The organism is Pantoea sp. ANP04 (genome assembly GCF_041982285.1).
GTDB lineage: Bacteria > Pseudomonadota > Gammaproteobacteria > Enterobacterales > Enterobacteriaceae > Pantoea > Pantoea eucalypti.
Genome location: NZ_JAUTYS010000009.1, coordinates 56164 through 169249 on the forward strand (window position 1 = coordinate 56164; position 113086 = coordinate 169249).

Here is a 113086-nt window from a genome sequence, read left to right on the forward strand (position 1 = left end):
CCTCGCCCGATTTTATTCAGTCCTTCAGCAGAATCGCCCGGCAGGTTTTGCCTTTGATTTTGCCCTGCTTGAGTTTCACCAGTGCCGCTTTAGCGTGGTTCGCTTCAATCGCCACGTAGGCATGGGTTGGGGTCAGAACGATTTTACCGATCTGATCGGCGCGATAACCCGCTTCACCGGTCAGCGCACCCAGAATGTCTCCCGGACGCATCTTGGCTTTACGACCACCATCAATACACAATGTCATCATGGCGGCAGGCAGAGGCTTGCTGCTGCCTTTTTTCAGCGTGCTGGCAGAAACCCACGGCAGTTTTTGCTGCAGGAAATCCTCCAGTGCATGTGCGCGCGCCATTTCATCGGCAGCAACCAGGCTGACGGCAACGCCATGTTCGCCTGCACGTGCTGTACGACCGATGCGGTGCAGGTGGATTTCAGGATCCCAGGCAAGCTGGTAGTTGACCACCATCGCCAGTGATTTAATGTCGAGTCCGCGTGCCGCGACATCAGTGGCAACCAGTACGCGTCCACTGCCGTTAGCAAAACGGATCAGCACGCGTTCGCGATCGCGCTGTTCCAGGTCACCATGCAATGGCAGGGCGCTGATATCACGCGCGTTAAGCGCCGCAGCGACATCGTCACATTCACGTTTGGTGTTGCAGAAGACCACACAGGATGAGGGCTGACGGTCGCTAAGCAGTGCGATGAGCAGACCCAGTTTTTCATTGTGGCTGGCTTCAAAGAACTGCTGGTCAATTGAAGGCAGTTCGCTGACTTCTTCAGTTACCACGCTCAGCGCATCACGCTGGAAGCGGGTACTGATGGCGGTGATGCCGTCGGGCCACGTAGCGGAAAAGAGCAGCGTCTGCCGCGAGGCGGGCGTCGCCTCAATGATAGTTTCCATATCATTGAGGAAACCCATCTCCAGCATCCGATCTGCCTCATCCAGTACCAGCGTGTTGAGCTGGTCCAGTTTGAGGTTTTCGCGGTTGATGTGGTCGAGGATACGACCCGGCGTGCCGACCACGATATGCGGTGGATGCACCAGCGAGTCACGCTGTGCACTCATCGGTTGTCCGCCACACAAGGTGAGGACTTTGATATTTCGGGTGAAGCGGGCCAGCTGGCGCAGCACGTTGCCCACCTGATCGGCCAGTTCCCGGGTTGGACACAGGATGAGTGCCTGAGTCTGAAAGCGGGTGCTGTCAATATGGTGCAGTAAACCAATACCAAAGGCAGCCGTTTTACCGCTGCCGGTTTTCGCCTGCGCACGCACGTCGCGTCCCTGCAGAATGGCGGGCAGCGTAGCAGCCTGCACGGGCGTCATGCTGGTGTAGCCCATCTCGCGCAGGTTATCGAGCTGGCTGTCGGGAAGCGAATTGAGGGTAGAAAAAGCGGTCACGGGCGCGGCCTCTGAGGCTGAAAGTGTAGGGCATTATTGCGGGGCAAGTCTGGCAGAAAGCACGCCTGACAGCAACGGGAACCTCGATGGTTAACGGTATGAAACTATCTCTGCCGGCACGCTTAGGAATAGACTGAAGTTTGCCTGGAAAAGACGGTTTTTTTTAATCGATTCGCTGAATGTAAAGCTTTTCATTTCAAAGTGATAATTTACCAGGACCATGCATTGTTTTATAACCCTCCGTTTTTAAATATTTATTTCATTGTTAATCAGATGATTCCTTAATAATCACTCCAGTAATAGAATTAATCATTAAAAAATATCACTCTCCGTGCCGATAAAAATCCTGAGCTAATTGCTTTATATTTAGCGCGCCATATTCCTGGTACAACGACCGGTAGAGGGTATTTGCATTGAGTAAACGCATCCAGGGACCACATGAAAATGTGCTTAAAATAGTAGGCCGCGCCGTACTGACACTGCATATTCATGGAGAGGGCTTATCGGCTGATAAGATCGCTTCGATGATTGCGTGTTATGCGGAAGATGAGCCCTGTGATCAGGAAGATCGTCGCTTATACGCGCTGGCAATGGAACTAATGTCGAATAATCAATGGGCCAAAAGCGCGTAACCCGCACTTCGCTCAGGTAAATGCAGAGCCTCCCTTGTGGAGGCTCTGTTGTTTTTGGGGAGAGGGCTGGCTCGCGGCCGATTGAGTCTGGCTCAGTGAAACGGGTGGTGGCCCGCGATGCTTTGCTTCAGGCGCAGGCTCCCATCACTTCACGTCAGGTGGTCGTCTGTGAACCCAATGCGGTTTTGCTGTGTCAGGCTGAGGCCAGTGCAAAGACCGGTTTACCGCGCGAGAAGGTCGCGACCACCGGCGAGATCCGGGCTACGGCTTCGGCGGAACAGCTCGCCGCCACCAGCATCATACTCGCGTCATCGCCCGTCACGGGCCACTGGCGTTGACCCTGAGCAGAGAGTGGCAGCCGGTCGCCTGTGGCAATCGCCAGCGCCCGCGACAGCGAGAATTCATCCGAGCCGCGATAGAGTTGTGCGTAAAGATTCGCTTTTTCCAGCATGCTACCCGTGCCAAAGGGTGACCAGTGATCGATGACGCTGTCTGTGCCGGTCATCACTTTCACACCCGCTTTCTGTAGCTGCGGAACTGGCATGGTGAGCTTGCCGATCGGCAGCGTGGAGGCGACGCTGAACTGCTGCTCCGCCAGCCCTTCGATCATCCTGTCCAGCGCGCTGCCGGTCAGGGTCGCCAGCGCGAAACCGTGGCTCAGCGTCACTTTGCCTTTTAGCACCGGATTCTTCGCCACGGTGTCAATCATGTACTGAATCGCCGCCACGCCAGCAGGGGAGGTTTCATGCAGATGAATATCCACGCCGCGCTGGTAATCGAGCGCAATCTGGAACATCGCATCCAGCGACCTCTCCATCGCACCATCGACATTGGTGGGATCCAGCCCGCCGACATACTCAACGCCGTGCTGCATTGCTTCGCGCATCAGCCCGTCAACCTGCGAGTGCAGCAGGCCGTGCTGCGGGAAGGCAACGATCTCGCAGGGAAAATCGGGGTGCCGGGCTAATGCCGCCTGCAGATGTTCCAGGCTCCTAAGGCCGCTGACCGGATCAATGTTGCAATGGCTGCGGGCGCGAGTGGTGCCTTTGGCGTGCAACAGAGCGATCAAGGCTTCAGCGCGAGCCTCGGCGTGCGGCAGCAGTTGCGGAATCAGGACTTGTTCGCGCGCAATCATATCCATGATGGTTTTGCCCTGACGGGGACGCGGAGCCTGCCACGGGCCGCCGTAGAAGGTTTTATCCAGGTGAATGTGCATATCCTGCGTGGCGGGCAGCAGCAGGGCATCCTGTGCGTCCCAGGACGGCAGCGTGCTGTCGCCCTGGCCTGCGGGCACCAGCTGGTCAATTTTACCGTCGCGTACGCTGATGTCGTAACGCCCGGTCCGGGTCGCGACGATTTCGTCATCCTCGCGAATAAACCCTTCTTCCAGCCTCACATTGCGCAGCAGGTAGTGATCCTGCTGTGGCAGGGCGGTGGACTGGTCGGGATTGATAGCGGGTGAAGGTGAGGACGTGGCGGCACTGGCCTGCCCGAGACCGGCGGCCAGTAAGCCGCCTGCGGCGGTCCAGCGAACACCTTGTCCAAGGAAATCGCGGCGGCTCGGTGAAGAGGAAATAGGCATCAGAGGCTCCTGCAAAGTGAACAAGACATTAATCTGACAAACGACGCTTCACCCTGCTGCGTTATTTTCCACTGACGACTATTCGATATCTCACTGCCAGCGCAGCTGACCAAAGGCCGCCAGTGACTCTGCCAGTTCGCGCTGCAACGGATCCTGCGGCTGGCGGCAGAACAGTGCCAGTTCAAAGGTATCAATCAACGGCAGTCCCTGCTCAGGACCCAGCACCCGATGTTGCGGCAGGCGGCAGCTGGCGGGCAGTAACGTGAGTCCCAGTCCCTGAGCACTGGCGGCGGCCAGCGCGACCAGGCTGGCGCTGCTGTAGCTAATGCGCCAGCTTCGACCCAGCGCATCCAGCGTCTGGCACACCTCATCACGATAGAGCCCCTGCTGGGGAAACAGCACCAGCGGCACCGGCGTCTGTTCAAAGCAGGGCCACTCCGCGCTGTCGAGCCACAGCAGGGGTTCGGGACGCGACGCCATCGGACGCTCGCCGTAAGGCTGCTTGATCAGCATGATGTCGAGCTCTTCACGCTGCCAGGCGCGACGCAACTCCACCTGCATGCCACTCATCACATCCAGCCGCAACTGCGGATGGTCGCGGCTGAAGTGCGCCAGCAGGCCGGCAGTGGGTGCAGCGAAATCCTCCGGCACGCCAAGGCGCAACACGCCGTCGCGCCACTGGTCACTCAGCACATCGTGCGCTTCGCCATTCAGAGCAATAATCCGGCGGGCGTAGCCTAAAAGTTTTTCGCCCTCTTCGGTGATCTGCACCTGATGCGAGGTGCGAACCAGCAGTTCCTTTCCTAACATCTCTTCAAGACGTCGCACCTGCTGGCTGACAGTGGATTGCGACAGGTGCACTCTGTCGGCGGCGCGGGTAAAGCTGAAGGTTTCACACACCGCCACAAAGCTAAGCAACTGCTGCGGGGTAAACATGGGCTGACGATTCATTTTTCCACTACCTGGCAGAGTAATATTTCATTTCCAGATAGTAGCGACTGCTGCCAGGCTGGCAACCTTTAACTGCGTGGATCTCAGATGAAGAGAGAGAACAATCTGCTGCTGGCGGCGCTGGTGCTGGCAGGACTCAATATGCGACCACTGATGACCTCGGTCAGTCCGTTACTCGGCCAGTTGCGGCAGAGCATTGGTCTGTCGTCACTGGCGGCATCGCTGCTACCTGCGATACCAATGATGATGATGGGCGCGATTGCGTTAATCAGCGCCCCGCTGATGCAGCGTTTTGCGGTGCGCAGACTGCTGCTCGGCGGTCTGGTACTGCTGTTGCTGGCGCTGGTGAGTCGGCTGTTGGTTACTGATGGCCGCTGGCTGGTGCTGACTGCCGTGCCGGGTGGGGCAGGCATTGGCATTGTACAGATGGCAATGCCGGGATTGATCCGTCAGCGTTTTGGCAGCCGGAGCGCCGGCGTGACCGGACTCTGGGCCGCCGCGCTGATGGGGGGCGGCGGAATTGGCGCGGCGATCTCGCCGTGGCTGAGCGCACATTTTGGCTGGCAGGGCGCGCTGAGTAGCTGGGCGCTGCCGGTGGTGCTGGCTATTCTGGTCTGGCTGTTTATCACCACCGCGCCACCCACAGCCCGGACAGAGGCAGCAGAGATGCCTTCGCTGTGGCGAAAAACCCGTGCCTGGACGCTGGCGCTGAGCTTTGGACTGGTGAACGGAGGATATGCCATCTGTGTTGCCTGGCTGCCTGACTTTTATCATCAGCTCGGCTGGAGCACACAGGCGGGCGGTTCACTGCTTGGTATGATGATCGCCTGTCAGGTCTCGGGTGCGCTGCTGTTGCCGTTGCTGGCTCGGGGCCGCGATCGTCGTCCGCTGTTGCTGTTCACGCTGGCGATGCAGCTCAGCGGCATGCTCGGCTTTCTGCTTGCGCCACAAGGGGCGCCGTGGCTCTGGGCGGGGATTGCGGGCGTCGGACTGGGCGGGGCGTTTCCGCTGGCACTGGTGCTGGCGCTGGATCATCTTGATAAACCCCAGACTGGCGCACGGCTGGTGGCCTTTATGCAGGGCGTCGGCTTTATTATTGCGGGCAGCATGCCGTTTATCGCCGGTCAGCTGCATGCGTTCACCGGCCAGTTCGCCAGCATCTGGATTCTGCAGGCGGCGGTTACGCTGCTGCTGGTCGTCCTGACTCTGCGTTTCCATCCACGCAGCTATCAGCGGGCCTTTTCCGGCGTGAGTAGCTGATTTTGGTCGGACCAATCAAAGCAATAATTTTCTCTGGTTCACACTCCAGAAATATTCGCGCAACTTCTATTGCCACGGATTAACAATACATTAACTATCTCTTGCCACAAGCCCCGATAAAGCATTCTGGTCTGACCAATTCGGGGCGCAGGGCATGCAGCGCTGCGGCTACATGCTTCGTCACCTCTTCCTCTGGAGATACTGGCATGCAGATCTGGCAACAAAACTACGATCCGCTGGGTAATATCTGGCTCTCAAGCCTTGTTGCTCTGATCCCGATTCTCTTTTTCTTCTTTGCGCTGATTAAGCTGAAGATGAAAGGCTATCTGGCGGCTACCACTACAGTGGTGCTGGCGCTGTTGGTGGCGTTGTTTCTCTATCAGATGCCGGTTGCACAGGCGCTGGCCGCCGTGGGTTATGGCTTTCTCTATGGATTGTGGCCGATTGCCTGGATTATTGTCGCGGCGGTATTCGTCTACAAGATCTCGGTCAAAACCGGCCAGTTCGATATTATCCGCGCCTCTATCCTCTCGATTACGCCCGATCAGCGTCTGCAGATGCTGATTGTCGGCTTCTCATTCGGGGCCTTCCTGGAGGGCGCTGCAGGCTTTGGTGCGCCAGTGGCGATTACTGCCGCGCTGCTGGTGGGACTCGGCTTTAATCCACTCTACGCCGCCGGCCTCTGCCTGATTGTAAACACCGCGCCGGTCGCCTTTGGTGCGATGGGCATTCCGATTATCGTGGCGGGCCAGGTGACCGGGCTGGACAGTTTTGCCATCGGTCAGATGGCCGGACGCCAGCTGCCGCTGCTGACCCTGATTGTGCTGTTCTGGATCATGGCGATCATGGATGGCTGGCGCGGCGTGAAAGAGACCTGGCCAGCGGTGGTTGTCGCGGGCGGATCCTTTGCCATTGCCCAGTTCCTCAGCTCCAACTTCCTGGGGCCTGAACTGCCCGATATTATCTCGTCACTCGCCTCGCTGGTTTCACTGACGCTATTCCTGCGGGTCTGGAAACCGGTGCGTATCTTTCGGTTTGCCGATGCAGAGGCGAAGCAGGGCGATCCGCTGCTGCCTCCGCAGAAGTATCGGCTGGGCCAGGTGATCCGTGCCTGGATGCCGTTCCTGTTTCTTACTGCCACCGTCACGCTCTGGAGCATTCCGCCGTTTAAAGCGCTGTTTGCCAAAGGCGGTGCGCTCTATGACTGGGTGCTGGCTGTGCCGGTTCCGATGCTGAATGAGCTGGTGGCGCGGATGCCACCGGTCGTCAGCAGTGCGACGCCTTATCCGGCAATCTATAAACTGGATCTGGTTTCCGCCACGGGTACCGCCATTTTAATCGCAGCCATCATCGCTATGCTGTTCCTGCGCATGAAACCAAAGGCGGCGTTGCAGACCTTTGGTGAAACGCTGAAAGAGCTGGCGCTGCCAATCTACTCCATCGGAATGGTGCTGGCGTTTGCGTTTATCTCCAACTATTCCGGCCTCTCTGCGACGCTGGCACTGGCGCTGGCACATACCGGCCATGCCTTTACCTTCTTCTCGCCGTTCCTCGGCTGGCTGGGTGTCTTCCTGACCGGATCAGATACCTCATCGAATGCACTGTTTGCCGCGTTACAGGCCACCACTGCCCAGCAGATTGGCGTCTCCGATATTTTGCTGGTGGCGGCGAATACCACCGGCGGCGTGACCGGTAAGATGATCTCACCGCAGTCGATCGCCATCGCCTGTGCAGCGGTCGGGCTGGTGGGGAAAGAGTCCGACCTGTTCCGGTTTACCGTTAAACACAGTCTGATTTTCACCTGTATGGTCGGTGTGATTACCACACTTCAGGCCTATGTTTTCCCGTGGATGATCCCATGAACAGCCATGTCGATCCGCTGGTGATGCGCCTCCGGGCGTATATCACCGAACATCAGCTTGAACCGGGTATGCGACTGCCCGCCGAACGTCAGCTCTCTGCGGAGCTTGGCGTCTCCCGCTCCTCGCTGCGGGAAGCGATACAGCAGCTGATCAGCAGCGGAATGCTGATCAGCCGACGTGGGGGCGGCACCTGGCTCCGTCAGCAGCTGGCACCCTGGTCGGAGCAACGCATCGTCGAGCCGATTCGTCAGTTACTGCGCGACGATCCCGACTACCGTTACGACATTCTGGAGGCGCGCCATGCCATCGAGGCCAGCACCGCCTGGCATGCCGCACTGCGCGCCACCGACAGCGACAAAGAGAAGCTGCAGTTCGCTTTCGACGCCACCCTGAAACTCAAGGAGAGTGACGATCCCGATCTCGCCGCGCAGGCGGATGTGCGCTTCCACCTGGCGATTGCCGAGGCGTCGCACAATGTGGTGCTGCTGCAGACCATGCGCGGTTTTTTTGAGCTGCTGCAGTCATCGGTGATGCAGACCCGTCAGCGCATGTACACCCAGCCTGCGATTTTCGGCCGCCTGACGGAACAGCATCAGGCGCTGCTTGATGCAATCCTTGCGGGCGACGCCGAAACGGCCCGTCAGGCGGCGATGCACCATCTGGGTTTTGTGCACACCACCATGAAAAGCCTGCATGAAGATGAAGCGCGTCAGGCGCGCATCACCCGTTTACCGGATAACGACATACGCAACCCTAAGGAATCTGACTGATGATTATCTCAGCTGCCAGTGATTATCGCGCCGCCGCGCAACGTATCCTGCCGCCGTTCCTGTTTCACTATCTTGATGGCGGTGCCTACGCCGAGCACACCCTGCGACGTAACGTGGAGGACCTGTCTGACGTGGCGTTGCGTCAGCGCATCCTGAAGAACATGTCGGAACTGAGCCTTGAGACAACATTATTTAATGAAACATTGTCGATGCCGGTTGCGCTCGCACCGGTCGGTCTGTGCGGCATGTATGCCCGTCGGGGCGAAGTACAGGCCGCGCGCGCCGCCGCTCTGAAAGGCATTCCGTTTACGCTGTCGACAGTCTCGGTTTGCCCGATTGAAGAGGTGGCCCCGCAGATCAACCGCCCAATGTGGTTCCAGCTCTATGTGCTGCGTGATCGCGGGTTTATGCGCAATGCGCTGGAACGCGCCAAAGCCGCCGGTTGCTCAACGCTGGTGTTTACCGTGGATATGCCGACGCCGGGTGCACGCTATCGCGATGCGCACTCCGGGATGAGCGGTAATCATGCGGCGCTGCGTCGATACTGGCAGGCGGTTACTCATCCACAATGGGCACTGGATGTGGGCCTGCAGGGGCGTCCACACGATCTGGGGAATATCTCCGCCTATCTGGGTAAGCCGACCGGGCTGGAAGATTATATCGGCTGGCTGGCGAACAACTTTGATCCCTCGATCAGCTGGAAAGATCTGGAGTGGATCCGCGAGTTCTGGGACGGACCGATGGTGATCAAAGGTATTCTCGATCCGGAAGATGCGCGGGATGCGGTGCGCTTTGGCGCAGACGGCATCGTGGTCTCGAATCATGGCGGACGTCAGCTGGATGGTGTGCTCTCTTCGGCGCGGGCGCTGCCCGCGATTGCCGATGCCGTCAAAGGTGACATCACGATTCTGGCGGACAGTGGCATTCGTAACGGGCTGGATGTGGTGAGAATGATCGCGCTGGGCGCAGACAGCGTGCTGCTGGGAAGGGCCTTTATTTATGCGCTGGCGACCCACGGTCAGCGCGGTGTTGAAAACCTGCTGAACCTGATTGAGAAGGAGATGCGCGTTGCCATGACGCTGACCGGCGCAAAATCCATTAGTGAAATTACCCGCGACTCACTGGTCCAGGCGGAGGTGTTGCTGGCACCAGCAAGCACATCGCCACGTCCGCGTGCGGTGAATTAGCCTGCGAAAATGAATGTATTGTCTATACTTAGCTTCTTTACCAACAGGAGGAATGACATGACCATTCACAAGAAAGGTTCGGCGCACTGGGAAGGCGATATCAAAGGTAAAGGCACCGTCAGCACCGAGAGCGGCGTGCTGAGCCAGCAACCTTATGGCTTTAATACCCGTTTTGAAGGCGGTAAAGGCACCAACCCGGAAGAACTGATTGGTGCAGCGCATGCAGCCTGTTTCTCTATGGCGCTGTCGCTGATGCTGGGTAACGCGGGTCATCCGCCGGAAAGCATTGATACCACGGCCGACGTGTCGCTGGACAAAAAAGGCGACGGCTTTGCCATCACCAAAGTGGCGCTGACCAGCACCATCTCTCTGCCAGGTATTGATGCGTCAACTTTCGACGAGATTATCAATAAAGCCAAAGCAGGCTGCCCGGTTTCTCAGGTTCTGAATGCGGAAATTACGCTGGATTACACCCTGAACAACTGATGCCGGCGACGGGTCGCCTTTTGGTGGCCCGGACGTTATGCTATCCCCTCGGTCCTGTTACTGACCGAAACTGATGCGCCTTCTGGCGCATCTTCGCTTTCTGATGAGAGGAAACCGAGGTGACAAGATACCGGGCGGCCAAAAAGTACTGGAAGATGGTGCTGGTTCTTTTATGCATTTGCGGTGGTCTGCTGTTGATTCGCTGGGCCGCCATGATCTGGGCATGAGTCGATGAAGGGGACAGGGCGTCACACGCCGTGCAACGTTTTGATGGTGATGATTGCGCTGGAAGGGGAGCTCTGCCGGCTCACAGCCTCATGTCTGCCGGGATAATCGTGTTATTCAGACAAAGGCATCTTCACGCCGTTGTTTAGCCCGCACGTCACTGCGCGCAATGCGATACGCTTTGCGGGGATCGCCCACCACAAATTCAAAGGTTGGCGTGTAGTAAAATGGCAACCAGCCGCCATAGCTGCTCTCCCACTCCCATCGGACGGGGCAGGGCCACAGAATGCCATCATACAAAAGATAGTATACCCAGCGTCCACCAGGACGACGGGGGCGTGATGTTTTCATGGGATTCACTACGGTAATGGTTAACAACAGCTTATATTTTGTACGCTAAAGCGCCAGCTTGCAATGTTACAGCGCCGCTTTATTGAACCTGGTCCTGAATTAGCGATGGACCTCTCCGCAAAGCAGGACCACATTCGGCCTGACTTTATGAATGCGGTTCGCCATCGTTTCGCAGTCGACCTTTGTCGGATAGATGCGCTCCGAGACCGGCAGCGCTTCGCAGGCATCGTAGCCGCACGCGCTCACTAACAACACAAATCCTATCAACATAGTTCCTCTCCTTTGCACGGTCTGGTGGTACGGACTGCGGTGCTTTTTATCCCTTTTTAACATCCAGTATAGACAAACGTGACGGTGCGGCATTGTCAGTGTGAGCTATGGTCCGCCCGCAGGGTCATGCCGGCGTCTGTCAGCGTGTAAGAAGAGGAGTGATGCCTGCATTAACCCGCGAAATACCAGGCGGGCAGCAGCGCAATCAGGTTATTCAGGGTGTGGAGGAAGATGGGCAGCGCCAGACTGTTGCTCCGCAGCCGGGCATAGCAGAGCAGCAGTGAAAACAGCGTCAGGGCGATAAGCGTCTGCCAGTGCACATACTGCGTATGCATTACCGCAAACAGCAGCGAGGTGAGCAGCATACAGGCAAAGCGGCTGCGCGGCGCCCACAGCAGAAACCCCTGTAACAGAAAACCGCGGAACAGCACTTCTTCAAAAACCGGCGCCAGCAACACGGCGGTCAACAGCAGGATAAGCAGCGAATTACGTCCCTGCTGCGCCTGCATCACCAGCCAGCCTTCCGGCTGCATAAATTGCATCTGTGCTGCCATCAGGACAAACAACGCGCCGGTAAAGAGCAGGGTTTGCAGGGTATAAAGTTCACCCAGCGGTAAATCGGTACGGCGCTGGCAGTAGAAGCGATAAAGCGGGTAGATCACAGCAAATTCAAACAGACAGAGCACGGGCACCAGCAGGCCGTCATTACGCAGCACGCCGTAATTAGGGAACAGGGTGATCAGCATGGTAACCAGGTAATAGACCACAAAGCTGCCGACGTAGAACAGCGTCAGGGTCACTCTGTCGGAATTGATGTTCATAGGCGACTCAGCCAGCGAAGGTAAGCGCATAGTAGCAATGCCCCCGATCGCTGTCGAGTCAGCCTGTAACACAATATTTAAGCGCAAAATGTTTACCGCAGACTAAACACCCGAGCGCCCGAGCCGATAACTGAGGAAACTAATCGGGTCAGCACCCTGTGTGGTATTGCCGGCCTTTCATCTCAACCCCTGGTTGTGTAGTGGGCACTCTTAATGACTTTTAATCCTCCGGCGCCACCCGCGTTGCCATTCAGACATGTTGCTGAAGATCGCACTGTCCGCTTTACGCGGCGCAGCCTGCGTGTCCTTTCGCTGCTGCTGTTTGGCGTGCTGGCGCTCTCGATGCTGATGGTGCTGACGATTGCGCAGCGGCAAAACAGCGTATCGGTTGAGCATGACCGGATGCTGATGCAGCAGGCGTGGAAAAGTCGTCAGGAGGCGATGGTAACGGATATCCGGGATTATGCGTTCTGGGGCGAAGCCTGGCAAAATCTCCATGTCAGTGTGGACAAAGTCTGGGCGTTTGACGAAGAGAACTTTGGTCCAGGCCTGTATGAGGAGTATCACTACGAGGGTGTTTTCGTGGTCGATGGTAAAGGCCACACCCGTTATTCAGTCATTAACGGCAAACTGGTGGATACGCCGCTGGAGGCCTGGCTGGGCAAAGAGACCTCTGCATTTATTGCGGCGGCACGTCAGCTTAACAACAAAGCGATGCATCGTGATGTGCTGATCAATCATCTGCCCGCCATCGTGGTTGCTGCCCCTATCACCAGTGGCAAAGTGAGGGCGGTGACGCCAGTGGCGGGGCCTCCGTCCATCATGATATTTGTGAGTCTGTTTACGCCTGAAAAATTAAAGGCGCTGGGAACATCGCTGGATGTACGCGAACTGCGCGCGCCAGCCAGTGAGGAGGATGCCCTGCGTGAACCCCGGATGATGTTAACGTTGCCGATGGGCGACCCGATTGTGCTGCGCTGGACCTCAAAGATGCCTGGCATGGGCCTGATTTGGTTTTTGCTGCCACTGCTGATGTTGATGGCGATCATCATCGCCATAATTACCCGTCGCGTCAGTCGCCATGCGCTCTCAAATGCAATTATCTCTGATCGGCGTTTCGCTATGCTGGCGATCAGTCAGCAGGAGCTTGCCAACAGCGAAGCGCGGTTTCGCGATCTCGCTGAGGCGGCGTCAGACTGGATCTGGGAGACGGATGCAGAGGGCCGGCTAATCTATCTGTCAGCGCGCTTTCATACCGTTACCGGCCATGACATTACGCACTGGCTGGGGCGTCACATCGATCATCTGCTGACGCATCCCAGCCATTCGCTGGTTGCCTGGCTGCGACGTCAGGAGGAGGACGGACAGCAGATGCCGCTGCGCTGTCAGTTCATGTCTGCGCACGGCAATCGTCGCATCGGCCAGCTGGTGGCAAAAACCATCTGGCACGACGCGAAACGCATCGGGTTTCGCGGTACGGTATCGGATATCACTCAGGGTATGGAAGCTGAGGCGCGCATTCAGTTCCTGTCGCGTCACGACGTCTTAACCGGCCTGTCGAACCGCATGCAGCTGCTGGAGTTTCTGACGCTACACCTTGCAATAACGGATGGCTCCGCGCCGCTGACGCTGGTCACACTCGATCTTGATCAGTTCCGGCCGATTAACGAAACCTGGGGTCATGCAGCAGGCGACGAGGTGCTGAGCCAGATAGCACAGCGACTGAAGCGCTGTATTGGTCCGCAGGAGCTGGTGGCGCGGCTGAGTGGCGATGAGTTTGTGCTGGTATTACGTGAAGCGAACCGTGAGCGGGTCGATCAGCGTTGTGCTCAGCTGGTGCATGAGGTTCAGCAACCGATCAGCACCGGCCAGCATGTCCACTATCTTACCATCAGCATGGGGATTGCCTGCGCTCCTCAGGATGCCAGCCACCCGGAAGCGCTGCTGGAAATGGCAGATATTGCGCTGAATGAAGCGCGTGACGCGGGACGCAATCAGTGGGTCTGGTATGCCAATGAGATGACCAGTCAGCGGGAAGATAAACGTGAAATGGCGCGGCGGATTGAGAAAGCGCTGAAGAACAATGAGTTTCGCCTGCACTATCAGCCACGCTATCAACTGCTGACGGGGCAGCTGGCGGGCGCTGAGGCCCTGATTCGCTGGCAGATTGCCCCGGATCAATGGATAACGCCCGACCACTTCATTCCACTGGCGGAAGAGAGCGGTCTGATCGCCACCATCAGCGACTGGGTGCTGATGCGCGCCTGTGAGGATGCACTGGGGTGGGGCGGCGAACGCTATGTTTCAGTCAATATATCGCCAATGGAGTTTCGCACCAGCGACCTGGTGCAACGGGTCGCGAATGCGCTCGAGAAAAGTGGCCTGCCGGCAACCCGGCTGGAGCTCGAAATTACTGAGAACGTTACCTTTGAACACCCACAGCATGCGCTGGAAATCATGCAGGGGTTACGTTCGCTGGGTGTCCGGTTGACTGTTGATGATTTCGGCACCGGCTATGCCGCGCTGGGCTACCTGAAAACCTTCCCGTTTAATGGCCTGAAGATCGATCGCTCCTGGATGAAAGATTTCCCCGAGTCGCAGCAGGCACAGTCGGTGGTCGCGGGGATCATTGCGCTGGCTCGCGCCTTTGCCCTGACGATCACAGCAGAAGGCATTGAGACAGAAGCGCAGTTAAACCAGCTAAAACAGCTCTCATGCGAAGAAGGGCAAGGTTACTTCCTTGGCCGGCCAATGCCACTGGCTGCATTCAGAACGCTGCTGGAAAGAACGGCGCAAAATCAGCCTGAGATGGCTTAACGCACTTTGACCGCCAGGGCGGTCATTAGCATTGCGCAGACAATAAAAATAATCAGTTCCATTATGACCTCCACGGGGCTGGGTAAGAAAATTCTTAAGAAAGTGTAGAGATTCACGGGGGCTTTTTTTGGCTGAAAATGCGATTAATCTCAAAAGGACGCCTGCCCAGCAGTTGGCTTAATCCTGCTGTAACAACTTTACCTTTTAAGGGTTCAGGTCTGCCGGCGCGTTTTGCTACTCTTGGGCAAGGTGTTACACGTCCAACAGGAGAATAAACGTGAGATTTTATGGAAAAGGGCTGCTGGTAGTCGGTCTGTTCGCATTAACCGCCTGTCAATCTGCCTCTCAACCCGACACTGCCCGTGTGGCGCAGGATCCCGACGCTGACCGCTGCGGCGCCTCACAGTTTCAACACTATATCGGCAAACCGTTGACCGCACTGCAGGGTCAGCACTTCGAACAGCAGGTGCGTCCGATCCCCTATAATTCAGCCGTCACCATGGACTTTAATCTCAACCGGCTTAATTTCCTGGCCGATAAAAATGGCAATATCAGCTCAGTTTATTGTGGCTAATGGCCAGAATGTCATAGGCTTGTCATAACGGCAGGCGAGGATAGCTGCGCGTTTGAGAAACTTCCTCGTCACACAATAGATAGTGCTCGTCTTGTTTATTCCCGCCCCGGCGGGAATTTTTTTAGCGTCCGCGGACCGGAACAGGAGCGAAGAAGAAGATGAAACGCATAGTGGCATTTCTGCCCACGTTGTTACTCAGCAGCACACTGGCGCATGCGTCCAGTGAAGACGCCTGGAAAAAGAGCCGCGAGGTGATGGTTCAGGCGTGCGTCAACGCCAGCCACCTGAGCAAAGTCAGGGTGCTGGGCGAACCGATCGAATATGACGACAACACAGGTTACAGTGCACTGTTGCTGGAGGGACGCTACCCGCAGCAGCACATGAAAAATAAGCGGGGACGGGAGCTCTGCCTGTTTCAGCGCAGCAGCGGACGTGCCAGCGTCAGCGAAGCGGATAAGTTACGCTGGGTGAAGTAGACGCCGGGTTGATTTACGGCTCCGGCTGCGTGTCGATCAACTGAGCCAGCAAGGTGCGATAACGCTGCAACTGCATCTCGTCGCCCTCTACTTCCAGTTTATCGATCACCCGCGCAATCAGCACTTTACTGGTGGCGGGCTCGCCCGCTTCCATTATTTCACGCAGGATCACCGCCAGCAGATCGGACTCTGGCGGTGTCCGCCAGGCCGGGCTTTTAAAATAGTCGCTGATTGCACGGCTGGCGCTATTTGGTTGTACTCTCATTTCCCCACCTCCGCTGAAACACGCCACTGCCCCTTACTGCTGAGTAAGGGCGTATCTGTATGAAATAAGCTGGTTTGCCTCAGCGTAGCCGGATGGTCTGCACCGTTTTTTGCGGAGGACGTCGCACCGATCAGAATGATCGCCACACCGCCACGGCTGGCGGTTTTTTAAACATAGAAGCGGGGAGCGGGGTTGTCAGTAACAGAATGACATATTTTTCCATATTGATGAGGGGGCGTTTAAGAAGCGCGTTTCAGTGCCGTCTGTCATCCGCGCGCTTCGCACTCTGAATTCCTGCGTCGGTGAAATTTGTGCCGGTAATTGAGCCGAATCAAAGCAGAATCCGTTCTTTCACTCTATGTGCCATGTTTTGTCGGTCACGCTGAGAATGCGCGCGTTAGACTGAGCCTTCCCTCTCTTTATATCGTCTGCTCATGCCACGCACTATTGAACCCTGGAAGATAAACCTGATCTCGGTCTGGTTTGGCTGCTTTTTTACCGGACTGGCGATTAGTCAGATTATCCCGTTTCTGCCGCTCTACCTTGAACAGCTAGGCGTAACCGGTGGCGAATCACTGAGCCTCTGGTCGGGTCTTACCTTCAGTATCACCTTTGTGGTCTCGGCGGCGGTGGCGCCGCTATGGGGCAGCCTGGCCGATCGCAAAGGTCGTAAACTGATGCTGCTGCGTGCGGCTTTTGGCATGGGCGTGGTGATCCTGCTGCAGGCTTTTGTCACGGAGGCCTGGCAGTTGCTGCTGCTGCGTGCCCTGATGGGGCTAACCTCCGGATATATCCCCAACGCCATGGCGCTGGTGGCGGCTCAGGTTCCGCGTGAACGAAGCGGCTGGGCGCTGAGCTGTGTCTCAACCGGTCAGATTGGCGGGGTGATTCTGGGGCCCATGCTGGGCGGGCTGCTGGCCGACTGGGTCGGTTTGCGTACGGTGTTTATTGTCACTGCGGTGCTGTTGATGGTCAGCTTTCTGGTGACGCTGTTCCTGATTAAAGAGACCGGTTATATCCCGGTCAGTAAAAAAGATAAGCTCAGCGGACGCGAGGTTTTCCGCTCGCTGGATAACCCAAAGCTGATGCTCTGCCTCTTTTTTACCACCATGGTGATTCAGATGTGCAACGGGTCGGTGAACCCGATTCTGACGTTGTTTGTGCGTGAACTGGCACCGACTGCGGAGAATATCGCTTTTCTGAGTGGCGTGATTGCCGCGCTGCCAGGCGTCTCAGCGCTGCTGGCGGCACCCCGGCTGGGGCGACTCGGCGATCGCATCGGCACGCAGCGTATCCTGCTGGCGACAATGGTTATCTCGCTGCTGCTGTTTGTTGCGATGTCGTTTGTGACCAGCACGACACAGCTGGGGATATTGCGGTTTCTGCTGGGCTTCGCCGATGGCGCAATGATGCCTGCGGTGCAGACGCTTCTGGTACGCCATTCACGCGACAACATCACCGGGCGAATCTTCGGCTATAACCAGTCGTTTATGTATCTCGGCAATGTCGCAGGCCCGCTACTGGGGGCTGCGGTGTCGGCGGTGGCAGGTTTCCGCTGGGTCTTTTTTGCCACCGCCGTGGTGGTGCTGATTAATGTGCTGTTTCTGAAGCGTTTTTACCGGCGTCCGAAGACCGAGCTGCCTCTGGCTGAGAAATCGTCAGCTCAGCCTGCCAGCGCTGCTGAGTCAGTAAAAACTCAGGACTGACGCTGGGGCTCCAGGAGTCATCGCCGCCAACGCCCATGTGAAACGCATCCAGATGCAGCCAGCAGCCCGTTTCAGGACGCAGCAGGTGGCGGTGTGAAGTCTCCCGCAGCTGCTCCAGACTGAAGCGGCTCAGCGAGAAAGCGAAGTCGCCGCTGACCTGCCAGCTGCCGCTGTCGAGCTGACGCGTACCGCCACGCTGACCATTCTCGCTGGGGAAAACGTAGGGCGTTGATAGCTGATCCAGCGGCAGCTGCCAGCGGGAAAACTGCGCGGCCAGCTGGCGGTCGGGATAGTTTTCATGCGGACCCAGGCCCAGCCAGCTAACCTGCTGCGGGATGTGTGCCAGCTCACAGCGCAAGCCGATGCGTGCGGGCGGTGGCAATCCGCGCGACTGCTCAACCGACAGCTGCAGCTGTAACTCACCCTGCGCGTTGATCACATAACGTTTACGGCTGATGAACGCGAGCTCACCGTTGGCGAGCCAGCCATGCAGCGTCTCAATCTGCACTGCCTGCGACAACGTATTCGCCGTGATCGATACCAGACTGCTGCTCATCTGGTCATAACCCGCCGTTTTCCAGCGTTCAACCCAGGCATCAGGATCAACCCGTTCCGCTTCGCTGGTGCCGATGTCATTGTCCAGCGGCGCGCGGATAAAGCAGTCCTGAAGAGGGGAGAGCAGCGTCGGCTCCTCATTGACAAACCACTGCGTCAGTTCGCCGCTGTGGCGTGAAAAATGCCAGCGTTGCTGCTGATGAGTGACAACAATGTCACTGGCATCATTGTGCAGCACAGGTGCTTCGGCAGCCTCTGGCTGTAATGGCATCGCCAGCGCCGAGGGCAGCGCCCACTGGTGCCAGGCGACGCGCCAGCCAGCAACGCTCCAGGGTGTGGCGTTGATCTGATGAATCGCGACGTTCAGCCAGCATTCGCCGTATAACGCGGGCGGTGTAGGCAGCGTGATCCGCTGCTGACTCTGCGCGGTGATATCCAGCACTATTTCGCCTTCTGTCACCACCTCTCCTTCCTGCTCAATGGACCAGCGCAGCACTTCATTATCACTGTGGCGGAACAGATAGTCGCTGCTGATCGTAACGCTCAGCGGATCGCGGGGATCAACGGTAAACTGATAAAACTGCTGGGCGCGCTGCGCTTCATAAAGCGCTGGATGTGGCGTGCGATCGGCAAACACCAGCCCGTTCATACAGAACTGACGATCGTTAGGCTTATCGCCAAAATCACCGCCGTAAGCCTGCCAGGAGTTGCCCTGTTCATCATGGCGGGTCAGGCTCTGATCCACCCAGTCCCAGACGAAGCCGCCCTGCAGTCGCGGGAACTGACGGAAGGCCTCCCAGTACTTCGCAAAACCGCCGAAACTGTTGCCCATGGCATGCGCGTATTCACACAGGATCAACGGACGCGTTTCGCCCGGCAGACCGATCCACTTCTTCAGCGACCATTTCGGCACTGCCGGGAACGGCTGATCTTCATCAACCCTGGCATACATCGGGCAGATAATATCGGTTGCGGCGGTATCTGCACCGCCGCCTTCATACTGCACCGGACGGGTTGGATCGCTGCTTTTCACCCAGCGGTAGAGCGCGTCATGGGTGGCGCCATGTCCTGACTCGTTGCCCAGCGACCAGATGATAATGCTGCAGTGATTACGATCGCGCTGCACCATGCGCGTGACACGTTCGCTGTAGGCCGCGAACCAGCGGGGATCATCGGAGAGCCGGTTCATCGGCTGCATGCCGTGGGTTTCGATATTGGCCTCATCCACGACATAAAGCCCGTACTGGTCACACAACCGGTACCAGAGCGGATGATTAGGGTAGTGCGAACAGCGGACCGCATTGAAATTGTGCTGCTTCATCAGCTCGATGTCGCGGCGCATCGTCGCCTCATCCACTACCTGACCGTGCTCCGGATGGTGCTCGTGACGGTTGGTGCCCCGGATCAGCAGCGGTTTGCCGTTCAGGCAGAGCAGGCCGTTGTCGATGGTGACCTGACGGAAGCCAACATCGTAAGCTTCCACTTCGACCAGCTGCTGATCGCCATCCAGCAGCGCCAGCGTAGCACGATAGAGGTGGGGCGTTTCGGCGCTCCACAGCGCGGGCTGTTCAACCGGCAGGCTGATCAGGGCGCGTTCAGGATAGTGACCCCGTTCGTCAATGATCGCGCTGCCCAGCGGCTGCTGACACTGCGCAACCTGCTGTTTACCCTGCCACAGCGTCAGGCGCAGCTGATAGCGCGAGGTGGCGTCCGGCGGTAAGGCGACGCGGACCTGGGCGCGTAGCTCGGCACGGGTAAACTCCGGGCTGAGCCGGGTTTCCAGCTGAACGTCGGCCAGATGCACCTGCGGTTTATGCAGTAATGTGACATCGCGGAAAATGCCGCTCATCCGCCACATATCCTGATCTTCCAGATAGCTGCCGTCGCTCCAGCGCAGCACCATCACCGCCAGCCGGTTTTTACCCGGTCGCAGATGAGGACTCAGGTCAAATTCGGCGGGCAGGCGGCTGTCCTGAGAGTAGCCAATCCAGCGCCCATTGCACCACAGGTGAAAAGCCGAATTTACGCCGTCAAAAATGATGCGTGTCTGTCCCGAATCGAGCCAGGCTGTGTCAGTCGTGAATGTGAGCGAGTAACATCCGGTGGGATTCCCGGCGGGAACCAGCGGAGGATTAACGGGAATCGGATATTGTACGTTGGTGTAAATGGGCGCATCGAAGCCGTGCATCTGCCAGTTAGCCGGGACCGGAATCGTGCTGGCATCCGGCAGATCCTGCAATAACCAGCTGGCAGGCACCGCTTCAGGCTGAGCAAAGTAACTAAATCCCCACTCTCCGTTGAGACATTGCCGTGACGCCGAAGGATGATCATCGCGCGCCGCCGCTTCATCGCGCCAGCTGGCGAATGGCGGATGGGCATCCAGACGATGCAGCGAGGTCACGACCGGGTTCTCCCAGTCGCGCCGGGAGAGGATGTCACTGAAAGTAGCCAGAGAGAGAGTCATGATTTTATCCTGTAAATGTAATGCGCTCACAATGCGCAAAATTCGTCAGTCTGTAAAGTGTTCACCCTCCCGATTTACACAAATAGTCCTGTTAACAAACTCACCGGGATGTTGAGAATACGACGACATACTGGCGGTAAAACGTTAAGTATGGTCAGCAAAGATGAATAGCCGCCTGAAGCAGAGGAATCTCACTTGTCGCCATGCCAGCGGCTTCATACACTCCGCCCGATTTTTTCAATCTGAGGTAGATAGGGTACGAATCATTAAGCTGGTGGCTGTTGTGGGATTAGTGACTGCATTAAGTGGATGTATTTTCCCGCCTCCCGGCGGCGGTTGGGGCGGACACGGTGGCGGGCCGGGTCACGGATTCGTAAATCCTCGTTAAGCTTCTCTGTTTCATTTCAGGCAAGCGACATTTAACCGCGGCAGTGCAACCCCGCAAAACGTTTCGCCAGCAAAATAACCGTAAATGGCTGAACAGATGGGATAAATGTGGGCTAAGCCACTGAAAAAATGGCTGTCGCCCTCTGTTTTTTTAGCCAGCGTGGTGATAATTTCAGCTTTTTTCCACCGCTGAGACAACAGCATGAAAAACCTGATTGCTGAGTTACTGGTAAAGCTGGCTGAAAAAGAGGCGACAGCGAAAGAGCAAATGGCGCAGATTGAAGCACTGGAGATCGTTGTCACTGCGCTGGTTCGCAAGCTGGAGCCGCAACAACATCTGGCAATCACCACCAGCATTGAAAGCGCTATGGACAACGTGGCTGATGCTGATGATAACGATGCACGCCTGCTGCGCAATTACATTGAAAAGCTGCTCCATCATCCCCGCCAGTATTGATCCCGGAACAGGTCGGGAATGGGATCTTCCCATCACTTTGACCTCAAACATTTTCTGCTTTGCTTATTCGCTGCCAGAATAATAGAGGACAATCCACTGTGGAGTTATCAAGATGAAAGTCGGTTTAATGGCGATGATGATGGCAGGCCTGCTGGTCAGCGGGCTGGCAGGTGCTGCGGAGAAAACTCCGCAGCAGGAGAAAATGACGATGTGCAACCAGCATGCGAAATCACAGGATCTCAAAGGGGATGCGCGCAAAACCTTTATGAGTGAATGCCTGAAAAAGGACAGCAAGATGTCGCAGATGTCACCGCAGCAGATGAAAATGAAAAGCTGTAACGGTGAAGCCGGTGATAAAAAACTGGCAGGCGATGCCCGTAAAACCTTTATGAGTCAGTGCCTGAAAAAGAGCTGATGATGCCCACGGCCACGCAGGTGGCCGCTTCTATCTGCCGCCCGATGCGGATTCACTTCCCCCTCAACGCCGATTAAATTACCTGCCACAACAGCAGGTTATCTTTCTGAAACAGATTCCTCATCAGGCTTCCCGGTTCCTTTGCCACACTTTCTGTTTGTAGGGGATTGCGCAGCGGGCTTTTTTGCCGTGCAGCATAAGACCAGAAACAGTGAAAGGAGCCATGCCGTGAACTATCAATTTACCGTCGACCTGAACGATCTGCCGCAGCGACAGCCGGTTAAAAAGACGCTCGGCGATGTTGATCTATTATTGATTCGCGACGGTGACAACGTCCGTGCTTTTCAGGCGAAATGTCCACACGCTGGCGCACCGCTTGAACAGGGCGCGATTTGCGGCGATCGGCTGGTCTGCCCGTGGCATAAAGCCGCGTTTGATATCGCCGATGGCAAAATGTGTGAACCGCTGGCGTTAGCCGATCTCAAACAGTACCCGCTTCGCATTGAAGAGGGCCGGGTACTGATAAACCCCAAAGCGATGTCACCCGCAGCACCCATTGGCAGCGGGGCAGATGCACCGGTCTATGTGGTATTGGGTGGCGGCGCGGCGGGTAGCGCAGCGCTATGGCGTCTGCGTCATGAAGGTTTTAAAGGCCGCCTGATACTGGTCGAGCGTGAAGCAGATGCACCCTATGACCGCACCGCGCTGACCAAATTTGTGCCGTCGGGAAAAATGGATATTAACGAAGTGCCGCAGCTGCTGAAAGCGGATGTGATGGACCACGTTGAACGACTCCAGGCTACAGTGAGCCGGCTGGATGCACAGCAGCAGCGGTTAATCTTCGAGGATGGCGGTACGCTTGCGTTCGACAAACTGTTGATCGCCAGCGGCGCGACGCCTGTTCTTCCCGATTTGCCGGGCAGCGATCTTGACGGGGTTCATCTGCTGCGCAGCAAAGCGCAGACCGATGAGCTGCTTCAGGCGGTGGATGCCAGCCATAAAATCGTGATTATCGGCAACAGTTTTATCGGTACCGAACTGGCGTCGGCACTGCGTAACCGCGATATTGACGTCACAGTCATTGCCCGCCAGGCACTGCCTTTTGCTAAACGGTTTGGCGAGCAGATTGGTCGCTATTTCTACCAGCTTCATGAGCAAAACGGCGTGAAGTGGGTGCAGGGCGAGATCGAAGCGCTGCAGGGTGACCAGAAGGTAAATGGCGTGCAGCTGAAGGGCGGACGCAAGCTGGATGCTACCGTTGTGCTGTTCGCGACCGGGGTTAAACCGGCCACCGACTTTATTCACGATCTGCCGCTGGCAGAGGATGGCAGCCTGCAGGCGGATGATCAGTTGCGGGTCGCTGATAATATCTGGGTGGCGGGGGATATCGCCACCTATCCGGCGGCACAGGGGCCGCTGCGTATTGAGCACTATCGCGTTGCACATCAGCAGGGACAGACTGCCGCATGGAATATGCTGGATCAAAACGTCGCTTTTGATCGGGTGCCGTTCTTCTGGACGACCCAGTATGGCACTCGTTATGAGTATGTTGGCCACGCGGCAGAATGGGATGAATTCCAGCTAATCGGTTCGCTGGAGGATAAAAAGTTTATGGCGTTTTATGGTCAGCAGGGGCAACTGGCGGCGATCTGCTCATGCGGTATGTATACGCTGACCGCTGAGCTGGTGGAGCAGATGCAGCACCCCATGACGCTTTCTGACGCGGTGGCGCGCTGTCAGGCGAAAATCAGTTAAGCTGCACGCAGGGCGGACCAGGCTGACGGGCCGCCCTGCGTACTTTCTCACCGGTTAGCTGCGACTCAGTTTCTCTGACTTCGCCATGCACTGCTGCATCGCTTCCATCACTGCCGAGCGCATGCCTTTTTCTTCCAGCACTTTCACCGCTTCAATGGTGGTGCCGCCTGGAGAGCAGACCATATCTTTGAGTTCAGCCGGATGTTTACCGGTGGTCAGCACCATCTGCGCCGCGCCTTTCACCGCCTGCGCAGCAAACTGATAGGCCTGAGCACGCGGCATGCCACCCAGTACGGCTGCATCCGCCATCGCCTCGATAAACATAAACACGTAGGCCGGTGCAGAACCGCTCACGCCGACCACAGAGTGAATCAGATATTCATCCACTACGGCCGCTTTGCCGAAGCTCTCAAAAATCGCCACGACTTCGTCGATCTCCGCCTGCTCAACCAGCACGTTAGGCGTTACCGAGGTCATGCCTTCGCTCACCAGTGAGGGCGTATTCGGCATTGCGCGGACAATTTTGCGATCGTAACCCAGCACGGATGAGAGCGAGTCCAGCGTCACGCCAGCGGCAATCGACACCACCAGCGCCTCTTTTTTCAGGCTGCCTGCCAGCTCTTTTAATACTTTCAGAATGACATTCGGTTTTACTGCGCCGAACAGGATGTCCACTTCACGCGCCAGCGCATCCGCGCTCTCTGCTGCGTTGATGCCATACTGCTCTGCCATCGCCTGGTTGGTCTCAGCTTTGCGATCGTAAACGAAGATATCAGACGGGGCGATTTTGCCGCTGTTGACCAGTCCGCCGATAATGGCTTTCGCCATGTTTCCCCCGCCGATAAATCCGATTTTCTTTGCCAGCATCGCCATCTCCTTAGGACATTATTCGTTTTTCTCAGTGAGCTAGCTTACTTCAGCCAGCCCGAATAACAAGTCAGCTGCAAGCGCGCTGGAAAGCGTGGCGCAAATTAAATTTGCCATTTAAGAGGAACCCGGCAAGATCTCAGGCTTCTCTGACTGTAAGGAATCATGATGTTTATCTGGGTCGATGCCGATGCCTGTCCGAATGTGATCAAAGAGGTGCTCTACCGTGCGGCGGATCGTACCGCGACCACGGTCACTTTTGTGGCGAACCAGTTTTTGCGCGTGCCGCCATCGCCGTATCTGCGCACGCTGCAGGTGCCTGCTGGCTTTGATGTGGCGGACAATGAGATTGTCAGACGTTGTCAGCCCGGCGATCTGGTGATCACCGCCGATATTCCGCTGGCGGCTGAGGTGATTGAGAAAGGGGCAGCAGCGCTGAATCCGCGCGGCGAGCGTTACTCACCGGCGACGATACGCGAACGCCTGACGATGCGTGATTTTATGGATACGCTGCGGTCAAGCGGCGTGCAGACCGGCGGCCCCGCGACGATGAGTCCGCGTGACCGCCAGCAGTTTGCGAATGAACTGGATAGCTGGCTCACCCAGCAGAAACGCTCAACTTAAACGAAGCTGTCGTCGTCGTCGAAATCGTTGCCGCCAAAATCGTTGAGATCGCTGTTGTCGGCATAATTGCTGTCCCAGCCCGTGTTCTGGTCGAGGAAGGCGCTGTCGTTACCGCCGTTAAAGTTATCGGCATTGTCATCGCCACCGTTGAAGGTGTTGAGATTATCATTCACCTGCGGCAGCGGCGGCTCATTGATGATATTCACAATCTCTTCCGGCTGTGAATGGTGGAACATGCTGGTCAGCATGTCGGCCATCACGACACCACCCGCGACGCCCACGGCAGTTTGCAGAGCGCCACCAAGGAAACCGGTGCCGCGTGGCGCGGGTGCCTGGGCAGGGACATACTGCTGCTGTGCCGGTTGCTGCGGCGCACTGTTCCACGGCGACTGTTGCTGCGGCTGCTGAACGGGAGGCTGCTGACGCGAACCGCTGCCAAACAGTCCCGACAGGAAGCCGCCGCTGCTCTGTGCAGGCTGCTGCTGCTGTTGCTGTTGCTGCAACTGTGCCACCTGGCTTTCCAGCGCTGACACTTTCTCATTGAGTTTTTTCAGCGCCGCTTCCTGAATCAGGATTGCCTGCGTCATGTAGTAAGGCGCGCCTGGCTGCGCCTGAAGATGCTGGTTAATCAATTGTTCGGCAGCGGCATCGCGTGCCACGGCCTGGCTTTCGGCCTGTTTCAGACGGCTGAACAGCCCATCAATCAGTTGTTGTTCTTCGCGTTGCATGATGACTCTCCTGTGGCGATTGTTATCAGTATATGGGGTCGTCAACACGAAAAGTAAAATCCGGGCGGTAAGCAAATATTGCCAGCCCATTTCAGCCGCCGTTTTATGCGTTTTTTAGCGCCCGGTTACTCACCTGATGCACAAAACGTGCATGCATTTCCCCTTGAAAATAGAGAGATTATCGCTGTTCATGTGAGGAAAAAGCGTAAATCATGCCTGACAGGTGGAGGCCATAATAATTTCCAGTTATGATGCGTCGCATTAATCAGCTAACCATGCAGCCGCATCGCGCGGTCAGGCGGAGGAACGGCCCTGATGTCACTACCCATCTTTTTGATTGGCGCTCGCGGTTGCGGCAAAACCACGGTCGGCGAGGCGTTATCGCAGGCGCTGGGCTACGCCTTTACGGATACCGATCACCATCTGCAACTCAGCACGCAACGCAGCGTGACGGAGATTGTCGAGGCGGAAGGCTGGGAAGGTTTCCGCGCCCGTGAAACGGAGTCGCTGAAAGCAGTCACGGCCCCCAGGACGGTCATTGCCACGGGCGGTGGCATGATCCTGGCTGAAGAGAACTGCCGTTTTATGCAGGAGCAGGGGCAGGTGATCTGGCTCAGCGCGTCCCCCGAAGTGCTGGCAGAGCGACTGGAAAGCGAACCTGAAGCGGCCCAGCGTCCGACCTTAACCGGACGTCCGATTGCTGACGAGATGAGTGATGTACTGCGTGAACGCGCGCACCTTTACCAGGCGGCGGCCCATCATCAGGTGAATGCCATGCAGGCACCGGAGTGTGTGGTGGAAGAGATTCTGCTGTCACTTTCTCTGGCGCGCGCCAGCTAACCCTCAGATTTTTCCCGCTTTGATCCCGCTTCAGATGGCATTGTCTATACTTATCCTATGACAGGCAGCAGCCTGTCCTGTGGAATGTTGTTCAGACAAGAGGGACACAGTATGCCTACCAGACCGCCGTACCCGCGTGAAGCGAAAATTGTGACTGTTGAAAAGGGGCCTGAAGGTAATAAGGTAACCTTTTATGAATTGCGTGCTGATCATCCCAAACCGAATTCATTAATCAGTGAGCATGAGACGGAAGAAGAAGCGCACGATGCTAAAGCGCGCTACGAAGACGTCGAAAAAGAGTAAAGCATTGCGGCTGGCAGGGAGGCCAGCCTGATATTCAGCGTCATTTCGCCGTTTGTCAGTACGTTGCCTGAGTTATGCCCATCGCCTCTTTATTCCCGACATCCCCTTGCCGACGCACAACAAAGCTGCCTGGAATACTGGCTTAACGCTTTTTCGCTCTGCGCGTCTGATCTCTCCCGCCGGAACAGATCACAAACGACTATCATTTCGCGTGACAGATCAGCGGGTTCCCTTCTACACTGCCAGACACACAACATGTGCTCTGGAGAACTATTATGCTCAACGTTAGTGAGTATTTTGACGGAAAAGTTAAATCTATTGGTTTTGACAGTGCGAGCACCGGTCGTGCCAGCGTCGGCGTGATGTCTGAAGGTGAATACACATTTGGTACCGGCCAGCCGGAAGAGATGACCGTCGTTAGCGGCTCGCTTAAGGTGTTGCTGCCAGGTGAGACCGAGTGGAAATGGTTTGAAGCGGGTTCGGTGTTTAATGTGCCGGGTCACAGCGAGTTTCATCTGCAGGTTGGCGAGCCAAGTTCCTATCTCTGCCGTTACCTGAAAGATAAAGATTAAAAAAAGGGCCGCTAAGCGGCCCTTTTTTCTAGCGAATAATCTTCACATCACTCAGGGTGATAGCGCCCATCGGTTTATCACCTGTTTTTGCCCTTAGTGGCGCTAAAATCCGCAGGTCTTCAAGCCAGGCACTCTCTATGACGGTGACAGGCTGTTTGTCTGTCGCAATGGTACAGGTTACCTTCAGATAGCGTCCGCTAAATGCCAGGTTAATCTCTCGCGCGTCGCCACCGCTGGAGACGGCACAGGTTTCCCGCTGATGACTGTCCTCATCCTTGCCCACGCTACTCTCACTCACCGCGTCGTTCTGATAGTGCTGTCCGGCGGTTAGCGGATAACGCAGCGTCGAACTAAGTTGTTTTAACCGCGAAGGGGAATAGGAAATCGACATGGTATAGGCGAGCTGGATATCATTGGCAATCGTCAGACGCTGCACTTTCCAGATACCGTAATCCTCCAGCTTGCGAATAAATCCAGCGTCATCCGCCACCATATGCACGCTGACGCGACCTTCCCGACTATTTTCGACCCAGCTGAGCTGCTGAAAACGCGGTGTGGCCCAGGGATGGACCAGGGTTTTCAGTTGTTGCTGCAGGGCAGGGGCAAGCGGGACGGCGGCCAGCACCGAGGCCGGATTGCCATTCAGGTCGGGTAGCATCTGTTGTGCCATCGAACCGGGCGACTTATGCGAAGCGGGTCTGAAGTGGCCCAGTGCATGAAATCTCTTAACATCTGGCAGCGTACAGAGCTGGGCAAAAGTTTTTTGCAGCAGAGGCGTCAGATCAAAAGCGGTTTTACGGCGCGCCAGCTGGCCTCCATCCAGTGAATCGGTTACGTAACCGTTGTCATCAATATCAAATGCGGATAACGGTGTACTGACACCGGTTTCGCAGTTAAAACGGTAATTTTCGACCTTTAGACTGTAGGGCGCATCATAGGGTGGATCGAAATCGCTGGCCGCATAATCAGTGCCGACCCGGACCCGCAATATCTCTGCCTCACGCTTCAGGCTGGCAACGTCAATCAGTGTCGTGGCACCATACTTATCAGCAGATTCAATTTTTTCCCATAGCACTGACCTTTCGGGTAATCCGCAGATTTTTTTCAGAACAGCCGGATCCTGATTTGAGCCAGGCTGAGGTGCGCTGTAGCGGCCATATTCATTGCCGTAAAACCGGCCTTGTGGGCTGCCTTCTGCATCGACCATGTGGCGGTAAAGCGCTTCGGCATAAGGTTTTTGGCAATCATAAGCCTGCCAGACCTGCATTGCGCCCCCGTTTTTACCGGGAATAGCCACCATCACATTCAGGCGATCATTGATGCGCACCGCATCGAAACGGCTGACGCTGGGCGGATCATCCGAGGCGGGCTGACTGCGTGCAGAGAGTGAAAGAAGCGACAGTGTGCAAAATAAAAACAGGTGCCGAAATAAGCGGGACATAAGTGGAATTCCTTTGCCAAAGACCCGGTTATCGACAAAGTATGCCAAAACTTCAGGGCGGAACGGCGCCGCCCTGATAATGCTTAACGCTGGGCTTCGCCGCCTAACGCTTCCACCAGATTACTGGTCAGTGCTGCCAGTTCGCTGGTCATCAGAATAAAGTCCGCATCAAAGCGCTGCGCGAAATCTTCACGGTCGATATCGTCGTTCTGGTCGCGCAACGTGTCGCTGAACTTCAGACGCTTCACTGAACCATCATCGGCCAGCACGAACTGAATACGCTCCTGCCAGTCGAGTGCCAGTTTTGTCACGACCTTGCCGGCTTCGATATGGTTGGCGATCTCATCGCACACCAAATCCTGTTTCTTGCAGCGGATGACGCCGCCATCTTCCAGCAGGGCTTTCAGCTCCGCTTCATCCATCAGCGCAAACCCGGCTGGCAGGTCGCCTGAACGCACCCATTGGGTCAGCGTCAGTTCAATCGGATTTTCCAGGGTAAGTGGCACCACCGGCAGTGAACCCAGGCTTTTGCGCAGCAGCGCCAGGGTATCTTCCGCTTTTTTCGCGCTGGCACAGTCCACCATAATCAGGTTATTGACCGTGTCGATCCACAAATAGGTCTGGCTGAAACGGCTGAAAGCACGCGGCAGCAGGCTATGCAGCACTTCATCTTTCAGCGAATCTTTTTCGGTCTTTTTGAGCTTGCGGCTCTGCTCAGATTCCAGCTTGTCGATTTTTGCTTCCAGCGCCTGTTTCACGACCGGCGAAGGCAGGATTTTCTCTTCTTTGCGGGCGCAAATCACAATCTGGCCTTTATTCTCGTGGGTCAGCGCGTCGCTGCGGTTACCCATCGGCGAGACCCAGCCGGTCTTGCTCATATCCTGACTGCCACACGGTGAAAAAGTGAAGGCGTCGAGCTGTTTTTCCATCTCATCTGCGGACAGCGGAATGTCACGATTCAGACGATAAACCATCATATTTTTAAACCACAACATCGGGATTCCTTACCGTGGCGCGATCGGGCGCACAAGTCTGCGAGAGTCAGCGCGCATGATAGCGAAACATCGGAGTGGTTTCATTGCCTTTAAGGCAGCCGCCTTTTACTGTATCTCTCACCTGAACGAATAACGAGGAAGTAACCTTGCGCATAGGCATAGATCTGGGTGGCACCAAGACAGAAGTGATTGCATTGTCAGATAAGGGAGAGGAGCTGTTCCGTCACCGCGTGAATACCCCGCGTGACGACTATCAGGCAACGGTGCAGGCAATTGTTGATCTGGTCACGCTGGCGGAGCAGAAAACTGGCGAGACCGGCACGGTCGGCCTGGGCATTCCCGGCTCGCTTTCGCCTTTCAGTAAGCGGGTGAAGAATGCGAACTCCACCTGGCTTAACGGCCAGCCGCTGGATAAAGATCTGGCTCAGGCGCTGAACCGGGAAGTGCGCATCGCCAACGACGCGAATTGCCTGGCCGTATCGGAAGCGGTCGACGGTGCCGGTGCCGGACAGTCGCTGGTGTTTGCCGTGATTATCGGTACCGGATCGGGTGCAGGTATCGCGATTAACGGTGAATCGCGCATCGGTGGCAACGGTAATGCCGGTGAGTGGGGCCACAATCCGCTGCCATGGATGGATGAAGATGAGCTGCGTTATCGTCAGGAAGTGCCCTGTTATTGTGGGCAGCAGGGTTGCATTGAGACCTTTGTTTCAGGCACCGGTTTTGGTATCGACTATCAGCGGCTTAGCGGCGTACATCGCAAAGGTGCGGAGATCGTCTCGCTGCTGGCGCAGCAGGATCCGATCGCCGAACTGGCAATGAGCCGCTATGAACTGCGTCTGGCAAAATCGCTGGCGCAGGTGGTGAACCTGATCGATCCTGACGTGATCGTGCTGGGCGGCGGGATGAGCAATGTGGATCGGCTCTATCAGACTGTGCCGGTGCTGATGAAGCAGTGGGTGTTTGGCGGGGAGTGTGAAACGCCGGTGCTGAAGGCGCAGCATGGCGACTCCAGCGGCGTACGCGGTGCGGCGTGGCTCTGGCCGCTTAACGGCTGAGTGTCCCGCACATCCGCTGACGTTCAGCGCCTGGATTTCAGGCGCTGAACGTAACCCCCGGCGCGGCATCCTGCCGCGCCGCGTTTATTCGCCCACCAGCATCGTGTCCTGTGGCGCCCGGTCGCGCTGCGCTTTGGTTGCGAGGAAGTAAATATAGCCGACCAGCATGATGGCAAAGAACAGCGCGCCAATCACCGGGTTAAACCATAGCATCGCCAGCAGACAGACCACCGACAGCAGCAGGGCGATGCCCGGAACAATCGGATAGCCCGGCGCGCGGAAACTGCGGGGCATTTCCGGCGCGCTGCGGCGGAGTTTAAACAGGCTCAGCATGCTCATGATGTACATCACAATCGCGCCAAACACCGCCATGGTGATCATCGCCGCCGTCAGCGTCATTCCCTGCAGATTAATCACGCCATCGCTGTAAATCGCCGCGATGCCCAGTACGCCACCGAGAATAATCGCCCGATGCGGGGTCTGGAAACGTGACAGTTTTGCCAGAGAAGGCGGCAGATAGCCCGCGCGTGCCAGAGCAAAAAACTGCCGTGAATAGCCGAGAATAATGCCGTGGAAGCTGGCAATCAGACCAAACAGGCCAATCCACACCAGCATATGCATCCAGTTAGAGTGTTCGCCGACAATCATTTTCATCGCCTGCGGCAGCGGATCGTTTATGTCCGAGAGTTTGCGCCAGTCGCCCGCGCCGCCTGCCATCAGCATCACGCCAATCGCCAGCACCACCAGCGTCAGAATCCCGCTGATGTAGGCGCGGGGAATGGTTCGGGTGGGATCTTTTGCCTCTTCGGCGGCCATCGCTGCACCTTCAATGGCAAGGAAGAACCAGATGGCGAAGGGAATGGCGGCGAAAATACCGGAGAAGGCGGGCATGCCGAAGGTATCGCTGCCTGCCCAGCCGTGCGCAGCAAAATTCGCCAGGCTAAAGCCGGGTGAGACCACGCCCATAAACACCAGCAGCTCAATGACAGCCAGCACGGTGACAACCAGTTCGAACATCGCCGCCAGTTTTACACCCAGAATATTCAGCGTCATGAACACCAGGTAAGCCCCGACCGCTGCGGTTTTTGGGTTGAGCTGGGGATACTGCACATTGAGATAAGCCCCAATCGCCATGGCGATCGCCGGTGGCGCAAAGACAAACTCAATCAGCGTCGCCAGACCGGCAATCAGTCCGCCGGTTTCGCCAAAGGCGCGACGACTGTAGGCAAACGGCCCGCCCGCATGAGGGATCGCAGTGGTCAGTTCGGTGAAGCTAAAGATAAAGCAGGTATAGAGTGTGGCGATCAGCGCGGTAGTGACCAGAAATCCCAGCGTGCCTGCCACAGCCCAGCCGTAACTCCAGCCGAAATATTCGCCTGAGATCACCAGGCCAACCGCAATCCCCCACAGGTGCAGGGTGCCCAGCGTGGGCTTGAGTCTGTTTGTCATACTGTTATCCCCGTCGTTGTTGGTCGCACGCGGCGTTACACCGCCATTACGACTAAAGTAAGGTGATAATGCCGTTGCATTACTCACCACGACTTGACGCGGGCGCAGTGACTTCTGTCCTCCACGGTCAACTCACAGGCAACAACCGGGCCGGATGCACGCTGCGGTCAACTTTGTCTCTTCTGAGGTCAAGCAGCTCACCTTCTGGCAACGCATGCTGAGATAACGCAAGTGAAAAGGAGCCGGACTGATGAGCGCTAAACAATATGACAACCTGACTGATTCCCAACTCACCCTGATGGCGCAGCAGGCGCTGGCCTGCTATCCCGCCGCGCTACAGGGAGATCTCAGCCTGCTGTGCCGCTCAGAGAATGCCACATTCCTCTTGCAGGCAGCAGGCCGGCGTTATGCACTGCGGCTGCATCGCGGCGATTACCATCAAAAAGCGGACATTGTCAGTGAGCTGCTGTGGCTCGATGCGCTGCGTGAAACCGGCATTATGGTGCCGGAAGCGGTGCCGGACAAAGAGGGGGAAACCGTACTGACGCTGCGACTGCCGGATGGCGGTGAGCGCTACGTGGTGCTGTTTCACTGGATTGATGGCGAGATGCCAACCACCGACGTCGATCCCCGCGCTTTTCAGCAGCTGGGCAGGATTACCGCGCGGCTGCATCAGCACAGTAAACAGTGGCAGCCGCCTGCGGGTTTCCAGCGGATTATCTGGGATCACCACACCATGACGGGTAGCGAGAGTCACTGGGGACGCTGGCAGGATGCGCCCAATCTTAATCCCGCCGATCACGGCGTGGTCGAGCAGGCGATAAGTCAGGTGGGTGCGTCGATGGCGCAGTTTGGCAAAGGATCGGATCGTTATGGCCTGATCCACGCCGATCTGCGACTCACCAATCTGTTGCTGCACAAGGGTGAAACGCGGGTGATCGACTTCGATGACTGCGGACTTGGCTGGTATCTGCACGATCTGGCGGCGGCGATCAGTTTTGTTGAGCATCATCCGCGCGCGCCAGAGTGGATCGATCACTGGATTCGCGGTTACGAGCAGGTGGCGCATATCAGCGACGCGGAGATGGCCATGTTACCTGCGCTGCTGATCCAGCGTCGCATCCAGCTCACTGCATGGGTGGGATCCCATGCCGAGACTGAAATGGCGCACAGTCTGGGTCCGGAGTGGGCCAGCCATTCGGTTCGTCTTTGCCGCCGCTATCTGGACGGTCAGCAGCTGCCGGTTGGCGTCTGATGCACCAGCGGCGGGCGTGACTGCGCCGCCGCAGTGCCCGATGCCATGCCCGCGCGCAGCCTGACGCCCCCACAGGCGGCGTGGCAGGCATCGGGGACCTGGTATGGAATTTGCTCTGATCATGTGACGGGTGATCCACCTGAATTCTGACAGAGGCGACCATGAATCCGACACTGATAAAGCCTGATGCCTTTGCGGCCTGTTCTGCAGCGGCGGGAGCAGGCAATCACGGCGTGCTGGCAGCGGCGGCGACCGGCTTAAGCGACTTTATTCATACCCAGGGCGGCGATGTTGATCGCATCTTCGGCATCAGCGGCATCGATCCCGAGCGCCTGGCCAGCCCGACGCTGAGTCTGGGACTGGTTAACTACTGTCGTGTACTGGAAGAGGCGGCGCGTCACTCTGGTTTTGATAACTTCGGTTTGCACTACGGCAGGCAGTTTAAACCGCAGTCATTAGGCCTGATAGGTTATATCGGCTTGTGCTCCGACACGCTGGAGCAGGCGCTGCACAATGTGGTCAATGCCTTTCCCTGGCATCAGCACGACACATTAACCCGGCTGGTGGATAAGGGGGAGTGCTGGCGGCTCGACTATCAGGTGCGACACGGCGCAATCCTGTCGCGCCGTCAGGATGCCGAGCTTACACTTGGCATGTTTATGAATCTGATCCGTCACGTGGCAGGCAGGCACTGGGCACCTCGTGAAGTTCACTTTGAACATCCGCGTCCCGGCCAGTGGCACGATCACTGTAAAGTGTTTGATGCGCCAGTCTGGTTCGATCAGCCGTTTAATTCGCTGGTGATCCCGAAGCGCGATCTGCTGCGCGCAATGCCAGAGAGCGATCCGATCCTGTTGATGGTGATGCAGGATGCGATCCGGCGGCTTAATCGTGGTACGTCACAGCAAAGCATGATTGAACAGGCGCGATCGCAGGTTAATTTATCGCTGATGCAGGGCGAGCCGGTGCTGGAAGAGGTGGCGGATAAACTCGGGCTGTCGAGCTGGTCACTGCAGCGGCGACTGCGCGAAGAGGGCAGTAGCTTTACCGCGCTGGTGGATCAGGTGCGCTGCGAAATGGCGACATATTATCTGCAGCAAAAGCAGCTGCCGATCTCAGAGATGGCGCTGCTGCTGGGCTATTCGGAAGTCAGTGCGTTCTCACGCGCGTTTCGCCGCTGGTTTGGCATCAGTCCGCGCCAGTGGCGTCAGGAAGGTCTGGCCAGCTAACCGCGCGGCGCAAAGCCGAACCACGCCGGTTGCCCGGGCTCCGGTGGCGGCGGCAGATCGCGGGTCTGCGCCACCAGCTGCCAGGCACGCAGGCAGAGCGCTTCATCACCCTGAGTCTGGGTCACCGCATAATGTCTGCTGTGCGCCTGCCACTCCATCCGTACCAGACATTGCTGGCCCGCATAACGCGCCGCATCCGTGAACTGCCTGTTGAGCACCGGCTGCATTTGATTAGTCCAGTGACAGGATTTGCTGTCCGGATCTTTCGCAGGCTGACAAAGATTTGCCACACTATCCTGTTGCTTTGTCACAGGTTGCTGACAGGCGCTGAGCGACACTGCAATAATCATCCCCAGCAATATTCTCATCTTCATATTAATTAAATTCATTTAACTGGCCAATTTTCCTTAAAGATCTTCCTGTCTGCTGCCGACAGTCTACAGACCGGCATCATGAATGCTATGGCATTACTCCGACTGTCGACAGAACCAGAATTTACCGCCCTGGCGCGGATTACGTCTCTTTTACTTCATGGATTAGAAATGCAGAAAAATTATGCCTTTGCGGCACTCTCCCTGTTAATGGCGTCGCTGATCAGCGGCTGTGCCACCGAATCTTCCCGCGCTATTCAGGCCCCGCAGGTTCGCGCAGCCAGTCAGCCGGTTTACCAGGGCGTGCGCAGCCCGATTGCGGTAGGCCAGTTTGATAATCGCTCCTCGTACATGAACGGCATCTTCTCTGATGGCGTCGACAGGCTGGGCAATCAGTCGAAAACCATTCTGATTACCCATCTGCAGCAGACCAACCGTTTCAGCGTGCTGGATCGCAGCAACCTGAAAGAGCTGCAGCAGGAGTCGGATTTCAAACGCAGCCAGCAGAATATCAAAGGTGCGAACTACATCATCACCGGTGATATCACCGAATTTGGCCGCAAAGAGGTGGGCGATCAGCAGCTGTGGGGCATTCTGGGCCGCGGCAAAACGCAGGTCGCCTATGCCAAAGTGAATCTGAACGTGGTGGATGTCACCACTTCTGAAGTGGTCTACAGCTCCCAGGGCGCAGGCGAGTACCAGCTTTCGGCGCGTGAAGTCATCGGCTTTGGCGGCACCAGCAGCTATGACTCAACGCTGAACGGCAAAGTTATGGATCTGGCGATTCGTGAAGCGGTCGATCATTTAGTGGATGGAATCAACAACGGCGCATGGCGTCCGGCTAAATAAGGAAGCAGTAAATGAAGATGATGACACTGAGTAGCCTGCTGATTGCCGCAGCGCTGCTGGCCGGCTGTGCGCCAAAAGCGCCGAAGACGATCTACTACTGGGGCGATTATCAGCAGCAGGTCTACAGCTACTATCAGCCGGGCAGCGATCCGCTGAAGCAGATTGATGCGCTGAATCTGGATATTGAAAAAGCCCGTGCTGTTAACCAGCCGGTTGCGCCTGGCCTGCATGCCCAGCTGGGTCTGCTCTTTGCCAAAACCGGCGACACCAATAAAGCCTTTGAGCAGTTTGCCATCGAGAAGCAGCTGTTTCCCGAATCGGCACCTTACATGGATTTTCTGATGAGTAAAAAACAAGGAGTGGTTCAGTGAAAAAACTGATTGCCCTGAGCGGCGCGCTGATGGTGTTGTTGCTGACCGGCTGTGCGCACCCGAAAAAACCTTATGATTACAGCGCGTTTCGTGCCAGCAAGCCCGCCTCAATTCTGGTGTTGCCTGCGGATAATAAATCACCGGATATCAACGCTGCTCACAGCCTGAACTCGCTGGTGACGCGTCCGCTGGCCGAAGCCGGTTACTACGTCTTCCCGGTGGCGGTTGTTGAAGAGACCTTTCAGCAGAATGGCGTGACCAGCGCCACTGATGCCCAGGCGGTCAGCGCGAAGCGTCTGAATGAGATTTTCCATGCCGACAGCGCGCTCTATGTCTCGATCAGCGAATATGGCAGTAGCTATCGGGTCATTGACAGCGTGACGACCGTGACGGCCCAGGCACGGCTGGTGGATCTGCGCAGCGGCAAAGAGATCTGGCAGGGTAAGGCCACTGCCAGCGACAGTGAAGATAACAACAATAACAATGGCGGACTGGTGGGGATGCTGGTGAACGCGGCGATCAAACAGATTGCCAGCAACGTCACTGATAAAGCGCACACCGTGGCCGGACTGACCAGCAATCGACTGCTGTCCCAGAACGAGCAGGGCGGGTTACTTACCGGCCCACGCTACACGCTGGTTAGCGCCCGCTGATCAGACTCAGACGGGCGCGCTGGCGCCCGTTATCCCTGCGGCAGTTCCAGCTGGCTGTAGCCTAACCCATTCATCTTACGCACTTTAATCTGCACCGGAATACGCTCTTTCATCGCTTCCACGTGGCTGATCACCCCAATGGTTTTACCGCTGGCGTTAAGCGCGTCCAGCGCATCCAGCGCGGTATCCAGCGTCTGAGCATCCAGCGTGCCGAATCCCTCATCCAGAAACAGCGATTCGATACGCGTTTTATGACTGACCAGATCCGATAACGCCAGCGCCAGTGCCAGACTCACCAGAAAGCTCTCGCCTCCCGACAGCGTGCGGGTGTCGCGTGCCGCATCAGCCTGCCAGGTATCGACCACATCCAGCTCCAGCAAATCCTGCGCCCGGCGTTGCAGCAGATAGCGGCCATGCAGCCGATCAAGCTGCCTGTTAGCGAGCGACACCAGATGATCCAGCGTTAGGCCCTGGGCGAAGCGCCGGAACTTGTCGCCGGTCGCGGAACCGATCAGATCGTTGAGCCGGCTCCACTGCGCCAGCACCACACCATCCTGTTCAATCTGCGTCATCAGGCTCTGCTGACGGGCGCGAAGGCTGGCATCGCTGTGCAGCTGCTGCTGAACCTTGCCCTGCAGGCTGGCGTTGTCGCGCAGGGCCAGCCGTAACTGCTCAAGCTGCTGTGCCAGCGCTTCGGCGGATTCCGGCATCGCGTCAGGCTTCGCCTGCTGATGGACGCTGAGCCGCTGACGCAGATCTGCCAGTCGCGCCTGCTGCTGCTGGCATTGCTGGTCGAGCTGCTGCAGCTGCTGACGCAGTTGCAGCGCGGTCTGCTCATCCAATAGCGCCGCGCGCAGGCTGGCTTCATCCGCGAATCCGGCGCTCTCCAGTGACTGCTGCAATGCACTTTCCGCTTCAGCCAGTTTGCCGCTGAGCGTCTGACGCTGATTTTCCAGTCCCGACAGCTCACCCTGCAGTCGACTGACCTCAGCCTGCGCCTGCTGCAGGGCAGCGAGCTGCTGCGTCAGCTGTTCATCAGACTGCTGAATACGGGCCTGCATCTGCTGACGGGCGAGGGTGACCTCGCGATCGCCAAACAGCGCCTGACGCTGCTGACGCATTTCACCTAACTGTCTCTGGCTCTGCTGTTGTTGCTGTTGACGGATGGCCAGTTGCTGCTGTTCCTGCTCTGCCTGCTGTTGCAGGGTGGTGAGCTGGGTTTCGCCTTTTAACAGTTGCGGCTGCAGGTTAGCGAGCAACTGCTCACTCTCCTGCCAGCGCTGCCAGCGCCTCTGCTGTTCCGCCAGCCACGTGTCGCGATTCGCGGCATCGGGAAGGGCAAGGTTGTGGGCGCTGAACTGTTGGGCTAAACGGGATTGCAACTGCGCCATGGCCTGCTGTTCCTGCTGCTTCCGCTGGTGCAGCGCATCCAGCGCCTGCTGCAGGCTGATCAGCGACTGCTGCGCCAGTTGCTCTGCCTGCAGATGTTGCTGCCAGGCCTGCAACTGCTGAAGATGGTGATCTTTCGCGGCCTGACGTGCCTGTTCGGCGGCTTCCTGTGCCTGCCGCTGTTGCTCAAGCTGGCTTTCGTGTTCGCTTTGCTGCTGCTGCCACGCGGCTAACGCTTCGCGGTCGGCAAGGGTGAAGGTAAGTGCCAGCTCACCGCTTAGTGCCTGCCATTGCTGCTCAAGCTGGTCAAGCTGACGCTGCATTTCCGCGATTTCGTCACGCAGGGTCTGCTGCTGAACGGCAGATTGTTTTAGCTGTTCGCTTTTTGCCGTTCCTGCTTCACGCAATGCCTCAGTTTGCTGCTGCAGCGCAGCCCGGCGCTGCTGGTTAGCACTCACTTCCAGCGTGCTGTAGGTTTCAACGGCCGGATGGGTGCAGGAGCCGCACAGCGGGCACGGCTGATCGGGGGTGAGCCGGGCGCGGTAATCGCTGAGATCGATAATCTGCTGCTCCAGCGCACAAATTTTTTCAACGTCATCCAGCTGCTGTTTTTCGCGTTTCCACGTTTCACGCAGAGTCTGAAGTTCCGCTTCACTCTGCTGATGCGCTTTTTCAAGCGCGGTCAGCCGCTGCTGGCGCTGATTCAGCTGCTGATGCAGTGGCTGCCACTGCGTGGAGAGCAGCAACAGTTGCTGACGGGCCGGACGGCTGGTCTGCAACTGGCTTAATGCCTGCCGCAGTGCAGCGGGCGGATGCTGTTCATGAAGCGAAGTGAGTGCCTGCTCCGCCTGCAACAACGCCTGGTGCGCCTGTTGCTCCGCCTGCTGGCGCGGCAGGGCCTGCTGTGCCTGCTGTTGCTGTTTCGCCTGCTGGGCGTCGATCTGTTTTTGTTGCTGTTCGCACTGCTGCTGCAGTTCGGCCAGCATCGCCTCACGCTGTGCCAGCAGGGCAAAGTTCTCCTGCCATACCGGCAGTGAAGCGCCCCAATGCGCCAGATCGGCAAGCTGCTCACGTAACTGATGCTGTTCAGTCATCGCCTGCTGCACTGACGTGACCTGACGCTTCTGCTCCGCCAGTCTGGTCTGCGTCTGGTCAGCCTGCTGTTGCTGGCGGGCATTTTCCTGCTGTTGCTCTGCAAAGTGCTGCTGCAGCGTCGTGATTCGCTGATCCAGCGGTAATACCTGTTCCGTCAGCAGGTTCTCCTGCTGCTGCTGTTCCTGAAGCGCCTGCTGGCGGGCCGTCTGAGCAGCTGCGTAATTTTGCTGATGCTGCTGCTGTTGGTTCTGCGCCTGCTGCGCCGATGCGGTCAGTTGCTGGCAGTGGCTCTCGATCTGCTGCTGTTCGGTGCGTAATGCATCACGCTGCTGCAGTTTTATCCGCAGCTTTTCAGCCGGTTCGCTGCGAGCCAGCCGCTGGCGGTCCGTCTCTGCAGCCTGGGATGCGGACTGGGCCTGCTGCAACGCGGCATCAGCCTGCTCACTCTCCTGCTGTAACTGCTGCGCCTGCTGCTGCCACTGCTGCTGCTGCTGCGCCTGTTGATAGTGCGCGCTGAGCCGCTGTTCCGCGTCGGTCAGATCGGTGAGCTGCAGTTGCAGGGCGTCACGCGCGTCACTGTCCAGCAGTGCCATTGCACCCGCCTGACTGCGCAACATATCCAGCTGCGTTTTCGCCTCTTTGTGACGCTCGTAGATAGCGGCGGAGATCAGGCCGTAAATTTCGGTGCCGGTCAGCTCCTCCAGCAGTTCGGCACGCTCACTGGCTTTAGCGTTGAGGAAGGCGGCAAACTGGCCCTGCGACAGCATCATTGAGCGGGTAAAACGTTCGAAATCAAGCCCGGAGAGGGTTTCGATCATCTTCAGCTTGTCACCGACTTTATCGGCAACAATGGTGTTGTCGGCGCAGCGCGCCAGCTCAACGCGCGGGGCCTGCAGCTTACCGTCGGCGGTGCCACGCGCACGGTTCTGGCTCCAGAAGGCGCGCCAGGCTTCGCCTTTGATCTCAAACTCTACTTCAGCCAGACATTCGGCACAGTCGCGCGTCATCAGCGCATTCTGGCTCTGGGAAATCGCGCCCAGGCGCGGCGTCTGGTGATAGAGCGCCAGACAAATGGCGTCCAGCAGGGTGGTTTTACCCGCGCCGGTCGCGCCGGTTATGGCAAACAGGCCATTGCTGGCAAAAGGCTCGGCGCGGAAGTCGATGAACCATTCACCGCGCAGAGCATTGAGGTTTTTAAACCGTAGCGTGAGGATCTTCATTGGGTCTCTTCCATGGCGGCCAGCGTCTGGCGGAACAGGGTGGTCATCTCGTCGATTTGCGCAGGTTGCAGCTTCTCATCCAGCGCGAGCCGGCGGGCAAAGACCTCTTCCACTTTCAGTTCACTCAGGGTTTCGTTGTCGAGCCGCGCCAGGCTCTGCTGCCGCTGCTCGCGGCTGCGGCGCAGCAGCAGGACTTCAACCGGCAGCGTGGCGGTCAGGGTTTCGACCTGATGCTGCAGATCGCTGAGGTACTCCTGCGTAGTGACTTCGATGTCGAGCCAGGTTGGCTTCTCCTGCTCAGCCGTGCTGAAGGCGTGTAACTGTTCCGCAATCTGCGCCAGCGATCCTTTCAGCACCTGCATCGGCTGCGCGTGCGGCACCACCAGCGGCGTAACGGATTGCAGGCCGCCTGCCGCAAGCTCCAGCAGAAAGACGCTTTTTTCGCTGCCCAGCTCATCAAAACTCAGCGGAATGGGCGAGCCGCTATAGCGGATATGCTCGCTGCCCGCCACGCGCTGGGCGCGATGAATATGGCCCAGTGCAATGTAGTCAGCGGCCGGAAAGGCACTGGCGGGGAAGGCATCAAGCGTACCGATGTAGATGTCACGCACCGAATCGCTCTGGCTGACCCCGACGGTGGTGAGATGTCCGGTAGCGATAATCGGCAATGCATGACCCAGCGCCTGGGCGGCGGCGAAGCGTTGCTGATAGTGATGGGCAATCGCCTCCAGCAGCGAGGTCTGTTTATCGCGTCCTGACTGACCCGCCCGGCTGCGCAGAATATCGCGCGGTCGCAGATAGGGAATGGCACAGAGCAGTGCACCTGGTTCGCCCTGGCGGGTGTTCAGCAGCAACACATCATCCTGTTCCTGGGGGGTGGCTATTACCCGGGTGTTGAGACAGGCGAGCAGTTCGCGCGACTCATTCAGCGTCGCCACGGAATCGTGGTTGCCCGCCAGCACAATCAGCTGACAACCGGTGGGCTGCAGCGCCACCACAAAGCGGTTAAACATCTCGCGGGCGTAGCTGGGCGGCGTGCCGGTATCAAACAGATCGCCTGCAATAATCAACGCATCCACCTGATGCTGTTCAATCTGGATCAACAGCCAGTCGAGAAACGCCTGATGTTCGGCTGCCCGACTTTTGTTGTAAAAGAACTGCCCCAGATGCCAGTCCGCAGTATGAATGATGCGCATGATGAGTCCCTGCCGTTGTGATTCGCCCGGCGATTATACTGGCTATGCGGCCAAAGCGAAAAATTGTCGCTGCGCTGTCATAAATGATTACCAACGGCGTTACAGGCAGGTTATGTTTTTCATAAAAGTGTCACAAATCTGACGCATAATGGCGCCGCGAATCTCAGTGACAGCCGTCATAATCAGCAGGAGTAATAATGGCTAAGCGCATTTTGGTTGTGGAGGATGAAGCCCCCATCCGTGAAATGTTGTGTTTTGTTCTGGAGCAGAACGACTATCAGCCAATTGAGGCGGAAGATTATGACAGTGCCGTGGGCAAGCTGATTGAACCCTGGCCCGATCTTATTTTACTGGACTGGATGTTACCTGGTGGCAGCGGTATTCAGTTTATCAAGCATCTGAAACGCGAGGCGATGACGCGGGATATCCCGGTGATGATGCTCACCGCGCGTGGCGAAGAGGAAGATCGGGTGCGTGGCCTGGAAGTGGGCGCCGATGATTACATTACCAAGCCGTTTTCGCCTAAAGAACTGATGGCGCGAATTAAAGCGGTGATGCGCCGTATTTCACCGATGGCGGTGGAAGAGGTGATTGAGATGCAGGGACTGAGTCTGGATCCTTCTTCACATCGCGTGATGTCCGAAACCACGCCGCTGGAGATGGGCCCGACCGAATATAAGCTGCTGCACTTCTTTATGACTCACCCGGAACGCGTATACAGCCGCGAACAGCTGCTGAACCACGTCTGGGGCACCAATGTGTATGTGGAAGATCGCACTGTTGATGTTCACATTCGCCGTTTACGTAAAGCGCTGGAAGTCTCCGGCCACGATCGCATGGTACAAACCGTCCGTGGAACAGGGTATCGTTTCTCTGCCCGCTACTAAACGGAGCCTTTACCGTGCTGGAACGCCTCTCCTGGAAGAGATTACTGACAGAACTGCTGCTGGCCTGTCTGCCTGCGGTGCTGCTGGGCCTGCTGTCTGGCGGTTTGCCCTGGTGGCTGCTGCTGAGCGTGGTCATGGTGCTGTTATGGCATTTCCACAATCTGATGCGGCTGTCGCACTGGCTGTGGCTCGACCGCACCATGACGCCACCCGCCGGGCGTGCCAGCTGGGAACCGCTGTTTTATGGTCTTTACCAGATGCAGCTGCGCAACCGGCGGCGGCGACGTGAACTCGGTAATCTGATCAAACGTTTCCGCAGCGGTGCCGAGTCGCTGCCGGATGCGGTGATCCTGACCACGGAAGAGGGCACTATTTTCTGGTGTAACGGTCTGGCGCAACAGCACCTGGGTCTGCGCTGGCCGGAAGATAATGGCCAGAACATCCTCAATCTGCTGCGTTATCCGGAGTTCTCACGCTATCTGCGCCAGCGCGATTTTGACAAGCCCCTGACGCTGGTGCTGAACAACAAACTTCACATGGAATTCCGCGTTATGCCCTACAGCGAGGGGCAGTGGCTGCTGGTGGCGCGTGATGTGACGCAGATGCATCAGCTGGAAGGGGCGCGCCGCAACTTTTTTGCCAACGTCAGCCATGAGTTACGTACGCCGCTCACGGTGCTGCAGGGCTATCTGGAGATGATGAACGACTCGGTGATGAGCGAGCCTTCGCGCAGCAAAGCGCTGCACACGATGTCGGAGCAGACGCGCCGTATGGACAGCCTGGTCAAACAGCTGCTGACGCTGTCGCGCATTGAAGCCGCGCCTGCCATCGATCTGAAAGAGAAGGTGGATGTGCCGGTCATGCTGAAACTGCTGCAGCATGAGGCGGCGACGCTAAGTGGCGGTCGTCACGATATTCATTTCCATACCGATCCCCATCTGAAAGTGTTCGGCAACGATGAACAGCTTCGCAGTGCTATCTCCAATCTGGTTTATAACGCGGTGAATCACACCCCGGATGGCACGCGGATCGATATCAGCTGGCTGCGCGGCAAACAGGGCGCCACCTTCCGGGTTTGCGACAACGGGCCGGGTATTGCTTCAGAACATATTCCCCGTCTGACCGAGCGTTTCTACCGCGTCGATAAAGCGCGTTCACGCGCCACCGGGGGTAGCGGGCTGGGTCTGGCGATTGTGAAACATGCGCTGAGTCACCACAACGCGCGGCTCGACATCACCAGCGTGCCGCACCAAGAGACCTGTTTTACGTTTACGCTGCCTGCGAGGTTGATTGTCAGCAGCGTGATGCAGGAGAATGCCGTTCATTAGTGGCTGCCGGATCTTCCTGATGCGCATTCTTCTTTTATTGATTGTTACGCTGCTGCCGGGCCTGGCGCTGGCCCAGCACGGCACGCTCTCCGGCAATCTCAGCAGTGTCGGCTCAGATACGCTTGGCTATCTTATGACCCTGTGGGGCGAGGATTTTAGTCGGCAGGCGCCGGGCGTCAATGTGCAGGTTCAGGCCTCCGGTTCCTCAACCGCACCGACCGCGCTGGCAGCAGGTGCCGCACAGCTCGGTCCGATGAGCCGCCCGATGCAGGCCGATGAGCGGCAGGCTTTTGAGGCGCGCTACGGTTATCCGCCGCTGGCGGTGCCGGTGGCGATGGATGCGCTGGTGGTGGTAGTGAATCAGCGTAACCCGCTGCAGCAGATTGAACCGCGTCAGCTCGACGCCATCTTCTCCATTACCCGTCTGTGTGGCGCACACAGTGTGCCGCTGCGCTGGGGCGATCTCGGTTTAACCGGCGCGCAATGGAACAAACGCCCCATTCAGCGCTATGGACGTAATTCCGCCTCCGGCACCTGGGGTTTCTTCAAACAGCAGGTGCTCTGCAAAGGCGATTTCCGCAGCGACGTGGCGGAATTTCCTGGCTCGGCCGCGGTGGTGCAGGCGGTGGCCGGTAATTCGCGCAGCATCGGCTACGCCAGTTTTGGCTTTCATCTCAGCGGCGTAAAAATGCTGGCGGTGACGAATGATCAGGGCCAGGCGATTGCTCCGGATGCCGATGCTATTCGTAGCGGCCGTTATCCCTGGGCGCGCCCACTCTATCTCTATGTTAATAAAGCACCCGGTAAACCACTGCCGCCGCTGGTGGCGGCATTTCTGCAGCAGGTTCTTTCACCACAAGGACAGCGGCGGGTCAGCGAAGCGGGCTATCTGCCGCTCTCAGACAGCCAGATGGCAGAGGCGCGCGCCGCCCTGCGTTAATCCCGGTTGAATTTTTTTCATCATCCCTGAATTTTCTTCAGTTGCAGATGCATGCCACTCATGACACTCTGTTTTCAGACATGTAGCCATCCAGATGGCTATTTATTTCAGAGTGTAATGATTTCCTGTCGTTATTACCGGCAGGAGAGACAGGAGTGATCATGCAAAGAGAAACCGCCCCGTTCCGTGCCGACACCGTTGGCAGTTTTCTGCGTCCCGCTGCGATTAAGCAGGCGCGCGAAGCGTTTGCTGCCGGAGAGATTGATGCGGCGGCCCTGCAGCAGGTCGAAGATGAGGCGATTCGCGATGTGGTAGCGAAGCAACGTGAAAATGGCCTGAAGGTGGTCACCGATGGCGAGTTTCGTCGCGGCTGGTGGCACTTCGACTTCTTCTATGGCCTGAATGGCGTTGAGCGCTATGAAGCGGAACAGGGCATCCAGTTTAATGGCGTGCAGACCAAAGCGCATGGCGTGAAAGTGGTGAGCAAACTCGGTTTCCCGGCGGATCATCCGATGCTGGCGCATTTCCGTTTCCTGCAGAGTATTGCCGGGGATGCGGTGCCAAAAATGACCATTCCCAGCCCCAGCGTTTTACACTTCCGCGGTGGCCGCAAAGTGATTGATGCAGAGGTCTATCCCGATCTGGCGGACTACTTCGAGGATCTGGCGCAGACCTACAAAGCGGCGATTCAGGCCTTTTATGATGCGGGCTGCCGCTATCTGCAGCTGGATGACACCGTCTGGGCTTATCTCTGCTCTGAAGATCAGAAGCGCGATATCCGCGAACGCGGCGACGATCCGGATCAGCTGGCACAGATTTACGCTCAGGTACTGAATAAAGCGCTGGAGGATAAGCCTGCCGATCTGACGGTGGGTCTGCATGTCTGCCGCGGGAACTTCCGCTCCACCTGGATCTCAGAGGGGGGCTACGGGCCGGTGGCAGAAATCCTGTTCGGCAGCGTCAACGTGGATGCGTTCTTCCTGGAGTATGACAATGCCCGGTCCGGCGGCTTTGAGCCACTGCGTTACATTAAACGGGGTCATCAGCAGGTGGTGCTGGGTTTAATCACCACTAAGGTGGGTGAACTGGAAGATCCGGCGCAGGTGAAAATCCGGCTGGAAGAGGCGGCGCAGTACGTCAGCCTGGATCAGATTTGCCTCAGCCCGCAATGCGGTTTCGCCTCAACTGAAGAGGGCAACAGCCTGAGTGAAGCGCAGCAGTGGCAGAAAATTCGTTTGGTGGTGGATATCGCGAATCAGGTCTGGTAGTGCTGTAACGTTGTGCAGACAGGCGCGTAAAACGCGCCTTTTGTGTATCTGAAACCCCGTTCATGCGGGGATTTCTCACGCTCTGTCTATTATTTAGGCACATCATCTTGTGTCCCTGCAGCAAAAATTAACGCTATCCACTGCCTTTGGGAAAAATGGTGGTATAACCTTCTGGTTTTCCGATCCCGTATTGCCTTTCACCGCTATAAACGTTTTACTTAGCGCCGTTGTCGATCCATCCCTCTGTGAACAGAATAAAAGCAGCTTAAATCACCTGCGCTTTACCCTGCGACGAGCATAATGCGCTGACATTGTCAGCCAGATCGCGGTTTACACGCAGCGAGGGGACAACACTAACCCAACTTCCACCGCAACATCAGTGACAGGCCGTATGACACATCGTTTAACTTCGAAGGACATTCTCGCGCTGGGCTTTATGACATTCGCCCTGTTTGTTGGCGCGGGCAACATCATTTTCCCGCCAATGGTCGGTATTCAGTCTGGTGAGCACGTCTGGACCGCCGCAATTGGTTTTCTGATTACCGCAGTCGGGTTACCGGTGATGACCGTGATCGCGCTGGCTCGCGTCGGCGGCGGCGTGGATGCACTCAGCACTCCGATTGGCAAGGTTGCGGGCATTGTGCTGGCTACCGTGTGCTATCTGGCTGTTGGGCCGCTGTTTGCCACCCCGCGTACGGCAACGGTTTCATTTGAGATGGGTATTGCGCCGCTGACCGGCGATGGTGCGCTGCCCCTGTTTATCTACAGCCTGATCTACTTCGCGCTGGTGATTGGTGTATCGCTTTATCCGGGCAAACTGCTCGACACTGTAGGTCACTTCCTTGCGCCCTTGAAAATTATCGCGCTGACCGTGCTGGGCGTGGCTGCACTGGTGTGGCCGGCGGGTGGCACCATTCCCGCGACCGTTGATTATCAGCATGCGGCGTTCTCAAGCGGTTTCGTTAACGGCTATCTGACGATGGATACGCTGGGCGCGCTGGTTTTTGGCATCGTGATTGTCAACGCCGCCCGTTCGCGTGGCGTCGACAATGCCGCGCTGCTGACGCGCTATACCGTGCTGGCAGGCCTGATCGCGGGTCTGGGCCTGACGCTGGTCTACCTTTGCCTGTTTAAGCTGGGCGCGGGCAGCGGTGCGCTGGTTGATCAAAACGCCAACGGCGCAGCGATTCTGCATGCGTATGTTCAGCACACCTTTGGCAATATGGGCAGTCTCTTCCTGGCCGCACTGATTTTTGTTGCCTGCATGGTGACCGCCGTTGGCCTGACCTGTGCCTGTGCGGAATTTTTTGCGCAATACCTGCCGTTATCGTATAAAACGCTGGTGTTTATTCTGGGTCTGTTCTCGATGGTGGTGTCGAACCTCGGCCTGAGCCACCTGATTCAGATCTCCATCCCGGTACTCACGGCGATTTACCCGCCTTGTATCGTGCTGGTTGTACTGAGTTTCACCCTTAACTGGTGGAACAAGAGCAGCCGGATTATCGCGCCAGCGATGCTGGTAAGCCTGCTGTTTGGCATTGTTGATGCGATTAAAACCACCGGGTTTAAAGATTTGCTGCCCGCTTTCAGTCAGCATCTGCCGCTGGCCGATCAGGGTCTCGCCTGGTTGCCGCCGTCGCTGGTGATGCTGCTGATTGCCGCTGTTGTTGATCGGGTGAAGGGGCCGGAACAGGTTGCCGTTCACTCGTAACAGAACGCACTGATTTTTCTTTAACCACGGGCCTGCCCGTGGTTTTTTCATTTCACAGGTACAGGTTGTTATGCAAGAAACCAACAAGCTCAAACGCGGACTGAGCACGCGCCACATCCGTTTTATGGCGCTGGGATCGGCGATTGGCACCGGGCTGTTTTACGGTTCCGCCGACGCGATAAAAATGGCCGGCCCGAGCGTGCTGCTCGCCTATATCATCGGTGGGGCCGTGGCTTACATCATCATGCGTGCGCTGGGTGAGATGTCCGTTAATAATCCTCAGGCCAGTTCCTTTTCACGCTATGCGCAGGACTATCTTGGGCCGATGGCGGGTTACATTACCGGCTGGACCTACTGTTTTGAGATCCTGATTGTCGCGATTGCAGATGTCACCGCGTTCGGCATCTATATGGGCGTCTGGTTCCCCGAGGTGCCGCACTGGATTTGGGTGCTGAGCGTGGTGCTGATCATCGGTGCCGTCAATCTGATGAGCGTGAAAGTGTTCGGTGAAGTGGAGTTCTGGTTCTCCTTCTTCAAAGTCGCCACCATCATTGTGATGATTCTGGCCGGTTTCGGCATGATCATCTGGGGGATTGGCAACGGCGGCCAGCCGACCGGCATCCATAATTTATGGACCAATGGCGGCTTCTTCGCGCACGGCGTGGTCGGCATGCTGCTGTCGCTGCAGATGGTGATGTTCGCCTACGGCGGCATTGAGATCATCGGGATTACGGCGGGTGAAGCGAAAGATCCGGAGAAGTCGATTCCGCGTGCGATTAACTCAGTGCCGTGGCGCATTCTGGTGTTCTATGTCGGTACGCTGTTTGTGATTATGTCCATCTACCCATGGAATCAGGTAGGCACGTCGGGCAGCCCGTTTGTGCTGACATTCCAGCATCTTGGCATCGCCGCCGCCGCCTCTATCCTCAATTTTGTGGTGCTGACCGCGTCACTCTCGGCGATTAACAGCGATGTGTTTGGTGTGGGTCGCATGCTGCACGGAATGGCGCAGCAAGGCCATGCGCCTAAAGTCTTTATGAAGGTCTCTTCACGCGGGATTCCGTGGGTGACGGTTGTCGTGATGATGTTTGCCATGCTGATTGCGGTCTATCTCAACTACCTGATGCCCGAAAAAGTCTTCCTGGTGATCGCGTCGCTGGCGACCTTTGCAACAGTATGGGTCTGGATCATGATTCTGCTGTCGCAGATCGCGTTCCGTCGCAAAATTGGCAAAGAGGCGGCCAGTAAGCTGAAGTTTGCACTGCCAGGTGGCAGCTGGACGGCGGGTGTCGGCGTTGCCTTCCTCTGCTTTATCATCGGGCTGATTGGATATTTCCCCGATACCCGTATTTCACTCTATGTGGGTATGGTGTGGATAGTGGTATTGCTGCTGGGTTATAAGCTGGTGCGTAAAACCCGCTAATCCTCTGTTCTGCTCTCCCGATTTATGGGGGAGCAGAACACGCTATTTTCACTCTCAAATTTTCCCCGCATCTGATTATTTATGTGATCCCCGCCACAACACGAACTCCTTTTATTCGGCACTTATTGTGTATCAGCGAAATAAGGTCATGCATCACATTATTTCAGCAAATAGTTCCGGGAATGATTATTTCAAAGAGCAGTGAATATCACGGAGGATGCAAACCGGGGACAGGGACACAAGAGAGCCTGAGCAGGAGAGGGTGCGGCTAATCGGGCACGAAGGGTAATAAAGGCAGAAATAAAAAACGGCGAAACCAGTCGCCGAAATACTCAAGGATTACAGGAAAATAGTTAATAAAGGGATGATTGACGTAACTATCGTAAAACAAAATGGGTAGCGCTGATAGTCAGTCGTTTTAAATAAGAATAGGTCGGAGTGGCGTTAATTAACCGTGGTTAACATTAATAAGGCCGCATTGAGACTGCGGCCTTAATTTCATTAGCCACAGACTCAGGGCAATATAACCGAAACCGGCAACACAGCGCTGTTATCCAGGTTTTTCCGCAGCTGAGTCAGCGTGGATTGATAAGGGCAGAGCACGCCGACATGGGTAACTCTGCAGTCTGACTGATGCCATTCCTGATGTAATAACGGATGTTTATCATCAATTGGTTGCAGCTGTCGGATACCATCCAGACTCTGCGCCTGAAAATAGAGTCGCAAAAAACGTTTGCCACTGTGAGTGTCGCGCCAGCGCTCCAGCACCAGACTGCTGCCCGGCGGAATGTTGCCGCGTGAATAGCCGGGTAACTGCCAGCTAAAGTCCATCAGAGTGCGCACCATTGCGATGTTGGTGTCATGCGCCACCAGAATCAGCCAGCGGGTTGGCGAGCTGTCAGACGCAATTTCTGACAGCAGGGCGTTAAGCAGTATTGAGCCACGGTGCTGAGCCAGATAAAGAATATCGTTGCTCAGATCGTAGTTTGCCGTCAGCAATGGAAGCAGCGAGGTGACCTGCGCGGCCGAGGTGATGTGTCCCCAGGCGAGCTGATCAAACGGCAGGTTTTCGCTGTAACCCAGTCGCAGCGTCTCCACCATGCTCGCCATCACACTCAGCCCGTAAACGTAAGTATTGCCGTTGCGCGTCTGCCGAAACGCCCAGGGCGCATCAAACAACGGGCAATCTGTTGCGGGCGGGCAGACGGCAGCTTTCAGTTGCTGAATCGCCGGCTGCAGCTGCTGTTGTAGCCGGGCCAGATCGGCTGCTTTCTGCTGTTTCGCGGCGAGCTCCTGAGCGGGATCGGTCCGGGTGATGGTCAGCTTTTCGCTCTGAAACAGGGGATCGGCATCGCCTGCTACGTGATGCACGGGCACGCCGCAGCCGGGAAATGCGCCGTCCGTCAGCGCCGCGGCGGTGGCGCGGGTGCGCTGAAGCGGACTGGCGCGAACGTAGACCTCAGCCGCGTCAGGACAGCCCGTGCTCAGCAGCCCGAGCTGACGATAGCGATCGCCTTCCCAGCGTCCTTTATTCACCACAGCGCTGTAGCCATGGCCGGTCAGCTCACCATCGGCAGTGGTCCACTGCGTCCAGGGTTGCTGGCTGGCGGCTTCGATCTCTTTGCGATTGCCGGGCGTGGGCGGACGAACACCGTGACGGCTCAGTTCGACTACTTTCTCCAGCTGGTAATCCGCCGCCTGTGACGCCGGGCTTAGCAGCCAGAGAGAACTGAGGATCAGCGCGCAGCGGTACAGGGCAGGCATCGTCATTTATTCCTCCAGCGCCAGATTGCCGGTCAGCGCTTTTATTTTCGGGTAAAGGGCTGCATTGGACAGCAACACCGGGTTGCCGTTTTTCATTCCGTCATTACGCAGGTAATCATTGGTGACACCGCCTGCTTCACGCATCAGGACGATGCCCGGCAGACTGTCCCAGGGATGCATATGCGCTTCATAGTAGCCAATCAGCCGCCCGGCGGCCGCCCAGGCGCTGGTAAGCGCACCAGAACCGATACGAATAAACATGCCACCCTGTTCTGTTAAGCCGCGAATCAACCGCGAGGTACTTTCACCCGGTGTGCGGCTGGAGTTGCTGATGCCGAGTAACCCCTCGTTGAGATGCTGCGCGTCATGGGCCTGCAGACGGCTCTCATTAACCCACGCGCCCTGGCCCGCTCGTGCATGAAACAGCTCCTGATGGTTAGGATCGCAGACCACGCCGATCACCGGTTCGCCCTCACAGACGACGGCCAGCGAGACGCACCAGTTAGGCAGGCCATTGACGAAGCAGGCGGTGCCATCGATCGGATCAACGACCCAGATAAAAGGCGCGCCCTGGACCTCGCCGCCGCTCTCTTCGCCATAGACGGCATCCTCAGGAAAACGCTCGGCAATTAACGACTTAATTAATGCCTCAACGTTACGATCAGCCTCGCTGACCACATCCTGCAAATCCCTTTTGTGTTCCACTACCAATGTCTGACGCTGTTGATACCATGACAAAGCCCGGCTGCCCGCAGCACGGGCAATGTCGCAGGCGTAACGATAACGCGCGTCTATTTCAGAATGCGAAGCGGATGACATCTTTTCCTCTTATGATTTTTTTGCCATAACGAACGGAAGGTGCGCCTGAGCAGGCGGTCTGGCTGTAATGTTTTCTTAGCTATTGTTAAGAAAGGCTTCATTAAGCCGCAGATAAGCAGCAATGGCAAGATGGCGGGAAGTCAGGAAAGCGGCTTTTTATTCAGACGAAAGCTGGCATCCGCCAGCCCGGCAGCAGAGGATCGGGTTTTACAGGGTTCTGCTGGTCGCCAGCGCCATTAAACGCGGATAAAAAATAAAAAACAGCGCTTCCAGCTGATCATAATGTTCGGTGAAATCATGGTAGGAGTCACGCAGTGCCGCCAGGCGTGGACGGCGGCTGGCCATGCCGTGCAGCACCCGCTCAAGCCGTGCAGGCTGGGCATAATGCTCAAACCAGCGTTCACGCCACATCACAGCATTGAGTTCCTGAAATTCAGTGGGGGTATCTGGCAGTTGCGGCAGGATTTCGCGCTCGGCGGCGGCAGAAAACTGCACCAGCGTCTGCTCGGGTGTGAAACGCTGCCAGTGACGCGCCAAAAAATGGTCCCAGATGACATCCAGTGTGATGGGTGCCACGCGATATGTTTCCGCACGGAACAGCTGACGGGCGCTGCGCACTTCCGGCAGCCCATCGGTCATCACATCCAGACGACGATGCATCAGAATGCCGTCTGCAACAGGTGCAGACCAGTGCTGGTGCGGGTTGCCACGCACAAAGTCGGCCATTAAATTGCCGAGTAAGGAGCTGTTGGCCAGCTTAGCCAGATGGAGATGCGCAAGAAAGTTCATGCCGCATTATAGGCTGAACTGCCTTAGCGCAGCCAGTTGTTCAGAATTGGTCGTTTTTCCGCTAAACTGTGCCGCCTGTTTTTGCCTGAGAAAGAACATTTCAATGCGTGTCGCTGATTTTGCTTTTGAACTGCCCGAATCCCTGATTGCTCACTATCCCCAGGCGCAGCGCAGTGGCTGTCGCCTGCTGTCGCTCGATGGCCCCAGCGGGGCCTTGTCGCACGGTGTTTTCACCGACGTGCTGGATAAGCTGAATCCAGGCGATCTGCTGGTGTTCAACAACACCCGCGTGATTCCGGCGCGCGTCTTTGGCCGTAAAGCCAGCGGTGGCAAAATCGAAATGCTGGTAGAGCGGATGCTCGACGATAAGCGCGTACTGGCACATGTGCGCGCCTCGAAAGCACCAAAGCCGGGCGCAGAACTGCTTCTGGGTGAAGATGAGAGCGTGAAAGCGACGATGGTGGCACGCCACGATGCGCTATTTGAGATTGTCTTTGATGATGAGCGCGCGGTGCTCGATATTCTCAACAGCGTCGGCCATATGCCGCTGCCGCCCTATATTGACCGTCCGGATGAAGAGGCGGATCGCGAGCTTTATCAGACGGTTTACAGCGCCCGTCCGGGTGCTGTCGCGGCCCCGACCGCCGGTCTGCATTTCGATGAACCGCTGCTGCAGGCGCTGAAAGAGAAGGGCGTTGAAATGGCGTTTGTGACGCTGCATGTTGGGGCGGGGACTTTCCAGCCGGTGCGTGTCGAGACCATCGAAGAGCATCACATGCACGCAGAATATGCCGAAGTGCCGCAGGAGGTTGTTGACGCGGTGCTGGCCTGTAAAGCGCGCGGCAATAAGGTGGTCGCCGTCGGCACCACCTCCGTCCGTTCGCTGGAGAGCGCCGCCAAAGCGAGTCAGGATGCTCTCATTGCGCCGTTCTTCGATGATACCCAGATTTTCATCTATCCGGGCTATGAGTATCAGGTGATCGATGCGCTGATCACCAACTTCCATTTGCCCGAATCGACGCTGATTATGCTGGTCTCGGCGTTTGCCGGTTATCAGCACACCATGGCGGCGTATCACGCAGCCGTGGCTGAGCAATATCGTTTCTTCAGTTATGGTGACGCGATGTTTATCAGCAAAAATCCGCAGGCGCCGCTGGAAAAAGTGGGCGACTGATTTATTAACCGATAGCCGGAACCGCCTTAATAGCGTGAAGGTTGTATACATTGGACTGTTTCTCCAATGGGGGCTTTGTGAAATTTGAACTTGATACCACAGACGGGCGCGCACGCCGTGGCCGTCTGATTTTTGATCGCGGTGTGGTGGAAACCCCTGCGTTTATGCCTGTCGGCACCTATGGCACGGTGAAAGGCATGACGCCGGAAGAAGTGCAGGAGACTGGCGCACAGATCATTCTGGGCAATACCTTCCACCTCTGGCTGCGTCCGGGCCAGGAGATCATGAAACTGCATGGCGATTTGCATGATTTTATGCAGTGGAAAGGGCCGATTCTGACCGACTCCGGCGGCTTCCAGGTCTTCAGCCTGGGTGACATCCGCAAAATCACCGAAGCGGGCGTTCACTTCCGTAACCCGATCAATGGCGACCCGATCTTCCTCGATCCGGAAAAATCGATGGAGATTCAGTACGACCTCGGTTCCGACATCGTCATGATCTTCGATGAATGTACGCCCTATCCGGCAGACTGGGACTATGCCAAACGCTCCATGGAGATGTCGCTGCGTTGGGCGCGACGCAGCCGTGATCGTTTCGACAGCCTGGGGAATAAAAATGCGTTGTTTGGCATTATCCAGGGCTCGGTTTACGAAGATTTACGAGATGTCTCGGTGAAAGGTCTGGTAGAGATTGGCTTTGATGGGTACGCTGTGGGCGGCCTGGCGGTGGGTGAGCCCAAGCAGGACATGCACCGTATTCTTGAGCACGTCTGTCCGCAGCTTCCGCAGGATAAACCACGTTATCTGATGGGTGTCGGCAAGCCAGAAGATCTGGTTGAAGGCGTCCGTCGCGGCGTCGATATGTTTGACTGCGTGATGCCTACCCGTAATGCCCGAAATGGTCACCTGTTTGTGACTGAGGGTGTGGTGAAAATCCGCAACGCCCGATACAAAGATGACACTGCGCCGCTGGATGCGGAGTGTGATTGTTACACCTGTCGCAATTATAGCCGCGCCTACTTGTATCATCTCGACCGTTGTAACGAAATACTGGGCGCGCGTCTGAACACTATCCACAATTTGCGCTATTACCAGCGTCTGATGGCAGGTTTACGCCAGGCCATTGAAGAGGGTAAATTAGAACACTTTGTAACTGAGTTTTACCAACGGACGGGCAAAGAAGTTCCGCCATTAACGTCTGATAATTCATCAATGAGGGAAATTTAATGAGCTTATTCATTTCTGACGCCGTGGCTGCAGCTGGCGCACCGTCTCAGGGAAGTCCGTATTCTCTGGTGATCATGCTGGTGGTGTTTGGTCTGATTTTCTACTTCATGATCCTGCGTCCGCAGCAGAAACGTGCGAAAGAGCACAAGAAGCTGATGGATTCCATCTCTAAGGGTGATGAAGTGCTGACCAGCGGTGGCCTGGTAGGCCGCGTAACGAAAGTCTCTGACACGGGATACGTCGCTATCGCGCTGAATGACACCAATGAAGTCGTCGTTAAACGTGATTTCGTCGCTGCCGTGCTGCCTAAAGGCACTATCAAGGCGCTGTAATTCTTTCTTCCCTAAGGGAACTGCCGTGTTAAATCGTTATCCTTTGTGGAAGTATGTGATGCTGGTCGTCGTGATTCTCGTCGGCCTGCTCTATGCGCTTCCCAACCTGTATGGTGAGGATCCGGCCGTTCAAATCACTGGTGCGCGCGGAAGCGCCGCCAGTGAGCAGACGTTGGATCAAATTCAGTCCGCATTAAAACAAGACAATATCCAGAGCAAATCTGTTGCGCTGGAAAATGGTGCGATTACCGCGCGCTTCAACAATACGGATGTGCAGTTACGCGCCCGTGAAGCCATCATGAAAGCGCTGGGTGAGAACTACGTTGTCGCGCTGAACCTTGCGCCAGCCACGCCGCGCTGGCTGAGCATGCTGTCAGCAGAGCCGATGAAACTCGGTCTCGACCTGCGTGGTGGTGTGCACTTCCTGATGGAAGTGGACATGGACACCGCGCTCAGCAAGCTGCAGGAGCAGAATGCTGACACGCTGCGTAGCGATCTGCGCACCAAAAATATCCCTTATACCACCGTCAACAAAATCGCGAACTACGGCGTGGAAATTCGTTTCCGTGACGCTGCCAGTCGTGATGCGGCGATCTCCTGGCTCTCCTCGCGTCATCAGGATCTGGTGATCAACAGCAGCGGCAGCGATGCGCTGCGTGCCACCATGAGCGATGCCCGTCTCAGCGAAGCGCGTGAATATGCGGTTCAGCAGAACATTACGATTCTGCGTAACCGTGTAAACCAGCTTGGCGTGGCGGAACCACTGGTTCAGCGTCAGGGCTCCGATCGCATCGTGGTTGAGCTGCCGGGTATTCAGGATACGGCGCGTGCCAAAGAGATTCTGGGCGCAACCGCGACGCTGGAATTCCGTCTGGTGAACACCAGCGTAGATCCTACTGCGGCGGCCAGTGGCCGTGTTCCGGGTGACTCAGAAGTTAAAGACATGCGTGATGGCCAGCCGGTCGTGCTCTACAAGCGGGTGATCCTGACCGGTGACCACATCACCGACTCGACGTCCAGCATGGATGAGTACAACCAGCCACAGGTGAACATTTCACTTGATAGCGCAGGCGGTAACATCATGTCCAACTTCACCAAGGACAACATCGGCAAGCCGATGGCGACCCTGTTTGTGGAGTATAAGGACAGCGGTAAAAAAGATGCTAACGGCCGTTCAATTCTGGTGAAACAGGAAGAGGTGATTAACGTCGCTAATATCCAGTCTCGCCTGGGGAACAGCTTCCGCATCACCGGTATCAACAACCCGAACGAAGCGCGTCAGCTGTCGCTGCTGCTGCGTGCCGGTGCGTTGATTGCGCCCATCCAGATTGTGGAAGAGCGTACGATCGGGCCGACCATGGGTCAGCAAAACATTACTCAGGGTCTGGAAGCCTGCCTGTGGGGTCTGCTCGCCTCGATCCTCTTTATGGTGGTGTTCTACAAGAAGTTTGGTCTGATTGCGACGAGTGCGCTGCTGGTTAACCTGGTGCTGATTGTCGGCGTCATGTCCCTGCTGCCTGGTGCGACCCTGACCATGCCGGGTATTGCCGGTATCGTGTTAACACTGGCGGTAGCAGTCGATGCTAACGTACTGATTAACGAACGTATTAAAGAAGAGCTGCGTAACGGGCGCTCGGTTCAGCAGGCAATTCATGAGGGCTACAAAGGCGCCTTCTCCAGTATTGTCGATGCGAACGTGACCACCCTGATCAAAGTTATCATTCTTTACGCGGTCGGCACCGGTTCGATCAAAGGCTTTGCTATTACCACCGCAATTGGTATCGCGACCTCAATGTTCACCGCGATTATCGGTACCCGTGCCATTGTTAACCTGGTTTACGGTGGCAAACGCATCAACAAGCTGTCTATCTGAGGAGTGCGTTGTGGCACAGGAATATAACATTGAGCAGTTAAACCACGGGCGTAAAGTCGTCGACTTTATGCGCTGGGATAAGCTGGCCTTCATCATTTCAGGACTGCTGATTCTTGCCGCGATTGCGATCGTGGGTGTGCGTGGTTTTAACTGGGGCCTCGATTTCACCGGTGGTACGGTGATTGAGATCGCGCTGGAAAAACCGGCCGACCTTGAAGTCCTGCGTGGTGATCTGGTGAAAGCGGGCTTTGACGAGCCGCTGGTGCAGAACTTTGGCAGCAGCCGTGACGTCATGGTGCGTATGGCACCGGTGACCGGCCCAGCGGGTACTGAGTTAGGCAATAAAGTGGTGTCGGTGATTAACCAGACTACCCAGCAAAACGCGACCGTTAAGCGCATTGAGTTCGTTGGCCCGAGTGTGGGTAGCGACCTGGCGCAGGCGGGTGCGATGGCGCTGCTGTCTGCACTGATTGCGATTCTGATCTATATCGGTTTCCGCTTTGAGTGGCGTCTGGCGCTGGGTACCGTGCTGGCGCTGGCGCATGACGTGATCATCACCTGCGGCCTGCTGGCGCTGTTCCGCATTGAAATCGACCTGACAATTGTTGCCTCGCTGATGTCGGTGATTGGCTACTCGCTTAACGATAAAATTGTGGTCTCTGACCGTATTCGTGAAAACTTCCGTAAGATCCGTCGCGGCAGCTCTTACGATATTACGAACGTGTCACTGACACAGACGTTAAGCCGTACCCTGATTACCTCGCTGACGACGCTGGCGATGATCCTCATCCTGTTCGTGTTTGGTGGTGCGTTGCTGAAAGGCTTCTCACTGACCATGCTGATTGGTGTGACGATTGGTACGATTTCATCCATTTATGTCTCTTCGGCGCTGGCGCTGAAGCTGGGCATGAAGCGTGAACATATGATGGTGCAGAAAGTCGAGAAAGAGGGCGCCGATCAGCCTTCTATCCTGCCTTAATCACGCGACAGAAATAAAAACGGGCAGCCAACAGGCTGCCCGTTTTTTTTGCACCGCGGCTATGGGTTAGCGGGTGCGGCAGGGGAAGTCTGAGTCGGCGCATCCCCGGTTACGTTGTGCACGCGGACATAACCCAATTGCTCCGGTGTCAGGCCACTGAGCCGCAGCGGGATGCTGGTCGAATGCTGGGGCAGCAACGAGGCCGGCACCGTGACGGTCTGGCTCAGACTGTCGCTGTTTAGCGGTTTACCGGTCGCTGGGTCGAGCTCACCCCAGATCACCGTCGCATGCAGGGCGGGCAGAGGCCGGTCGTCCATTGAACGCACAGTCAGGGTTGCCCGCGAGCCGCTGGCTTCAGCGGTCACAGGCGACAGCGTCAGTCGCAGTGTGCCGAGCTGGGTTTGCAGAGCCACTGGCGTTTTCGCCTGCGGCACCAGCCATGCGCCTTGTTGCAACTGACTGTTAAGCTGTCCCTGGATTTCCAGTGCACTGGCCTGCGTGGTCAGGTGCTGCATCTGCTGATTTAGCTGACTCACTTCCTGATGCAGCTCTTTGACCTGCGGATTGCCTGCCGTGGTGCTGCAGCCGCTCAGCGTTACCAGAGAGAGCGCCACCGGAATCCAAACCATCCTGCTCATAAGTTATCCTTGTCCGTTATTTTGGAATACGTAAAACCTGGCCAGGATAGATCTTATCAGGATGCGAGAGCATTGGCTTATTCGCTTCGAAAATCTTGTTATATTCGTTAGCGTTGCCGTAAACCTGTTTGGAAATCGCGCTCAGCGTATCGCCTTTTTTCACGGTGTACAGCTCTGACTCGACCGCGGTATCTGTCACGGTCACCTTGTCTTCAACTTTCGTGATGCCTGCAACGTTACCTGCAGCAATCAGAATCTTTTCTTTCAGCTCCTGGGACAGGCCATCACCGGTCACGGTCACGGTGTCGCCATTGACCTTGACGTCGACCTTATCGCTGTCAGGCAAGCCGAGCTTGTTAATGTGATCCTGCAGCTTTTTATTCTGGTCATCTCCGCCGTTTACCGCGTCCCAGAGTTTTTCACCGGCTTCTTTCACAAAGTTAAACAGACCCATACAACCTCCAGAGTGTTAGTGGAAAATTTTACTTGCAGCTCTTAAAGCGTAGTCCCTTTTGCCGCAGACGAAATTTAGCCGCGTTTATCCTGCGATGAGAAGCCCGGTAAAGGCACGGAAGAGATTTTGTTGATTCGCAGTTCGCGCTACACTGTCAGACCCATCACTCTCGCGTCAGGAAACGTCATGCATTGCCCATTCTGCTCCGCTGTGGACACCAAAGTGATTGATTCTCGTCTGGTTAGTGAAGGCTCTTCGGTGCGTCGCCGCCGCCAGTGCCTGGTGTGTCATGAACGCTTCACCACCTTTGAGGTGGCGGAACTGGTGATGCCACGCGTGGTGAAGAGCAATGATGTGCGCGAGCCTTTTAATGAAGACAAAATGGCCAGCGGGATGATGAAAGCGCTTGAGAAACGTCCGGTGAGTGCCGATGCGGTTGAAAGCGCTGTGAACCATATTAAAACGCAGTTGCGCGCGACTGGCGAACGTGAGATCCCCAGTAAACTGATTGGCAATCTGGTGATGGATGAGCTGAAGAAGCTCGACAAAGTGGCCTATATTCGCTTCGCCTCAGTTTACCGCAGCTTTGAAGATATTCGTGATTTTGGCGAAGAGATCGCCCGGTTACAGGATTAAACCATGGATGAACTTTACATGGCGCGCGCGCTGGAACTGGCGCGACGCGGTCGTTTTACGACCATGCCGAACCCCAATGTCGGCTGCGTGATTGTGCGCGATGGCGAAGTAGCAGGCGAGGGCTGGCATCAGCGTGCCGGTGAACCGCATGCCGAAGTTCACGCCCTGCGCATGGCGGGCGAAAAAGCCCGTGGTGCAACCGCCTATGTCACGCTGGAGCCCTGCAGCCATCATGGTCGCACACCGCCCTGTTGTGATGCGCTGATTGCTGCTGGCGTTAGCCGTGTTGTGGCTGCGATGCAGGACCCCAATCCGCAGGTCGCAGGACGCGGGCTGCACCGTCTGCATCAGTCAGGCATTGCGGTCAGCCACGGCCTGATGATGCCGGAAGCGGAAGCGCTGAATCGCGGCTTCCTCAAGCGGATGCGCACCGGCTTTCCCTGGATTCAGCTCAAGCTGGGCGCGTCACTGGATGGCCGCACGGCAATGGCCAGCGGTGAAAGCCAGTGGATAACGTCGGCTGCGGCCCGCCGGGATGTCCAGCGTCTGCGTGCGCAAAGCGCCGCCATCCTCAGCAGCAGCGCTACGGTGCTGGCGGACGATCCCTCGCTGACGGTGCGCTGGTCTGAACTTGATCCGGAGAGCCAGTCACTGCTTGATGAACAGCAACTGCGTCAGCCGGTGCGGGTGATTGTTGACAGTCAGAATCGCGTCACGCCGCAACATCGGCTCATTTCTCAGCCGGGCGAAACCTGGCTGATGCGTCATCAGCCGGATCAGCAACACTGGCCCGCTGAGGTGACGCAGATTGCCGTGCCGCTGCGCGAACAGCAGCTGGATCTGGTGGCGATGATGATGCTGCTGGGACAGAAACAGATTAACAGCGTCTGGGTTGAAGCGGGTGCCTCACTGGCCGGGGCGCTGTTGCAGGCCGGGCTGGTCGATGAACTGATTGTTTATCTGGCACCTAAGCTGTTGGGTCATGAAGGACGTGGCCTGTGTCAGCTGCCGGGGCTCAGCTCGCTCGCTGACGCGCCTGCCTTCCGTTTCAGCGACGTCCGGCAGGTCGGTGACGATTTACGCCTGACCCTGACACCCCAATAACACGGTCGGAAAAGCGAGAGCACGCCGCCCAAGAGTATGATAGAATCCGCCCCCCTGCGCGGGGCTAACCAAACCCCTGAAAGGATAAGTATGAAAGTTATCGAAGCTGCTGTTGCAACGCCTGAGGCCAATGTTGCCATCGTTATTGCGCGTTTTAACAACTTCATTAATGACAGCCTGCTGGATGGCGCAGTTGATGCCCTGAAACGTATCGGCCAGGTCAAAGATGACAATATCACCGTAGTCTGGGTGCCAGGTGCCTACGAACTGCCTCTGGCAGCCCGTGCGCTGGCTAACTCCGGCAAATATGATGCGATTATCGCACTCGGCACCGTCATTCGTGGAGGCACTGCCCACTTCGAATATGTGGCGGGTGAAGCCAGCTCCGGTATCGCCAGCGTTGCCATGAACAGCGATATTCCTGTCGCGTTTGGCGTGCTGACCACTGAAAGCATCGAGCAGGCCATTGAGCGTGCCGGCACCAAAGCGGGTAACAAAGGTGCTGAAGCGGCTCTGACTGCGCTCGAAATGATCAACGTATTGAAAGCCATTAAAGCCTGATTTTTGTAAGGGGAATTTTGTGAAACCTGCTGCTCGTCGTCGCGCCCGTGAGTGCGCTGTTCAGGCGCTTTACTCCTGGCAGTTGTCGAATAACGACATTGCCGATGTGGAATACCAGTTTCTGGCGGAACAGGACGTCAAAGACGTCGACATTACCTACTTCCGCGAACTGCTGTCCGGTGTGGCGACCAACAGTGCGTATCTGGATGGACTGATGAAGCCCTATCTGTCGCGTCAGCTCGAAGAGCTGGGCCAGGTAGAAAAAGCTATCCTGCGCATCTCGCTGTATGAGCTGAGCAAACGTAACGATGTGCCTTATAAAGTGGCCATCAACGAAGGGATTGAGCTGGCGAAAGTCTTCGGTGCCGAAGACAGTCATAAATTTGTTAACGGCGTGCTGGATAAAGCCGGTCCACAAATTCGACCCACTCGCAAATAAACAAAAAGGCCGGCTTGCCGGCCTTTTTTCATTAAGGGTTAAGCGGAACGCAATTATGTCTTGTGGTGAATTTGAACTCATCGCACGCTACTTCAACCGCAGAACACGCAGCCGCCGTGATGTCGAACTCGGCATCGGTGACGATTGTGCGTTACTTAGCGTGCCGGAAAAACAGACGCTGGCGATCAGCACCGATACCCTGGTCGCGGGTGTGCACTTCTTACGGGATATTCATCCTGCCGATCTGGGTTACAAAGCCCTGGCTGTGAATCTCAGCGACCTTGCTGCTATGGGCGCCGATCCCGCCTGGCTGACGCTGGCCTTAACGTTGCCGCAGGTCGATGAAAGCTGGCTCTCGGCCTTTAGTGAAAGCCTGTTTGAACTGCTGGAATATTACGATATGCAGCTGGTGGGTGGTGACACTACGCGTGGCCCGCTGAGTCTGACGCTGGCGATTCACGGTCTTTTGCCGCAGGGCCGCGCCCTGAAACGATCCGGCGCGAAGCCGGGCGACTGGATCTTCGTGACCGGTACGCTGGGTGACAGCGCGGCGGGTCTGGCGTTGCTGCAGCATCACTGTCGCATCAGCGATCCGGCAGTGCATGAAGCGCTGATTAAACGTCATCTGCGTCCGATGCCGCGCATTCTGCAGGGTCAGGCACTGCGTTCGCTGGCTTCCTCTGCGGTGGATATTTCCGACGGTCTGATTTCCGATCTCGGCCATGTGCTGAAAGCCAGCGGCTGCGGCGCGCGGCTTAACCTGGATGCGTTGCCACTGTCGGCGGCCCTGCGCGACCACTTCGAGCCTGAGCAGGTACTGCGCTGGGCGCTGAGTGGCGGCGAAGACTATGAACTCTGCTTCACTGTGCCAGAGGTTAATCGCGGCGCGCTGGATGTGGCGCTGGGGCATCTGGGCGTGCCTTATACCTGCATCGGACAAATAGCACCGGAGTCGGAAGGCTTGACGCTGCTGGATAATGGCAAGCCCGCCACCTTCCGTCACAAAGGGTTTGATCACTTTGATGCTAAATAACGACGTGGCCAAACGTCGCCTGCGGATGAGCAATCCCTGGCATTTGCTGGCGACCGGTTTCGGCAGCGGATTAAGCCCGGTTGTGCCGGGCACCATGGGATCGCTGGCGGCCATCCCATTCTGGTGGCTGATGACTTTCCTGCCGCAGGATCTCTATTCGCTGGTGGTGCTGGTGGGTATCTGCGTCGGCGTTTATCTCTGCCATCGCACCGCCAAAGATATGGGCGTACACGATCACGGCAGTATTGTCTGGGATGAGTTTATCGGCATGTGGATTACGCTGATGGCGATTCCGGTCAACAGCTGGCAATGGGTGCTGGGGGGCTTTGTGCTGTTCCGTATTCTTGATATGTGGAAGCCATGGCCGATTCGCTGGTTTGACCGCAATGTGCATGGCGGCATGGGCATTATGGTTGATGACATTATTGCTGGCGTGATTTCCGCTGCCATGCTCTATGGAATCGGGGTCTGGCTGGCGGCTTAACCGCCATGCTAAACGCCTGATAATAGGTGACGCCCGGGAAAGGCGTCACGTCAGGTTTACTCGAATCCTACCGCCTGATGTGGCTGATAGACCTCTTCCAGCAGGGTAATTTCCTCGTCACTCAGCGTGACATCCACCGCCTTAACCAGATCGTCAAACTGCTCAGCACGGGACGCGCCAATAATCGGTGCCGTGACGGCAGGTTTGCTCAGCAGCCAGGCCAGGGCCACCTGCGCCCGCGTTACGCCTTTACCTTCCGCCACCAGCGCCAGTCGTTCTGCAATCGCGGCATCGTTCTCTTCGGTGTTGTCATAAAGCTTTGCCATTACCTGGTCAGAGGCAGAGCGCGCGGTGTTTTCACCCCACGGGCGGGTCAGCTTGCCGCGCGCCAGCGGACTCCAAGGCAGCACGGCGATCTGCTCCTTCAGACAGAGAGGATGCATTTCCCGTTCCTCTTCGCGCTGAATCAGGTTGTACTGATCCTGCATGCTGACAAAGCGGTGCCAGCCCTGTTCAGACTGCATCTGCAACGCCTGAGCAAACTGGCTGGCGTGCATTGACGAGGCACCGATGTAGCGGGCTTTGCCAGACTGCACGACGTCATGCAGCGCTTCCAGCGTCTCCTCCAGCGGGGTGTTGTAGTCCCAGCGGTGAATCTGCAGCAGATCGACATACTCCATGCCGAGGCGCTGGAGGCTGTCATCAATGGATTGCAGGATATTCTTGCGCGACAGGCCCTGTGAAAGATTAGTCAGGGGGAAATAGACTTTGGTGGCGACAACAACCTCTTCACGGCGGGCAAAATCTTTTAGTGCCCGGCCCAGAATCTCTTCGCTGCTGCCATCAGAGTAGCTGTTAGCCGTATCGAAGAAGTTGATACCTGCATCCAGTGCCTGCTGAATCAGTGGACGGCTGCTTGCTTCTGGCAGCGTCCAGGCGTGGTTGCCACGCGTTGGCTCGCCATAGGTCATACAACCGAGACAGAGACGAGACACCTGCAGATCGGTGCTACCGAGTTGAATCGTATTCATGGTGAAGGCTCCTGCGAAAGTGCAAAGGTTACAGCATAGCAGGATGTTGCGCTCCCTGAGGGGGAGCGCAGAGAAGGGAGGTTACTGCGCCAGCCAGCGGGCGATCTGTTGCTGAATGCCTTCCGCGTCAAGCAGATAGTCATGACGTACTTCATCCTGCGTACCCTGTGGGATAAATTCATCCGGCAGACCGATGTTCAGCACCGGAACAGCCAGACGTTTCGCCATGATAAATTCATTCACGCCACTGCCTGCACCGCCTTTGATTGCGCCTTCTTCCAGCGTAATCAGTGAGTCGTGCGTGGCAGCGAGCTCAGCAATCAGCGCTTCATCCAGCGGCTTTACAAAGCGCATATCGACCAGGGTCGCATTCAGTGCTTCCGCTGTGGCGGCGGCTTCTGGCAACAGAGTGCCGAAGTTCAGAATTGCCAGCTTTTCACCCTGGCGTTTCACGACCGCTTTACCCAGCGGCAGGCTCTGCAGGGGTGCCAGCGGTGTACCGACACCGGTGCCGCGCGGATAGCGCACTGCACTTGGGCCAGCCTGATAGTGATAGCCGGTGTAGAGCATCTGCCGACACTCATTCTCATCGCTTGGGGTCATGATCACCATATCCGGCACACAGCGCAGATAGGCGAGATCAAACGCGCCCTGGTGAGTCTGACCGTCCGCACCCACAATACCACCGCGATCAATGGCAAACAGGACCGGCAGTTTCTGGATGGCGACGTCGTGAATCAGCTGATCATAGGCACGCTGCAGGAACGTCGAGTAGATGGCAACAATCGGTTTGTAGCCGCCAATCGCCATACCCGCTGCGAAGGTCACCGCATGCTGCTCGGCGATTGCCACATCAAAATACTGTTTAGGGAACTCACGGGAGAAGGCCACCATGCCGGAGCCTTCACGCATCGCCGGGGTAATCGCCATCAGCTTCGGATCATCGGCAGCCATTTCGCACAGCCAGTTACCAAAGATTTTGGAGTAGCTCGGCAGACCTTCCGCACTTTTTGGCAGTTCGCCAATCGCCGGGTCAAATTTAGGCACGGCGTGCCAGGCAATCGGATCTTCCTCTGCCGGCGCGTAGCCTTTGCCTTTCTTCGTCATGATATGCAGGAACTGCGGCCCTTTCAGGCTGCGCATGTTGCTCAGCGTATTGACCAGCGTCAGCACATCATGGCCGTCAACCGGGCCGATGTAGTTAAAGCCCAGCTCTTCAAACAGCGTACCCGGCACGACCATGCCTTTGAGGTGTTCTTCGGTGCGTCTTACCAGCTCTTTAATCGGCGGCAGGCTGGTCAGCACACGCTTGCTGCCTTCGCGCAGTCGTGCGTAGGTTTTACCTGACAGGATTTGCGCCAGGCGGTTATTCAGCGCACCGACGTTTTCAGAGATCGACATCTCGTTGTCGTTGAGGATGACTAGCATATCCGGCTTGATATCACCGGCATGGTTCATCGCTTCAAACGCCATGCCCGCGGTGATGGCGCCATCGCCGATAATACAGGCGGTGCGACGGCCCTGGCCTTCACGTTCAGCCGCCGCGGCCATGCCGAGACCGGCACTGATCGAGGTCGATGAGTGTCCAACGCTTAAGACGTCATATTCACTTTCACCGCGCCACGGAAACGGGTGCACGCCATTTTTCTGACGAATGGTGCCGATGCGATCGCGGCGCCCGGTCAGAATTTTATGCGGATAAGCCTGATGACCCACATCCCACACCAGATGGTCAAAGGGGGTGTTATAGACATAATGCAGCGCGACCGTCAGTTCGACTACGCCCAGACCTGACGCAAAATGGCCGCTGGAGCGGCTTACACTGTCTAACAGATACTGACGCAGTTCATCACACAGCGCAGGCAACTTCTCTTTGGGCAGGGCGCGCAGCTCCTGAACCGTGTTTGCCAGCGCCAGTGTCGGGTATTTAGCAATATCAAAACTCATCAGAGACTCATTATGGAAGTTATTTGTCGCGTTCAATTATGAAGCTCGCCAGCGCCTGCAGTGCTGTAGTGTTATAAGAGTGCGCAGCGAGCAATTCTAAAGCATCAAGAGCTTCCTGATACAAATCCCGTGCTTTTGCACGGGCATTTTCAAGGCCTAACAATGAAGGATAGGTGCTTTTTCCCAGATCCTGATCGGCACCCTGGCGTTTTCCGATCACGGCCGTATCGCCTACGACATCGAGAATGTCGTCCTGCACCTGAAACGCGAGACCAATAGCCTCAGCATAGCGGTCAAGCAGCGGCAGCGCTTCACGGCCCGCATCGCCTGCCGTTAAGGCACCTAAACGGACTGCTGAGCGGATCAGCGCGCCGGTTTTGTGGCGGTGGATCTGTTCAAGCTGGTCCAGATCGACAGATTTGCCTTCCGCCGCTAAATCCAGCGCCTGTCCGCCACACATCCCGGCTACGCCGCTGGCCTTAGCCAGTTCGGAGAGCATCATCAGACGGTATTCGGCACTGACACCCGGCATCGCTTCATCTGCCAGGATAGAGAAGGCCAGCGTCTGCAGGGCGTCGCCCGCCAGAATCGCCGTATCTTCGCCATATTTAATGTGACAGGTTGGCTGCCCGCGACGCAGTGCGTCATCGTCCATCGCAGGGAGATCGTCATGTATCAGAGAGTACGCATGGATGCATTCAACCGCGGCGGCGGGCGCATCCAGACTCGCCGGGTCGGCGTGGAGCATTTCACCGGTAGCGTAGACCAGAAAAGGACGCAGGCGTTTACCGCCTAATAATGCCCCATAATGCATGGCATTCACCAGAGGAGAACTCTGAAAAGGAAGTGGCTCTATAAAACGCGTCAGGGCAGCGTTCACCTGCTGCTGATAAACGTCGAGTAATCGGGCGAAATCCATTAGTCGTTTTCCGGCGTGAAAGCGGTGAGGTCGGCCTCTTTATCATCGTTCAGCAGAATACGAACCCGCTGTTCAGCCTGCTGCAGCGTCTGCTGGCCATTTCGCGCCAGCTGCACGCCGCGCTCAAATTCGTTCAGGGCTTCTTCAAGCGGTAGTTCACCACTTTCCAGACGGCTGACAATCTGCTCCAGCTGCTGCAATGACGTTTCAAAGCTGGCTGGCTGTTCGGCTTTTTTCGGCATATTTCGTGTCGACTCACGGTTGGGACATTATCTCGCAATCGGTCATGGTAGCTGAGACCCAATGATTAGCAAAATAATCAATGCGGCGGCTGATGAAGAAGCAGTCACCTGACAAAGGTGATATACTCCCGCGCCTCGGATGCGGTTGCGCCTTGCAGCCCGCAATTTTGTGATTTTACCAGCTAAGTGCCGCCTGTTTTAGCACTTATTTGCCCAACGAAGCTGTGTCGCCATGAAGTTTATCATCAAGTTATTTCCTGAAATCACCATCAAGAGTCCGTCGGTGCGTTTGCGTTTTATCAAGATTCTTGCCAGCAATATTCGCAACGTCCTGAAAACCGTCAGCGACGATATCGCCGTTGTGCGCTACTGGGATCACATTGAAGTGCGGTCAAAAAATGCAGCGCTGGCGGATATTATTCCCGATGAGCTCGCCCGCATTCCCGGTATTCATCACGTTTTAGCGGTCGAAGATCGCGAGTACACGGATATTCATCACATCTTTGAACAGACGTTAGCGCAGTATCGCGACAGTCTGGAAGGAAAGAGTTTCTGTGTGCGTGTTAAGCGTCGTGGCAAGCATAGCTTCAGTTCGCAGGATGTGGAGCGTTATGTAGGCGGCGGTCTGAACCAGCATATCGAAAGCGCCCGCGTGCAGCTTAAAAATCCGGACGTGACGGTGAATCTGGAAGTTGAAGAGAATCGTCTGACGCTGGTGACTGCGCGCTACGAAGGCCTGGGTGGCTTCCCGATTGGCACGCAGGAAGATGTGCTGTCGCTGATTTCCGGCGGTTTCGACTCTGGCGTCTCCAGCTATATGCTGCTGCGTCGCGGCAGCCGTGTGCATTACTGCTTCTTTAACCTTGGTGGAGCCGCCCATGAGATTGGCGTCCGTCAGGTTGCGCACTATCTGTGGAATCGTTTTGGTCGCTCACACCGCGTACGCTTTGTAGCGATCAATTTTGAGCCGGTCGTCGGTGAGATCCTCGAGAAAGTGGATGACGGCCAGATGGGCGTAGTGCTGAAACGCATGATGGTGCGGGCTGCCTCGACGATTGCTGAGCGCTACGGCGTACAGGCACTGGTCACCGGTGAAGCGGTAGGCCAGGTGTCGAGCCAGACGCTGACCAACCTGCGTCTGATCGATAACGCGTCGGATACGCTGATTCTGCGTCCGCTGATCTCTCATGACAAAGAGCACATTATCCGAATTGCCCGTGAAATCGGCACCGAAGATTTCGCCAGCACCATGCCGGAATATTGCGGCGTGATCTCAAAAAGCCCGACCGTGAAGGCGGTGAAAGCGAAGATTGAGGCGGAAGAGCAGAATTTCGACTTCACGATTCTCGATCGGGTTATCGAAGAAGCGACCAACGTCGATATCCGCACCATCGCTGAGCAGACAGAAGAGGAGGTGGTGGAAGTTGAGACCGTCGCCTTGCTGAGTGAGAACGATGTGGTGCTGGATATCCGATCTATCGATGAGCAGGAAGAGAAGCCTCTGACGCTAAACGCGACGGAAGTGAAATCGCTGCCGTTCTATAAACTCAGTACGCAGTTTGGCGATCTCGATCAGAATCGCACCTGGCTACTCTATTGCGATCGCGGTGTGATGAGCCGTCTTCAGGCGCTCTATCTGCATGAGCAGGGCTTTAAGAACGTTAAAGTTTACCGCCCGTAGTCACGTTTCAGAGCCAGTCAGCACCTGTTCAGGACTGACTGGCTTTCTCGTTTTAAGCCTTAGTATTTAAGCCTGATAGTCATAAATGCCGGGAGCCAGCACCAGCTGTGCGGCAACCTCGCGCGCCATCTCTTTTCCCACCAGCAGATCAATCAGCTTCAGCGCAAAATCCATTGCCGTGCCGGGTCCCTGACTGGTCAGCAGATTAACGCGCGGATCCCAGACGACACGGCGCTCCATCCACTTATCTGCCGGAATGGTCTCTTTTAAGCCCGGGAATCCGGTCATGTTACCGACCGGGAAGAGATCGTGGGGGATCAATACGGTGCCTGCCGCTGCGCATATCGCGGCGACAATTTTCTCATTGAGATGAAACTGACGCACCGTTTCGACTAACAGCGGACTGTCACGGAAAGTCTCAGCCCCTTTAAGGCCACCAGGCAGGACGATGGCGGCGAAGTCATTGTCGGCGACTTCAACCAGTGTGACGTCAGCCAGCAGACGCACACCGCGAGAGCAGACGATCTCCCGGCTGCCATCGCTTTCGACGCTGGCGGTAACAACGTCTAGCCCGGCCCGAACCAGCAGGTCGATAGTGGTGACAGCTTCGGTTTCTTCACTGCCATGTGCCAGGCAAACCAGCACCGATGCGTTCGCGGTCATAATGGGACTCCTTGCGTTTTACAATGTCATACAGACGGGTGTTCTCCGTCAGCACCAGGCCGTGCGTCCGGGCGCGGCGCAGCAGAAAGCCGCTGATATAGTCGATTTCGGTGAGCCGTTGCGCGCGAACATCCTGCAGCATTGAAGAGGTGTTGGCCGCAGTGCTTTCAATCACGTCGAAGATGATGTCCTGAAGGCTTTCACTGGCTATGCTCTGGCCTTCGCGCTCCATGACCCAACTGATCTCTTCACACAGTTGCGCGATCTGTTCCGGATAAGCACGCAGTGCACCGTTCTGACACGCATATTCCACGCTGAGCGGGTTGATGACGCAATTGACGGCCAGTTTGCGCCAGCAGGCGGCCCGGATATTGTCATGCCAGGCAACGTCGGGCAGGGCAGGGTGCAGGATATCGGCGAGATCGCTATAAGCGGCGCTTTTACGGTTGCCGGGGCCGATATGGGTGATACCACTGGCAATGTGTTTGATGACGGTGCCATCGCGCATCGCCGCATGGGTAGTGACGCCGCGCAGCAGTGGCTGAGTCAGCCCTTTCAGCTCTTCAAGCGTCCCCATGCCGTTGTGCAGCAGCAGCACCGGGCAGTTCTTCTGCAGCACGCTCTCCAGGTTTTTCACCGCAGGCGAGACCTGCGGGGCTTTGAGCGTCACGAGCAGCAGCTGGCTTTCCGCCAGAAAGAGCGGATCATTGGCAATAAACGTGCGGTTCGATATGTTGCCTTGTGGGTCAACCACATTGGCTGAACAGTAGGGCTGTGGCACCCGCAACCATCCCTGTACCTCATGTCCCTGGCGGGCCAGTGCTGTCAGCCAGACCTGTCCCAGCGCACCGCAACCTAACACGGTAATTTTCATGCTGCCTCCCGCTGGCGGGCTATCCATCTATTATTCATTGTCACACTTTCATTATAGCGTTGTGTGCAGCCTGATTTTATTTAGCACCTTAAGACGCGTATTATGCATGTCACTTTAGCGTCAGGAGAAGAAGAGATGCCATCTTTCGATATCGTTTCAGAGGTCGATCTGCAGGAAATTCGCAATGCGGTGGAGAATGCCAACCGTGAAGTGTCTACCCGCTTCGATTTCCGCAACGTGAGCGCCGAGTTTGAGCTCAACGAAAAGAATGAAACCATCAAGATCATCAGCGAGTCTGATTTTCAGGTTAAGCAGCTGGTCGATATTTTGCGTGAGAAGTTACTGAAGCGCGGGATTGAAGGCGGCGCCTTAGAGGTGCCCGAAGAGATTGAGCATAGCGGCAAAAGCTGGGCGGTCGATGCCAAACTGAAGAAAGGCATTGAAAGCGACGTCGCGAAGAAGCTGGTGAAGCTGATTAAAGACAGCAAGCTGAAAGTGCAGACCCAGATTCAGGGTGAAGCATTGCGTGTGACCGGCAAAGCACGTGATGATTTGCAGGGCGCGATGGCGATCGTGCGCGGCAGTAATCTGGGCCAGCCGTTCCAGTTTAAAAACTTCCGCGATTAAGCGGGATTGGCTGAGTTTTCAGCATGAATGCAGTGATATAAACCCGGCTAATGCCGGGTTTTTTGTTTTCTGGCAGGAGCAGCGCTGCATCGTTCCAAATTTGTGAGCCGTCTGAATGAAGGCGTGGTTTGTGACGTCAGTGGCATCGTGTGCTGGCTTGCATCTCTTTGAAGAAGTGGGTGTGAGCTGTAGGGCGTCTGTGCGATCACGCACTTGCTCAGGGAGCCTGTGCCTTTCGCAAAGACGCAAAAGCGCCATCCATGGCGGCTCAGCGCGGGCCATCCATGGCCCGCGATGCTTTGCTACAGGCACAGGCTCCCATCGCTATGAATTTCTGAGTTGTCTGTAAGAATGGTTATGCGGGTTGGAGGTTGCTTAGAAACTTAAATGCGGGTGAACCATTCAGCAACTCAAAAGCTTAGGAGGCGAAGGGAATACGGCCAGAGGAGGAAAGCGTCCCGCGCCATGGATGGCGACTTTTGCGACTTTCCGATCTGACCTTGCCCCCTGCGCCAGCTCGATCCTGAAGCGAAACGAGCTGACGTTATCACCAAACTTTTTTAAGCTAGCAACTCCCCAGCAGCGCTTCCAGTTCAGGGCGGCTGGTGACCTTACTATCAATTTTGATATACGCGCTTTTCTCTTCCGGCACGATAAACACGGAGTTAACGCCAGGCTGCGCTTTCAGGCGCTGCTCCAGATTTGGCACAGCCAGAGCCGCATCACTCAGCACGATGCGCAGGCTACTGACATAAGGCGGCTCCTGCATCGTCATGCTGACAAACAGCCAGGCCGCAGCCACCATCGCGCCAACCAGGAACACGGTCTGAGCATCGAAATGACCAAATACCCAGCCACCCATACTGCCACCAACGGCCACACCCAGGAACTGGCTGGTGGAGTAGATCCCCATCGCCGTACCTTTATAACCTGCAGGGGACTCTTTACTGATCAGTGAAGGCAGGATGGCTTCCATCAGATTGAAGGCGAAGAAGAAGAGCTGAACACCCACGACCAGCGTCCAGAAATGACCTTCCGCGCCCCACAGTACAATCTCAGCAATGACAATCATCCCGACGCAGCCGACAAACACGCGCTTCATACGACGCTTCACTTCGGCATAAATAATAAACGGCACCACGCCGGCAAAGGCGATAAGCATAGTGGAAAGATAAACTTTCCAGTGCTCAGGGGCCGGGAATCCAGCCTGTTCAAACTGCCCTGGCAAGGCGACAAAGCTCGACATCAGCAGAACATGCAGGCAGAAAATACCGATATTGAGCTTTACCAGACGCGGGTTAGCCAATACTTTGCGGAAGCTGCCTTTCACCATACCCGATTCACGGTTCAGGACATGATGTGAAGCGGACGGCACCACAAGCAGGGTAATCACGATACCCAGCGACGCCAGAATCGCAATCATCCAGAACAGCGCATGCAGACCCAGCGCGTGCGTAACAATCGGGCCGACGACCATAGCAATCGCGAAGGTCACGCCAAAACTGATGCCGATAAACGCCATTGCTTTGGTGCGGTTCTGCTCACGGGTTAAATCGGATAACAGGGCCATTACGGCAGCCGCAATCGCGCCTGAACCCTGCAGCGCACGACCCAGAATAATGCCCCAGATGGAGTCGGTGCAGGCGGCGATAACGCTGCCCAGAACAAACAACAACAGTCCGCCGACAATTAACGGCTTACGGCCGATGCGGTCGGAGAGCAGACCAAAAGGAATCTGAAAGATTGCCTGGGCAAGGCCATAGATGCCAATTGCCAGACCGATTAAGGTTTCACTTGCGCCCTGTAATGCCATGCCATAAGTGGTCAGTACCGGCAGGACCATAAACATTCCCAGCATGCGCAGGGAAAAGACCGTACCGAGGCCCCATGTGGCGCGCAGCTCCACCGGAGTCATTTTATTATCGTTCATTCCAACCTCTGTTAATGTGCTGCTTTTATTCTAGGTGGCGGGGCAGGGCGGGTAAAACAATAGTTTTTAAGCAGTGGTAACAAAAAGAAAGGGCGCGATAATCGCGCCCTTTTCATGCTGTATCGGTGCCAGTTACCAGACGTAAGTCAGCAGGTCCTTTGAAGCCGGAGCCAGCGAATCTACCGACATCATCACGCTCAGCGCGGTGATGGTCACGATAGAAAAGACAAACAGCTTGCGTGCCCAGACACGGTCATCTGCGGTTTTGTAACCCGATAACGCCATGCCCAGCCACCAGACGCTGACCGCAGCAGCCACAACCAGATATTTGTAACCCGCGTAGCCACCCAGCGTCAGCATCAGCGTGGCAATCATAAACGCCAGAATATAGAGCGTAATATGATTCTTAGCCACGGAAATGCCTTTCACCACCGGCAGAACCGGGATGTTCGCTGCCTGATAATCTTTAAAGCGGAAGATAGCAATCGCGTACGAATGCGGCATCTGCCACAGGCTAAAGATCGCCAGCAGGATTAACGCACCAGCATCAAACTGGTTAGAGACTGCACAGTAGCCGATAACCGGCGGCGCAGCACCTGACAGACTGCCAATCAGCGTTCCGTAAACGGAATTACGCTTCATGTAGAGACTGTAGATACCCACGTACACCACGAAGCCCATCACCGCCAGCCACATGGCCAGCGGATTAGCACCGAAGTAGAGCAACGCAAAGCCGGCAATACCCAGCACAGTGGCATAAACCAGGCTTACTTTCGCGGAGATGAGGCCTTTTACCAGCACCCGATTCCTGGTTCTCTCCATCTTGATGTCAATGTCGCGGTCAATCACGTTGTTGAAAACACAACCCGATGCAACCACCAGTGACACGCCCACCAGGGTGATGAGAAACAGGGCGTAATCTGTGTTGCCTTTGGAAGCCAACAGAAATCCGCCGATCACAGAAATTAAATTCCCGAAAATAATTCCTGGTTTTGTAACTTGCAGGTATTGCTTAAACATTACGCGTGACTCTTTAGTGAGGCATCATGTTGTAGTTGAGGTTCCACATGATCCACAGTGAGCCCACTACGACAATCAGGATGATGATGGCCGAGAAAACAATGGCTACCATGTTCCAGCCACCCTCAGATTTGCTGTCTAAGTGCAGGAAGTAGACCAGGTGAACCAGCACCTGGATTACCGCACAAACCAGAACAACACCGAGGATAGTACCGTGAGATGCACTGCCATCCATTACCATCCAGAACGGGATGGCCGTCAGGATGATAGAGAGGATGAAGCCGATCATGTAGGACTTCACGCTACCGTGTGAAGCGCCATGTTCGTTAACAGAATGACTCATTACATGGCTCCCATCAGGTAAACAACGGTGAAGACGCAAATCCAGACCACGTCCAGGAAGTGCCAGAACAGGCTCAGACACATGATACGGGTGCGGTTAGTCGCGTTCAGGCCACGTTTAGAAACCTGGAACATCAGAACCAGCATCCAGATCAGACCGGAGGTCACGTGCAGACCGTGAGTACCGACCAGCGTAAAGAAGCCAGACAGGAAGCCACTGCGATCCGGACCAAAGCCTTCAGCAATCAGGTGATGGAATTCATAGATTTCCATCCCGATGAAGCCCAGACCGAACAGGAAGGTCAGCGCCAGCCAGCCGATAACGGCACCTTTTTGCTCCTTGTTCATGGAGATAACAGCCATGCCGTAAGTGATCGAACTCAACAGCAGCAGGGCGGTTTCTACCAGAACAAACGGCAGCTCAAAGATATCTTTACCTGCCGGGCCACCGGCAGTGTTGTTGACCATGACAGCATAGGTCGCAAACAGGGTTGCGAAGATAATGCAGTCACTCATCAGGTAGATCCAGAAGCCAAAGACTTTATTGGCTCCTGCATCGTGATGCCCATGCTCCGCATGGGCGTCGTGGTGATGTTTAAGAGTTTCAGTTGACATTATTTCAGACCTGCTTTGCTGATTTCGTCAAAGTGCTGGTTTTCAATCTTCTGAACTTCAGCAACCGGAACGTAGTAATCCACGTCTTCGTCGAAGCTCTTCACGATCCAGGTAACGATCATGCCGAGGAAGGAAAGACCAGCCATCCACCAGATATGCCAGATCAGCGCGAAGCCCATTACAGTAGCGAATGCGCAGATGACGATTGCAGCACCACTGTTTTTCGGCATATGAATCTCTTCATAAGATGCCGGCTGTTTGTACGCTTCGCCTTTCTCTTTCATTTCCCAGAAAGCATCACGCTCATGCACATGTGGGATGACAGCAAAGTTATAGAACGGTGGTGGTGAAGAGGTTGCCCACTCCAGCGTACGACCGCCCCACGGGTCACCTGTCACATCACGGTTCTGATCACGGTCACGTACTGAAACGTAGAACATGGTCAGCTGACACAGGATACCCATTGCAATCAGACCAGCACCGACCGCCGCAACCACCAGAAGAGGGTGGAACTGTGGATCGATATCCTGGCTCAGACGACGGGTCATGCCCATGAAGCCCAGTGCGTACAGCGGCATAAAGGCAACGAAGAAGCCAATGATCCAGAACCAGAATGCGCGCTTACCCCAGGTTTCGTTCAGGGTGAAGCCGAATGCTTTCGGGAACCAGTAGGTCACGCCTGCCATACAACCGAAGACCACACCACCGATGATAACGTTGTGGAAGTGAGCAATCAGGAACAGGCTGTTGTGCAGAATAAAGTCAGCGCCCGGAACGGCCAGCAGTACGCCGGTCATACCCCCTACAGAGAAGGTTACCAGGAAGCCAACGGTCCACAACATGGCAGAGTGCATCTGAATGCGGCCCTGATACATGGTGAACAGCCAGTTAAAGATTTTAACCCCGGTCGGAATCGCGATGATCATCGTCATGATACCGAAGAAGGCGTTAACGTTGGCACCTGCACCCATGGTGAAGAAGTGGTGCAACCAGACGATAAACGACAGCACGGTAATGGCGATGGTCGCCCACACCAGAGAGGTATAACCAAACAGACGTTTTTTGGAGAAGGTCGCGGTAATCTCTGCGAACACACCAAACACCGGCAGTACCAGGATATACACTTCCGGATGGCCCCAGACCCAGATCAGGTTGACGTACATCATCATGTTCCCGCCCATTTCATTGGTGAAGAAATGGAAGCCGAGATAACGATCAAGGGTCAACAGCGCCAGGGTCACGGTCAGAACCGGGAACGCAGCGATGATCAGGACGTTGGTGCACAGCGCGGTCCAGGTAAAGACCGGCATTTTGAACAGGCTCATGCCCGGTGCGCGCATCTTCAGGATAGTCACGAAGAAGTTAATACCGGTTAAGGTCGTACCAATACCTGAAAGCTGAAGGCTCCAGATCCAGTAATCGACCCCGACGCCGGGACTGTACTCCGCGCCGGAAAGCGGCGGATAAGCCAGCCAGCCGGTCTGTGCGAACTCGCCCACGCCCAGCGACAGGTTAACCAGGATCACACCGACCGCAGTAAACCAGAAGCTCAGGTTGTTCAGGAACGGGAACGCGACGTCACGTGCACCAATCTGCAACGGAACGGCGATGTTCATCAGGCCAACCACGAAAGGCATCGCCACGAAGAAGATCATAATCACGCCGTGCGCGGTAAAGATCTGGTCGTAGTGGTGCGGTGGCAGAATGCCCGCTTCACCGGCCGAAGCCATAACCTGCTGGGTACGCATCATAATGGCATCAGCGAAACCACGAATCAGCATGACGAATGCCATGATGATGTACATGATACCCAGGCGTTTGTGGTCGATTGACGTCAGCCATTCAGACCACAGATATTTCCACTTACCAAAATAGGTAATCGCAGCGACCAGCGCCGCACCACCTATCAGGATAGCGGCAACCGTAACCATGATAATCGGCTCATGGTACGGCACTGCATCAAGTGTTAATTTTCCGAACATCGTATTATTCCTCGGCTCCCGCGGAAGCGGCGTGACTCATGTCCATACCTTCATGCTGTGGCATGTCCATTTTCCCGTGGCTCATCTTGAACTTGTCGATGACTTGCATGAACAATTTAGGATCAGCTGAAGAGAAATATTCCACCGGGTGATTTTCGCTTGGCACAGCCACTTTCTCGAAATCATCCATAGTAGTCAGCGTGTTAGGGGCTGCTTTAACTTTAGCCACCCACTGCTGGAATTCCGCATCGTCTTTGGTTGCAATGGCTTTAAACTTCATGCCAGAGAAACCACGACCACTGAAGTTCGCAGAGATACCGTCGAAAATTCCCGGCTCATTCGCAATCAGATGCAGTTTGGTCTGCATACCAGCCATCGCATAAATCTGGCTGCCGAGCGTTGGGATGAAGAAAGAATTCATGACGGAGTTAGACGTAATTTTGAAGTTCACCGGAGTGTTTGCCGGGAAGGCAATCTGGTTCACGGTCGCAATACCCTGCTCCGGGTAAATGAACAACCATTTCCAGTCCAGTGCAACCACATCGATCTCAACCGGTTTCACATCAGATTGCAGCGGTTTGCTGGGCTCCAGTGCGTGGGTCGATTTCCAGGTCAGCACACTGAGGAAGATAATGATCAGGATCGGAATGGTCCAGACCACGGCTTCCACTTTGTTAGAGTGTGACCAGTTAGGGCTGTACTTCGCATTCGTGTTGGATGCCCGATATTTCCAGGCAAACACCACGGCCATCAGGACTGCGGGAATCACGACGATCAACATCAGGCCAAAGGCAGTCAGTATCAGCGAACGTTGCTCCAGTGCAATCTGTCCTTTGGGATTTAACAATGCACTATCGCAGCCACTCATTAATAAAGTGCCTGCAATTAATGACAAAATCCCCAAACTTTTATTGTATTTACTGAGTCTCATTTAACGACCTCAATGACAAAGGGCTCTATTGTCGTTTAAGTGTGCGCGCATTTTACGGGAAGGTTTATGCAGTGTAAACCAGCTTAAGGATGTGTCAGATACGTGTTGACACCTTTTGCTAAGGGTGTCACAGATGTTGCGCCAGGTGACAAATAATTAACGCAGACAAGCAGTTGGCATCAATATAACAAAAACCAATGGAAGTAACCGTAAAAAAATCAGGGAAAGGAATAACCCTTACTTTTAACTCCCAAATATTTAACAAGTCTGCATCATTTGCGCGATGAAATTTAACTAAAGTAATTGCTCACCGGTTTTTAGTATTTCCGCTACGCCTCCTCAGGTCATATTCTTATTTTTTAAAAATAACACGCGATGATAAATGATGGCGACTTATCGGCATGGCATAAAATAAGTCGCCGCTCGTTAACCTATCGATTTTACTTAAGCATCTGATGCAGGTAACACCGGCGTTTTCTTCAGCGCCCGGTAGTCCAGCAACACCCCGGCAAGCACCGCCAGTAAGGAGAGGGTCATGCCCAGCTCGAACAGGCGGGTCAGCAGCGGTGCCAGCGCAGTCAGTCCCAGTGCATTCAGTGCCAGCGCTACCAGCCAGAGAGCCAGTACGCCGCATCCGGCTGCAAACAGACGATTAGTCCAGCGATAACCATGAGGATAGTAGCTTCGTGTGAGGAAATTGCCACTTTGCTCGACCTGATTCAGTGTGTGTCGACAAAAAGTCAGCAGTAGCAGCCCAGGCAGTCCCGCAAATACCGTAAAAGCATAAAATGTTGGCCAGCCCCAGAGTTCAACCAGCCAGCCCGCAGCCGGGCCAACATAGACCCGACCAACGGCTGAGAGCGCCGACAGCAGGGCAAACTGTGTTGCAGAGAAGGATTTGTTGCAAAGGGTCATTAACAGGGCCACGAAGGCCGCCGTGCCCATGCCGCCGCACAGGTTTTCAACAAAAACCGCGCTGGCCATACTCCACAATTGTTTGTCGGTCACCGCCAGCAGCCAGTAACCAAAGTTTGAGACTGCCTGCAGCACGCCGAAAATCATCAGTGCCCGGAACAGACTCAGACGCTGCATCAGAACACCGCCATAGAGCGCCCCGATAATCGTCGCCAGCAGGCCCAGCGTCTTGTTGACCAGGCCGACGTCACCGGCATTGAAGCCGACGCCACGAATCAAAAAGGTGGTGGTCAGCGAGGCGGCGAATGCATCGCCCAGCTTGTAAAGAATAATCAGGGTAATCAGCAACCAGGCGTTGTTACGCTGGAAAAAATCCTTAAGGGGATCAACAACCGCCTGACGCAGCGAATGTGGGGTAGAGATGCGTGTGTCGGGCTCGCTGGCCGCAAGCGTCGCGATAATACCCGGCACCATCATCAGCGCCATCAGCCAGTAGGTTGCCTGCCAGCCCAGATAGCGGTCAGCCAGCCACAACGCCAGTCCGCCTGAAATCAGCATCGCCAGACGATAACCCAGCACGGTAATCGCGGCACCGCTGCCACGTTCTTCAGGTGGCAGGATATCCGTTTTCCAGGCATCAAAGACAATATCCTGAGAGGCGGAGCAGAAAGCGATCAGCACCGCCAGCGCGGCCATCAGGGTCAGATCGCGTCCTGGTTGCAGAAATCCCATCGCGAAAATCCCCCCCACCAGCGCCAGCTGACTGAGCAGCAACCAGCCGCGGCGGCGGCCCAGAAACGGCGGCGTATAGCGGTCCATCATGGGTGACCAGAGAAATTTAAAGACGTAGGCCTGGCCGACCAGCGAAAAGAAGCCAATGGTTTTTAAATCGACATTTTCCACCGTCATCCACGCCTGCAACGTGCCCGATGTCAGTGCCAGCGGCAATCCCGAAGCGAACCCAAGGAGCAACAATACGGCGGCGTTTTTCTGGCTGAAGAGGCGAAGGTAGTGGTTCATGCGGATCCTGCAGATAACAAAATGCCCTGCTCAAGGCAGGGCAGAAGAGAGAGGGTGTTAACGGGCGTTTTGCTTGATGAAGTCGTTGACGCTGGTGTCCTGCGCCATATCCGCGATCACATCGCTCATGGTGGAGTTAACCGCGTTGGTGATCTTCTGGTTACTGGCGTTGAACGCGCCTTCTACGCTGTAAGTCTGGCGGTAGTTTTTAACCTGTTTGTTGCCGTTTTTTGCGGTCGCAATGATCGAGATGTCCGCTTTGGTGGTGATGCTATAGCGCACATTGCCCTGCGTCACGTCAGCATAGAGGTTGTTAACCACAATCTGAAGGTCTACCGCGCCATTAGGACCAACCATATAACCGCGAGCGGTCATCTGCTTCTCCAGCACTTCCTGCAGCAGGAAACGCAGATCGCGCGAAGGTGTTAAGGTCACTAGCTGACCATCACGGTTTACTTTTGCCAGCGCCTGATCTTTACGCTGGTCGGCACCGTTGATGCTGACGGTTACGCCCATCAGGCCCGGGTCCTGCTGTGGCAACTGAATTTTAGGCTGGATTGTCAGGGTATTATTGCTGGTTGCACAGCCGGCTAAAATGAACGCAGCCAACAGTGGGAATAACAGTTTTTTCAACATACTTTTTCTCGTTGGTGTCAGGGGGTTGGTTTGCAAAAACTGGAGGCATCATAGCATTGCCCGGCAGTGAAAAAAGCCCTGTTGCCGGTGAAATTGTGTCTGACACCGTTTTAAGCCCCTTCTCTGACAGGTTAGTTTGCTGTTCGTTTCAGCTACGTTATTATGCGCGTCGGAGGCGGGCTGACATAAAATGCAATATTTAGCCTCTGCTGACGGGTAAGCGCACTAAAAGCGACTAAGATTGAATGAGATGGGGCACAGCGCTCGCCATTGAGGAGTAATAGCCATGATCCGCGAACAAATAGAAGAAAAGCTGCGTGTGGCATTTCAGCCAGCTCATCTGGAAGTGCATGACGAAAGCTACCGGCACAACGTTCCTGCCGGCTCAGAAAGTCACTTCAAAGTGGTCATTGTCAGCGACTGTTTTGCAGGCCAGCGCTTTCTGGCGCGTCATCGCTTAATTTATGGCGAGCTGGCGGCTGAATTAGCGGGCAGCGTTCATGCTTTAGCCCTGCATACTTACACACTGAAAGAGTGGGAAGGATTGCAGGATACCGTACTGGCTTCGCCTAACTGCCGCGGTGCCGGTACACTCGCCTGACCTCCCTTCTCCAAAACGGCCTGCGGGCCGTTTTTTCTTTTATTTAGTGAAAAACGCGATCCCTGGCTCAAAAAAGCAGCAAACCTGCTGAAAAGTGGTGAGTTAGCGTCCTCGACTCATTCCAGCGATGCCGCTATAATGCTGCGTCTATTTTTCCGGAATGTCTTCGGGACGCTTCTGGTAACAGGGATCAGGTTCTCTTCACGGAAGCCGTCCCGGTTGTTGGATACGGCGCATTTCACTATGTGTGGTGTCTGAAGTTGACCGAGCACGTGATTTTTTGAGGTAACAAGATGCAAGTTTCTGTAGAAACCACTCAGGGCCTGGGCCGTCGCATTACGATTACTGTTGCAGCTGACAGCATCGAAAGTGCAGTAAAAAAAGAACTGGTTGACGTTGCCAGGAAAGTCCGTATCGATGGTTTCCGTAAAGGCAAAGTGCCGATGAACATCGTTGCGCAGCGTTATGGCGCTTCTGTCCGTCAGGACGTGCTGGGCGAGCTGATGACGCGCAACTTCGTTGACGCCATCATCAAAGAAAAAATTAACCCGGCTGGCGCACCAAACTACGTGCCAGGTGAGTACAAAGAAGGTCAGGATTTCACTTACGCGGTTGAATTCGAAGTTTATCCGGAAGTTGAGCTGAAAGGCCTGGAAAACATTGAAGTCGAAAAACCAGTCGTTGAAGTCACTGACGCTGACGTTGATACCATGCTGGACACGCTGCGTAAGCAGCAGGCCAACTGGATCGAAAGCGACGCTGCTGCAGGCCCGGAAGATCGTGCCACTATCGATTTCAACGGTTCTGTTGACGGTGAAGAGTTCGAAGGCGGCAAAGCCACTGATTTCGTTCTGGCCATGGGCCAGGGCCGCATGATCCCAGGCTTTGAAGAAGGCGTTGTGGGTCACAAAGCGGGCGAGACTTTCACTATCGATGTGAAATTCCCGGACGACTACCACGCAGAAACCCTGAAAGGGAAAGATGCGAAGTTCGAGATCGTGCTGAAGAAAGTTGAAACGCGCGAACTGCCAGAGCTGACTGAAGAGTTCATCAAACGTTTCGGCGTTGAAGATGGTTCAGTTGCCGGTCTGCGTACCGAAGTGCGTAAGAACATGGATCGCGAGCTGAAAGGCGCTATCCGTAACCGCATCAAAACGCAGGCGATCGACGGTCTGGTTGAAGCTAACGAAATCGACGTGCCAGCTGCGCTGGTTGACAGCGAAATCGACGTTCTGCGTCGTCAGGCTGCACAGCGTTTCGGTGGCAACGAACAGCAGGCGCTGGAACTGCCACGCGAACTGTTCGAAGAGCAGGCTAAACGCCGTGTTGTTGTCGGTCTGCTGCTGGGCGAAGTGATTCGTACCCATGAGCTGAAAGCTGACGAAGCACGCGTAAGCACCATGATCGAAGAGATGGCTTCTGCGTATGAAGATCCGCAGGAAGTGATCGAGTTCTACAGCAAGAATAATGAGCTGATGAACAATATGCGCAACGTCGCGCTGGAAGAGCAAGCGGTTGAAGCAGTCCTGGCGAAAGCTAAAGTGACTGAGAAAGAGACCAACTTCCAGGATCTGATGAATCAGACCGCTCAGGCCTGATCTCACATTTAACCGTCTGTGCTAAGCCCGTGACTGAAAAGTCACGGGCTTTTTTGTGTTTTGCGTACAGAACGGCACTCTTCGCTGCTATTTGTTTAATTAATCGGCAAATTATTCACGCATCGCTTTTTCCGGGTTAGCGAACAGGGAAAAGATTGTTATGCTTGAAACATGCGTGCAGCATCCCCAGATAGTGGGAGTATGCAGAAATGAGAGTGAGGCTGGCTGATTAACCGTCCTGAAGGTGTCGGAAAAGGTGCGACGTGGAGTTTCCCGCGCGTCTTACGTAGAATCGGTACAGAATGTTGCCAATGAAATTTATCCAGGAGACGGTAATGTCATACAGTGGCGATCGTGAATATACTGCACCGCACAATGCGCTGGTGCCAATGGTGGTTGAACAAACTTCGCGTGGTGAGCGTTCATACGACATCTACTCCCGTCTGCTGAAAGAGCGTGTCATTTTTCTGACCGGCCAGGTTGAAGACCACATGGCAAATCTGATCGTGGCGCAGATGCTGTTTCTGGAAGCTGAAAATCCGGAAAAAGATATCTATCTGTACATCAACTCACCTGGCGGTGTGATCACGGCCGGTATGTCGATCTACGACACCATGAAATTTATTAAACCGGATGTCAGCACCATCTGTATGGGACAGGCCTGTTCAATGGGTGCGTTCCTGCTGACGGCGGGTACCAAAGGTAAACGTTTCTGTCTGCCAAACTCACGTGTAATGATCCACCAGCCGCTGGGCGGCTATCAGGGCCAGGCGTCAGATATTGAGATCCATGCGCGCGAGATCCTGAAAGTTAAGCAGCGTATGAATGAGCTGATGGCTGAGCATACCGGTAAAACGCTGGAAGAAATTGAGCGCGATACCGAGCGTGATCGTTTCCTCTCTGCAAGTGAAGCGGTAGAGTATGGATTAGTCGATTCAATTCTGACGCATCGCCAATAAGACCCGACTTACCGTTGTCCCTGGTCTATAGTTAACAGGACAACGGTACTATTATGGGTTGAATGAATTTCGGCCGTCTATGCACGGCCTGAGCCGTACGCGTGTATGGCCTGAGAACTAGAAGAGGTTAACTGATGACAGATAAGCGCAAAGACGGTTCAGGAAAGTTGCTGTACTGCTCTTTTTGCGGCAAAAGCCAGCATGAAGTGCGAAAGCTGATTGCCGGGCCGTCAGTGTATATCTGCGATGAATGTGTTGACCTGTGCAACGACATCATTCGCGAAGAGATTAAAGAAGTTGCGCCACATCGTGAACGCAGTGCGTTGCCAACCCCACATGAAATTCGCCATCACCTTGATGATTATGTCATCGGCCAGGAAAGAGCGAAGAAAGTGCTGGCGGTTGCCGTTTACAACCACTACAAGCGTTTGCGCAACGGCGATACCAGCAATGGCATCGAACTGGGCAAAAGTAACATTCTGCTGATTGGTCCCACCGGTAGTGGTAAAACGCTGCTGGCAGAAACCCTTGCACGCCTGCTGGATGTGCCGTTCACCATGGCTGACGCCACCACGCTGACTGAAGCCGGTTATGTGGGTGAAGACGTTGAAAACATCATCCAGAAACTGCTGCAGAAGTGTGATTACGACGTTCAGAAAGCACAGCGCGGCATCGTTTATATCGATGAAATCGACAAAATCTCACGCAAGTCAGATAACCCGTCGATTACCCGTGACGTGTCAGGTGAAGGCGTACAGCAGGCTCTGCTTAAGCTGATTGAAGGCACCGTCGCTGCCGTTCCACCGCAGGGTGGACGTAAGCATCCGCAGCAGGAGTTTTTGCAGGTTGATACCTCGAAAATTCTGTTTATCTGCGGCGGCGCATTTGCCGGCCTGGACAAAGTGATTTCCCAGCGTGTTGAAACCGGATCCGGTATCGGTTTCGGCGCCACCGTGAAAGGGAAGTCGCAGAAAGCCAGCGAAGGCGAATTGCTTTCACAGTGTGAACCTGAGGATTTGATCAAATTTGGTCTGATTCCTGAGTTCATCGGTCGTCTGCCAGTGGTTGCCACTCTGAGCGAACTGAGCGAAGAAGCACTGATTCAGATTCTGCGTGAACCTAAAAACGCCCTGACGAAACAGTACCAGGCGCTGTTTAACCTGGAAGGCGTTGAGCTGGAGTTCCGTGACGAGGCGTTAACTGCCATTGCGAAGAAAGCGATGTCACGTAAAACCGGTGCACGTGGTCTGCGTTCCATCGTAGAAGGCGCATTGCTGGAAACGATGTATGATCTGCCTTCCATGGACGACGTGGAAAAAGTAGTGATTGATGAATCAGTTATTGAAGGTCAGTCTGAGCCCATGTTGATCTATGGTAAGCATGAAGCGCAGGCGTCTGGCGAATAATTAAACAGATCGTCCATGTTGTCATAATAAAAAAGGGGAAAATGTTTCCCCTTTTGCTTTTCTCGCCTCTGTGACGTTGAATGTCGGATAAGCATCCCCATATACTCAGATACCTGTGGGTTTAACTGCATACCTGCCTGATGCGGTTCCCATCACCTGGCGGACATTAAACAAAGAGAGAGCTCTATGAATCCTGAGCGTTCTGAACGCATTGAAATCCCCGTGTTGCCGCTGCGCGACGTGGTGGTTTATCCGCACATGGTAATTCCGTTGTTTGTTGGCCGGGAAAAATCAATTCGGTGCCTTGAAGCCGCAATGGATCATGATAAAAAAATCATGCTGGTCGCACAGAAAGAGGCTTCAACGGATGAACCTGGCATTAACGATCTCTTTTCAGTAGGGACCGTTGCCTCAGTATTGCAAATGCTGAAACTGCCGGACGGCACCGTCAAAGTTCTGGTCGAAGGTTTACAGCGCGCCCACATTACGACGCTGGCCGATAACGGTGACCATTTTGTGGCACAAGCTGAATATCTGGTTTCGCCAGAGATCGAAGAGCGCGAGCAGGAAGTGCTGGTGCGCACGGCGATCAATCAGTTTGAAGGCTACATCAAACTCAATAAAAAGATCCCACCAGAGGTTTTAACCTCGCTGAACAATATTGACGATGCGGCCCGCCTTGCCGACACCGTCGCAGCACATATGCCACTGAAACTGGCAGACAAACAGTCTGTGCTGGAGATGTCCGACGTCAACGAGCGTCTGGAATATCTGATGGCGATGATGGAGTCTGAAATCGATTTGCTGCAGGTTGAGAAGCGTATTCGCAACCGTGTTAAGAAGCAGATGGAGAAAAGCCAGCGCGAGTACTATCTGAATGAGCAGATGAAGGCGATTCAGAAAGAGCTGGGCGAGATGGATGACGCGCCTGACGAGTACGAAGCGTTAAAACGCAAAATCGACGCGGCAAAAATGCCGGAAGAAGCGCGTGAGAAAGCAGAAGCTGAGCTGCAGAAGCTGAAAATGATGTCCCCGATGTCCGCTGAAGCCACCGTGGTTCGCGGCTACATCGACTGGATGGTTCAGGTTCCGTGGAACGCGCGCAGCAAAGTGAAGAAAGATCTGCGTAAAGCGCAGGAGACGCTGGATACCGACCATTACGGCCTGGAGCGCGTGAAGGATCGTATTCTTGAGTATCTTGCGGTTCAAAGTCGCGTCAGCAAAATCAAAGGGCCGATTCTCTGCCTCGTCGGACCGCCAGGGGTAGGTAAAACTTCTCTGGGTCAGTCGATCGCGAAAGCGACCGGACGTAAATATGTGCGTATGGCGCTGGGTGGCGTGCGTGATGAAGCAGAAATCCGTGGTCACCGCCGTACTTACATCGGCTCTATGCCGGGTAAATTAATCCAGAAAATGGCGAAAGTGGGGGTTAAAAACCCGCTGTTCCTGCTGGATGAGATCGACAAAATGTCTTCTGACATGCGTGGCGATCCTGCGTCTGCCCTGCTGGAAGTGCTTGATCCTGAGCAGAACATTGCGTTCAACGACCACTATCTGGAAGTCGACTATGACCTCTCTGATGTGATGTTTGTGGCAACGTCGAACTCAATGAATATTCCGGCACCGCTGCTGGATCGTATGGAAGTGATTCGTCTGTCGGGTTACACCGAAGATGAAAAGCTGAATATCGCTAAGCAGCATCTGCTGACTAAGCAGATTGAACGTAACGCCCTGAAAGCCAGCGAAATTACGGTTGAAGACAGCGCGATTGTCGGCATTATCCGTTACTACACCCGTGAAGCCGGTGTGCGTAGCCTTGAGCGTGAGCTGTCGAAGTTGTGTCGTAAAGCGGTGAAATCACTGCTGATGGACAAGACTAAGAAGCACATCACCATCAATGGCGAAAACCTCAAGGACTTCCTGGGCGTACAGCGCTTTGACTATGGCCGTGCTGACAGTGAAAACCGTGTCGGTCAGGTTACTGGCCTGGCCTGGACGGAAGTGGGTGGCGATCTGCTGACCATTGAAACCGCCTGCGTGCCGGGTAAAGGCAAACTGACTTACACCGGTTCTCTGGGTGAAGTGATGCAGGAGTCGATTCAGGCTGCACTGACCGTAGTGCGTGCCCGTGCCGAGAAGCTTGGCATCAATGGTGACTTCTACGAAAAACGTGATATTCACGTTCACGTGCCAGAAGGCGCCACACCGAAAGATGGTCCAAGTGCCGGTATCGCCATGTGTACTGCGCTGGTTTCCTGTCTGACCGGTAACCCGGTTCGTGCAGATGTCGCCATGACCGGTGAAATTACCCTTCGTGGTCAGGTACTGCCGATTGGTGGGCTGAAAGAAAAACTGCTGGCAGCACACCGTGGCGGTATTAAAACTGTGCTGATCCCGGACGACAACAAGCGTGATCTGGAAGAAATTCCACAGAACGTGATTGCCGATCTGGAGATTCATCCGGTGAAACGCATTGAAGAGGTGCTGAATCTGGCACTGGAAAATGCGCCATACGGCATGCAGGTCGCGACAGCAAAATAGTGATTAACGGCATAAACCGTTAAAAAGCGGAGCTGGCAAGGCAATTGGCGCTTGCCAGCTTTTTTTTGTGCCGCTAATTTAGGTGGCTGCCGACGCGACGTTCTCAGAGAAATTACGTTGTTTCGGCGTCACTGGCTTGATATAACTTGCTGCGCGCTCGGACCTGGCTGGATGCAGGGTGCGATGTGAAATAATAAAAGAGGGGATGAATAGAGTGAATAAGTCACAATTGATCGACAAAATTGCTGCCGATGCTGATATTTCTAAAGCTGCTGCAGGACGTGTTTTAGATGCATTTATGGGCTCAGTTTCAGATGCGCTGAAAGAGGGTGATGAAGTGGCTCTGGTGGGTTTCGGCACATTCTCTGTGCGTGACCGCGCTGCACGTACCGGTCGTAATCCGCAAACCGGTAAAGAGATCACCATTCCGGCCGGTAAAGTTCCCGGTTTCCGTGCTGGTAAAGCATTGAAAGACGCTGTCAATTAATAACAACGAATAGATTCATTGACGCATTTTCTTCAGTGGATTAGAGGACGATTAACCCGTTCTCATGTAACATACGGGCACATCAATCTGATGTGCCTTTTTTTTGTTTTAACCGGTGAGAATCGGGCCGTAAGATGGACCTGGACCGGATTGAGACTGCCAGCTAAGCCTGCAGTTGCGTGAGTCGCCAGCGAGTGGCGAATTGCGACCGAGCTTTACATTCACACTACAGCGGAGTGTTGCCATACCATGATGGACAATTTACGCGCGGCGTCGAACAATGTCGTGCTCAAGATTATTCTGGGACTGATTATGGTCTCCTTTGTGCTGACGGGCGTTGGCAACTATCTGATTGGCGGCAATAACGATTATGCGGCCAAAGTTAATGGTCAGGAGATCAGCCGTGGACAGCTGGAGCAGGCATTCAACAGCGAACGCAGCCGTCAGCAGCAGATGCTGGGCGACCAGTTCTCGCAGTTGGCCAGCAACGATGGCTACATGCAGCAGATCCGCCAGCAGGCGCTGTCGCAGTTAATCGATCAGGCGCTGCTTGACAGCTACATCAAAGATCTCCACCTCAGCATCAGTGACGATCAGGTTAAGCAGGCTATCTTCAATCAGCAGGCTTTCCAGACCAACGGCAAATTCGACAATGCGAAATATCTGGCTCTGATCGGCAACATGGGTTTCAGTGCTGACCAGTACGCTGAAGCATTGCGTAAGCAACTTTCTAATCAGCAGCTGATTAATGCCGTTGCTAACACCGATTTCACGCTCAAAGGCGAAGCCAGTAAACTGGTGGACCTGGTTTCACAACAGCGTGACATTCGTCAGGCGACGCTGGACGTCAACGCGCTGGCGGCGAAGCAAACCGTCACCGACGATGAAATCAGTCAGTATTATCAGCAGCATAAAACCAGTTTTATGGCGCCGGAACAGTTCCGTGTCAGCTATATCCTGATGGATGCGGCCAGCATGCAACAGGATGCCAGCGAAGCGGATATTCAGGCCTGGTACGACCAGCATAAAGCAGACTATACACAGCCGCAGCGTACGCGTTACAGCGTGATTCAGACTAAAACTGAAGCCGATGCCAATGCGGTACTGGCCCAGCTGAAAGGTGGCGCCAGCTTCGCGGATGTGGCGAAAGCCAAATCAATCGACCCTATTTCTGCGCGTAAGGGCGGTGATATGGGCTGGCTGGAACCTTCAACGACGCCGGATGAGCTGAAAAATGCGGGTCTGACTCAGAAAGGCCAGATGTCAGGCGTGATCAAATCCTCAGTGGGTTTCCTGGTCGTTCGTCTCGACGATATTCAGCCAGAGCAGGTTAAGCCGCTGAATGACGTTCGCAGCGCCATTGCCGCGAAAGTGAAGCAGGAAAAGGGCGTTGATGCCTTCTACAAACTGCAACAGAAAGTCAGCGAAGCAGCCAGCAATGACAATGAGTCACTGGCGGGTGCGGAGCAGGCTTCGGGTCTGAAAGCGAAAGAGACCGGCTGGTTCAGCCAGGATACGCTGCCAGACGCACTGAACTTCGATGCGGTGAAGCAGGCGATCTTTAATGGTGGCCTTGTGGGGCAAAACGGCGCGCCGGGCAACAACTCCGATATCATCACTGTTGATGGCGATCGTGCCTTTGTGCTGCGTATCAGTGAGCACAAACCAGAAGCGGTAAAACCGCTGGATCAGGTTAAGGCGCAGATCACGGACACGCTTAAGCATGATAAAGCGACGCAGCAGGCGAAAGCCCAGGCGGATAAACTCCTGACCGATCTCAAAGCCGGTAAGCAGGATGCGCTGACTGCCGCGGGTCTGACCCTGAGCGCCAGCAAAACTGTTGACCGTAACGCGCAGGATCCTGTTGCACAGGCGGCCTTTAATCTCCCTCAGCCCGCGGAAAATAAACCTTCATGGGGTGTGAGCGAAGATATGCAGGGCAACGTGGTACTGGTGGCGGTTGATAAAGTTAAAACGGGTAGCATGCCGCAGGCGCAGATTGACGAAATGGTCAAAGGCGTCACGCAGAATAATGCACAGCTGACGTTTGAAGCGTTGCTGCAAAACCTGCGTAAAGAAGCCAAAATTAAGTACGGCGCTGCTGCACAAATGCAGTAAGCCTCGCAGAAACAGTGCAACAACAGTAACAATCAAAGGCCGCATTCGCGGCCTTTTCCATTTCTGCAATTCCACTTTTGTGCCTTGTGCGCAGCGGTGACACGCTGTCGCTGCTGTTTAAACACAAGGAGAAACACAGCATGGCTAAACCTAAACTCGTTGCCCTTTATCTTTCCCTCGCGCTGGGTGGTGCACTCTGTCATACCAGCGTCTCTGCGGCCCCTGAATCTGCCAGCGACGCTGTCACGCAGAGCGCACTATCCGCGTCAAAGCCGGCATCACCATTACAGCCACAGCAGGAGCAGGTCAGTATCAATGACGCGACAGCGGAACAGCTCACTGCCGTCATGAATGGCGTAGGGTTGAAAAAAGCACAGGCGATTGTGAGCTATCGCGAAGAGTACGGGCCCTTTAGCGCAATTCAGCAACTTAGCGAAGTGCCGGGCATTGGCAACGCGTTGATAGAGCGGAATGCGGGCAGGCTGAAATTGTGAGGCAGTACACATCTGTGATGCTTAAGCCGCGCTGAGCAGGCGACTCTGCTAAAGTGAACAGGTCCAACCAGTTAACTTACAGTAGCAGGAGAGCATGACCATGCAGACCACCATAAAAGTGCGCGGCTATCATCTGGATGTCTATCAGCACGTCAACAATGCACGCTATCTTGAGTTTCTTGAGGAAGCTCGCTGGGAATGGCTGGAAGAGGTTGAAGCATTCCACTGGTTGCAGGAACAGAAACTGGCTTTTGTGGTGGTCAACATCAACATCAATTATCGTCGCCCGGCCGTGCTGGGCGACGTACTCACTATCGACAGTGCAATCACGCAGTTGAATGGTAAAAGCGGCATTATTGCGCAGCGGGTTTTGCTGGCAGGTCAGGAAACCGTCGTGGCGGATGCTGCACTCACGTTTGTCTGTATTGATTTGCGGACCCAGAAGGCGGTTGCGCTGGAAGGAGAATTACGCGAGCGACTGATGCGTCTGATGGCATAAACCGGGTAAAGGCGGCAAACTAAATTCTCTGCCGCCACGCCAGAGTGCCTTAACTAAGGCCGCTCTTAGCTTTCATCGCGGCCATTACGCTATCACGATCGTTGAGATACCCCTGCAAGCCATTAGCCCTTAAATTGCAGGCAGCACACTCACCACATCCGTCACCTTTCACGCCGTTATAGCAGGTCAGCGTCTGCTCACGTACCAGCGAAAGCTGCTGCCAGTAGTCCGCCAGCGCCCAGGTTTCCGCTTTGTTGAGCCACATCAGCGGCGTCTCAAAACGAACCTCGCGCGCCATGCCAAGCGACACCGCATGGTTCAGCGCTTTGACAAACTCATCACGGCAATCGGGATAGCCAGAGAAATCGGTCTCACAGACGCCAGTGATCACCGCTTCCGCTTCAACCTGGTAGGCGTAAACCGAGGCCAGCGTCAGAAAGAGAATATTGCGGCCCGGCACGAACGTACTGGGTAAACCACTGGCCTCAGGATTGTAAGCCGGCACCGGAATGTTATCCCGTGTCAGGCTGCTGACGGCGAGTTCGTTCAGCATGGTCACATCCAGTACTTTATGCGCGCGCGCGCCCAGTTTACTGGCCAGATCCCGGGCAACCTCAATCTCTTCCCGGTGGCGTTGTCCATAATCGAACGTGACGCAGTGAACCTCATCATATTGCTCTAAGGCCTGAATCAGACAGGTAGTGGAGTCTTGTCCACCGCTGAAAACTACAACAGCGCGTTTCATGGTGTTTTCCTGGTCATTAATTTTGCGCTTATGGTAATGCCTCAGTCCGCTGCTGAACAGCTGCAAGGCGGATCAATGGGCGGTGGAATCCAGGCGCGACTGAAATCGAACCAGCCCAGGGTGTTGAGCTCAATGCCTTCAACGCCAGGCGGTGCGTGGATTTGGTAGCGATAATTGAACAGCGGCAGCAGAATGCCCTTCATCATCAGCTGATGATAAAGCTGGTGAAGCGTGTGAGTACGAATGTTGCTGTCCGCGATCTGCTGAATAGCCAGCAGTTGCGCCTGGACGTCTTCGCCCTCTGGTGTGACCCACAGCGGCCGCCATAGCGGATCGCTCTGCAACCAGTTGGCCAATGTAAAGACCGGCGCATCGCCAATCAGCCTGTCACCCATCACGATATCTGCTTCATCGAGTTGCTCGATGCGGTGCCAGTTTTTTACCGGGTGAAACACCACGTTCAGGCTGCAACCGTGCCGTTTTAACAGGGCAACCAGCGCCTGTGACATCTGGTGTAATTCAACCGGTAACTGATAATGCAGCGTCAGTGTCGCCGGCAAGGGGACCGGGACACGATTAATCCGCGGCACATCCCAGCCAGGTAACAGTTCGCTGCTGGGCGTGATTAATCCTTCATCCAGTGGCAACCGGCTGACGATGCCGCTTTGCTGAATTAGCTGAAAAAGCGTACGTGCCTGATCGCGCGTAAATCCGGCTCGTGGTCGGCAGACCAGATAACAGAAGCCCAGACTGATGCTGCTGCTCACCGGTTGTAACGTCCTGAGCTCATTGGCATCCCCTATGGCAATTTGCACCGGATGACGACAGCTACTGCCGAGAGCAGGATCAAACAACTGAGGCGTAATCCAGTACTCAACGGCTTGCAACAGCGGCCGCTGCAGATGCCAGCGGGAATGACTTTCAATCCTGACCAGTTCAGGACTAAAGTGCGCCAGTTTCCATGGGCCGCTGCCAATGACAGCATCATCAGGATGGGGCAACAGGCATAACAGATGGGCAAGGCGATGAGGCAGCCAGAAGTCAGGGCGTCGCAGGATAAACCGCAGCGCAAGCGGATGGGGGGCATCCACGCTAATCACATCAGCCAGCAATACACGCACGCGGGTATCGTGCAATAGCTGACGGAATTGCGTCACCAGTTGTGCGGCCTGCACTGGCTCGTCGTTGTGCCACATTAGCTGAGGCCGTAACCAGAATAACCAGCTACATGATGCCTCATCATGTTGCCAGTGGTGTGCCAAATCGCCCACCGGCTCATCCTGTTCAAACCGGGTCAGTCCTGAGTAGATCTGGCGCACCAGATGCTGTTCAGCCCGTCCGGCAATCTGGCGCGGCTCAGTGCTTTCCATCGGGCGATAGTAGGGAATACGCAGAACCGGCGTATCGTTCTGCCACTGACCACCCATGAGTGGCCGCAGCATATTGATCAGCCTTTCCGGTGCCAGATCCAGCAACTGCAAAGCATCCGCCGCCTCTCCGGCATCAAGCTGGCGTTGCAGCAACTGCTGTCGTAATTGTTCAGGCGTTTGCAGAAACGTTAATTTCCCCTGCTTGCCACGGCCTGGCTCGCCATGCCAGCGAAGCCAGCCTGCGTGCTGCCACTGTGACAGCAACGTTCGCAGATGGCGTTCGCTGCAGATGCAGTGGCGCGCCATCTCTGCCACGCAGGTCTGCTGAGAGGCGCCCAGACTCTGCTGCCACAGACGTTGAAACTGATTAAGGCGATTAAGTTGGCGCATGCTAAACCCGGAACAGTTTTTTTTAAGTATTCACTATTAGTTCCGTAATTTACAGGCAATAGTAAAGCCATCTTTCATCAGGAGGGGAATCATGGTGCGTTTAGCCGCGTTCGATATGGATGGCACATTGTTGCTGCCGAATCATCAGTTGGGTCAGCAGACTCTGGAGAGTTTGCAGGCATTGCATCTGCGTGGTGTTAATCTCGCGCTGGCAACGGGCCGCCATCTGCAGGAAATGCAGATCCTGCGGGAAAAAATGACACTTCCCGCATGGCTGATCACCGGTAATGGCACCCGCGTACACGATCGGTCTGGCAATCTTATCTTCGCACGTGATCTGCCTCCTGCCGTCGCTGAAGAGGTCATCCACCGCCACTGGGATACCACCGCGACAATCCATATTTTCAACGATCAGGGGTGGTTTACCGATCGACCTGCTCCGGAGCTGCTGCTGGCCCATCAGATGAGCGGATTCGGCTATCAGCTGTGCGATCTTAAAAAGCTGCCTGCGCATCAGGTGACAAAAATCTGCTTTATTGATCAGCATCAGAATCTGTGTCGGCTAAAGATCTCGCTGGATGCCGCATTGGGCGAGCAGGCTACGATCTGCTTCTCTGGGGTGGACACGCTGGAGGTCTTGCCCGCTCACTGCAACAAAGGCAGCGCGCTGGCGCTGTTATGTGATCACCTGTCGCTGACAATGGCGGAATGTATGGCGTTTGGTGATGCGATGAACGATCGCGAGATGCTGGCGCAGGTCGGGCAGGGCTTCATCATGGGCAATGCGATGGCGCAATTGAAAGCCGCACTTCCGCATTTACCCGTATTAGGGCATTGCGAGACACAGGCAGTGTCTCACTATTTAAATCACTGGCTGGCTACACCTGACCTCGCGTATTCCCCCGAATGCTGAGGATTGCCGTGCACCGGACAGGATGTCCGGTTTTTTATTCCAGCTCGCGCTGCCACGGCGTGATATCGCCAATATGTTTTGCTACCCACTCTGGCTGATAGTAGCTATCGGGATAACGTTCGCCACTGTCGCAAAGCAGTGTCACCAGCGCCCCTTGCTGATTTGCCGCCCGTAAGCGTTTCGCCACCTGCATCATGCCCCAGAAATTAGTGCCGGTAGAGGCGCCAGGTTTGCGTCCCAGAATCTTTTCCAGTTTCAGCATGGCGGCCAGCGTCGCACCATCCGGCACTTTTATCATTTCATCGATCACGTCAGGCATAAACGAGGGTTCTACCCGTGGACGGCCAATCCCCTCGATCATGCTGCCGCGCGTGCTGGTCAGAGTGGCATCACGCTGCCTCCAGTAGTCGAAAAAGACAGAATGCTGCGGATCCACTACCAGCATTTTCGTTTCCAGTCCCTGGTAACGAATATAGCGGCCCAGGGTCGCTGAAGTGCCGCCGGTGCCTGCACTCATGATGACAGTATGGGGAATGGGATAGGGCTCGTGCTGCATCTGACGAAAGATGCTCTCTGCAATGTTGTTATTGCCACGCCAGTCTGTCGCGCGTTCAGCGTAAGTAAACTGATCCATAAAATGGCCATTCAGCTGCCGCGCCAGCCGTTCAGACTCTGCGTAAAGCTGGCAGGGATCCTCGACAAAATGGCACTGTCCGCCATAAAACGCGATCTGCTCAATTTTACGCTTCGCTGTACTGGCGGGCATCACTGCAATAAACGGCAGGCCCAGCAGCCTTGCGAAGTACGCCTCAGAAACGGCAGTGCTGCCTGACGAGGCTTCTATAATCGGCGTATCCTGTTTAATCCAGCCATTAGAAAGGCCGTAAAGAAAAAGAGATCGTGCCAGCCGATGTTTAAGACTGCCACTGGGATGGGTGCTCTCATCTTTCAGATAGAACCAGATGCCGGGAAAATCCGCCAGATCGAACCGGATCAAGTGGGTCTCTGCCGATCGTTGAAAGTCAGCGTTAATTTCGTTGATAGCGTGACGAATCCAGCAAGTGTGCATCTCAGGCGTCCGATAAAAAATAATGAGACTATTTTATGGCACGTGCAGGAAAAAGAGATTGCAAAATTACCGCTAAAATCGCGGTAATGGAGAAAATGATTCTCTCGGAGCCCCGAATGTTAGATAAAACTGACCTCAAATTGCTCGCGCTACTGCAGCAGGACTGTACCCTGTCACTGCAGGCATTGGCGGATGCCGTCAACCTTACCACCACACCCTGCTGGAAGCGCCTGAAAAAACTGGAAGATGATGGCATTATTCGCGCTCGGGTAGCGTTGCTGGATGGTGATAAAATCGGACTGTCACTGACGGCATTTATGTTTGTGAAAACCCAGCAGCACAGCCGCGACTGGTATCAGACTTTTGTCTCCGTGGTGAGTAGCATGCCGGAGGTCATGGCCTTTTACCGCATGGCAGGGGAGTATGATTACCTGCTGCGCATTCAGGTGGCCGATATGAAAAGCTATGATGCTTTTTACAAGCGAGTAGTCAATGGGGTGCCCGGCCTGATTGATGTGACATCCAGCTTCGCCATGGAAGAGATTAAATACACCACGGCTTTACCTGTCGCCCTCTGAGGGCCTGAGATTGAGAGCAGCGTTGTGCGATTATTCAGTCAGTTAAGTTGGTATTTCCTGCGGGAGTGGCGGCGCTATCTGGGCGCGGTCATCCTGCTTATTGTTATTGCTATTCTGCAGTTGCTGCCGCCGCATGTAGTCGGCGTGATTGTCGATGGTGTAACACGTGACAACATGAGTTCCAGCCGCATCATGATGTGGATTGGGATCATGCTGGCAACGGCAATCGTGGTCTATCTGCTGCGCTATGTCTGGCGCGTCCTGTTGTTTGGTGCCTCCTACCAGCTGGCGGTTGAACTGCGCGAAGATTTTTATCGCCAGTTGAGTCGTCAGCAACCGGCATTTTACCTGCGTCACCGCACCGGCGACCTGATCGCGCGCGCCACCAACGACGTGGACCGGGTGGTGTTTGCGGCCGGAGAAGGGGTACTGACGCTGGTCGATTCGCTGGTGATGGGATGTGTGGTGTTACTGGTGATGAGTACTCAGATCAGCTGGCAACTGACGCTGCTGGCGCTGGTGCCGATGCCGATTATGGCTATCGTGATCCATCGTTACGGCAATCAGTTGCACCACCGCTTTAAGCTGGCACAGGCGGCCTTCTCCAGCCTCAACGATCAGACGCAGGAGAGCCTGACCAGCATCCGGATGATCAAAGCCTTTGGTCTGGAACAGCATCAGTCGCAGCAATTTTCCGATATCGCCCGTGATACCGGGGAAAAAAACCTGCGCGTCGCGCGGGTCGATGCCCGTTTCGATCCCACAATCTACATCGCGATCGGTTTCTCAAACCTGCTGGCGATTGGCGGCGGCAGCTGGATGGTGTGGCATGATCAGATGACGCTGGGACAGCTCACCAGTTTTGTGATGTATCTCGGCCTGATGATTTGGCCAATGCTGGCGCTGGCGTGGATGTTTAATATTGTCGAACGCGGCAGCGCCGCCTGGAGCCGCATCGGTGCGCTGCTGGCAGAAGCGCCAGCGGTGGAAGATGGCGATAAATCTTTACCCCACCAACCCGGCATGCTGCAGGTCGCTATTCGCGCCTTTCACTATCCGGACAGCACAGGTCCGGTGCTAAGCGATATCATCTTCCAGTTGAAACCCGGTGAAATGCTGGGACTGTGCGGGCCAACCGGCAGTGGCAAAAGCACACTGCTCAGCCTGATTCAGCGTCACTTTGATATTCAGCAGGGTGACATCCGCTACCATCAGATCCCGCTGCCGCAGTTACGGCTGGACAGCTGGCGCAGCCGTCTGGCCGTAGTCAGCCAGACACCGTTCCTGTTCTCAGACAGTGTGGCGAACAATATTGCATTGGGGAAACCGGGCGCAACCCAGCTGGAGATAGAACGTGCAGCTATGCTGGCCTGTGTTCATGACGATATCCTGCGTCTGCCGCAGGGTTATGAAACGGAAGTCGGGGAGCGCGGCGTCATGCTGTCCGGTGGACAGAAGCAGCGTCTTTCAATTGCCAGGGCACTCCTGCTGAATGCCGAAATCCTGATTCTGGACGACGCACTTTCTGCAGTGGATGGACGTACCGAACACGAAATCCTGCATAACCTGCGCATCTGGGGGCAGGGCAAAACACTGATTATCAGCGCACACCGCCTGTCAGCGCTGACAGAAGCCAGTGAAATTCTGGTGCTGCAACAGGGCAGCGTGATGCAGCGAGGCGATCACGATGCGCTGGCCAGCAGTGCTGGCTGGTATCGTGATATGTACCGGTATCAGCAACTCGAAGCGGCACTGGATGACGATGAAAATGAGAAAGGAGTGCCGCATGGCTAAGTCTGCACGCTTGTGGCCAACCCTGAAGCGTCTGCTGAGCTACGGCAAGCCATGGCGCAAATCTCTGTCGCTGGCGGTTGGCATGCTCTGGATTGCTGCCGCAGCGGAAGTGACCGGCCCGGTGCTGGTCAGCTATTTTATTGATAACCTGGTGGCGAAGCATCAGATGCCCTGGGGTATCGTTGCCGGACTGGTGGTGAGTTTTATTCTGCTTCAGTTACTGGCCGCCGGGCTGCACTACTGGCAGGCGCTGTTATTCAACCGTGCCGCAATTGGTGTGGTCCAGCAGTTGCGCTGTGACGTGATGAATGCAGCACTCTGTCAGCCGCTGAGCGCCTTTGATACCCAGCCGGTCGGTCAAATCATTTCGCGTGTGACGAACGACACCGAAGTCATCCGCGATCTCTACGTCACGGTGGTCTCCACTGTGCTGCGCAGTGCTGCACTCGTTGGTGCCATGATGGTAGCGATGTTCAGCCTTGACTGGCGTATGGCACTGGTGGCGATGATGATCTTCCCGCTGGTACTGATAGTCATGTTTATCTATCAGCGCTACAGCACGCCGATTGCCCGACGGGTTCGTAGTTATCTGGCAGACATTAACAACGGCTTTAACGAAGTGATCAGCGGCATGAGCGTGATTCAGCAGTTTCGCCAGCAGGCGCGATTTGGTGAGCGTATGGGCGAAGCGAGTCGCTCCCACTATCTGGCGCGAATGGAGACGCTGCGTCTTGATGGCTTTCTGCTGCGCCCTCTGTTGAGCCTGTTTTCAGCGATGGTACTGTGTGGGTTGCTGATCCTGTTCAGCTTCTCGGTGCCTGGCGTGTTTGAAGTCGGGGTGTTGTATGCCTTTATTACTTACCTGGGCCGCCTGAATGAGCCGCTGATTGAGCTGACCACGCAGCAATCGATGCTGCAACAGGCGGTGGTTTCTGGTGAGCGTATTTTCGAGCTGATGGATGCTACGCAGCAGCAATATGGCATCGACCCGCAGCCACTGGCTTCAGGTCGTATCACCCTGAACAATCTCAGTTTTGCCTACCGTGAAAACCGCGATGTACTCAGTGATATCAATCTTGACGTCGCACCGCGTGAATTCGTGGCACTGGTGGGCCATACCGGCAGCGGCAAGAGTACTCTGGCTAATTTGCTGATGGGCTACTACCCGGTGACGCGCGGCGAAATCCGGATTGATGACCGGCCTATTGGTGACCTGAGTCATGCCGTGCTGCGACACGGTATCGCGATGGTGCAGCAGGATCCGGTCGTCCTGGCCGATACGCTGCTGGCCAATGTCCGGCTGGGCCGCGACATCAGTGAAGAGGCTGTCTGGCAGGTGCTCCAGCAGGTACAGCTGGCGCCACTGGCGCAGGCTTTACCAGAGGGAATTCATACCCGGCTGGGCGAGCAGGGCAATAATTTGTCGGTCGGACAGAAGCAGCTGCTGGCGCTGGCCCGGGTACTGGTTGATCTGCCGCAGATACTTATCCTCGACGAGGCAACAGCCAATATCGACTCCGGTACCGAACAGGCGATTCAGCAGACACTTGCGACGCTTCGTCAGCACAGTACGCTGGTGGTGATTGCGCACCGACTATCAACGATTGTGGAAGCGGACAAGATTCTGGTGCTGCATCGCGGTCGTGTGGTGGAGCAGGGTACCCATCAGCAACTGCTGGCGATGCAGGGACGCTACTGGCAGATGTATCAGCTACAACAGGCAGGTGAAAATCTGGCGTCGGGCGTGCCTGTAACATCTGAAGGTTGAGCTGCACCTTTTTTGAGCATGTTTATCAGAATAATCTGTACAAATGCACTCCTTTGACGCCTTAAGCACCAAAGGAGTGCAGTCCCTGGCAGTATTCCCCTTCATCCAGGCTTCAGGTTTCCGCTACGGTTAAAACCATGCCTTGCCGCGTCTCGCCTGACTCACTGATTAACGTCAGTTTTACACTCTGGCACAGGCTTTGCTTATATCCCTTCGTGTCCATAAACGTTACCAATTTACTCGCTGGAGGGGATCCAATGAAGCTGGTCACCGTCGTAATTAAGCCATTCAAGCTGGAGGATGTACGTGAAGCTTTATCCTCTATCGGCATTCAGGGACTGACCGTCTCCGAAGTGAAGGGGTTTGGCCGTCAGAAAGGCCATGCAGAGCTTTATCGTGGCGCAGAATACAGCGTAAATTTCCTGCCAAAAGTCAAAATTGATATCGCGATTGCCGATGATCAGCTGGACGAAGTGGTGGATGTCATCAGTAAAGCGGCTTACACCGGCAAAATTGGCGACGGTAAGATTTTCGTGGCTGAACTGCAGCGCGTCATCCGTATTCGTACCGGCGAGACCGACGAAGCCGCTCTGTAATCAAGACTCAGTACTGTGATGGGATGGAATAAAAATGAATAAAATGTTAGCTAAGTTGGGCCTCACCAGCCTGGCACTGTTACCCTCACTCGCGATGGCTGCGCCTGCCGTTGCGGACAAGGCTGATAACGCATTTATGATGATTTGCACCGCGCTGGTGCTGTTTATGTCAATTCCAGGTATCGCGCTGTTTTACGGTGGTCTGATTCGCGGCAAAAACGTTCTGTCGATGCTGACCCAGGTCGCGGTGACCTTCTCGCTGGTTTGCGTATTGTGGGTGGTCTACGGCTACTCCCTGGCGTTCAGTGAAGGCAATGCTTTCTTTGGTGGCTTTGGCTGGGCCATGCTGAAAAACATTCAACTTACCGCCGTAATGGGCAGTTTCTATCAGTATATCCACGTCGCTTTCCAGGCCTCATTTGCCTGTATCACCGTGGGCCTGATTGTCGGTGCGATAGCTGAACGTATCCGCTTCTCTGCAGTACTGATTTTTGTCGGTGTCTGGCTGACGCTCTCCTATTTACCTATCGCGCACATGGTGTGGGCGGGCGGTTTCCTGGCTCAGGATGGTGCGCTGGACTTTGCTGGCGGTACAGTAGTGCATATTAACGCCGCAGTAGCAGGTCTGGTGGGCGCTTATCTGGTAGGCAAACGTGCTGGCTTTGGTAAAGAGGCCTTTAAGCCACACAACCTGCCAATGGTCTTCACCGGCACCGCGATTCTTTATGTTGGCTGGTTCGGCTTCAACGCCGGTTCTGCGTCTGCAGCAAATGAAATCGCGGCATTGGCCTTCCTGAACACCGTCGTCGCAACCGCGGGCGCAGTCCTGGCATGGACCTTTGGCGAGTGGGCGGTACGTGGTAAGCCTTCTCTGCTGGGTGCCTGTTCAGGCTTTATTGCCGGTCTGGTAGCGATTACCCCAGCCTGTGGTTACGTTGGCGTGGGCGGATCCCTGATCATCGGTCTGGTTGGCGGCCTGGCAGGATTGTGGGGTGTGACCACCCTGAAGAAATGGCTGCGTGTGGATGATCCCTGCGATGTGTTCGGCGTACACGGCGTCTGCGGAATTGTAGGCTGTATTCTGACTGGCGTGTTTGCTTCCTCTTCACTGGGCGGCGTGGGCTATGCACAGGGCGTTACCATGGGCCATCAGGTCTGGGTGCAGCTGTTCAGCGTCGGCCTGACTATCGTCTGGTCGGGTGTTGTCGCCTTTATCGGCTTCAAGCTGGCTGACCTGATTGTTGGTCTGCGTGTACCGGAAGAGCATGAGCGTGAAGGTCTGGATGTAAACAGCCACGGCGAGAACGCTTACAACCAGTAATGTGTCAGTACGGAAAAGATTAATCGGGGGCGAGAAATCGCCCCTTTTTTTATTCGCTGCGCTGACGCATCACGCCTTCCTGAACCGTCGACGCCACCAGCAAACCTTGCTGATTGTAAAACTCACCCCGGACAAAACCGCGTGCGCCAGAAGCCGAGGTACTGACTACGCTGTAGAGCAGCCATTCAGTGAAGTCGAACGGGCGATGGAACCACATGGAATGGTCGATCGTGGCGACCTGCATGTCCGGTTCTAAAAAGCCTTTGCCGTGCGGCTGAAGCGCGACCGGCAGGAAATTGAGATCGGAAGCATAGCCGAGCAGGTACTGATGAATACGTAAGTCGTCAGGTAGTGGGCCAGTGGCACGGATCCAGACCTGGCGCTCAGGCTTAGCCACATGTCCCCGCAACGGGTTGTGAATCTGTACCGGACGGATCTCCAGCGGACGTTCAGCAATGAATTTCTCGCGTAGCTTTTCTGGCAGAAGATGTGCCATTTTCTGCGCCATCGCCTGTTCAGTTAACAGGTTTTCAGGCCCGACGACTTCAGGCATCGGATTTTGATGTTCAAATCCGCTTTCCGGCGACTGAAACGATGCGGTCATGTAAAAAATCGGCTGTCCATTCTGAATGGCACTTACCCGCCGGGCACTGAAACTTTTGCCATCACGCAGCGTTTCAACATCATAGATAATCGCTTTCTGGCTATCGCCGGGCCGCAAAAAGTAGCTGTGGAAAGAGTGGATAACGCGATCTGGCGGAACGGTTTGCTTAGCGGCATAAAGCGCCTGACCGACCACCTGACCGCCAAAAACCTGGCGCAGACCCAGATCTTCGCTCTGGCCGCGATATAAACCCTCTTCGAGTTTTTCCAGATTTAACAGATTCAGCAGATTTTGCAGTGCCTGACTCATGGCGCATTCCTCAATAAAGTGACCTGCTCAGTGTGAAAGATCGGACCAGTTAACGTCAATCAGACTTTCCGCTTTAGCTGAGCCAGGCAAAATTTCATTTTTGTGCCAACATTAAGGACATACGGCGAGTGAAACGCTGTAAGCAGGATTCGCTGCCGACAATCATTTTGATCAAATGGAGACGACATCAATGAAACTCAGGCATGTGTGTAGTGGTGTAATTATGGCGCTTGCTGTTGCGGGATGCGCCGATAAGAGTAAACCCGTTCCGACCCCCACTCTGGGTTCTGCGGTTGCAGGCCAGACCGCGGCAATTGCGCAGCCTAACGTAAGTGGCTCTGTATTTATCCGCCAGCGCATTGCGCTGCCGCCGGATGCGGTGTTAACGGTAACCCTGTCTGATGCCTCTGTATCCGATGCACCATCAAAAGTGCTGTCGCAACGCGTGGTGCGTACTGAAGGTAAACAGGCACCGTTCCAGTTCGTGCTGCCGTTTAACCCGGCCGACATCCAGCCTAATGCGCGCATTCTGTTAAGCGCAGCGATCTCAATCGACGGCAAGCTGGCTTTTGTCACTGAAGGCGTGAAGCCGGTGATCAACCAGGGTGGCACTAAAGCTGAACTGCTGCTGGTACCCGTGCCATCAATGGCGATGCCAACCCAGCCGGGGGCAGCGACCACCGTTCCTTCGACCTCACCGACTCAGGTGACGCCGTCTGCAGCTGTTCCTGCACCAACCCATATTTAATCACTTTTCGGGGCGACCTTGTCGCCCCTTTTACTGCCTGAAATCCCAGCGATACGTTCCGATATCAAGCTGTCCCTCATCACTTACCTCTATGCCTTCGGCTTCCAGTGCATCGCGCTGTCTGAACAGACGGTCGCCCTGCAGTGAAATTTTACCGTGACGATTGACGACGCGATGCCAGGGAAGGGTAGTGCCTTCAGGTAACCGACTGAGCACGCCGCCGACCTGACGTGCCGCCCGCGGAGAACCTGCCAGCAGCGCCACATCGCCATAGGTAGTGACATGGCCATACGGAATAGCGGCAACAATTTGCCAGATGCGTTGCTGGAAGGTGTCAGGCTGATCCATGTGTTTATTTCATCTGCTTATTTCATCAGGAATAGGGTCTTAACTTTAGCATGGGGAGAAAGCAGTGAAAGCGTTATAGCGGCGGTTGTTCAAGAAAACAACGGTTGTCCCGACTACGCTTGCAATTGCACCCTCCTTCCCAGATAATGCCCCCGCTCTCGTAAAGAGGGCTTGTCAATGGGGGCCCTGTTGGTTCTCCCGCAATGCTAGCTTGTGAACTCGGTCAGATCCGGAAGGAAGCAGCCGTAGCAGGTGACGCGTGTGCCGGGATGTAGCTGGCAGGGCCCCCACCACTTTCTCCCTCGCAATATCCCTTCACAGAAACTGCAGACAGGCAAAACCCGCCTGGCCGATTGGTTTGACGGCAGGCAGGAATATCCGGTACTAAAAAGTGTAAAGCTAAGTACTAATCAATAAAACTAGCGGACAAATTTCCAGACTGAACCCGGGACTTTATCGTAAAGCTTGTTCATCGTCAGTTCTGCCAGACGATGGTCAGCTGCCGAGTAAAATACCGCTAACTCATCTTCAGGTAATTCATACTTATTTTTTTCAATGACCCTTTCCAGGGTATCCAGTGAACGGCAACGCCGTAGTCGCATCAAATAATCAGTTTTAGTCAGGGTTTTGTTCATAAATAAACCGTTCTCATGTCTGTACTATAATGAATGGCTCGGTTGCTGGAGAAAAGCGCACTCTTCAGTGAACAGATTAAATAAGCGTTTAGCTGAACGTTGCCACCGTTGAAGATCCGGACTATTGACACCATAGTTGCTGAATAACATAAAGGTATCATCAAGATATTCATCGATTTGCGAAATCAGCGCTTCATCTTCAACGTGCTTAATTTTGTAATTCATGGTGAAAGAGGCGATGTGCTCAATCAAATCGTTAAGCTGCAGATTGCTTTCAGAAGTGGGATCATTTACCCAGCCATGATGGCTGTCGGTTAATGTTGCCATGCTGTCGTCAAACAGGCTTTCACATAGGTATTTAAGCTGGGCAATATCATGCCGTTTCGGTGAGTATTCGTCCATCTTTTTCCCCTCCATAGCTAGCACAGTTGCCGCAGGGCAGCGAGTCACGATAACGCCGCCGGGAAGCGATTATTCGGGCAGTTATTAAACGGGATATCTTAAAGATAGTGTAAAACCATTAGTTCTGCTCACCTCCATTACTAAATATTACAATTCATCGCTGGGGGAGGGTTGTGCATTGTCAATCGCATCAAACTCAAGTGCACCGGGCACAATGCGAAACTTCACCTGCTCCGATTGCGTTACTGTTTCATTTAAATCCTGACAAGGACTAAATAAATTCCAGTCAAAATCGTAAAGTAATTTAAAACTATCCAGATCCTGATATTCAACACAAATAATTTTTAAACTGCCAGGAACTAACTGCGCATTCTGCGAATACCAGCGTAAATCCCCTACCAGCAAATCTGTTATTTTGAGAATATTCCGCTGAACAATCTCCGCTAATTTTGTGCAGTTTGATTCGCCTACAGCAATATCACATTCAATTCGTGACAACATATCTGGTCCGCTTATAACCGTTAATAAACCTATCATTGGATTTCTGCAACCAGTTTGCAAGCCAGCAGAGCACAAAACCGTTAATTGTTAACCTGCGCCAGTGGTGTGAGCAGGCTGCATCGCATGTCTGCGACGGCCAGTGACACCTGGTGTTATTTATCTTTTGATACACATTCGCGCATAGGTGCAACACCAATATCCGATATATTATTGTTATGTTATAACATATTGGTGAAGTGATGCGTCAGAGTGGATTACTTATGTCATTAGGTGGGCGACTGGCTATCGCACTGCTGTTCATTGCGCTGCTTGCTGTGGCGATAAAATGGGGGATCAGCGCATGATCCGGTTCAACGCACTTCGCGCGGGCTATCAGGGACAGGCTGTTACCCCCGCCATCAATGGTCAGCTCAGCGCTGGCTCGATGACAGCCCTGGTCGGCGCGAATGGTAGCGGCAAATCAACACTGTTAAAAACCATCGCGGGCTTGCTGCCACCAATAGCGGGGCGCTGCGAGCTGCAGGTTTCGCGGCGGGCTATTGGCTGGATGCCACAGCGTACTGAACTGGAGACGCGCTTTCCCCTGACGGTATTTGAACTGGTTTCAATTGGCTGCTGGCCTCGCTGCGGCTGGTTCGGCGGCATCAACCGGGAACTGCGTCGGGAAATCTGGCAGGCGCTGGAGGCGGTTCAGATGCGTGATTATGCAGATGCGCAGCCCGCGACCTTATCGGGCGGACAGCTTCAGCGCGTCTTGTTTGCGCGACTGATGTTGCAGCGCAGCCAGCTCTGGCTACTGGATGAGCCTTTTAACGGCATTGATAGTCAGACGGTAACATTACTGATGTCGATACTGGAACAGCAACAGCAGGCTGGAACAACGCTGCTGGTGGTGCTGCACGACCGTCCACTGGTCGCTCGCTACTTCAGTAATGTGATGTCGATGGATGATACGGAGGTCAGTTGCACCTGGCTCCCTGATCCCCCTCTGCGGAGTTATGCGCCGTGACGTTGATACAGCCTTTTATTGAGTTTGGGTTTATGCGGCGCGCACTGGTTGCCTGCGTCGCGCTGGCTATCAGTGCCACGCCACTCGGCGTATTTCTTTCGCTGCGCCGTATGAGTCTGATTGGCGATGCGTTATCACATGCCGTTTTGCCGGGGGCGGCTATTGGCTATCTGATCTCCGGACTGTCACTGGTCGCGATGGGTATCGGCGGCCTGATCGCAGGTTTAGCCGTGGCGCTGCTCTCGGGGGCGGTGAGTCGATACACGCCCTTAAAAGAGGATGCCAGTTTTGCCGGGTTTTACCTCGGTTCGCTGGCGCTGGGCGTCACGCTGGTCTCACTGCGCGGCTCAAGCGTGGACCTGCTGCACGTGCTGTTTGGCTCGCTGCTGGCGGTGGACAACGCTGCACTGTTGCTGGTTGGCGGCATCGCCGCCTTTACGCTGATTATGCTGGCGATCATTTATCGTCCGCTGGTCATCGATGCCTTTGACAGTGACTTCCTGCGGGCGCAGGGAAAATGGAGTGCACCGCTGGTGCATGGGCTGTTTTTAATGCTGGTGGTGCTGAATCTGGTGGCGGGCTTTCAGGTGCTGGGCACGCTGATGTCGGTGGGATTAATGATGCTGCCCGCTGCCAGCGCCCGTTTCTGGAGTCGCCATCTTGCCGCGATGCTGGCTATCGCCATTTTCATGGCAATGCTTTCAGCCCTGGCTGGCCTGATGCTCTCCTGGCACTTTTCATTACCGGCCGGTCCCGCTGTGGTGCTGAGCGCCGCCATGCTGTTTTTTTTCTCCATTCTTGCAGGGCCATGCGGCGGGATTTTGCGCCGCCATTAATCTTAAGGGGTATCTATGAAAAAATTACCGGTTAGCCTGGCGCTCGCTGCGCTGTTTGCCACGCCATTTGCAATGGCAAAAACGGTGGATGTCGTGGCCAGTTTTACTGTGCTGGCAGATATCGTCAAACAGGTCGGCGGCGATCATGTCAACGTAAAAAGTCTGGTGGGACCGAATGGCGATCCCCATACGTTTGAACCGACGCCACAGGACAGCCAGGCGCTGGCGAAGGCCGATCTGGTGTTTGTCAGCGGACTGGGGCTGGAAGGGTGGATGGATCGCCTGGTCAGCGCGTCGGGATATCGCGGGCAGCCCGTGGTCGCTTCAACGGGTGTGACTACCCGCAGCATGGAGGAGGAGGGCAAAACGGTGACCGATCCACACGCCTGGAACAGCATGCAGAACGGCGTTATCTACGCGACCAACGTGATGAATGCGCTGGTCAAAGCCGACCCTGAAGACGCGCCAGCAATCCGCAAGCGTGGGCAGAATTACATACAGCAACTGCAGGCGCTGGATAGCTGGGCAAAAACGGCCTTTGATGCTATTCCAGTCGACAAACGTAAAGTGCTTACCAGTCACGATGCGTTTGGTTACTTTGGACAGCGATATGGCGTAACGTTTCTGGCACCCGTCGGATTCTCTACTGAAGCAGAAGCGAGTGCCAGCAACGTGGGGAGCTTAATCAACCAGCTCAAACAGCAGCACATTAACCGCTATTTCATCGAGAATCAGACGGACCCGCGGTTAGTGAAACAGATAGCCAGCGCGACCGGTGCTGAGCCAGGTGGTGAGCTCTATCCGGAAGCGTTATCCACGGCTTCTGGCCCGGCGGCGACTTATCAGGCGGCCTTTAAACATAACGTGAATGCGATGCTGAAGAGTATGCAATAGGCATAAAAAAGGCCGGGCGAGCCCGGCCAGTCATCACGACACAAACTAGCGTTTCTTCTTCCTTCCCTGTACAGCCTTAAAGCGTGGATTTGTTTTACAGATGACGTAAACACGTCCTTTCCTGCGCACCACTTTGCAATCCCGATGGCGATTTTTGGCGGAGCGCAGAGAGCTTAATACCTTCATGAGTTACCTCTTCTTTGCGGCCAGGAAAGAACCGAAACGCTGGTTAAAGCGTGCGGTGCTGCCTTCTTTAGCAAAATCTTTCTGTTTGCCGGTGTAGAAAACATGCGAGGCGGATGACACGTCCAGAGTGACGTAGGGCAGTGTTTCGCCTTCGAACTCAACTGTGCGATCGGTTTTAATGGTGGATCCGATTTTGAACCACACATCCGCGGATGTGTCATGGAAGACCACGTGACGATAGTGAGGATGAATATTCGCTTTCATAATGCACGCCTATGTAATGTTATAATATAACATTATTATGCGCCGCACCTTTCGAGATTGCAACTGTCGTAGCGCTGGTTCAGGTGAAGTGGCAGGAGAGAAGGAGGGTGGAATCGCAGGCATAAAAAAGGCCGCTTGCGCGGCCTCAGATGATTTACAGCTTAGTGAGTCTGGTTATGTTCAACCGGATGACTGTTCGCTGATTCTTCTTTTTTCTTGCCAAAGCGGCGGCGTACCACCACAAAGAACACCGGCACAAAGAAGATCGCCAGGATGGTCGCGGTAACCATACCACCGATTACGCCTGTACCTACCGCGTTCTGCGAACCGGAGCCAGCACCGGTACTGATCGCCAGCGGCAGCACCCCGAGAATAAACGCCAGTGACGTCATCAGGATAGGACGCAGACGCATACGACACGCTTCCAGCGCAGCTTCAATCAGCCCTTTGCCCTCTTTATCCATCAAATCTTTAGCAAATTCGACAATAAGGATGGCGTTCTTGGTCGACAGGCCGATGGTGGTCAGTAACCCGACAACAAAGTAGACGTCATTGCTTAAGCCACGCAGAGTGGTAAAGAGCAGTGCACCAATGACCCCGAGCGGGACAACCAGCATAACCGAGAAGGGAATCGACCAGCTCTCGTACAGTGCGGCGAGACACAGGAAGACCACAATCAGCGAGATAGCATAGAGCGCAGGGGCCTGATTACCGGACAAGCGTTCCTGATAGGACATGCCAGTCCAGTCATAGCCGATACCGGCAGGCAGTTTCGCCGCCAGCTCTTCCATCAGATCCATTGCCGCACCCGAACTTTTACCGGGAGCTGCCTGTCCCAGGATTTCCATCGCAGGCAGGCCGTTGTAACGCTCAAGGCGCGGTGAACCATACTGCCATTTCGCTGACGAGAAGGCAGAGAAGGGCACCATGGTTCCACTGCTGTTGCGCACGAACCATTTACCAATGTCGTCCGGCAACATGCGGGAGTCCGCTTTACCCATCACGTAAACTTTTTTCACACGACCGCGGTCAATGAAGTCGTTCACGTAAGAGCCACCCCAGGAAGCCGCCAGCGTAGTGTTGATATCACTGAGTGATACGCCCAGTGCCTGCGCTTTTTCCTGATCGATGGTCAGCTTGTACTGCGGTGTATCTTCCATACCGTTCGGGCGCACGCCAACCAGCGTATCAGGATGCTGTGCAATCATACCAAACAGCTGATTACGCGCTTCCGTCAGCTTATCGTGACCCAGGTTATTCTGATCGATGAGCTCAAAATCGAAGCCAGTCGCGTTACCCAGTTCAATGATAGCGGGCAGGTTGAACGGAATGACCATCGCATCTTTGATTGCGCCCAGCGCCTTCATGGCGCGGCCAGCAATCGCCGGAACTTTCATGTCTGCGCCGGTACGCTCATCCCACGGCTTGAGACTGACGAAGGCGATACCGGTATTCTGTCCACGACCAGCAAAGCCGAAGCCGTTAACGGTGAACACCGATTTAACCGTGTCTTTCTCCTGCGTCAGGAAGTAGTCCGTGACCTGATCCAGCACTTTCTGAGTACGCTCCTGCGTTGCGCCTGCAGGCAGCTGCGCCTGAGCCAGCAGCAGACCCTGATCCTCTTCCGGTAAGAATGAAGAGGGCAGTCGCATAAACAGAAACGCCATTCCGACCACGATGACCAGATAGATCAGCATGTAGCGACCCGTACTGCGAACCATGTGGCCGACACCATCCACATAGTGACTGGTGCTTTTGTCGAATATACGGTTGAACCAGCCGAAGAAACCGGTGGTTTTCCCGTGATCGCCTTTTTTGATCGGTTTCAGCATGGTGGCACAGAGTGCCGGCGTCAGAATAAAGGCGACCAGCACCGATAGCGCCATCGCCGAAACGATAGTAATGGAGAACTGGCGATAGATAACGCCGGTCGAGCCACCAAAGAACGCCATCGGAATAAATACAGCGGCCAGTACCAGCGCGATACCGACAAGTGCGCCCTGAATCTGCTCCATTGAACGCTTCGTTGCTTCTTTTGGCGGTAATCCTTCTTCCGCCATCACGCGCTCAACGTTCTCAACCACCACGATGGCGTCATCCACCAGCAAGCCGATGGCCAGCACCATCCCGAACATCGTCAGGGTGTTTATCGAATAACCAAATGCGTTGATAACGGCAAACGTACCCAGCAGTACCACGGGCACAGCGATAGTCGGAATGAGCGTGGCGCGGAAGTTCTGCAGAAACAGATACATCACCAGGAACACCAGCACAATCGCTTCGATCAGCGTTTTCACCACTTCGAAAATCGAGATCTTAACGAAAGGTGTGGTGTCATACGGATAGACCACTTTCAATCCGGCCGGGAAGGTCGGCTGTAATTTGGCCAGTTCTTCTTTCACCGCATTGGCGGTATCCAGCGCATTCGCACCGGTGGCCAGCTTGATACCGATACCGGACGCAGGCTTGCCATTATAACGGGCAACGATTTCGTAGTTTTCTGCACCGAGTTCAATCCTTGCCACATCACGCAGACGAACCTGAGAACCATCTTCGTTCACTTTGAGCAGGATTTTGCCGAACTCATCCGTTGAGGTCAGACGGGTTTGCGCAATGATTGAGGCGTTGAGCTGCTGTCCTGGCACCGGCGGCGTACCACCTAACTGACCGGCAGCGACCTGGGTGTTCTGAGTGTTCAGCGCACTGATCACATCAACCGGCGTCAGGTTGTAGTTGTTCAGCTTGTGCGGATCCATCCAGATACGCATCGCGTACTGCGCACCAAATACCTGGGTATCACCCACGCCTTTGGTACGGCTGATCGGATCTTTGATTGATGACGAAATAAAGTCAGAAATGTCATTCTGCGTCATGTTGTCATCGTCGCTGATGAAGCCCGCAACCATCAGGAAGCTACTGGACGATTTCTTAACCTGAATCCCCTGTTGCTGCACTTCCTGCGGCAGCAGCGGCGTCGCCAGCTGCAGTTTGTTCTGCACCTGAACCTGCGCGATATCTGCATCTGTACCCGACTCAAAGGAGATGGTCAGGGTCAGCGTACCGGACGAGTCGCTGCTCGAGGACATATACATCAGTCCATCGATACCGTTCATGTTTTGTTCGATAACCTGGGTCACCGAGTCCTGCAGCGTTTTAGCATCCGCACCAGGGTAGGTGGCCTGAATCTCAATCGCCGGCGGGGCAACATTGGGATATTGCTCGATCGGAAGTTTGAGAATCGACAGCGCACCGACCAGCATGATGATGATGGCAAGCACCCACGCAAAGATGGGTCGATCGATAAAGAACTTAGCCATGAATCAACGGCTCCTGTTATGACGGTGACTTGTCAGACTGCGGCTTTGAATCGGGTGCCGCTTTCGCATCGTCTGAGACTTCTTGTGGGGTCACCTGTGCGCCCGGCTTGGCACGCTGCAGACCGGTGCTGATCACACGTTCACCCGCTTTAACACCGTCAGTGACTAACCATTTGTCGCCAATCGCCTGAGAGGTGGTGACCTGACGCGCTTCAACTTTGTTATCTGCACCCACGACCATGACCGTTGCCTGACCCGTTGGGGTACGGGTTACCGCCTGTTGCGGAACCAGCAATGCATCAGGATTGGTGCCTTCATCCAGACGCGCACGAACAAACATGCCCGGTAACAGGGTATGGTTCGGGTTCGGGACAATG

110 protein-coding genes and 1 other RNA gene (1 of these 111 cut by a window edge) are annotated in these 113086 nt (G+C 55.3%); 63 read left to right on the forward strand and 48 right to left on the reverse strand.

The window, feature by feature from the left end:
- Nucleotides 1–16: 16 nt before the first annotated feature.
- The gene (gene dbpA, locus Q7C21_RS13350) at nucleotides 17–1399 is read right to left on the reverse strand and encodes an ATP-dependent RNA helicase DbpA (RefSeq protein ID WP_008924852.1); all 1383 of its coding nucleotides are present in this window, start codon (nucleotides 1397–1399) and stop codon (nucleotides 17–19) included.
- Between the two features lie 413 nt (nucleotides 1400–1812).
- Here dbpA and Q7C21_RS13355 point away from each other — a divergent pair, with 413 nt between their 5' ends.
- Nucleotides 1813–2031 (forward strand): hypothetical protein, encoded by a 219-nt coding sequence (locus Q7C21_RS13355; protein WP_008924853.1) that lies wholly within the window; start codon nucleotides 1813–1815, stop codon nucleotides 2029–2031.
- Nucleotides 2032–2224: 193 nt separating this feature from the next.
- Here the strand turns inward: Q7C21_RS13355 and Q7C21_RS13360 are convergent, their stop codons facing one another.
- Both Q7C21_RS13360 and Q7C21_RS13365 read right to left on the reverse strand, forming a co-directional pair.
- A complete protein-coding gene (locus Q7C21_RS13360) occupies nucleotides 2225–3613 on the reverse strand; it encodes an amidohydrolase family protein (protein ID WP_375150782.1) in 1389 nt (462 codons plus the stop codon).
- A 90-nt stretch (nucleotides 3614–3703) separates the two neighbouring features.
- Nucleotides 3704–4564, reverse strand: a complete 861-nt coding sequence (locus tag Q7C21_RS13365) for a LysR family transcriptional regulator (RefSeq protein WP_003850092.1) — start codon at nucleotides 4562–4564, stop codon at nucleotides 3704–3706.
- 87 nt (nucleotides 4565–4651) lie between these two features.
- On the opposite strand from Q7C21_RS13365, the gene Q7C21_RS13370 reads away from it, so the two are divergent.
- The 6 genes from Q7C21_RS13370 to yniD all read left to right on the forward strand — a co-directional run bounded on the left by Q7C21_RS13370 (nucleotide 4652) and on the right by yniD (nucleotide 10356).
- Nucleotides 4652–5824, forward strand: a complete 1173-nt coding sequence (locus Q7C21_RS13370) for a cyanate transporter (RefSeq protein ID WP_187512796.1) — start codon at nucleotides 4652–4654, stop codon at nucleotides 5822–5824.
- 206 nt (nucleotides 5825–6030) lie between these two features.
- Complete coding sequence (gene lldP, locus Q7C21_RS13375) at nucleotides 6031–7686, forward strand: L-lactate permease (protein ID WP_003850089.1); 1656 nt, start codon at nucleotides 6031–6033, stop codon at nucleotides 7684–7686.
- Complete coding sequence (gene lldR, locus Q7C21_RS13380; protein WP_039659034.1) at nucleotides 7683–8456, forward strand: transcriptional regulator LldR; 774 nt, start codon at nucleotides 7683–7685, stop codon at nucleotides 8454–8456. The genes lldP and lldR overlap by 4 nt, the downstream gene beginning before the upstream one ends.
- Entirely contained in the window at nucleotides 8456–9643 is a 1188-nt protein-coding gene (gene lldD / locus Q7C21_RS13385) for an FMN-dependent L-lactate dehydrogenase LldD (RefSeq protein ID WP_375150783.1), read from the forward strand. Before lldR ends, lldD begins: the two co-directional genes overlap by 1 nt.
- A 57-nt stretch (nucleotides 9644–9700) precedes the next feature.
- The gene (locus Q7C21_RS13390) at nucleotides 9701–10129 is read left to right on the forward strand and encodes an OsmC family protein (RefSeq protein ID WP_003850085.1); all 429 of its coding nucleotides are present in this window, start codon (nucleotides 9701–9703) and stop codon (nucleotides 10127–10129) included.
- Nucleotides 10130–10248: 119 nt separating this feature from the next.
- Nucleotides 10249–10356: a small membrane protein YniD gene (gene yniD / locus Q7C21_RS13395; protein ID WP_085980552.1), complete on the forward strand. Its 108-nt coding sequence runs from the start codon at nucleotides 10249–10251 to the stop codon at nucleotides 10354–10356.
- 115 nt (nucleotides 10357–10471) lie between these two features.
- Here yniD and Q7C21_RS13400 read toward each other — a convergent pair whose 3' ends face one another.
- The 3 genes from Q7C21_RS13400 to Q7C21_RS13410 form a co-directional block, all read right to left on the reverse strand.
- Nucleotides 10472–10705, reverse strand: a complete 234-nt coding sequence (locus Q7C21_RS13400; protein WP_008924857.1) for a hypothetical protein — start codon at nucleotides 10703–10705, stop codon at nucleotides 10472–10474.
- A 99-nt stretch (nucleotides 10706–10804) separates the two neighbouring features.
- Nucleotides 10805–10975 carry a hypothetical protein gene (locus Q7C21_RS13405; protein WP_003850083.1) on the reverse strand — a complete coding sequence of 57 codons (171 nt, stop codon included), beginning with the start codon at nucleotides 10973–10975 and terminating at the stop codon, nucleotides 10805–10807.
- Nucleotides 10976–11145: 170 nt separating this feature from the next.
- Nucleotides 11146–11796, reverse strand: coding sequence for a CPBP family intramembrane glutamic endopeptidase (locus Q7C21_RS13410; RefSeq protein WP_003850082.1), 651 nt, complete (start codon nucleotides 11794–11796; stop codon nucleotides 11146–11148).
- Nucleotides 11797–12009: 213 nt separating this feature from the next.
- Here Q7C21_RS13410 and Q7C21_RS13415 point away from each other — a divergent pair, with 213 nt between their 5' ends.
- The 3 genes from Q7C21_RS13415 to Q7C21_RS13425 all read left to right on the forward strand — a co-directional run bounded on the left by Q7C21_RS13415 (nucleotide 12010) and on the right by Q7C21_RS13425 (nucleotide 15663).
- Nucleotides 12010–14613, forward strand: a complete 2604-nt coding sequence (locus tag Q7C21_RS13415; protein ID WP_375150784.1) for an EAL domain-containing protein — start codon at nucleotides 12010–12012, stop codon at nucleotides 14611–14613.
- Between the two features lie 277 nt (nucleotides 14614–14890).
- Nucleotides 14891–15187, forward strand: a complete 297-nt coding sequence (locus tag Q7C21_RS13420) for an I78 family peptidase inhibitor (RefSeq protein ID WP_003850080.1) — start codon at nucleotides 14891–14893, stop codon at nucleotides 15185–15187.
- Nucleotides 15188–15345: 158 nt separating this feature from the next.
- On the forward strand, nucleotides 15346–15663 hold the full coding sequence (locus Q7C21_RS13425; protein WP_003850079.1) for a hypothetical protein: 318 nt from the start codon (nucleotides 15346–15348) through the stop codon (nucleotides 15661–15663).
- A 13-nt stretch (nucleotides 15664–15676) separates the two neighbouring features.
- Here Q7C21_RS13425 and Q7C21_RS13430 read toward each other — a convergent pair whose 3' ends face one another.
- Nucleotides 15677–15928, reverse strand: a complete 252-nt coding sequence (locus tag Q7C21_RS13430; protein ID WP_003850078.1) for a biofilm development regulator YmgB/AriR family protein — start codon at nucleotides 15926–15928, stop codon at nucleotides 15677–15679.
- Nucleotides 15929–16362: 434 nt separating this feature from the next.
- On the opposite strand from Q7C21_RS13430, the gene Q7C21_RS13435 reads away from it, so the two are divergent.
- A complete protein-coding gene (locus tag Q7C21_RS13435; RefSeq protein ID WP_071591687.1) occupies nucleotides 16363–17634 on the forward strand; it encodes a multidrug efflux MFS transporter in 1272 nt (423 codons plus the stop codon).
- Here the strand turns inward: Q7C21_RS13435 and Q7C21_RS13440 are convergent.
- Both Q7C21_RS13440 and Q7C21_RS13445 read right to left on the reverse strand, forming a co-directional pair.
- Nucleotides 17519–20653, reverse strand: coding sequence for a beta-galactosidase (locus tag Q7C21_RS13440; RefSeq protein WP_375150785.1), 3135 nt, complete (start codon nucleotides 20651–20653; stop codon nucleotides 17519–17521). The genes Q7C21_RS13435 and Q7C21_RS13440 overlap by 116 nt on opposite strands.
- A 399-nt stretch (nucleotides 20654–21052) precedes the next feature.
- Nucleotides 21053–21244, reverse strand: coding sequence for a hypothetical protein (locus Q7C21_RS13445; RefSeq protein WP_375150786.1), 192 nt, complete (start codon nucleotides 21242–21244; stop codon nucleotides 21053–21055).
- Here Q7C21_RS13445 and iraP point away from each other — a divergent pair.
- The 3 genes from iraP (at nucleotide 21243) to Q7C21_RS13460 (ending at nucleotide 23667) form a co-directional block, all read left to right on the forward strand.
- Complete coding sequence (iraP, locus tag Q7C21_RS13450) at nucleotides 21243–21497, forward strand: anti-adapter protein IraP (RefSeq protein ID WP_003850075.1); 255 nt, start codon at nucleotides 21243–21245, stop codon at nucleotides 21495–21497. The two genes, Q7C21_RS13445 and iraP, sit on opposite strands and share 2 nt — an antisense overlap.
- A gap of 112 nt (nucleotides 21498–21609) precedes the next feature.
- On the forward strand, nucleotides 21610–21912 hold the full coding sequence (locus Q7C21_RS13455) for a PsiF family protein (protein ID WP_003850074.1): 303 nt from the start codon (nucleotides 21610–21612) through the stop codon (nucleotides 21910–21912).
- A gap of 228 nt (nucleotides 21913–22140) precedes the next feature.
- On the forward strand, nucleotides 22141–23667 hold the full coding sequence (locus Q7C21_RS13460) for an FAD-dependent oxidoreductase (protein ID WP_105099448.1): 1527 nt from the start codon (nucleotides 22141–22143) through the stop codon (nucleotides 23665–23667).
- Nucleotides 23668–23721: 54 nt separating this feature from the next.
- Here the strand turns inward: Q7C21_RS13460 and proC are convergent, their stop codons facing one another.
- Nucleotides 23722–24534 (reverse strand): pyrroline-5-carboxylate reductase, encoded by an 813-nt coding sequence (proC, locus tag Q7C21_RS13465; protein ID WP_003850072.1) that lies wholly within the window; start codon nucleotides 24532–24534, stop codon nucleotides 23722–23724.
- Nucleotides 24535–24702: 168 nt separating this feature from the next.
- Between proC and Q7C21_RS13470 the strand changes: the two genes are divergently transcribed.
- The gene (locus Q7C21_RS13470; protein WP_003850071.1) at nucleotides 24703–25158 is read left to right on the forward strand and encodes a YaiI/YqxD family protein; all 456 of its coding nucleotides are present in this window, start codon (nucleotides 24703–24705) and stop codon (nucleotides 25156–25158) included.
- Here the strand turns inward: Q7C21_RS13470 and Q7C21_RS13475 are convergent.
- Nucleotides 25155–25886: a DUF2076 domain-containing protein gene (locus Q7C21_RS13475; RefSeq protein WP_375150787.1), complete on the reverse strand. Its 732-nt coding sequence runs from the start codon at nucleotides 25884–25886 to the stop codon at nucleotides 25155–25157. The genes Q7C21_RS13470 and Q7C21_RS13475 overlap by 4 nt on opposite strands.
- A gap of 315 nt (nucleotides 25887–26201) precedes the next feature.
- On the opposite strand from Q7C21_RS13475, the gene aroL reads away from it, so the two are divergent.
- The 3 genes from aroL to ppnP all read left to right on the forward strand — a co-directional run bounded on the left by aroL (nucleotide 26202) and on the right by ppnP (nucleotide 27601).
- The gene (aroL, locus tag Q7C21_RS13480; RefSeq protein WP_003850067.1) at nucleotides 26202–26726 is read left to right on the forward strand and encodes a shikimate kinase AroL; all 525 of its coding nucleotides are present in this window, start codon (nucleotides 26202–26204) and stop codon (nucleotides 26724–26726) included.
- Nucleotides 26727–26837: 111 nt separating this feature from the next.
- Nucleotides 26838–27029, forward strand: coding sequence for a YaiA family protein (locus Q7C21_RS13485; protein WP_003850063.1), 192 nt, complete (start codon nucleotides 26838–26840; stop codon nucleotides 27027–27029).
- A gap of 275 nt (nucleotides 27030–27304) precedes the next feature.
- The gene (gene ppnP, locus Q7C21_RS13490) at nucleotides 27305–27601 is read left to right on the forward strand and encodes a pyrimidine/purine nucleoside phosphorylase (RefSeq protein ID WP_003850060.1); all 297 of its coding nucleotides are present in this window, start codon (nucleotides 27305–27307) and stop codon (nucleotides 27599–27601) included.
- 28 nt (nucleotides 27602–27629) lie between these two features.
- Here ppnP and Q7C21_RS13495 read toward each other — a convergent pair whose 3' ends face one another.
- Together Q7C21_RS13495 and rdgC are read right to left on the reverse strand one after the other, a co-directional pair.
- On the reverse strand, nucleotides 27630–29042 hold the full coding sequence (locus Q7C21_RS13495) for a hypothetical protein (RefSeq protein WP_182630058.1): 1413 nt from the start codon (nucleotides 29040–29042) through the stop codon (nucleotides 27630–27632).
- Nucleotides 29043–29125: 83 nt separating this feature from the next.
- Nucleotides 29126–30037 carry a recombination-associated protein RdgC gene (gene rdgC, locus Q7C21_RS13500; RefSeq protein ID WP_003850053.1) on the reverse strand — a complete coding sequence of 304 codons (912 nt, stop codon included), beginning with the start codon at nucleotides 30035–30037 and terminating at the stop codon, nucleotides 29126–29128.
- 146 nt (nucleotides 30038–30183) lie between these two features.
- Between rdgC and mak the strand changes: the two genes are divergently transcribed.
- Complete coding sequence (gene mak, locus Q7C21_RS13505) at nucleotides 30184–31095, forward strand: fructokinase (RefSeq protein WP_003850052.1); 912 nt, start codon at nucleotides 30184–30186, stop codon at nucleotides 31093–31095.
- Nucleotides 31096–31179: 84 nt separating this feature from the next.
- On the opposite strand, the gene eat is transcribed toward mak, so the two are convergent.
- Nucleotides 31180–32544: an ethanolamine permease gene (eat, locus tag Q7C21_RS13510; RefSeq protein ID WP_008924864.1), complete on the reverse strand. Its 1365-nt coding sequence runs from the start codon at nucleotides 32542–32544 to the stop codon at nucleotides 31180–31182.
- A gap of 250 nt (nucleotides 32545–32794) precedes the next feature.
- Here eat and Q7C21_RS13515 point away from each other — a divergent pair, with 250 nt between their 5' ends.
- Nucleotides 32795–33799: a phosphotransferase enzyme family protein gene (locus Q7C21_RS13515; protein ID WP_375150788.1), complete on the forward strand. Its 1005-nt coding sequence runs from the start codon at nucleotides 32795–32797 to the stop codon at nucleotides 33797–33799.
- A gap of 161 nt (nucleotides 33800–33960) precedes the next feature.
- Nucleotides 33961–35028, forward strand: a complete 1068-nt coding sequence (locus Q7C21_RS13520) for an AraC family transcriptional regulator (protein WP_003852478.1) — start codon at nucleotides 33961–33963, stop codon at nucleotides 35026–35028.
- Here Q7C21_RS13520 and Q7C21_RS13525 read toward each other — a convergent pair.
- Nucleotides 35025–35402, reverse strand: coding sequence for a cell envelope integrity TolA C-terminal domain-containing protein (locus Q7C21_RS13525; protein WP_225613881.1), 378 nt, complete (start codon nucleotides 35400–35402; stop codon nucleotides 35025–35027). The genes Q7C21_RS13520 and Q7C21_RS13525 overlap by 4 nt on opposite strands.
- 168 nt (nucleotides 35403–35570) lie before the next feature.
- Between Q7C21_RS13525 and Q7C21_RS13530 the strand changes: the two genes are divergently transcribed.
- From Q7C21_RS13530 to Q7C21_RS13540, 3 genes are read left to right on the forward strand one after another with little or no spacing between them, the layout of a single operon-like run.
- Nucleotides 35571–36248 (forward strand): CsgG/HfaB family protein, encoded by a 678-nt coding sequence (locus Q7C21_RS13530; protein ID WP_008924867.1) that lies wholly within the window; start codon nucleotides 35571–35573, stop codon nucleotides 36246–36248.
- An 11-nt stretch (nucleotides 36249–36259) separates the two neighbouring features.
- Entirely contained in the window at nucleotides 36260–36619 is a 360-nt protein-coding gene (locus Q7C21_RS13535; RefSeq protein WP_008924868.1) for a DUF4810 domain-containing protein, read from the forward strand.
- Entirely contained in the window at nucleotides 36616–37272 is a 657-nt protein-coding gene (locus tag Q7C21_RS13540) for a DUF799 domain-containing protein (RefSeq protein WP_003852482.1), read from the forward strand. The genes Q7C21_RS13535 and Q7C21_RS13540 overlap by 4 nt, the downstream gene beginning before the upstream one ends.
- Nucleotides 37273–37301: 29 nt before the next feature.
- Here Q7C21_RS13540 and Q7C21_RS13545 read toward each other — a convergent pair whose 3' ends face one another.
- Complete coding sequence (locus Q7C21_RS13545) at nucleotides 37302–40976, reverse strand: AAA family ATPase (RefSeq protein ID WP_375150789.1); 3675 nt, start codon at nucleotides 40974–40976, stop codon at nucleotides 37302–37304.
- Nucleotides 40973–42172, reverse strand: coding sequence for an exonuclease subunit SbcD (gene sbcD, locus Q7C21_RS13550; protein WP_375150790.1), 1200 nt, complete (start codon nucleotides 42170–42172; stop codon nucleotides 40973–40975). The genes Q7C21_RS13545 and sbcD overlap by 4 nt, the downstream gene beginning before the upstream one ends.
- A gap of 197 nt (nucleotides 42173–42369) precedes the next feature.
- Here sbcD and phoB point away from each other — a divergent pair, with 197 nt between their 5' ends.
- From phoB to proY, 6 genes are all read left to right on the forward strand, one after another.
- On the forward strand, nucleotides 42370–43059 hold the full coding sequence (gene phoB / locus Q7C21_RS13555; protein WP_003852491.1) for a phosphate response regulator transcription factor PhoB: 690 nt from the start codon (nucleotides 42370–42372) through the stop codon (nucleotides 43057–43059).
- 14 nt (nucleotides 43060–43073) lie between these two features.
- Nucleotides 43074–44387, forward strand: coding sequence for a phosphate regulon sensor histidine kinase PhoR (phoR, locus tag Q7C21_RS13560; RefSeq protein WP_003852493.1), 1314 nt, complete (start codon nucleotides 43074–43076; stop codon nucleotides 44385–44387).
- Nucleotides 44388–44406: 19 nt separating this feature from the next.
- A complete protein-coding gene (locus Q7C21_RS13565) occupies nucleotides 44407–45327 on the forward strand; it encodes a PstS family phosphate ABC transporter substrate-binding protein (RefSeq protein ID WP_187512788.1) in 921 nt (306 codons plus the stop codon).
- A gap of 161 nt (nucleotides 45328–45488) precedes the next feature.
- A complete protein-coding gene (locus Q7C21_RS13570; RefSeq protein WP_375150791.1) occupies nucleotides 45489–46595 on the forward strand; it encodes a cobalamin-independent methionine synthase II family protein in 1107 nt (368 codons plus the stop codon).
- 391 nt (nucleotides 46596–46986) lie between these two features.
- Complete coding sequence (brnQ, locus tag Q7C21_RS13575; RefSeq protein ID WP_008924876.1) at nucleotides 46987–48306, forward strand: branched-chain amino acid transporter carrier protein BrnQ; 1320 nt, start codon at nucleotides 46987–46989, stop codon at nucleotides 48304–48306.
- 70 nt (nucleotides 48307–48376) lie between these two features.
- Nucleotides 48377–49729, forward strand: coding sequence for a proline-specific permease ProY (gene proY / locus Q7C21_RS13580; RefSeq protein WP_003852502.1), 1353 nt, complete (start codon nucleotides 48377–48379; stop codon nucleotides 49727–49729).
- Nucleotides 49730–50242: 513 nt separating this feature from the next.
- On the opposite strand, the gene Q7C21_RS13585 is transcribed toward proY, so the two are convergent.
- The 3 genes from Q7C21_RS13585 to Q7C21_RS13595 form a co-directional block, all read right to left on the reverse strand.
- The gene (locus tag Q7C21_RS13585) at nucleotides 50243–51499 is read right to left on the reverse strand and encodes a histidine-type phosphatase (RefSeq protein WP_375150792.1); all 1257 of its coding nucleotides are present in this window, start codon (nucleotides 51497–51499) and stop codon (nucleotides 50243–50245) included.
- Nucleotides 51500–52312 (reverse strand): inositol monophosphatase, encoded by an 813-nt coding sequence (locus Q7C21_RS13590; RefSeq protein ID WP_003852505.1) that lies wholly within the window; start codon nucleotides 52310–52312, stop codon nucleotides 51500–51502.
- Nucleotides 52313–52519: 207 nt separating this feature from the next.
- Nucleotides 52520–53101 (reverse strand): ACP phosphodiesterase, encoded by a 582-nt coding sequence (locus Q7C21_RS13595; RefSeq protein WP_105099440.1) that lies wholly within the window; start codon nucleotides 53099–53101, stop codon nucleotides 52520–52522.
- 103 nt (nucleotides 53102–53204) lie between these two features.
- On the opposite strand from Q7C21_RS13595, the gene queA reads away from it, so the two are divergent.
- The 5 genes from queA (at nucleotide 53205) to secF (ending at nucleotide 58685) form a co-directional block, all read left to right on the forward strand.
- Nucleotides 53205–54275: a tRNA preQ1(34) S-adenosylmethionine ribosyltransferase-isomerase QueA gene (queA, locus tag Q7C21_RS13600; RefSeq protein ID WP_003852507.1), complete on the forward strand. Its 1071-nt coding sequence runs from the start codon at nucleotides 53205–53207 to the stop codon at nucleotides 54273–54275.
- A gap of 77 nt (nucleotides 54276–54352) precedes the next feature.
- The gene (tgt, locus tag Q7C21_RS13605; protein ID WP_003852508.1) at nucleotides 54353–55501 is read left to right on the forward strand and encodes a tRNA guanosine(34) transglycosylase Tgt; all 1149 of its coding nucleotides are present in this window, start codon (nucleotides 54353–54355) and stop codon (nucleotides 55499–55501) included.
- Nucleotides 55501–55833: a preprotein translocase subunit YajC gene (yajC, locus tag Q7C21_RS13610; protein ID WP_003852509.1), complete on the forward strand. Its 333-nt coding sequence runs from the start codon at nucleotides 55501–55503 to the stop codon at nucleotides 55831–55833. The genes tgt and yajC overlap by 1 nt, the downstream gene beginning before the upstream one ends.
- A gap of 25 nt (nucleotides 55834–55858) precedes the next feature.
- Nucleotides 55859–57706, forward strand: coding sequence for a protein translocase subunit SecD (gene secD, locus Q7C21_RS13615; RefSeq protein ID WP_071778534.1), 1848 nt, complete (start codon nucleotides 55859–55861; stop codon nucleotides 57704–57706).
- A 10-nt stretch (nucleotides 57707–57716) separates the two neighbouring features.
- Complete coding sequence (secF, locus tag Q7C21_RS13620; RefSeq protein WP_003852511.1) at nucleotides 57717–58685, forward strand: protein translocase subunit SecF; 969 nt, start codon at nucleotides 57717–57719, stop codon at nucleotides 58683–58685.
- Between the two features lie 59 nt (nucleotides 58686–58744).
- Here the strand turns inward: secF and Q7C21_RS13625 are convergent, their stop codons facing one another.
- Nucleotides 58745–59323, reverse strand: coding sequence for a DUF3251 domain-containing protein (locus Q7C21_RS13625; protein ID WP_003852512.1), 579 nt, complete (start codon nucleotides 59321–59323; stop codon nucleotides 58745–58747).
- Between the two features lie 16 nt (nucleotides 59324–59339).
- Nucleotides 59340–59777 carry a peptidoglycan-binding protein LysM gene (gene lysM, locus Q7C21_RS13630; RefSeq protein WP_003852513.1) on the reverse strand — a complete coding sequence of 146 codons (438 nt, stop codon included), beginning with the start codon at nucleotides 59775–59777 and terminating at the stop codon, nucleotides 59340–59342.
- Between the two features lie 186 nt (nucleotides 59778–59963).
- Between lysM and nrdR the strand changes: the two genes are divergently transcribed.
- The 6 genes from nrdR to pgpA all read left to right on the forward strand — a co-directional run bounded on the left by nrdR (nucleotide 59964) and on the right by pgpA (nucleotide 64034).
- The gene (gene nrdR / locus Q7C21_RS13635) at nucleotides 59964–60413 is read left to right on the forward strand and encodes a transcriptional regulator NrdR (RefSeq protein ID WP_003852514.1); all 450 of its coding nucleotides are present in this window, start codon (nucleotides 59964–59966) and stop codon (nucleotides 60411–60413) included.
- A gap of 3 nt (nucleotides 60414–60416) precedes the next feature.
- Nucleotides 60417–61517 carry a bifunctional diaminohydroxyphosphoribosylaminopyrimidine deaminase/5-amino-6-(5-phosphoribosylamino)uracil reductase RibD gene (gene ribD / locus Q7C21_RS13640; protein ID WP_003852515.1) on the forward strand — a complete coding sequence of 367 codons (1101 nt, stop codon included), beginning with the start codon at nucleotides 60417–60419 and terminating at the stop codon, nucleotides 61515–61517.
- A 90-nt stretch (nucleotides 61518–61607) separates the two neighbouring features.
- The gene (gene ribE, locus Q7C21_RS13645; protein ID WP_136196561.1) at nucleotides 61608–62078 is read left to right on the forward strand and encodes a 6,7-dimethyl-8-ribityllumazine synthase; all 471 of its coding nucleotides are present in this window, start codon (nucleotides 61608–61610) and stop codon (nucleotides 62076–62078) included.
- 19 nt (nucleotides 62079–62097) lie between these two features.
- Nucleotides 62098–62517, forward strand: coding sequence for a transcription antitermination factor NusB (nusB, locus tag Q7C21_RS13650; protein ID WP_003852517.1), 420 nt, complete (start codon nucleotides 62098–62100; stop codon nucleotides 62515–62517).
- A 55-nt stretch (nucleotides 62518–62572) separates the two neighbouring features.
- A complete protein-coding gene (thiL, locus tag Q7C21_RS13655) occupies nucleotides 62573–63550 on the forward strand; it encodes a thiamine-phosphate kinase (protein WP_140916014.1) in 978 nt (325 codons plus the stop codon).
- Nucleotides 63540–64034, forward strand: a complete 495-nt coding sequence (pgpA, locus tag Q7C21_RS13660; RefSeq protein WP_003852520.1) for a phosphatidylglycerophosphatase A — start codon at nucleotides 63540–63542, stop codon at nucleotides 64032–64034. Before thiL ends, pgpA begins: the two co-directional genes overlap by 11 nt.
- 56 nt (nucleotides 64035–64090) lie before the next feature.
- Here the strand turns inward: pgpA and Q7C21_RS13665 are convergent, their stop codons facing one another.
- The 4 genes from Q7C21_RS13665 to xseB form a co-directional block, all read right to left on the reverse strand.
- On the reverse strand, nucleotides 64091–65065 hold the full coding sequence (locus Q7C21_RS13665; RefSeq protein ID WP_078804155.1) for an aldo/keto reductase: 975 nt from the start codon (nucleotides 65063–65065) through the stop codon (nucleotides 64091–64093).
- 81 nt (nucleotides 65066–65146) lie between these two features.
- Nucleotides 65147–67012, reverse strand: a complete 1866-nt coding sequence (dxs, locus tag Q7C21_RS13670; protein WP_008924885.1) for a 1-deoxy-D-xylulose-5-phosphate synthase — start codon at nucleotides 67010–67012, stop codon at nucleotides 65147–65149.
- A 19-nt stretch (nucleotides 67013–67031) separates the two neighbouring features.
- On the reverse strand, nucleotides 67032–67931 hold the full coding sequence (ispA, locus tag Q7C21_RS13675) for a (2E,6E)-farnesyl diphosphate synthase (RefSeq protein WP_003852522.1): 900 nt from the start codon (nucleotides 67929–67931) through the stop codon (nucleotides 67032–67034).
- A complete protein-coding gene (xseB, locus tag Q7C21_RS13680; RefSeq protein ID WP_003852524.1) occupies nucleotides 67931–68173 on the reverse strand; it encodes an exodeoxyribonuclease VII small subunit in 243 nt (80 codons plus the stop codon). Before xseB ends, ispA begins: the two co-directional genes overlap by 1 nt.
- Before the next feature lie 232 nt (nucleotides 68174–68405).
- Between xseB and thiI the strand changes: the two genes are divergently transcribed.
- A complete protein-coding gene (gene thiI / locus Q7C21_RS13685) occupies nucleotides 68406–69854 on the forward strand; it encodes a tRNA uracil 4-sulfurtransferase ThiI (RefSeq protein ID WP_003852525.1) in 1449 nt (482 codons plus the stop codon).
- A 66-nt stretch (nucleotides 69855–69920) separates the two neighbouring features.
- On the opposite strand, the gene yajL is transcribed toward thiI, so the two are convergent.
- Nucleotides 69921–70517, reverse strand: a complete 597-nt coding sequence (yajL, locus tag Q7C21_RS13690; protein ID WP_375150793.1) for a protein deglycase YajL — start codon at nucleotides 70515–70517, stop codon at nucleotides 69921–69923.
- Complete coding sequence (panE, locus tag Q7C21_RS13695; protein ID WP_039659075.1) at nucleotides 70471–71391, reverse strand: 2-dehydropantoate 2-reductase; 921 nt, start codon at nucleotides 71389–71391, stop codon at nucleotides 70471–70473. The genes yajL and panE overlap by 47 nt, the downstream gene beginning before the upstream one ends.
- A gap of 135 nt (nucleotides 71392–71526) precedes the next feature.
- Between panE and Q7C21_RS13700 the strand changes: the two genes are divergently transcribed.
- Entirely contained in the window at nucleotides 71527–72018 is a 492-nt protein-coding gene (locus Q7C21_RS13700) for a YajQ family cyclic di-GMP-binding protein (protein WP_140033642.1), read from the forward strand.
- A gap of 565 nt (nucleotides 72019–72583) precedes the next feature.
- On the opposite strand, the gene Q7C21_RS13705 is transcribed toward Q7C21_RS13700, so the two are convergent.
- From Q7C21_RS13705 to Q7C21_RS13740, 8 genes are all read right to left on the reverse strand, one after another.
- Nucleotides 72584–73948, reverse strand: a complete 1365-nt coding sequence (locus Q7C21_RS13705) for an MFS transporter (RefSeq protein WP_008924887.1) — start codon at nucleotides 73946–73948, stop codon at nucleotides 72584–72586.
- Between the two features lie 132 nt (nucleotides 73949–74080).
- The gene (cyoE, locus tag Q7C21_RS13710; protein WP_008924888.1) at nucleotides 74081–74968 is read right to left on the reverse strand and encodes a heme o synthase; all 888 of its coding nucleotides are present in this window, start codon (nucleotides 74966–74968) and stop codon (nucleotides 74081–74083) included.
- 13 nt (nucleotides 74969–74981) lie between these two features.
- Nucleotides 74982–75311 carry a cytochrome o ubiquinol oxidase subunit IV gene (locus tag Q7C21_RS13715; RefSeq protein ID WP_008924889.1) on the reverse strand — a complete coding sequence of 110 codons (330 nt, stop codon included), beginning with the start codon at nucleotides 75309–75311 and terminating at the stop codon, nucleotides 74982–74984.
- Nucleotides 75311–75925 (reverse strand): cytochrome o ubiquinol oxidase subunit III, encoded by a 615-nt coding sequence (locus Q7C21_RS13720; RefSeq protein WP_008924890.1) that lies wholly within the window; start codon nucleotides 75923–75925, stop codon nucleotides 75311–75313. The genes Q7C21_RS13715 and Q7C21_RS13720 overlap by 1 nt, the downstream gene beginning before the upstream one ends.
- The gene (gene cyoB / locus Q7C21_RS13725) at nucleotides 75925–77907 is read right to left on the reverse strand and encodes a cytochrome o ubiquinol oxidase subunit I (RefSeq protein WP_008924891.1); all 1983 of its coding nucleotides are present in this window, start codon (nucleotides 77905–77907) and stop codon (nucleotides 75925–75927) included. The genes Q7C21_RS13720 and cyoB overlap by 1 nt, the downstream gene beginning before the upstream one ends.
- A gap of 4 nt (nucleotides 77908–77911) precedes the next feature.
- Nucleotides 77912–78838 (reverse strand): cytochrome o ubiquinol oxidase subunit II, encoded by a 927-nt coding sequence (gene cyoA, locus Q7C21_RS13730; protein ID WP_008924892.1) that lies wholly within the window; start codon nucleotides 78836–78838, stop codon nucleotides 77912–77914.
- 444 nt (nucleotides 78839–79282) lie between these two features.
- Entirely contained in the window at nucleotides 79283–80773 is a 1491-nt protein-coding gene (gene ampG / locus Q7C21_RS13735; RefSeq protein ID WP_008924893.1) for a muropeptide MFS transporter AmpG, read from the reverse strand.
- 57 nt (nucleotides 80774–80830) lie between these two features.
- Entirely contained in the window at nucleotides 80831–81409 is a 579-nt protein-coding gene (locus Q7C21_RS13740) for a lipoprotein (RefSeq protein ID WP_008924894.1), read from the reverse strand.
- 286 nt (nucleotides 81410–81695) lie between these two features.
- Between Q7C21_RS13740 and bolA the strand changes: the two genes are divergently transcribed.
- The 9 genes from bolA (at nucleotide 81696) to Q7C21_RS13785 (ending at nucleotide 92112) form a co-directional block, all read left to right on the forward strand.
- Complete coding sequence (bolA, locus tag Q7C21_RS13745; RefSeq protein ID WP_008924895.1) at nucleotides 81696–82010, forward strand: transcriptional regulator BolA; 315 nt, start codon at nucleotides 81696–81698, stop codon at nucleotides 82008–82010.
- 293 nt (nucleotides 82011–82303) lie between these two features.
- Nucleotides 82304–83608 carry a trigger factor gene (gene tig / locus Q7C21_RS13750; RefSeq protein ID WP_039659077.1) on the forward strand — a complete coding sequence of 435 codons (1305 nt, stop codon included), beginning with the start codon at nucleotides 82304–82306 and terminating at the stop codon, nucleotides 83606–83608.
- Nucleotides 83609–83943: 335 nt separating this feature from the next.
- The gene (clpP, locus tag Q7C21_RS13755; protein ID WP_003850496.1) at nucleotides 83944–84567 is read left to right on the forward strand and encodes an ATP-dependent Clp endopeptidase proteolytic subunit ClpP; all 624 of its coding nucleotides are present in this window, start codon (nucleotides 83944–83946) and stop codon (nucleotides 84565–84567) included.
- A 134-nt stretch (nucleotides 84568–84701) separates the two neighbouring features.
- Nucleotides 84702–85973 (forward strand): ATP-dependent protease ATP-binding subunit ClpX, encoded by a 1272-nt coding sequence (clpX, locus tag Q7C21_RS13760; RefSeq protein WP_003850494.1) that lies wholly within the window; start codon nucleotides 84702–84704, stop codon nucleotides 85971–85973.
- A gap of 186 nt (nucleotides 85974–86159) precedes the next feature.
- Nucleotides 86160–88514 carry an endopeptidase La gene (gene lon, locus Q7C21_RS13765; RefSeq protein ID WP_003850493.1) on the forward strand — a complete coding sequence of 785 codons (2355 nt, stop codon included), beginning with the start codon at nucleotides 86160–86162 and terminating at the stop codon, nucleotides 88512–88514.
- Between the two features lie 214 nt (nucleotides 88515–88728).
- A complete protein-coding gene (gene hupB / locus Q7C21_RS13770) occupies nucleotides 88729–89001 on the forward strand; it encodes a nucleoid-associated protein HU-beta (RefSeq protein ID WP_033731763.1) in 273 nt (90 codons plus the stop codon).
- 249 nt (nucleotides 89002–89250) lie between these two features.
- Entirely contained in the window at nucleotides 89251–91119 is a 1869-nt protein-coding gene (gene ppiD, locus Q7C21_RS13775) for a peptidylprolyl isomerase (protein ID WP_008924898.1), read from the forward strand.
- Between the two features lie 140 nt (nucleotides 91120–91259).
- On the forward strand, nucleotides 91260–91613 hold the full coding sequence (locus Q7C21_RS13780) for a helix-hairpin-helix domain-containing protein (RefSeq protein ID WP_337028075.1): 354 nt from the start codon (nucleotides 91260–91262) through the stop codon (nucleotides 91611–91613).
- A 100-nt stretch (nucleotides 91614–91713) separates the two neighbouring features.
- Complete coding sequence (locus Q7C21_RS13785) at nucleotides 91714–92112, forward strand: thioesterase family protein (RefSeq protein WP_003850485.1); 399 nt, start codon at nucleotides 91714–91716, stop codon at nucleotides 92110–92112.
- 49 nt (nucleotides 92113–92161) lie between these two features.
- Here Q7C21_RS13785 and queC read toward each other — a convergent pair whose 3' ends face one another.
- Together queC and Q7C21_RS13795 are read right to left on the reverse strand one after the other, a co-directional pair.
- Nucleotides 92162–92857 carry a 7-cyano-7-deazaguanine synthase QueC gene (gene queC, locus Q7C21_RS13790; RefSeq protein WP_008924900.1) on the reverse strand — a complete coding sequence of 232 codons (696 nt, stop codon included), beginning with the start codon at nucleotides 92855–92857 and terminating at the stop codon, nucleotides 92162–92164.
- Nucleotides 92858–92898: 41 nt separating this feature from the next.
- A complete protein-coding gene (locus Q7C21_RS13795) occupies nucleotides 92899–94617 on the reverse strand; it encodes an SgrR family transcriptional regulator (RefSeq protein WP_008924901.1) in 1719 nt (572 codons plus the stop codon).
- 91 nt (nucleotides 94618–94708) lie between these two features.
- Here Q7C21_RS13795 and cof point away from each other — a divergent pair, with 91 nt between their 5' ends.
- Nucleotides 94709–95530 carry an HMP-PP phosphatase gene (gene cof / locus Q7C21_RS13800; RefSeq protein WP_039659081.1) on the forward strand — a complete coding sequence of 274 codons (822 nt, stop codon included), beginning with the start codon at nucleotides 94709–94711 and terminating at the stop codon, nucleotides 95528–95530.
- Between the two features lie 34 nt (nucleotides 95531–95564).
- On the opposite strand, the gene Q7C21_RS13805 is transcribed toward cof, so the two are convergent.
- Complete coding sequence (locus Q7C21_RS13805) at nucleotides 95565–96599, reverse strand: PLP-dependent cysteine synthase family protein (RefSeq protein WP_008924903.1); 1035 nt, start codon at nucleotides 96597–96599, stop codon at nucleotides 95565–95567.
- A gap of 116 nt (nucleotides 96600–96715) precedes the next feature.
- On the opposite strand from Q7C21_RS13805, the gene Q7C21_RS13810 reads away from it, so the two are divergent.
- The 5 genes from Q7C21_RS13810 to amtB all read left to right on the forward strand — a co-directional run bounded on the left by Q7C21_RS13810 (nucleotide 96716) and on the right by amtB (nucleotide 102656).
- Nucleotides 96716–97177 carry an Lrp/AsnC family transcriptional regulator gene (locus tag Q7C21_RS13810; RefSeq protein ID WP_033742960.1) on the forward strand — a complete coding sequence of 154 codons (462 nt, stop codon included), beginning with the start codon at nucleotides 96716–96718 and terminating at the stop codon, nucleotides 97175–97177.
- Between the two features lie 24 nt (nucleotides 97178–97201).
- Nucleotides 97202–98971: a SmdA family multidrug ABC transporter permease/ATP-binding protein gene (locus Q7C21_RS13815; RefSeq protein WP_008924905.1), complete on the forward strand. Its 1770-nt coding sequence runs from the start codon at nucleotides 97202–97204 to the stop codon at nucleotides 98969–98971.
- Nucleotides 98964–100739, forward strand: coding sequence for a SmdB family multidrug efflux ABC transporter permease/ATP-binding protein (locus Q7C21_RS13820; RefSeq protein ID WP_008924906.1), 1776 nt, complete (start codon nucleotides 98964–98966; stop codon nucleotides 100737–100739). Before Q7C21_RS13815 ends, Q7C21_RS13820 begins: the two co-directional genes overlap by 8 nt.
- Nucleotides 100740–100996: 257 nt before the next feature.
- Entirely contained in the window at nucleotides 100997–101335 is a 339-nt protein-coding gene (gene glnK / locus Q7C21_RS13825; RefSeq protein ID WP_003850469.1) for a P-II family nitrogen regulator, read from the forward strand.
- A gap of 34 nt (nucleotides 101336–101369) precedes the next feature.
- Nucleotides 101370–102656 (forward strand): ammonium transporter AmtB, encoded by a 1287-nt coding sequence (gene amtB, locus Q7C21_RS13830; RefSeq protein ID WP_003850465.1) that lies wholly within the window; start codon nucleotides 101370–101372, stop codon nucleotides 102654–102656.
- Nucleotides 102657–102705: 49 nt separating this feature from the next.
- Here amtB and tesB read toward each other — a convergent pair whose 3' ends face one another.
- The gene (gene tesB, locus Q7C21_RS13835) at nucleotides 102706–103569 is read right to left on the reverse strand and encodes an acyl-CoA thioesterase II (RefSeq protein WP_375150794.1); all 864 of its coding nucleotides are present in this window, start codon (nucleotides 103567–103569) and stop codon (nucleotides 102706–102708) included.
- A 190-nt stretch (nucleotides 103570–103759) separates the two neighbouring features.
- Here tesB and Q7C21_RS13840 point away from each other — a divergent pair, with 190 nt between their 5' ends.
- On the forward strand, nucleotides 103760–104317 hold the full coding sequence (locus Q7C21_RS13840; protein WP_008924908.1) for a YbaY family lipoprotein: 558 nt from the start codon (nucleotides 103760–103762) through the stop codon (nucleotides 104315–104317).
- A 30-nt stretch (nucleotides 104318–104347) separates the two neighbouring features.
- Here the strand turns inward: Q7C21_RS13840 and Q7C21_RS13845 are convergent, their stop codons facing one another.
- On the reverse strand, nucleotides 104348–104665 hold the full coding sequence (locus tag Q7C21_RS13845) for an MGMT family protein (protein ID WP_003850460.1): 318 nt from the start codon (nucleotides 104663–104665) through the stop codon (nucleotides 104348–104350).
- 187 nt (nucleotides 104666–104852) lie between these two features.
- Between Q7C21_RS13845 and ffs the strand changes: the two genes are divergently transcribed.
- Nucleotides 104853–104949: signal recognition particle sRNA small type (ffs, locus tag Q7C21_RS13850), an RNA gene on the forward strand.
- A gap of 135 nt (nucleotides 104950–105084) precedes the next feature.
- Here the strand turns inward: ffs and Q7C21_RS13855 are convergent.
- The 3 genes from Q7C21_RS13855 to Q7C21_RS13865 all read right to left on the reverse strand — a co-directional run bounded on the left by Q7C21_RS13855 (nucleotide 105085) and on the right by Q7C21_RS13865 (nucleotide 106203).
- A complete protein-coding gene (locus tag Q7C21_RS13855; RefSeq protein WP_003850458.1) occupies nucleotides 105085–105300 on the reverse strand; it encodes an HHA domain-containing protein in 216 nt (71 codons plus the stop codon).
- A gap of 24 nt (nucleotides 105301–105324) precedes the next feature.
- On the reverse strand, nucleotides 105325–105702 hold the full coding sequence (tomB, locus tag Q7C21_RS13860) for an Hha toxicity modulator TomB (protein WP_003850455.1): 378 nt from the start codon (nucleotides 105700–105702) through the stop codon (nucleotides 105325–105327).
- 147 nt (nucleotides 105703–105849) lie between these two features.
- Entirely contained in the window at nucleotides 105850–106203 is a 354-nt protein-coding gene (locus tag Q7C21_RS13865) for a hypothetical protein (RefSeq protein WP_182630045.1), read from the reverse strand.
- A gap of 340 nt (nucleotides 106204–106543) precedes the next feature.
- On the opposite strand from Q7C21_RS13865, the gene Q7C21_RS13870 reads away from it, so the two are divergent.
- From Q7C21_RS13870 to Q7C21_RS13880, 3 genes are read left to right on the forward strand one after another with little or no spacing between them, the layout of a single operon-like run.
- The gene (locus tag Q7C21_RS13870) at nucleotides 106544–107212 is read left to right on the forward strand and encodes a metal ABC transporter ATP-binding protein (RefSeq protein WP_008924910.1); all 669 of its coding nucleotides are present in this window, start codon (nucleotides 106544–106546) and stop codon (nucleotides 107210–107212) included.
- Nucleotides 107209–108048 carry a metal ABC transporter permease gene (locus Q7C21_RS13875; protein ID WP_003850449.1) on the forward strand — a complete coding sequence of 280 codons (840 nt, stop codon included), beginning with the start codon at nucleotides 107209–107211 and terminating at the stop codon, nucleotides 108046–108048. The genes Q7C21_RS13870 and Q7C21_RS13875 overlap by 4 nt, the downstream gene beginning before the upstream one ends.
- A gap of 15 nt (nucleotides 108049–108063) precedes the next feature.
- Entirely contained in the window at nucleotides 108064–108942 is an 879-nt protein-coding gene (locus Q7C21_RS13880; protein WP_003850447.1) for a metal ABC transporter substrate-binding protein, read from the forward strand.
- Between the two features lie 45 nt (nucleotides 108943–108987).
- Here Q7C21_RS13880 and ykgO read toward each other — a convergent pair whose 3' ends face one another.
- From ykgO to Q7C21_RS13900, 4 genes are all read right to left on the reverse strand, one after another.
- Nucleotides 108988–109128, reverse strand: a complete 141-nt coding sequence (gene ykgO / locus Q7C21_RS13885) for a type B 50S ribosomal protein L36 (RefSeq protein ID WP_003850445.1) — start codon at nucleotides 109126–109128, stop codon at nucleotides 108988–108990.
- A 3-nt stretch (nucleotides 109129–109131) separates the two neighbouring features.
- Nucleotides 109132–109392 (reverse strand): type B 50S ribosomal protein L31, encoded by a 261-nt coding sequence (locus Q7C21_RS13890; protein ID WP_008924911.1) that lies wholly within the window; start codon nucleotides 109390–109392, stop codon nucleotides 109132–109134.
- A gap of 161 nt (nucleotides 109393–109553) precedes the next feature.
- Nucleotides 109554–112709, reverse strand: coding sequence for a multidrug efflux RND transporter permease subunit AcrB (locus Q7C21_RS13895; protein WP_003850443.1), 3156 nt, complete (start codon nucleotides 112707–112709; stop codon nucleotides 109554–109556).
- Between the two features lie 16 nt (nucleotides 112710–112725).
- On the reverse strand, nucleotides 112726–113086 hold the final stretch of the coding sequence (locus tag Q7C21_RS13900) for an efflux RND transporter periplasmic adaptor subunit (RefSeq protein WP_078804162.1). Its footprint extends 836 nt past the window's final position; 361 of the gene's 1197 nt are visible here — the last part of the coding sequence; its start codon lies beyond the right edge, outside the window; its stop codon occupies nucleotides 112726–112728.

Bases quoted from the DNA above. Each gene is read 5' to 3' on its own strand.
- lysM (WP_003852513.1), bottom strand. From the start codon at position 59,777: ATGGGTCTGTTTAACTTTGTGAAAGAAGCCGGTGAAAAACTCTGGGAC.
- sbcD (WP_375150790.1), bottom strand. From the start codon at position 42,172: ATGCGCATCATTCATACTGCGGACTGGCATCTGGGGCAGTTCTTTTAC.
- tomB (WP_003850455.1), bottom strand. From the start codon at position 105,702: ATGGACGAATACTCACCGAAACGGCATGATATTGCCCAGCTTAAATAC.
- Q7C21_RS13820 (WP_008924906.1), top strand. From the start codon at position 98,964: ATGGCTAAGTCTGCACGCTTGTGGCCAACCCTGAAGCGTCTGCTGAGC.
- Q7C21_RS13595 (WP_105099440.1), bottom strand. From the start codon at position 53,101: ATGAACTTTCTTGCGCATCTCCATCTGGCTAAGCTGGCCAACAGCTCC.
- Q7C21_RS13475 (WP_375150787.1), bottom strand. From the start codon at position 25,886: ATGCAACGCGAAGAACAACAACTGATTGATGGGCTGTTCAGCCGTCTG.
- brnQ (WP_008924876.1), top strand. From the start codon at position 46,987: ATGACACATCGTTTAACTTCGAAGGACATTCTCGCGCTGGGCTTTATG.
- proC (WP_003850072.1), bottom strand. From the start codon at position 24,534: ATGCTGGCAAAGAAAATCGGATTTATCGGCGGGGGAAACATGGCGAAA.
- iraP (WP_003850075.1), top strand. From the start codon at position 21,243: ATGAAAAACCTGATTGCTGAGTTACTGGTAAAGCTGGCTGAAAAAGAG.
- panE (WP_039659075.1), bottom strand. From the start codon at position 71,391: ATGAAAATTACCGTGTTAGGTTGCGGTGCGCTGGGACAGGTCTGGCTG.
- nrdR (WP_003852514.1), top strand. From the start codon at position 59,964: ATGCATTGCCCATTCTGCTCCGCTGTGGACACCAAAGTGATTGATTCT.
- ispA (WP_003852522.1), bottom strand. From the start codon at position 67,931: ATGGATTTCGCCCGATTACTCGACGTTTATCAGCAGCAGGTGAACGCT.
- Q7C21_RS13805 (WP_008924903.1), bottom strand. From the start codon at position 96,599: ATGCACACTTGCTGGATTCGTCACGCTATCAACGAAATTAACGCTGAC.
- Q7C21_RS13715 (WP_008924889.1), bottom strand. From the start codon at position 75,311: ATGAGTCATTCTGTTAACGAACATGGCGCTTCACACGGTAGCGTGAAG.
- lldP (WP_003850089.1), top strand. From the start codon at position 6,031: ATGCAGATCTGGCAACAAAACTACGATCCGCTGGGTAATATCTGGCTC.
- amtB (WP_003850465.1), top strand. From the start codon at position 101,370: ATGAATAAAATGTTAGCTAAGTTGGGCCTCACCAGCCTGGCACTGTTA.
- Q7C21_RS13415 (WP_375150784.1), top strand. From the start codon at position 12,010: ATGACTTTTAATCCTCCGGCGCCACCCGCGTTGCCATTCAGACATGTT.
- Q7C21_RS13530 (WP_008924867.1), top strand. From the start codon at position 35,571: ATGCAGAAAAATTATGCCTTTGCGGCACTCTCCCTGTTAATGGCGTCG.
- queC (WP_008924900.1), bottom strand. From the start codon at position 92,857: ATGAAACGCGCTGTTGTAGTTTTCAGCGGTGGACAAGACTCCACTACC.
- Q7C21_RS13535 (WP_008924868.1), top strand. From the start codon at position 36,260: ATGAAGATGATGACACTGAGTAGCCTGCTGATTGCCGCAGCGCTGCTG.
- Q7C21_RS13400 (WP_008924857.1), bottom strand. From the start codon at position 10,705: ATGAAAACATCACGCCCCCGTCGTCCTGGTGGACGCTGGGTATACTAT.
- Q7C21_RS13525 (WP_225613881.1), bottom strand. From the start codon at position 35,402: ATGAAGATGAGAATATTGCTGGGGATGATTATTGCAGTGTCGCTCAGC.
- ppnP (WP_003850060.1), top strand. From the start codon at position 27,305: ATGCTCAACGTTAGTGAGTATTTTGACGGAAAAGTTAAATCTATTGGT.
- Q7C21_RS13780 (WP_337028075.1), top strand. From the start codon at position 91,260: ATGGCTAAACCTAAACTCGTTGCCCTTTATCTTTCCCTCGCGCTGGGT.
- bolA (WP_008924895.1), top strand. From the start codon at position 81,696: ATGATCCGCGAACAAATAGAAGAAAAGCTGCGTGTGGCATTTCAGCCA.
- Q7C21_RS13405 (WP_003850083.1), bottom strand. From the start codon at position 10,975: ATGTTGATAGGATTTGTGTTGTTAGTGAGCGCGTGCGGCTACGATGCC.
- Q7C21_RS13410 (WP_003850082.1), bottom strand. From the start codon at position 11,796: ATGAACATCAATTCCGACAGAGTGACCCTGACGCTGTTCTACGTCGGC.
- Q7C21_RS13425 (WP_003850079.1), top strand. From the start codon at position 15,346: ATGAAACGCATAGTGGCATTTCTGCCCACGTTGTTACTCAGCAGCACA.
- thiI (WP_003852525.1), top strand. From the start codon at position 68,406: ATGAAGTTTATCATCAAGTTATTTCCTGAAATCACCATCAAGAGTCCG.
- Q7C21_RS13880 (WP_003850447.1), top strand. From the start codon at position 108,064: ATGAAAAAATTACCGGTTAGCCTGGCGCTCGCTGCGCTGTTTGCCACG.
- Q7C21_RS13435 (WP_071591687.1), top strand. From the start codon at position 16,363: ATGCCACGCACTATTGAACCCTGGAAGATAAACCTGATCTCGGTCTGG.
- Q7C21_RS13590 (WP_003852505.1), bottom strand. From the start codon at position 52,312: ATGTCATCCGCTTCGCATTCTGAAATAGACGCGCGTTATCGTTACGCC.
- queA (WP_003852507.1), top strand. From the start codon at position 53,205: ATGCGTGTCGCTGATTTTGCTTTTGAACTGCCCGAATCCCTGATTGCT.
- Q7C21_RS13700 (WP_140033642.1), top strand. From the start codon at position 71,527: ATGCCATCTTTCGATATCGTTTCAGAGGTCGATCTGCAGGAAATTCGC.
- Q7C21_RS13895 (WP_003850443.1), bottom strand. From the start codon at position 112,709: ATGGCTAAGTTCTTTATCGATCGACCCATCTTTGCGTGGGTGCTTGCC.
- rdgC (WP_003850053.1), bottom strand. From the start codon at position 30,037: ATGTTGTGGTTTAAAAATATGATGGTTTATCGTCTGAATCGTGACATT.
- cyoB (WP_008924891.1), bottom strand. From the start codon at position 77,907: ATGTTCGGAAAATTAACACTTGATGCAGTGCCGTACCATGAGCCGATT.
- thiL (WP_140916014.1), top strand. From the start codon at position 62,573: ATGTCTTGTGGTGAATTTGAACTCATCGCACGCTACTTCAACCGCAGA.
- Q7C21_RS13430 (WP_003850078.1), bottom strand. From the start codon at position 15,928: ATGAGAGTACAACCAAATAGCGCCAGCCGTGCAATCAGCGACTATTTT.
- yajL (WP_375150793.1), bottom strand. From the start codon at position 70,517: ATGACCGCGAACGCATCGGTGCTGGTTTGCCTGGCACATGGCAGTGAA.
- Q7C21_RS13365 (WP_003850092.1), bottom strand. From the start codon at position 4,564: ATGAATCGTCAGCCCATGTTTACCCCGCAGCAGTTGCTTAGCTTTGTG.
- Q7C21_RS13390 (WP_003850085.1), top strand. From the start codon at position 9,701: ATGACCATTCACAAGAAAGGTTCGGCGCACTGGGAAGGCGATATCAAA.
- ampG (WP_008924893.1), bottom strand. From the start codon at position 80,773: ATGAACCACTACCTTCGCCTCTTCAGCCAGAAAAACGCCGCCGTATTG.
- Q7C21_RS13665 (WP_078804155.1), bottom strand. From the start codon at position 65,065: ATGAATACGATTCAACTCGGTAGCACCGATCTGCAGGTGTCTCGTCTC.
- cof (WP_039659081.1), top strand. From the start codon at position 94,709: ATGGTGCGTTTAGCCGCGTTCGATATGGATGGCACATTGTTGCTGCCG.
- tig (WP_039659077.1), top strand. From the start codon at position 82,304: ATGCAAGTTTCTGTAGAAACCACTCAGGGCCTGGGCCGTCGCATTACG.
- Q7C21_RS13810 (WP_033742960.1), top strand. From the start codon at position 96,716: ATGTTAGATAAAACTGACCTCAAATTGCTCGCGCTACTGCAGCAGGAC.
- Q7C21_RS13855 (WP_003850458.1), bottom strand. From the start codon at position 105,300: ATGAACAAAACCCTGACTAAAACTGATTATTTGATGCGACTACGGCGT.
- clpP (WP_003850496.1), top strand. From the start codon at position 83,944: ATGTCATACAGTGGCGATCGTGAATATACTGCACCGCACAATGCGCTG.
- Q7C21_RS13455 (WP_003850074.1), top strand. From the start codon at position 21,610: ATGAAAGTCGGTTTAATGGCGATGATGATGGCAGGCCTGCTGGTCAGC.
- Q7C21_RS13740 (WP_008924894.1), bottom strand. From the start codon at position 81,409: ATGTTGAAAAAACTGTTATTCCCACTGTTGGCTGCGTTCATTTTAGCC.
- Q7C21_RS13840 (WP_008924908.1), top strand. From the start codon at position 103,760: ATGAAACTCAGGCATGTGTGTAGTGGTGTAATTATGGCGCTTGCTGTT.
- cyoA (WP_008924892.1), bottom strand. From the start codon at position 78,838: ATGAGACTCAGTAAATACAATAAAAGTTTGGGGATTTTGTCATTAATT.
- tesB (WP_375150794.1), bottom strand. From the start codon at position 103,569: ATGAGTCAGGCACTGCAAAATCTGCTGAATCTGTTAAATCTGGAAAAA.
- ribD (WP_003852515.1), top strand. From the start codon at position 60,417: ATGGATGAACTTTACATGGCGCGCGCGCTGGAACTGGCGCGACGCGGT.
- Q7C21_RS13520 (WP_003852478.1), top strand. From the start codon at position 33,961: ATGAATCCGACACTGATAAAGCCTGATGCCTTTGCGGCCTGTTCTGCA.
- lldD (WP_375150783.1), top strand. From the start codon at position 8,456: ATGATTATCTCAGCTGCCAGTGATTATCGCGCCGCCGCGCAACGTATC.
- Q7C21_RS13445 (WP_375150786.1), bottom strand. From the start codon at position 21,244: ATGCTGTTGTCTCAGCGGTGGAAAAAAGCTGAAATTATCACCACGCTG.
- Q7C21_RS13360 (WP_375150782.1), bottom strand. From the start codon at position 3,613: ATGCCTATTTCCTCTTCACCGAGCCGCCGCGATTTCCTTGGACAAGGT.
- ppiD (WP_008924898.1), top strand. From the start codon at position 89,251: ATGATGGACAATTTACGCGCGGCGTCGAACAATGTCGTGCTCAAGATT.
- Q7C21_RS13785 (WP_003850485.1), top strand. From the start codon at position 91,714: ATGCAGACCACCATAAAAGTGCGCGGCTATCATCTGGATGTCTATCAG.
- Q7C21_RS13470 (WP_003850071.1), top strand. From the start codon at position 24,703: ATGTTTATCTGGGTCGATGCCGATGCCTGTCCGAATGTGATCAAAGAG.
- Q7C21_RS13845 (WP_003850460.1), bottom strand. From the start codon at position 104,665: ATGGATCAGCCTGACACCTTCCAGCAACGCATCTGGCAAATTGTTGCC.
- aroL (WP_003850067.1), top strand. From the start codon at position 26,202: ATGTCACTACCCATCTTTTTGATTGGCGCTCGCGGTTGCGGCAAAACC.
- lon (WP_003850493.1), top strand. From the start codon at position 86,160: ATGAATCCTGAGCGTTCTGAACGCATTGAAATCCCCGTGTTGCCGCTG.
- Q7C21_RS13625 (WP_003852512.1), bottom strand. From the start codon at position 59,323: ATGAGCAGGATGGTTTGGATTCCGGTGGCGCTCTCTCTGGTAACGCTG.
- Q7C21_RS13545 (WP_375150789.1), bottom strand. From the start codon at position 40,976: ATGAAGATCCTCACGCTACGGTTTAAAAACCTCAATGCTCTGCGCGGT.
- pgpA (WP_003852520.1), top strand. From the start codon at position 63,540: ATGCTAAATAACGACGTGGCCAAACGTCGCCTGCGGATGAGCAATCCC.
- lldR (WP_039659034.1), top strand. From the start codon at position 7,683: ATGAACAGCCATGTCGATCCGCTGGTGATGCGCCTCCGGGCGTATATC.
- Q7C21_RS13870 (WP_008924910.1), top strand. From the start codon at position 106,544: ATGATCCGGTTCAACGCACTTCGCGCGGGCTATCAGGGACAGGCTGTT.
- Q7C21_RS13705 (WP_008924887.1), bottom strand. From the start codon at position 73,948: ATGAACGATAATAAAATGACTCCGGTGGAGCTGCGCGCCACATGGGGC.
- Q7C21_RS13570 (WP_375150791.1), top strand. From the start codon at position 45,489: ATGCAAAGAGAAACCGCCCCGTTCCGTGCCGACACCGTTGGCAGTTTT.
- Q7C21_RS13565 (WP_187512788.1), top strand. From the start codon at position 44,407: ATGCGCATTCTTCTTTTATTGATTGTTACGCTGCTGCCGGGCCTGGCG.
- Q7C21_RS13485 (WP_003850063.1), top strand. From the start codon at position 26,838: ATGCCTACCAGACCGCCGTACCCGCGTGAAGCGAAAATTGTGACTGTT.
- Q7C21_RS13795 (WP_008924901.1), bottom strand. From the start codon at position 94,617: ATGCGCCAACTTAATCGCCTTAATCAGTTTCAACGTCTGTGGCAGCAG.
- phoB (WP_003852491.1), top strand. From the start codon at position 42,370: ATGGCTAAGCGCATTTTGGTTGTGGAGGATGAAGCCCCCATCCGTGAA.
- xseB (WP_003852524.1), bottom strand. From the start codon at position 68,173: ATGCCGAAAAAAGCCGAACAGCCAGCCAGCTTTGAAACGTCATTGCAG.
- Q7C21_RS13370 (WP_187512796.1), top strand. From the start codon at position 4,652: ATGAAGAGAGAGAACAATCTGCTGCTGGCGGCGCTGGTGCTGGCAGGA.
- yajC (WP_003852509.1), top strand. From the start codon at position 55,501: ATGAGCTTATTCATTTCTGACGCCGTGGCTGCAGCTGGCGCACCGTCT.
- Q7C21_RS13720 (WP_008924890.1), bottom strand. From the start codon at position 75,925: ATGTCAACTGAAACTCTTAAACATCACCACGACGCCCATGCGGAGCAT.
- Q7C21_RS13865 (WP_182630045.1), bottom strand. From the start codon at position 106,203: ATGTTGTCACGAATTGAATGTGATATTGCTGTAGGCGAATCAAACTGC.
- proY (WP_003852502.1), top strand. From the start codon at position 48,377: ATGCAAGAAACCAACAAGCTCAAACGCGGACTGAGCACGCGCCACATC.
- Q7C21_RS13515 (WP_375150788.1), top strand. From the start codon at position 32,795: ATGAGCGCTAAACAATATGACAACCTGACTGATTCCCAACTCACCCTG.
- Q7C21_RS13495 (WP_182630058.1), bottom strand. From the start codon at position 29,042: ATGTCCCGCTTATTTCGGCACCTGTTTTTATTTTGCACACTGTCGCTT.
- Q7C21_RS13440 (WP_375150785.1), bottom strand. From the start codon at position 20,653: ATGACTCTCTCTCTGGCTACTTTCAGTGACATCCTCTCCCGGCGCGAC.
- clpX (WP_003850494.1), top strand. From the start codon at position 84,702: ATGACAGATAAGCGCAAAGACGGTTCAGGAAAGTTGCTGTACTGCTCT.
- cyoE (WP_008924888.1), bottom strand. From the start codon at position 74,968: ATGTTTAAGCAATACCTGCAAGTTACAAAACCAGGAATTATTTTCGGG.
- Q7C21_RS13585 (WP_375150792.1), bottom strand. From the start codon at position 51,499: ATGACGATGCCTGCCCTGTACCGCTGCGCGCTGATCCTCAGTTCTCTC.
- eat (WP_008924864.1), bottom strand. From the start codon at position 32,544: ATGACAAACAGACTCAAGCCCACGCTGGGCACCCTGCACCTGTGGGGG.
- ribE (WP_136196561.1), top strand. From the start codon at position 61,608: ATGAAAGTTATCGAAGCTGCTGTTGCAACGCCTGAGGCCAATGTTGCC.
- glnK (WP_003850469.1), top strand. From the start codon at position 100,997: ATGAAGCTGGTCACCGTCGTAATTAAGCCATTCAAGCTGGAGGATGTA.
- Q7C21_RS13890 (WP_008924911.1), bottom strand. From the start codon at position 109,392: ATGAAAGCGAATATTCATCCTCACTATCGTCACGTGGTCTTCCATGAC.
- ykgO (WP_003850445.1), bottom strand. From the start codon at position 109,128: ATGAAGGTATTAAGCTCTCTGCGCTCCGCCAAAAATCGCCATCGGGAT.
- dxs (WP_008924885.1), bottom strand. From the start codon at position 67,012: ATGAGTTTTGATATTGCTAAATACCCGACACTGGCGCTGGCAAACACG.